This is a genomic window from Fastidiosipila sp. (genome assembly GCA_012511175.1).
Taxonomy (GTDB): domain Bacteria; phylum Bacillota; class Clostridia; order Saccharofermentanales; family DTU023; genus UBA4923.
Genome location: JAAZGO010000010.1, coordinates 1 through 115,343, shown reverse-complemented (window position 1 = coordinate 115,343; position 115,343 = coordinate 1). Strand labels below are relative to the sequence as shown.

The window sequence follows — 115,343 nt, the reverse complement described above, 5'->3', positions numbered from 1 at the left end:
ATCAAAAAGCTGATTGACGCTCTTCTGCGTCTCCGAGGTCAGCTGTTCGTAACGGTGCAAAAGATCAAGGCCTACAGCCGTCAGCTTGCTGCTTCCTCCCTCCTGGCCGCCCGGTTTCCTTTCAACCACCACCGCGCCAAGCTCTTCCTCCAGAAGATTCAGGATCTGCCAGCCCTTGCTGTAGGAAAGCTTCATGCGAACGCAGGCGGTCCGGACTGATCCCGTCTCATCGATCAGGCGCAGGAGGGTCGCGGGGCCCGGGCCGAAAAATACCGATTCCCTGGCAAGATTCAGCTTCAGCCGGACGCGCATGGGCAGGCCGTGTTTTTCACCCTGCAAAAACTCCAGGTCCGCAATGGCATCCCGACCGTCAAGGCGGGTTAGAATCCCCTGGTCGCCAACCTCGATCTTTTCCGGCTGTCCCGGTGACCAGCCGGCGAGATCAGCCAGGTTTTTGCCTGGCGCTTTTAGCGGAATTTCAGAAATAAGTTCGCGCCGGATGGCCAGGGGAAGCCCCTCGATTCCCTCATAAACGGGAACAGCGATGGCTTCCGTCGAGTCCAGCAGTGCCGCCAGGGTTTCCTCCTTGACGGAAGGAATCAAAGGAGTGGTGAGCAGCACCTTTTCACATCCCCGGCAGCTTCTTTCCACATAGCGGAGACCCAGCATGGCGTCGTCAAAAACCGTTGATTCTTTCCAGCCGGATTGATTCAGGCAAACAACGCTCATCCTGGCCAGATGGCGCTCCAGCCGGTCATTTTCAAATCCCGTAATAACAATAATGGGAGCGGCCCCGGCAAGCTGGAAGCGGATGATCACCCGTTCAATAAAGGTCACCTGTCCCGCCCGGATCATGGCCGGCAGCATGCGGCCTCTCTCCCCGCCGAAACCCTCCACGGCATCAGCCGGGTCAAGCGGCTTGGATGCCACGATAACCGCGGCGGCGCGCAGGGGGCGGACCGGGGTCATGCCTTCTTCTTCCGGTAGAAGGTATCCTCCATGGGAAGACTGGTCCTCATCCGGCCGTCCAGCCTGAAATAGGCATGGGCGACTGACGGTGCGATGGGGATGCAGGCCAGCTCACCGATTCCGCGGGCACCGTAGGCGACATCAACGTATCCCGGTCCCTTGACCACATACGTCTCGATTTCAGGAATCCGGTTGGCCCGGAAAAGACCGTAGGTGCCCAGCTTGAACTTGGGAATACCGCCCGGGTTGACGAAATCCTCGGTCAGGGCATATCCCAGTCCCATGACACAGCCGCCTTCGATCTGTCCCTCCACGGCGGTGATATTGACCGGTGTTCCGACATCGTAGGCTCCTACCATCTTCTGAATTTCACCTTTTTCATCCGGTATGGCCACTTCGCAGCCGTAGCTGTAGCCAATGTGGCTGATCGGGTGCTCCTTGGGTGAGCCCAGCGGATCCGTGGGAGGGCCGAACTCACCGAAGAATTCCATGCCTTCCATCTTGGACAGATCGCCCCCGACCGCGTCAAGCGCTCTTTTCAAGTCCTGGGCCGCCTGCCGGGTTGCTTCCCCGGTAAAAAGAGTCTGGCGGGAGGCCGTGCTGGTTCCGGCGTCCGGGGTACGGTCCGTGTTGGGCAGTTCGAAAACTGTGTCGGTCACGTCGCAGCCCAGTGTCTGACAGACGACGGCGGTCACCACCTGGGCGACTCCCTGCCCCGAGCAGGCAGCAGAGGTGCGGATATGGACCTTCCCCTTTTCAACTGACAGCGTGCAGCGACCGAAGTCAGGAACCCCGACACCCAGGCCGCTGTTCTTAAAGCTGCAGGCGATGCCCGCATAGGGGCTGGATTGATAGGCTTCCTTGACCGCTTCCAGGCATTCAGCAATACCGCAGCTTGGATCCACAATCTGGCCGTTGGGCAGCACATCTCCCGGCCTGACCACATTGAGATAGCGGAATTCCCAGGGATCCATGCCGCACTTTTCCGCCAGCAGATTCAGGTTGCATTCCATGGCGTAGCAGCTTTGGGTGACGCCAAAACCCCGGAAGGCGCCTGATACAACATTGTTGGTGTAGACGGCCTTGCCCGAAATATCGATATTCTGGAAATTGTAGGGTCCGGCTGCGTGGGTGCAGGCCCGCTGGGTGACGGGGCCTCCCAGTGAGGCATAGGCTCCGGTATCGGCGACAATCTCTGCGATCAGGGCCGTGATCCGTCCTTTTTCATCACAGGAGGTAGTCATCTTCATGGTCATGGGGTGCCGCTTCGTGTGGACGATGGTGCTCTCATAGCGTGACAGCCTCACATTGACACGGCGTCCCGTTTTCCAGGCCAGCAGGGCGGCATGGTGCTGCACGCTCATGTCCTCGCGGCCTCCAAAAGCGCCGCCGACCAGGCCTGACTGAATATGCACGCGCTCCGGTTCGATCATCAGCATCTCCGACACTTCACGCTGCTCATCATAGATCGATTGGGAGGCGGTAATCAGATGGACTCCGCCGTCTTCGGAAGGCCATCCGATGGCGCATTCCGGCTCCAGGAAGGCATGTTCCTGCCAGGAAACACGGTAGGTCTCCGTCACCACATGCGCCGCCTCGGCAACGGCCTTGTGGGCATCTCCGCGAATCAGCCGTTCGCTTGACAGGATGTTGCCTTTTTCGTGGATTTTCGGGGCATCCTCCTTCATGGCCTCAAAGGGATCCAGAATTGGTTCCAGCTCGGTGTAATCAACTTCAATCAGATCGAGGACCTCCTGGAGGCTTTCGCGTTTACCTGTGGCGACCAGGGCAACCGAGTCACCGATATAGCGCGTCACTCCCCCTTCCGGAATCATGACATCCCAATCCCGGACGATGTGACCGATGGTGTTGTTGGGCACGTCGGCCGCGGTCAGAACAGTGATGCAGTCAGGGTGCTCCAATGCCTTCGAAATATCGATCCGGTTGACGCGGGCACGCGGGTAAGGTGTGCGCAGTGCCCGTCCGTAGACCATATCGTCAAATCGGTAATCATCAGGAAACCTGCCGGTCCCCAGAACTTTCTCCATGACATCAATGCGCTGGGACCGGTCGCCGACCCGGATCTCAGTATCGGCGGCGGGAACCGCTTTGTCCTCCCGGAAAAACTCAGCCGCCATCCCAATGGCATCGATGATTTTTTTATAGCCGGTGCAGCGGCAGAGATTGCCTGTGATGGCCTTTTTAATCTCATCCCGGCTGGGGTTGAGGTTGTTATCGAGGAGAACCTTGGCAGCCAGGACCATGCCGGGTGTGCAAAAACCGCACTGGACCGCACCGCACTCGGCAAAGGCGTGAACGTAAACTTCTTTTTCACGGGGAGACAATCCTTCGACTGTGGTAATGCCGGATCCATCAAAGCGCGACACATTCATGATGCAGGATTTGACAAGTTTTCCATCCGCGATGACCGAACAGGTGCCGCAGGTGCCTTCACTGCAACCATCCTTGACAGACGTCAGGCCCAGGTCGTCCCGCAGGAAATCGATCAGCCGCTTGTCTTGTGAAAGGCTGTAATTTTGCCGGTTGACGGTTAAAGTCCAAGGCATGTTTGCTTCCTCCTTCGTTGGTCCTTCATACCATAACTCTTGCTCTTTGAATCAGTGGATGTCCATGTCGGGCAGCTGCCTTCTGAGGTACCGGCCATCCGCTTCCTCCCTCACAATCTTACCAGAAACAACTTTGCGGCAGCCCCGCAGGAATACGTCCCGCACCCTGCCCTTGAGCGGGAAGTTTTCGTAGGGGGTGTAGTCGCAGTTTTCGTGAAGATCCTCCGACCTGACCGTCCATTCCGGCTCGGGGTCGAAGACGACAATATCGGCATGACTGCCCGGCTGCAGAATGCCCTTGCGCGGGTACAGACCGAAATATTTGGCCGCGTTGGTTGAAGTGATCTCGGAAAAACGGTTGATGTCCATCCGGCCGCGGGCGACGCCAAAACTGTAGAGCAGATGATAGCGCAGCTCAATACCCGGCGCGCCATTGGGAATTTTCGAGAAATCGCCCCTGCCCATCTCTTTTTGGCCTTTGAAGTTGAAGGAGCAGTGATCGGTGCCGACGAACTGAATTTCACCGGAGGCCAACCCGCTCCAGAGGGCCTCCTGGTCCCGGCGCTCACGCAGCGGCGGGCTCATGACAAACTTGGCCGCCTCAAAGTCATCATTGGACGGGCCGCCGTAGCGGGAAGAATCCAGAAGCAGGTACTGCGGACAGGTCTCGACAATAACATGAATGCCGCGGTCCCTGGACCGCCGGACGGCGCCGAGGCCCCTGGCGGTTGAAAGATGGACGATGTGGTGATTGGCATGGAGGAGATGATTGACTGCCTCCAGCCGGACAATGGCTTCCTCCTCCAGTTCAGGCGGCCGGGTGATTTGATGGTAATAAGGCGACAGGTGCCCCAGTTCACGTTCACGGCGGACCAGCACATCGATCAGCAGTCCGTTTTCACAATGAAAACCGATGGTGGCCCCCAACCGCTGCGCCTCCTCCAGGGCATCATAAATCTGGTCTTCCTGGACCATCATGTTGTTTTTGTAGGCCATATACATCTTGAAGGAAGTGACACCCCCCTCGACGACCGATTCCATTTCTTCTTTCAGGCCCTGGTTCCATTCGGTCAGGGCCATATGAAAGCCGTAGTCGATGGCACACTTGCCGTCCGCCTTCTGGTGCCAGCACCTTAAGCCCTCTGCCATGGTTTCGCCGTGAAACTGGGTGGCAAAATCAATGACTGTGGTCGTTCCCCCGGCCAGGGCTGCCCGGGTGCCGCTGGCAAAATCATCAGCGGTCACGGTACCCATGGATTCCAGCTGGAGGTGTGTATGGGTCTCGATGCCGCCCGGCAGCAGATAAAGACCGCGGCAGTCGAGGACCTCTTCCTGATCTTCCGGGGTCAAGTCACCGATTGCCTCAATGGATTCGCCTTTGATCCGGATACTGCCCCGCAGGGTCTCGTCGGGAAGGACAATAAAGCCGTCCTTGAGCAATACAGATTCTTCCATTCTTATCCTCTTGGATTGATCAGGCACCCCGTGGATCCGGGGTGCCCCGGTTTTCTACAGCTTGGGCCAGATAGCCGCGGCCCGTTCTGCCGCATGGGCGAAGATCTTCTCTTCGTCGACCGTCAGGATTTCGCGGTTTCTCATGACAATCCTGCCGTTGATCATCACGTCGCGGGTCATACGGCCGTAGCCGCCAAAGAGCAGGTGGCCTTTCCAGTTGTCAGCGCCGAAAGGTGTGAAGGGATAATAGTCGAGTGTAATCAGATCGGCATAAGCCCCTTCCTTTAAAACACCGAGTGGCCGCCTGAAGTGGAGGGCAGCGATGGCCGGGTTGCCTTCATATTGCAGTTTCAGGGCCTGGGCAAAACCGACCGTCGGATCGGACAGACGGTGCGACTGCAGGATCTTTGAGACCTTGATGGACTCAAACATATCGTGGGTGTAGGCATCTGTGCCCAAACCCAGGCGGATCCCGCGGCGCAGCATGCCGAGAACCGGAGTGGCCCCGACCGCATTGCCCATGTTGGACATGGGATTGTGGACAACCGTCGTATCTGTTTCCGCCAGGATATCGAGTTCACGTCCGTTGACATTAACGGCGTGAACCGCGATTGACCTGGGGCCCAGCAGACCCCAGCCCAACAGCCGCTCCGTCACTCGCATATCGTACTTCTTCAGGCTGTCATACTGGTCCTCCCGGCCCTCACCGACATGGATGTGGTATCCTGCATCAATGCCTTCCATGGCGGTCCTGACCTTTTCCATGGTCTTGTCTGAAATCGTGAAGGAGGCATGCATGCCGAACATGCCTTTGACCATATCCTGTTCGTCCGTGTTCATGGCTTTGATGAAATCGACATTTTCCTTGATTTCCTGTTCGGCTACTTTGACGCCGTCGCGGTCGGAAAGTTCCATGGAAAAAGAGCCGCGGATGCCAATGGTCTTTGCCGCTTCAGCCAAGGTGAAAAGTGAACCCTCCACGGCATGGGGGCTGGCGTGATGATCAAAGAGGGTCGTCACACCGTTGCGAATACTGTCAATGTAGGTCGTATAGGCAGACAGTTCATTGTCTTCCATGGTCAGGCTGCGGTCCAGCGCCCACCAGAGGTTTTTCAGAATCTCAGGAAAGTTCCGTGTCGGCTTGGACACGCCCATTCCCCGGGCGTAGGAACTGTAAATGTGTGTGTGGGCGTTGATCATGCCCGGCATAATGACGCGTCCCTCCGCGTCCAGCACCTCGTCATCGGGGTATTGTTCTTTCAGGTCGTCAAAGTTGCCGACCGCGTCGATAAGCTCACCGGCTACACGCACGGCGCCTTTTTCAAAATAGGGGTGATCCGGGTCATTGGTCACCAGTCTTCCATTACCGATAATCATTTTGCTCCCTCCTGTCTGCCGGCAGTTCAGGGCTGCCTGCAATCCTGTTCATTCTTCAATAACCAGGGAAATTTGTTGGCAACAGCCGTTACAACCGCTGCCATCCGGTCACCTGCCTTGGCCGCCAGTTCATCCTGCCCCACATCATAAACACGGCCCCGGTCGTCACGGATCCGATACAGGCCTTGTTCAAGCTGCAGGAAGCCCGTATTGTCTGAATCGGCAAAATCCGCCCCGTTCCAGAAAACTGTTAACTTATCCTTGTAAGGTTTGCCGGCATGGGGGCAGAAGGTGGCGCAATTGCCGCATTCGTTGCACATGCCGTCAATATGGACGATCTGTTCCGCGTTGACAAAACCGGCAACCGGTATGGCCACATTGGCCCGGTTGGGGCAAACTTCCGTACAGATACGGCAGACCTGGTCGCAGATCAGGCAGCGGAGGCCTTCTTCGGAAGGCAATCGTGCCGACGCAAGTTCCCCGCGGCGCTCGAGAATGACTGCCTCGTCAACAGGAACCGGGACATGGATGAAGTCGTGATCCAGACCTTCCCTGGCCAGAATGTGGAGAGCCGCTTTTTTGGCGTCTCCCATCGCAGCCACAACGGTCGAGGGTCCCCGGCGGCAGTCACCGGCCAGGTAGACGCCATCGATGGAGGATTCCATGTATTCCGACAACCGGGGGTTGCCGTCACGGTCCGTGGCCACGCCCAATTTTTCAAAAAGACCCTTGTCGACGCGGGCGCCGGTAGCCCCGATCACCGTATCAAACTCCAGGGTTTCAAATTCACCTGTGCCGATCGAGGAACGGCGGCCCGATTCGTCGAAGGCACCCAATTTTTGTCTTTCACAGACCAGATTTTTCCCGTCATAGCTGACTGGAGCCAGGAGTTCCAGCCAGCCGACGCCCTCTTTCATGGCCTCATCGAATTCGTCTTGACTGGCGGGCGCGGACATTTCCGTCCGGCGGTAGACGATGATCACCTCCGGATCCCCCGGCATCCGTTTGGCGAGCCGTGCCGTATCCATGGCGACATCGCCCGCCCCGATGACTGCAATCCGTCTGCCCAGGCTGCGGGGCCCTTTTTCCTTGACAGCGGTCAAAAAGTCCAGGGCATCCAGCACCAGCTCTCCGCCTTCTTTGACGGGCGGACGGCCTTCGGCCCAGGCCCCAGTCGCGACAATGACATAGTCATAGCTTTTTTTCAGTTGATGCAGATCGAAATCCGGGCTGGCGCCGAAATGGAAAGTGACGCCCGTTGCTTCAACCAGACGGAAGTCGCGGTCAATTTCCTCTTCGCTGATCCGGAAGGAGGGAATGGCATAGCGGACAATACCGTGGGAGGCGGCCCGCTTTTCGTAGACATGGGTTTCGATTCCGTTTCGCCTCAGATAATAAGCTGCGGCCATGCCGCCGGGACCCGCCCCGATCACACAGGCTTTACTGCCGGTTCTCAAAGGGTTGACGGTCATTTTTTCGATGTAAGCGTCCTGGGCCTCATCCGCCGCCTCCAGTTTGATTTCTCTCATGTGAAGGGAGACATCGTAATCCAGCCGGGTACATTTTTCCCTGCAGGGCTGGGCACACAGAACTCCCGTAATGGTCGGGCAGGCATTGTCAATGGCGATAACCTGCATGGCCTGATCGTATTCGCCCCTGGCAACCAGGGTATTGTACTCGGGAATCTGCTGTCCGATCGGGCAGCCGCCGTCCTTGCAGGGCGCCTTGTAGCAATCATAGAGCGGCAGTTCAGATGCCGTTTTTCTGGAGGCAACTTTTTCCCGCCAGCGTTTTTGCATGCGGGGGTCGGCCACCATTTTCGCCGCCAGTTTCTCCAGCTTGAACAGGTCAATCCTGCCGCCCGGGCCCAGCAGATTTTCCGTTTGACGGGCCATCTGGCCCAAGCGCATGTAACCGCCTGGTTTTAGGAGTGTCGTCGCGACGGTGACGGGGCCGATCCCCACCTCCAGCAGGTCCTGCAGATTGAAGGCATCGGCGCCGCCCGCGAAGGAGACCGGCAGTCTGCCTTCAAAGGCGCGCGACAGTTTGAGGGCCAGATTGATGGTCAAAGGCATGAGGGCCCGGCCCGACATATACATTTCCTCAGACGGCACCTCGCCGCGCGCCACATCGACCGGGCAGGTATTGGAGAGCTTGACGCCGAAAGCCAGCTTTTCTTCTTCAGCCACAGCCAGCATGCGGGTGAAAATCCCCACCGCGTCGGGATACTGCAGATCGGCCAGGAAGTGTTTATCTGGAAAGGCAATATAGTCGTAGCCGAGGTCATCCAAGGTCCGGCGCACAAATTCATAACCCAGCATGGTGGGATTGCACTTGACAAAGGTGTGAACCTTTTTTTCGGTCAGCAGGTAATGGGCAATCCGTTCAATCTCATCCGGCGGACAGCCGTGGAGGGTTGACAGGGTTGCCTGGCGGCAGATATGCGGGGAAATTGCATCGAGATCTTTTTCAACCACTCTCTCAAACAGACCCGGGTGGTCTTTCAGGTAGCCGATGGATTCCCGGAAAAGAGGAATCTGTGAGGCGTCTTTCAAGCCCTCGATAAAAGCATCCATTTTTGGAAGTTTGATGCCCTCCAGGTCGTAGCCCACACTCATGTTGAAAGCAAAATCATTACCGTCGGACAGGCCGAATTCAAGTGCCAGCACCTTGATGGCAATCCAGGCCTTGACGTATTCGTCAAAGGCCTGCTCAACGGTCAGTTCCGTTGACCATTCGCAGTTGTAGCACTCGTCCTCTGCATTGATGCAGGGCTTGGCCACCGCTTGACGGATCTCTTCACCGTCCATTTTTTGAACCGTTTTCAATTCAATGAAGCGCGCGCCTGCCAAGTAGGAAACAATGATATTTTGGGCCAGCTGTGAATGGGGGCCTGCGGCCGGCCCGATCGCGGACGCGATCCGGTCACCAAAGGGGGTGACAAAACGGTTCCCCGACCGGTTTTCATAGAACTTGCTCTTGTCAAGTCCGAAAACCCTTCCCTGTTTTTTGTATTCGCTGAGGCTCCACTCGATTAGATTGGCAAAACTGATGGGTCTCATTATGTCGCTCATGATTGGCCACCCCTCCCTGGTTGGAATTTTTTGTACAGCTGCCTGTTCCGGAGACAAAGCGGCTGGTCTTTAGTTTACCAGTTTTGCCCCACCCTATCCGGATGAAGAAGCCGGGACTTCACTGCGGAAGTCCCGGCTCCGGGTTTCGAAAGGCAATCTGCCTCAGGCTTCTTTGGTGATGTCCACGTACAGCTTGGGCATGACGCTGTAGATGGCCGCGCAGCGGACCAGATCCTCTTTCCAGGTGATTTCGTTGGGTGCGTGTGCCTGGGCTTCCTTGCCGGGGCCCAAGCCGATGCAGGGTATGCCATGCCGGCCCATGATGGCCACGCCGTTGGTTGAGAAAGTCCACTTGTCGACTTTGGGAGCACCGTAGAGTTCGGTGTAGGCATCCACAAGCGCCCGGGTCTGGGGGGCGTCCCCGGGAATGACCCAGGTGGGGAAGAAGCATTCCTGCTCGTAAACAAAACCGGTCCAGGACGGGCGGTCATACTTGTACATGGTGACGACAGCGCCGTGCTTTTTGACCGAGGGCAGGGCTTCAATCTCAGCGATTGCCGATTCCCAGGTCTCTCCCCAGGTCAGGCGGCGGTCCAGCGAGATGGCGCAGCTGTCCGCAACCGCACAGCGGGAAGGCGAGGTGTAGAAAATCTGAGAGGTGGTGACCGTTCCCTTGCCCAGGAAGGGGTCATCCTTCAGATGGTTGTTCAGTTCTTCGATTTCCTTCAGGATATCGGCCATCTTGTAAATGGCATTTTCACCGCGCTCCGGCGCAGAGCCGTGACAGGAAATACCCTTGACTTCGACACGGATTTCCATCCGCCCGCGGTGGCCCCGGTAGACATGCATGTCGGTCGGCTCGGTCGAAACGACAAACTCGGGTTTAATCTTTTCGTTTTCGATCAGGTGGAGCCAGCACATGCCGTCGCAATCTTCCTCCTGGACGGTGCCGGTGACCAGCAGCGTCACGTCATCATCGATCAGGCCCAGGTCCTTGGCCATGCGGACACCATACACAGAGGACACCACACCGCCCAGCTGATCTGAAGCACCGCGTCCACCGACCTCGGTCTCATTCTCATAGCCCTCGTAGGGATCAAATTTCCAGTTGGTAATCTCACCGATGCCAACCGTGTCAATGTGGCCGTCGTAGGCAATGATGCGGTCGCCCGTCCCCATCCAGCCGAGTACGTTGCCAAGCTGGTCAAACTCGACTTTGTCATAGCCCAGTTTTTCCATCTCTTCTTTAATCCGGCGCGCCACGCCTTCTTCTCCGCAGCTCTCACCGGGGATCCTGATCAGGTCGCGAAGGAATTTAACCATATCTTCTTTGTAGCTCTCAGCTACTTGACGTATGCGATCGTAATCAATTGCAGTTTTTGCCATCTTGGGTATTCTCCTTATTTCAGTAATTTGACTTGATTGACGACTGCCCCGGCTTCTTTGTCATTCCCGGGGCAGTCATTAAACAATTGTTTCAACCCTTGTCGGCCCAGCGGGGGGAGGCACTGTTCCAGAGTTCTTCGAGCTTCGCGCCGGGGTGCCTGATCTTCTGGAGGAAAATCATGGCCGCGATGATGTAAGGCTTGTAGCTGGCCTCTTTGTAGAGGGGAATCCGGTAGCGGTCGAAGACGGAAGCGTCCACTTCGCCTTCCTCGCATGAGACCCCGGAAATATCCGCCGGCAGGCAGTGCATGTAAAGTGCCTTGCCACCGCGGGTCAGCTTCATCATGTCTTCTGTGCAGGCCCAGTCCTTGTGCTGCGCGTTTTGGGCCAGCAGCTCCTGTTCCAGGGCCTTGATCCCCGCCTGATCGCCCTTGGCGTAAAGGTCGGTGCGGATTTCCATGGCCTTGAAAGGTGCCCAGCTTTTCGGATAGACAATATCGGCATCTTTGAAGGCTTCCTCCATGGATGCGGCACGTGTGAACTTGCCGCCGTAAAGTTCTTCATTTCGTCTGGCAACATCTTCAATATCGTCCATGATGTCATAGCCTTCCGGATGCGCCAGCACCACCTCCATGCCAAAGCGGGTCATAAGGCCGACGATTCCCTGGGGAACCGACAGGGGTTTGCCATAGGAAGGCGAATAGGCCCAGGTCATGGCAAGCTTTTTACCTCTCAGATTTTCGACACCGCCGAATTCGTGGATGATGTGGAGGGCATCGGCCATGGACTGGGTCGGGTGGTCAATGTCACATTGCAGGTTGACCAGGGTCGGCCGCTGCTCCAGCACGCCATCCTCATAGCCTTCCCTGACATATTCCGAAACGCTCTTCATGTAGGTATGGCCTTTGCCAATGTACATGTCATCGCGGATGCCAATGACGTCCGCCATAAAAGAAATCATATTGGCTGTCTCTTTGACAGTCTCACCGTGCGCGATCTGTGATTTACCCTCGTCGAAGTCCTGGACTTGCAGGCCCAGGAAATTGCAGGCCGAGGCGAAAGAGAACCTGGTCCTCGTCGACTGGTCGCGGAAGAGGGAGATGCCCAGGCCCGAGTCAAAAATCCGGGCGCTTCTATTGTTCTCACGGAGCTCACGCAGGGCGTCGGCGACCGTGAAGAGAGCCATAATCTCATCCTGGGATTTATCCCAGGTCAAAAAGAAATCATCCTGGTACAATCCCTTGTAGTCGTAGCCTTCCAGCTCTTTGATCAGTTCATTGATTTTCATTTTCTGATTCATTCCTCCCAAATCAGGCTTGCTGGATCACATGTTGGCGAGCACGCCGGTGCGTTCGTTGAACTCCATGGTCAGCCGGTCGATTTCATCGGCCTGCTTATGGAGATCGTCCCAGTAATGTTCGTCATACCACTGCGCGTTCAGTTCTTCCAAGGTGCGGCCCTGCTGCTCGACCCAGGTGTAGTACTTGAGATTGTGGACGCGCTTGCGGGTGATGTAAGTGAATTCCTCCATGTTATCTGTTTTCATGGACATGAGGTTGTGCCAGTAATCGCGCGCTGCCAATTCCTCGGTGTAAGGTCCCTCCGCCTCTTCGAGCTCGACCAGGCGGGACTGGTACATCTCGGCCGAGTCGGTCGCCACCGTGAGCAGAACGTCATTCTCCGTGAGTTCATAGTACTTGGCCATCTTGATGGCGCCGAGAATGTTGGCGATCCCGCTGATGCCCAGCAGGGGCAGCTGCTTCAAAAATTCGTCCGTCAGTCCGGATTGTTTCCTGAGGTATTCGTGCCCGACTTCCTCGTTGAAGAGGCGGAGCAGATTCTGCGAATTATTGTCGTCAATGGCAGCGACCAGATCAGTATTTTTTATGTTGTGGACAAAGGGGATGTGCTTGTCGCCGATTCCCTCGATGCGGTGACGGCCGAAACCATTGTTGAGGATGGTGGGGCACTGCAACGCCTCGCCCACGGCCACTTTGATGCGCGGATAATGGTCCTTCAGATAGTCGCCTGCGCTCATGGTGCCTGCGCTGCCGCTGGTAAAGAAAACCCCGAAAAGGCGTGAGTTTTCAGTTTTGACTTCTTCGTAGACTTCTTCGAGGGCCGGGCCCGTTACGTGGTAGTGCCAAAGAACATTGCCCATCTCCTCAAACTGGTTGAAGATGACGGCATCGTGGCGGGTCCGCCGGATTTCCTTGACTTTTTCAAAGATTTCGTAAACGTCACTTTCACAGCCGGGAGTTCCGATCACTTCGTCAGCGATATTTTGAAGCCAGTTGAAACGCTCAACACTCATCTCGACCGGAAGGATCGCGATTGACTTGCAGCCCAGAAGTTTGGAGTTAAAAGCGCCGCCGCGGCAGTAGTTGCCGGTTGACGGCCAGACAGCCCAGTTATGGTAAGGGTCGAACTGACCCGTCACAAGACGGGGGACCAGGCAGCCGTATGAAGCACCGACTTTGTGGCAGCCGGTCGGGAACCACTTGCCGACCATGGTAAAGACCCGGGCCTTGACACGCGTGAGTTCGCGGGGGATTTCGATGTAGTTGACCCCTCCGTATTCACCGCCGTCGCGCCTGGGTTCATTTTTCCAGGTAATGCGGAACAAGTTGAGGGGATCGACTTCATCGGTCCCGACCTGGTGAAGCGCTTTTTTAATTTTGTCGGGTACATTTTTAACGGGATCGCGCAGCTGCGCGAAGGTGGGGATGATAATTTTGTTCTCGCGCGCGCGTTTTACCGCGTTTTCGAGCGCGTCCTTATGGATCGTGAGATCGATCATTGTTTCTCTCCTTGCTTAGTGATGATTGATGATAATTGGGACTCGGGATCTTCGCAAAAACCCAAACCTCAGAAAGTATAGCACATAATATTGTAGTAAAGAGCAGCCTCTGGCGATGCAAATAATTAAGGCGCATTTGTTACATATCCCCGGGGATTCTGAAGCCCATTCCCTCACCCGGTCATTTCTTCCTCCTGCGCACGCCTGTTGAGCCTGTTGTACATGAGAATACCCGCAAGCGCGACCAATCCCGTGACAAGGAAAACAAGAACCGCATAGATGTAATTTTGAGAGCCGAGCAGGCCGCCGCTCACAGTCGATGTGACGACGGAGAGGAGCCTGGCGGAAATAATGATCAGCCAGCTTGACAGCCTTATCGGTGTCAGCCCTGCCAGGTAGGTCAATATGTCCTTGGGGGTTCCCGGCAGGAAAAGAAGAATGTAAAGCAAAATATTGAGTTGGCCCGGTCTTCGGAACAAGCGGACCTGGTCGATCTTTTCCGGCTCAAAAAACAATTCGATCACCGGCCGCCCAAAACGCTTGACCAGAAGGAAAATCAGGATACTGGCTGCATAGATGGCGGCCATGCAAATCAGTGTCCCCTCAACGACGCCAAAAGCATAGCCTGCCGCCAATTCAAAGGGTTCTCCCGGGATGATGGCGATCACAACCTGCATGAAGTTGGCCAAAAAGAAAACCAATCGGCTGGAAACAGGATGCCTTGAAACCATGGCGCGAACCTTGATGGGGTCGGAGAAAAAATCAATGGCTGCCTCACCCCAGTAAAGATAGATCAGCACGGAGGCAACAAGGGTCAGAATCAGGATGCCGATCGTCAGGGAACGCTGAAAGATCCGCCTGCGGCGTGCCGCGTACAAAGTGCAGGCGTGACCGATATTCACTTTTGATCCGGATCGGTCGTGTGCCGTCATCATCGGCATGTCTTCTTTCAGTCTTCGACTAAGTAGCTTGTGGCGCACGATGTCATTCTACCACGCAGGCAGGTCATTCGTTTCTTCCACCGTCCGTTCAGGATGATTCCAGCACTGTCGGGCCGGGGTGCCGTCAGGTGAAAAAAAACACCTGGGGTTCACTCATCCTCGACAATCGTTTCCATTCTCGCCAGGTCTTCATTGCTGCCAAGCGCGAAGATGCGGTCGCCTTCTCTGAAGACATCTTCCGCGTGCGGGAAGATGAGCGGTTCACCTGCACGCCCGATCCCGATAATGGTGACCCGATAGGTGGACCGTATGTCAAGCTCTTCAAGGCTCTTTCCGGACCAGCTTCCCGGACAGCCGATTTCAAGGATGGCGTGTGTCGTGGACAACCCGATCAGTTCTGACATGTTGTGGGACGCGAGCGCGTGAGCAAGCTTAATTCCCTGATCACGTTCGGGAATCATGACCTGGGTGGCTCCGATTTTCAGCAGGACACGCCCCATTGATTCATTTCGCGCCTTGGCGATGATGCGGGGGATGCCCATTTCCTTGCATGCCAGTGTCGCCATCATGGCGGCCTCAAAATGCTCGCCTATGGCAATGACCGCCGCATCACAGTTTCCAATGCCAATTTCCGCCAGCACATTTTCCTGAGTCACATCAGCGCGAACTGCGTAGGTGACCTGATGAGCCAGGGCATTTACGATTTCTTCATCATCATCGACCACCATGACGTTCCTTCCCATCTGACTTAAGGTAACCGCCAGATGGTAGCCAAAGCGGCCACAGCCGATGACGGCGACATCTTTCACTTTTTTCATTCAAAATCCTCCTCCATCAGCAGGGGCGCACCCGGGGGATGCGATTGATGTGCTGCCTGTATTCAGCCGATCAGTATGGACTCCTCTGCGTCCTCGAAAGTCGTTGTCGTTACCGGTTTCGCGCTGAGTGCATAGAGAACGGTGAGGGGCCCGATTTTTCCAAAAAGCATGGTCGTGATCAGGACCGACTGGCTCAGATAACCGAGAGAGGGCGTCAAGTCACGTGACAGACCAACCGTACCAAAAGCGGAAATGACCTCAAATAACGAGTCAAGAAAAGGGGTTTGCGGTTCGGCGATTGACAAAATGAGGGCACCCGCGCTGCACCAGAGGGCGGCAATCATCACAATGGCTGATGCCCGGGTCATCAGCCCGGCCGGAAGCCGCCGGTCAAACACCGAGGCATTCCGTCTTCGGCCAATTTCCTTGCGGGTACTGTGCAACAGCGTAAATAGAGTCGTTGTTTTAACACCACCTGCGGTCCCAACAGGAGACCCGCCAACAAACATAAGGGCAATCGCTATCAGGCAGGAAGCCTGTGTCAGCGAGCTTTGCGGAATCGAGTAGAAACCGGCGGTACGGCAGGTGACAGACTGGAAGAAGGCGTTCATCCATTGTCGGGGAATTGACAGGCTTTGGAGCACCCCGCCGGCATTTCGGTGTTCCAGCAGCCAGAAACTGAACGTTCCGGACAAGAGGAGGAATGCGGTCAGCAGAAGTGTGATCTTGGAATGAAGCCGATAGCGGCGCCAGCGTTTTTGCCTCATGATGTCGCGGTAAACGGGAAAACCCAAGCCGCCCAGAATGATGAGCAGAGCGGTGGCGAATAGCACCAGGACATCTTTATTCCAGCTGATCAAAGAGGCTTCGCCGATAAGGTCGAAGCCAGCGTTACAGTAAGCGGAAACCGCCTGAAAGACTGCTTTCCAGAGACCGTTTTTCCAGCCAAAGATGGGGATGAAACGGAAGGAAAGCAAACAGGTTCCCGTCAATTCGATGGCAAAGGTCGCAACAAGAACGAAATGGATCAAACGGGCCATCCCGCCCGGCCTTGGGGCATTTTTTTCTTCTGCCAGCACAATCCGATTGGGCATGGAGATCCGCCTCCGAAGCACCATGGCCAGGCCGCCGGCGGCAGTCATGATCCCGAGTCCGCCGACCTGAATCAGGAACAGGATAACCGCTTGCCCGAAGAACGACCAGTAAGTGAGTGTTGTCACTGTTGTCAAACCGGTCACGCAGAGGGCTGATGTCGCCGTAAAAAGTGCAGTGACAGGATCGGCAGCAACGCCGGATTGTACCGCGAAAGGTAAAAGCAGCAAAGAAGTACCGAGCAGCAGAACAGCCAGATACGCCGCAATGATTAAAACAGGCGGATTGCGAAAGACGCCGCGCAGATTGAATGTGTGTTTTGGTTTCATCATCCTGATCCGGCCCGGTACCCTGGCTTGTCGGGCCGGGCTATCGCCCCATTATAACTCGATTTTTGCGTATCGGATTGACCCATCACCGGCAGGCACCTTCATTCGTTTACCCCCCAATTCCTGCCGCTGGCTCGATGCGTGACATTTGCCCGTCCGGTCCACGCGGCCCGGGAGCGGGCGATTGCATTTCCATGGCTGTTATAATGAATTTGAGAATAGGCGAAATTAATCAAGGAGAGGCCGCCTTGGACCAACCGCTGATCAGCATCATTATCCCCTGCTACAACGCCGAGCGTTGGATCGCGCGCTGCCTGGATTCTGTCACCGGCCAGACTTATCCTGCCCTTGAAATCATTGTCGTGTCGGACGGATCGACGGACGGATCCGACAGGATCGTCCGCCAATTTGTGAGCAGGGATCCGAGGGTGCGCTATGTCCGCCAGGAAAACCAGGGGGTCAGCGCCGCCCGCAACCGGGGCCTGTCAATGGCCACAGGAGAGTGGGTCTGTTTTGTCGATGCCGACGATTACGTCAATCGGGATCATGTGCATACCATGGTCTCAGCTCTCGCTTCAAAGGAGATTGACGCGGTTGCCGTTAATTTTTTCATGGAATTGCCGCGAGGTTGGAGGCTTCCCTACCCTTTCATCGTTCTTCGCAAAAGATTGAGCGGCGAGCAGGCCGTGAGACAGTCATTCCGCTTGCTTTTTTTCCCCACCTTCCTGTGGAACAAGCTCTTTCGCCGCAGCCTTTTCACCGACCACCAAATATCCTTCCCCTCCATTCTCTACGAAGATGCCTTTGTTGTTCCGCTTCTGCTCCTCCATTGCCGGGAAGTAATTGTACTTAAGAAGGCCTGCTACCACTACGTGCGGCATCCCGGAAGCCTGACCCACCGGGTGGCATCCGGCCATGTCCATGATTACCTGGAATCCGCCGGCATGCTGCGCCGGCATTTCGTGGCATCCGGCCAATGGGCAAAGTGGGAAAAACCTTATGGCCGCTGGCTTAACCGGATCATGGCACAGATCTTTTTTTCCCTCTTTTTGACTAAAAGAACCATGCCATGGAAGGATAGGGACCGGCTGATCCGCAATACTCGCGCTGCCGTCAAGGTTATCAAGCGGACAGGCCTCGCCGATGCCGCCCTTGATGAACTTATCTTCTCTGCTTGAAATTGAAGAGCCGCCCGGGAACAATTGTCCCGGGCGGCACCTGCTCCGATCCCTGTCAAGCCTTCAGACGGCAAGACAGGCGGGCTTTCCTACTTCTCTTTAACGGTTGCGTACCTGATCCGCAACAACACCAGGCTGCCGGCCGCCATAAGCAACATGCCGAGGACCCAGAGCAAGGTCCTGTCAACCAAAGAGCCTGTCTTGGGCAGTTCATCCGTATCGCCGCCCACCAGTTCCATCGGCGGCGTCACCGTTACCTCATTGGACTCAACTCCCGGCTCCTGGTTAAAGGTCAGTACCGCCCGGTTGGGGATCCTCTCGTCGGTGTAACCGCTGAGATCCGCGTCTTCCTGTATCCGGGCCCCGATCTCCAGGGTCAATGTCTTCCCCGCCAGGAGGGCAAAGTCTTCACTCCTGTCCAGAATCAGGCTGATCAGCCGGCCGTCGATCGTAATCCGGCCGGTCAAAGCCGGCATCTCCACGCCATCAATCAGTGCACGGACACCCGTGGTTCCCAGCGCATCCTCCAGGCTATCGGTGATAACCAGGGATTCGTAACCACGGACATTTTCCGGGATATCCACCGTGACCTGGTAGACAAAGGCTTGATCCCGTTCCTCCAGCTCTTCATGATCCTTGCCGTTGATTTTCTTTTCAATACCTGGTTTTTCGAGCGGCGGGGTAACGGTCACGGTATTGGACAAGATCACCCTTTCATCATTCAGGATGATCCGGGCTCCGTTGGGAACTGTTTCATCCAGGTAGGCACTGAGATCCGCCCCTGCTCTGATTTTCGCTTTGATCCTGAGGATCATTGTCTTGCCGGCAAGCTGACTGAAGTCAGTCTTATCGAGGACAAGCCGGATGGTCTGGCCATGGAATGCGAGCCTGGCAGTCAGGCCGGGATTCTCAACCCCGTCAAGGATAACGCCGGCCTCTTTGCTTTCGAGCACATCCTCCAGGGTGTCGAGGATGATCAGGGACTCATAGCGGCCTACATAATCCGCCATATTAATACGGACATGATAGGTGAAAACTTCGTCCCTTGCGGCCAGATCCTCATGTTTCCTGCCATTGACATCTTTTTTGATCAGGGGAGGCTCAAAGGGCGGCGTCACCGTCACGACATTGGAATACCGGCCGATCTGATCATTGATCCAATAGGTTGCCTGGTTGGGAATGGTTTCACCCTCATAGGCTGACAGGTCGGCCCCTTCCCGGATTTTCGCCTCAATCACCAGCGTGATGGTTTTTTTGGCCAGAAGGCCAAAATCAAAGCTTTCACCAAACGAGAGACTGACCGTCTGTCCCGCAAGACTCAGGTAGGACAGCAAGGCCGGTTCGTCACCGCCGTCAAGAAGAACTGAGGCGCCTGTGATTTCCAGCACATCCTCCAGGGTATCGGTGATGAGCAGTGAAGCGTAATCACGGATATTGTTGGGGATTTCCACTTTGACGTGATAAGTGAAACTCTGGTCAAAGGCCGTCAGATCTTCATGATCTTTTCCATTGACATCCTTCTCAATCACAGGAGGTTCCCCGGGCGGGGCCACCGTGACGGGCGCCGTCATGACCTTGGGTCCGCCATTGAATTCGATGGCCGCCTGGTTGGGTACCGTGTCGTTGACATAAGCGTCAAGATTGGCGCCGATCCTGATCCTTGCCCTCAAGCTGATCACAATCTGCTGGCCCGCGATCTGACTGAAGTCAAATTCGCTGTCAAGCACCAGGGTTGCGGTCTGTCCCGAAACGGTCAGCAGGGGAAGCAGGGAAGTATCGTCACCCCCCACCGTCACGCCGCTGTCAATAATCTCAAGCACATCCTCCAGGGTATCGCTGACCACGATCGTCTCATAGCCACGCACACTTTCGGGGATGTCAAGCTTAATGTGATAAGTGAAGATCTCATGTTTCGTTCCCAGGTCCTCATGCGTTTTCCCGTTGACATCTTTGTCAATGGCAGGTTCTTCAGGCGGCAGCGCCACCGTCACCTGATTGGACTTGACCCTGGAACCGCCGTTGATTCCGTATTCACCTTCATTGGGCACCAGCTCCCCCTCATAAACGGAGAGGTCGGCGCCGGGCCGGATTGAAGCAGTGAACTGCAGGGCAATTACCTTGCCAACGATGGTATCAAAATCAAAATCCTCCTGATCGAGCGTCAGGGTTGCCGTCTGGCCCGACACGGACACATAGGCATCCAGCGCCGGTGCCGCCAACCCGTCAATCAGCACCGCCGTGCCCTCAATTTGCAAAACGGGAACCAAGGCATCCTCAATGACCAGGGTCTCGTAATGCTCGCCTTCTTCCAGTTCCGGCAGCAAGACCTTGACATGGTAGTCAAAAAGATCGTCTGCCGCAGTCAGGTTTTCATGTGTTTTTCCGTTGACATCCTTGGCAATCGGGGGATCCTCCGGGGCGGGAGGCGCGATGGTCACGGTATTGCTGGCCACCCTGCTCTGGTTGTAAAGCAGCTGGGCCGTATTGGGAATTTTCCCGTCCGCATAGGCCGCCTTGACTTCACCGCAGATCACGCAGGCGTCGATGGATGCCTTGAATTCCAGCACCACGTCCTTTTCCTTGATCTGCTGGAAATCGCTTGTCTTGCTGAAGGTGATCTTGTTGGCAAGTACCGTCAATTCTCCGGGCTTGACAATGCTGACACCATCCACCTTGACATCGGCGGAACCGGGCGTGATTTTCAAAAGAGCGTCAACCTGATCCTCAAAGCCGAAGGAGGTCATGCCGAAAATATTGCCGACATGGGTGGTAACCGTATAGGTCACTTCCTCCCGGACTTCATCCAGGTCATAATGTTCAAGCCCGTTGACCCGTTTGACGGGAACCGCCGGCTCCAGTGTACAGACCGTGTTGGTATTGCCGGGAACGACCGGATTATCGATCTGGTAGCGTTTTTGTCCCGACCGGCCGGTCGCGGTGACGGGCGTTTCATCTTCTCCATGGAAATCAAGTTCTTTCAACTCGTATTCAATGGTATAGTCGCCCTCCTGCTCAACTTCAACGATATTGATCCCCGTTTGAAAGTTTAAGTTGGCGTTGATCACTATGCCGTCCTTGAGCAGCCTTGACGACATCACCTGGTAACCGGGCTCGATGACCACCTCGATGCTCTCCTGGCTGATTTCCTCAACCAGGGCTTCAAAGAGATTGCCTACCCGGGTCCCGAAGTTGTCCGGGCTGTCAAAAACTTGATAATAGCTGCTTGAGCTGGCCATGTTCTCCAGGGCGGTTTTCGTGTAGGGGCTGACCTCATCCTGGTAATAGCTGCCGCCACCGTACTGGGTTTTTTGTTTCTCAAAGTCTTCAATAAAAGTGGAGATCAGGTAATAACCCTGATTCTTGATGGCCGCAGCCTGAGCGGATGCCTGGTCGGTGGCCGTCTCGTAGTCCTGGTATTTCTCATTGAAGCCGGTCGTGCTGCCATGCGACTGACCGTCGGGAGTGTAGGCCCAGTTCCAGTCCAGCCAGATGGTCCCGTCATCCCCGGTACTTCCGTCCGGGAGCCTGACATTGGCGACACCGTCTGTCACCAAGAGGAAGATGGTCTCCCTCTTAAGGTCGCCCACGTCGCCCAAGGCAACGCGCTTGCTGTTGTATTCCTGCAAAGCATATTGCAGGCCCCGGGCCGTAGGAGTTCCCCCGTCAACAGTGATTGCGCCGATCCTGGACTTGGCCATGTCAAGGTTACTGCCAAGGTCATACCTGGTCCGGGTATCAACGGGAATAAAGCTGCTGGCCGTGCTGATATAAAGGCCTTCGTCGTCGCCCACATCCTTCTTGACCTGTGAATCGTTGACCTTTTCATACCATTGATAGCGCTGGCCGCCGCGGAAGGTGGTCACCATGACCCGGTCGCCGCGGCTTGGTTTCAGCTTGTCGACGACCGCTTTCAGGCCTTCTTTCATGGTACCAATGGTGTTTTCAAATGAACCGCTTGCATCCTGGACGATCACCAGGTCGATCTTCTTCTCGACAAGGGGCCGGGTGAAGTGAATTTCACCCTTAATGGTCCGGATACAGAGCTCTATCAGCCGGTCGATCTCACTCGTGTGTGTCAGTGAAACCAGAGGTTCACTGTCGGCGCTCACTTTGTTTGGGAATACAGGTGCCACCAGATACATCAACAGCGATAGCACCAATAGAAATACATAGATGTATTTCATCTTGTTTATGGATTTATTCATTGCCCTATCCTCCATCTATCCATTAGTCATCGGGCAACACTGACTCCTCATGACGAGTCCCCATTTACGGCCAGCCTAATGCTTTAATTTGAACAGAATTTGAAGTTGCCGGGCCTGTAACGCAGGTTCTAATCCTGCATAAAGCAGACGAGCCCGCCTTTTGAGCGGGCCCGTCATCATTATGAAAGAAAAGCGGTCAGATGGTCTGCTGGGAGATTCCCCGGATATTGGACAGAACCCAGTCAAACTCGGGAGCCGTCACGATGGAGCCACAGTAGCTGCAGCGGGCGGACTGGGTCAGGTCAATGGGCGCCCCGCAGTGGGGGCAGTTGCGGCTGATTTCTGTTTTGCCCGCTATGCCGGGAGCCGGAGTCTTGACACCCAGGCTGCGGATCATGGTCCACTCGTAAGTCATGAATTTCTCACGGCGCGGGTCACCGCTGACGACCGTGCCGGTCGCCCGGTCAATGATGTAGTCGGTGATCCGGGTGGTCAGCCTGATGGCCAGGTTGTCATTTTGCTCATCCTGATAAAAATTGACCAAGGCGACGCTGATAATGGCGACCCGCTCCACGCGGTTGATCTGGTTGCGGCCTACCAGCTCCTGCAGCTGCCGCCACATCTGGTTGTAAAGGTCGTCTGTCATGCGGGCCCTCATGGGTTCCCAATCCTGATTTTCCCAGGCCCGCTGCATCTCGGAGTATAGATTGGAAACTTTCTCGCGCATCTCCGCTTCCGTGAAGAAAGGATCCACCTGCCGGATCTGGTCGGCAACGGCTGTTGACTGGACAGGCGGTACGGCCGGGACCTGGGGTGAGCCCGTCTGGCCGCCTTTTTTGGCCTTGAGAATCACAAAGACGACGATAATGACAAAGATGATCAGTCCGACGGGAGGCCCCCCAACACAGGACAAGCCCCCTGAGCTTCCAAAACCGCCGCTGCCCCAGTCGCTGTCGCCAAAGGAGTCGTCCCAGCCACCGCCGGAGGATCCGCCATAATCACTGTCCCCGCCAAAAAAACCCGCATCGGCCGGAGCCGGGTAAAAATCTGCACCCGCGTGAATGCGCGGGCCTGAGAAAACAAAAATCGCGAAAACCGCCAAGAGTAAGAGTAAGACCCCAACCGTCCGCTTCATCCCTAAAGGTCCTCCTGTTCTTGCTCCCATTCTATAACAAAAACCTGCCCGCAACGAAGGCCGGAAGGACCGCCCAGAGACCGGAAACGGTCAACTCTTGCTGATTTTGTCTTTTTCAGTCCGGTAGAGGCGGATCAGGGCCTGGGTCCCCAGATCCCCATCACCATGGCCTGCCATTTTTTCATAGAGACCCAAAACGGTATGTAACATGGGAAGTCCGGTTCCGCGGTCTGCCATCTCTTCTTCCACGATTCGCATGTCTTTGATGAAGTGCTTGATAAAAAAACCGGGATCATGATCTCCTGACAGAACCCTGGGCGCCATGTTGGCAATCTGCCAGCTTCCCGCGGCGCCGGCGCCGATCGCCCGCAACATGGTTTCGGGGTCGAGCCCCGTCTGCTCTGCGTAGAGGATGGCCTCTGTCATGGCTGCCGTGGCACCCGCAACCGCAATCTGGTTGGCAGCCTTGGTGTGCTGGCCATTACCCGCCGCACCCATGTAGACAATATTTTTGCCCAGCACTGAAAAAACAGGGAGTGCCCGGTCAAACGATTGGCGGTCGCCTCCCACCATAATGGAAAGTGTTCCATCACGCGCACCTACGTCGCCGCCCGAGACGGGCGCATCCAGGAGGGACAGGCCCTTTTTCCTGCCTTCATCATAGAGTTTGACAGCAAGGGAAGGCGACGAGGTGGTCATATCGATCACCAGGGTATCCCGGCTGGCCGTATCAAAGATCCCCTCCGGACCCAGCATGACTTCTTCAACATCGGCGGGATAGCCGACCATGGTGATCACGGCATCTGCCCCGCGCACCGCCTCAGCGATCGAATCTGTACACGTGGCCCCCGTGGCGCAGGCGGTTGCCTCCGCCTTTTCCCTTGTCCTGTTGAAGACTTTTACCTGATAACCATGCCGGCAAAGCCGGGCGACCATGGCTGAACCCATGACACCTGTGCCGACGAATCCAATTTGTCTGATGGGCATCGGCTGGCTACACCCCTCTTTCCGACATAATCAGCTCAATCTGATCGGGATTCAAACCCACCATGGCCTCGCCCAGGTTCTCAGAGACATGGGCCAGCCGCTCGGGATCGTCGTAGTGCTCACAGGCCTCCACGATGGCCCTGGCGCGCCGGACCGGATCGCCGGACTTGAAGATGCCGGATCCGACAAAAACGCCCTCGGCGCCGAGCTGGCGCATCAGCGCCGCATCAGCCGGCGTCGCGACGCCTCCGGCAGAAAAATTGGGAACGGGCAGTTTACCATGTTGGTGGACGTATTGAACAAGTTCGACAGGAACGGCCAAATCCCGTGCCCGGACGTAAAGCTCGTCTTCGCGAAGGGAGGCCACTTCACGGATTTGCTGATTGATCCGGCGCATATGCCTGACAGCCTGGACCACATCTCCCGTGCCGGGCTCACCCTTGGTCCGTATCATCATGGCTCCTTCGGCCAGGCGGCGCAACGCCTCATCAAGGCCCCGTGCGCCGCAAACAAAAGGTACTTCGAACTTGGTTTTATCAATGTGATAGACTTCGTCGGCAGGCGTCAGCACTTCGCTTTCATCCACAAAATCAACGCCGATCGCCTGAAGGATCTGTGCTTCAACAAAGTGGCCGATACGGACTTTCGCCATCACCGGAATCCTGACCGCCTTCATGATGGCCTTGATCATGGCAGGGTCACTCATTCTTGAAACGCCCCCCGCTGAACGAATATCGGCAGGAACACGCTCCAGCGCCATAACCGAAACAGCCCCGGCTTCCTCTGCGATGCGGGCCTGCTCGACATTGACGACATCCATGATGACGCCGCCTCTCAGCTGTTCCGCGAGATTACGGTCAAATTTCTTCATTCGAATCATGCCTCCAATCCCTATCAGGACAAACAGAAAGATATTTCTCAAAAAAGCCCCCGGTCGCGGAGGTTTGTCACGATCATACTGGCCTTCGCCTGAATCATTTTCAGTATACGCCCACCCATGCGGTAACGCAAGAAAATGGCTGTCAAAGGCATTCAGTTACGGTGATTGACAGCAGGCCTCTAAATCAATAATATATTATCGATATTGAGGAGGTTCTCATGGCGTCTAATTCTCTCTCTTTCCAAACCTTGCAAAGGTTGCCCTATTACCTCGACTACCTGCGGGAAGTTGAAACCGAGAACGTCTCCTCGACCGCTATTGCCGCTGAATTCCGCCTGCACGAAGTGCAGGTCCGCAAAGATCTGGCCTCGGTGAGCCGGCAGGCTGGGCAGCCAAGAAAAGGTTTTGCGACAAAAGCACTGATCAAGGATATTGAAGACATCCTGGGCTACGGCCACGTTGATGAAGCGGTCATTGTCGGTGTGGGCCATCTTGGAACCGCCTTGGCCAACTACGCGGGCTTTGAAAAATACGGACTCAAAATTGTCGCGGGCTTCGATACCCGGATTGCCAGCGAGGAATACCTGAACCAAACGCCGCTTTACCCCATGGAAAAGCTTGATTCTCTAATCCGCGAACGCGGAATCAGGCTGGGCATCATTACCGTTGACGGCGCCAATGCCCAGGCCGTTTGTGACCAGCTCGTTGAAGCCGGCGTGGAGGCCATCTGGAATTTCGCACCCGTTCTGCTGCAGGTTCCGGAAGGCATCATCGTGCAAAATGAAAACATGGCCTGTGCCCTGGCCATCCTGAGCCACCATCTTCGAAAATAGGCTGTCACCGCCACCCTGACCACGTTTTTTTACCGACCGTGCTATGATACTGGCATGAATGGGGTCGGTCAAAACATCCTGGTGATCATCAATCCCAATGCCGGCCGCTACGGCGCATCGGAGCTTGCCGGAAAACTTTGCGGTGAACTCAGGAAGGCCGGATCTTCAGTCCGTGAAGTTTTCACCACGGGAATCGGTGACGCCCGTGAAATTGCATTCACCCAGGGCCCCGCACATGACATTGTCGTTGCCTGCGGAGGTGACGGCACACTCTCTGAGGTTGTTTCGGGGCTTATGCGGCTCCGCTTTCCCCCCCACGTCGGTTTCCTGCCGATTGGTTCGACCTGTGATATGGCCCGGACTTTCAAACTGCCGTCCGAGCCCCTGAAGGCAGCACGCAGCATCCTGGCAGGGATCCCTTTCGCCATCGACATCGGCCGGGTCCACGGAAGTCAACCGCAAATCCGCCACGACCTGCCGGAGGGCATCAGCCCCAGCAGGCCAGAACAATTACCCGCCTACTTTACCTATGTCGCCAGTTTCGGAGCCTTTACGGAGACCTCCTACGCAACACGGCGCCATTTGAAAAAAGCACTGGGTCATTTCGCTTACCTGCTGACCGGTCTCCAGTCAGTGGGCCGAATCCGCCCTCATGAAACCACCGTCCTGCTCGACGGAGTTGACTATTCAGGAAGCTACATCTTTGGAGGCGTCCTCAACTCTTTTTCTGTCGGCGGCCTGGTTAAGCTGAATGATGTAGTTTTCGACGACGGGCTCTTTGAAGTTCTGCTGGTCAAACCACCCCGGAACCTTGGGCAGACGGCCAAACTTGTCTCCCGCATCCTCCAGCGGAAAACAAGTGATGACATGATCCGTCGGCGGGCCCACGACATTATTTTCCGGTTTAAGGAACCCGTTTCTTTTACCGTTGACGGAGAGTACGGCGGTTCGAGGACTGATTGGGAGCTGAATAATATCAAGCAGGCCATCCGCCTTCGCGTTCCCTCCGCGCCCGGCACCCGGGCTTGATCGACAAAGGAGTTTTCATGTCTGCATGTGATGACACCCGGAAACGCCATGATCATGACCTCGGGTTCCTGTTGCGCTACGAAAATATCGCCTGGTATGAGGACGGCCTTGTCCGGATCCTGGACCGGCGTGTCTATCCCGCCGAAATTATTTTTCAAGAGTGCCGGACAGTCGAACAAGTCGCCGATGCCATCACCCGGATGGTGACACAAAGCGCTGGCCCTTACACGGCGGCCGGCATGGGAATGGCACTTGCCGCGTATCAGGTCAGGGGCCGGAGCAAGGAAAAGCAGCTGGCCGCGCTTGAAGAGGCAGCCGGGCTTCTGTCGACGGCGAGGCCGACAACAGAACCCAGGATGAGGCAGGTAACAGCGGGGGCTCTGACAGCTGCCCTGCGGGCTCTTGAGCAAGGTGAAAAAGACCTGACACAGACACTTTTCCAGGCAGCTTACAACTCATTGGAGCGGCGTTATGAACGGATGTCCCGGGTCGGGAGGAACCTTATTTCACTCCTGCCCCAAGAGGCAACCGTCATGACCCATTGCTTTGGCGAAACTGTTGTCGGCACCATGATCCGGGCTGCTCAGGAAAAGGGCCTGACATTGAAGCTCTTTTGCCCTGAAACCCGGCCCTATTTCCAGGGAGCCCGCCTCACGGCCAGTGTCGCGGCTGAAATGGGCACTGACGTCACGGTTATTACTGACAACATGCCGGCCGAAGTCTTCTCCCGCCACCGGGTGGATCTCTTTACAACAGCAGCCGATGCTATCACACTGGATGGCTATGTGGTCAACAAGATCGGTACTCTCCAGATCGCCATGGTGGCCAAATATTTCGGTGTGCCCTACTTCGTCACAGGGATCCCGGACCAGGTCCGGATCAGCCAGGTCCCCATCGAAGCGCGTGATCCCAATCAAGTGCTTGAGGCGGGGGGTGTTCGCAATACACGGCCGGGCGTCAAAGGTTACTACCCGGCTTTTGACATTACGCCGCCCCATCTCATTTCGGGAGTAGTCACCGACACAGGCATTTTAACCCCCTACACCCTGGATCATTACCGTCCGCCGGGCGGAAGGGAAGGCGACTATTACGGCCTCGTTGTTTGATTGACCTTTTTGCGGCCGTCCTCGTGTTATGATAAACGGCGGGTTCTACCCGCCAGGGTAAAGGAGGTGTCACCATGTCTGACCAGGAAATCCGGCTGACTCAGCTGACCAGCGCCGGCGGCTGAGGGGCCAAAGTGGGACCGGGGGTCCTTTCCGAGCTCCTGACCGGCTTGCCGATCAAAAAAGATGACCGCCTCCTGGTCGGTTATGAGACCGAGGATGATGCCTGTGTCTACCTTGTTTCTGATGATATCGCCATCATCCAGACGGTGGATTTCTTTCCGCCCATCGTTGACGACCCCTTCGATTACGGCCGGATCGCCGCGGCCAATGCCCTGAGTGACGTCTACGCTATGGGAGCGGTCCCCAAAACAGCCCTGAATCTCCTCTGTTTTTCGAGCTGCCTTGACTTGGCCGTCGTTCGGAGGATTCTCGAGGGCGGGGCCGATAAATGCATGGAAGCCGGTGTCACAGTCGCGGGCGGCCACAGCATCGAAGATGAAGAGCCCAAGTTTGGCCTGTCTGTCATGGGGCTCTGCCACCCTGATCAGATCCGGCGAAATGATACCCCCCATCCTGGCCATATCCTTGTCCTGACAAAACCGCTGGGGACCGGGGCTCTGGCAACCGGCGCCAAGGCGGGCCTGCTGGACGGTGAGACGGTCCAGCGCATGATTGACACCATGGCGAAACTCAACCGCTATGCCTTTGAAGCTTCCGTCGGCCTCGATGTATCGGCATCGACTGACATCACGGGTTTCGGCCTTCTGGGACATCTGAGGGAAATGGCGGGGAGAGACCGGAAAGTGACCGTTGAAATCGACAGCCGGTCCGTTCCCCTGCTGCCCGGTGCCCTGGACATGTCCAAAGAGGGCATGCTGCCGGGCGGAACTTACCGCAACAGGCGTTACGTTGGCGACCGGGTTCGCTTTGATGGAGAGATCCCGCTGGCTCTGACGGATCTGATGTTCGACCCGCAGACGTCCGGCGGTCTCCTGCTGGCTATGCGGGAAGATCAGGTCGACCCCTATCTGGACGCCCTGAGCCGATTGGGTGAAAAAGCCTGGCCGATCGGACGCCTGACCCCCTGGCAGGGGGTGGCCATCCGGGTGATCTGACTAAAGAAAGATTTCTGACAGAATCCTGTCTGTATAGTCACCGAAGAGGGGACCGTTGGCATATTGCATAAATCCCAGCTCCCCGATATCGTTGTATTCGATCAGGACCGGTTCACCGTCCTCGGCCACGGCGATATCCCAGGCAATCAGCCGCGTGTAGGGAACGCGTTCCGCCATGCTCACAGCCAATTTTTTGACCGCCTCATAGGAGGGGACATGATAGCCGCTGAAGTCAAAGCCCTGAGGGTGTTGGTAGAAGCGGTCGCCATTAGCCGAAAAGGCCACTTCCCTCAGGGTGCCATCTTCCCTGACACCGCAGACGATGCCGCCGAATCCCAGGTTGTCCAGCTGGCTTCCGCCGGCGCCCATCTTCAAAACTGTTGAAAGAGCAACGGCCCGGCCGTCAATCAAGAGTGTCATGACACGCAGGCAGTTGACTGAAGGCTCATGGATGGCTGCAAGGCCGGCGTGTTGCTTCACCACCTTTTGTACGATGTAGCTTGGAACTTGCCCAAAGCAGTGCTCCAGAAATTCTGAGACTTCCTCCGCGCTCCGGGCGGCATGAAACTGAATGCCCCTGCCGCTGTGCGTACGCACAGCCGGCTTGACAACCGCCTTGCCGCTCTCAAGAAAAAGTTCGATTGCCTCCTCCCTGCTGATGGGCCGGTAGGCCGCATCGCAGTAGGATCCATTAATCCGCATGAAAACCGTTTCCGGCTGCCGGCAGTCAAATAAAAGCGGCTGAAGGCATTTATTGGTCAGGACGCTGTATTCCCGGTCGTTTAAATGCCGGAGCATGCGGGTCAAATAGAGGTCGTCAGGCAGGTATCTGACATCGAAGGTGCCATGCATGCAAGCGTACAAAGCCTGAAAGAAAGGGCGATTTTGTTTCGTGTAGCGGCCCCAGTACGATTGGATGGCCTTTTTTTCTTCAAGGCTTATGCTGCACTGACGGTGCTTGAATTCCTTTCTGCTGCCCGACCGGATCGACCAGATCATGGCGCGGGTCATGGAAGCATCCGCCCGTTTATTCAGGAATGAAACCCAGGACCGGACGATTTTTTTCAGTTTGTTTCGCATGACCGGCATCCCTTCTGTCTGCCGCGGCGATCGCCGCTGATTCGGCACTATTCTACCACTCCCTTTTGGTAAGATCCTGACTTTTGCAACTGGGGCCGTGTCAAGTTGTTGTAGCTCAGAGTAAGAATCAATGGAATCTCCCCAAGCTGTTAACGGCGTTCACTTTTCGTAAACGGTAGGGCGGTGTCTCCCGTTTGTTGGTCCTTCGGGCTATCGTGGGCGACCCGCATCACCTGTATTCCCGAAAATTTGCCGAAAGCTCCTGGATACTGGCTACAGCCAATTTTTGTGTCTTTTCGATCAGCAGTGATGTCAACTCCCCTGCTTTCGTCACGAAGGCGCGTGAAACGACCATCACGGCCGCTCCCTGACAGAACCAGCTCTCACGGATTTTGAACCTGGTGCCCAGGATATGACCTGCCAATCCCTCTGCACAGCTGTTCCCTGTAGTATGTTCAGGTTTGTTGGCAGTTTCAGTGCTCCTCCCCAGTTGTTCTATGGTAACAAATGGCGTCCATGACTGCCTTCGGAGAGCGAAATCTCTCATGGATGCAAGAGTACTGTCAAGAATCTTTCGTATGACCATTCTTTTGTTGCATTTGACGTTGGTCAGTCAGTCGGCTCTTCTTCCGGTAATGTATTCAAAGTATCTTCAACACTTTGATGCACCATCTCGCCCAGCTCTTCTCTGATGATTCCTTCGTTCAACTGAATATTTTTTTCGGACTTGGTTCCTTTTTCTCCTTGGTTTGTTTTTTCCAAAACCAATTTTTCCAAGTGAGTAGAGGGAGTCATGTCCTCCTAATTCATTTGCGCGAAACTTATGCTGCTTTATCCAAATTGAGACAGGCAATCAACTTGTCGCTTTTGTCAGTCTTGTTGACGCGTCACGGATTTATTTTGAAAACTTAATCGGATACATTCAGGCGCATTCAACATACATTACTCGAAATTGTGAAAGCCATAATTGTAATTGTCCAAAGAATGGTTGCCCGTTAATACACCGTGAATCCCCCGTCGATGATCAAACAAGAACCCGTGACGAAACTCGACGCTTCGGACGCGAGATAAACAACCATGCCCACCAGTTCTTCAGGTTCAGCAATCCGTCGTTGCGGCGTCCAATCGGTCCAATTCGTTTTGACCCAGTCAGGCTCACTGCGCATCATGGGAAGTGACATCTCAGTTGCAATATACCCCGGAGCTATAGCATTGACACGTATTTTATATTTTGCCCAGCATGCCGCAAGCCCTTTAGTCATCAGGTGGACGCCGGCTTTTGAAGTGCTGTAGGAGACCTCTTCGGGTCTATTGATAATTTCTGCGGACATGGAACCCATATTGATAATGGCTCCACCTCCATCCCGGATCATCAATTTACCGAAAGCTTGTGCGCAGTAGAATACGCCATTAAGATTCGTGTCGATTACCTTCAACCACTCTTCCTTTGTGCTCTTTTCGGGATCGACGGTTAGCCCAATTCCGGCATTATTGAACAATATGTCAACCTTTCCCCACATCTCATCGATATCTTTTGCCATGCGGTTAACGTCTTCGTAATTGGAAACATCTGCTTGCACCGCGAAGGCTTCTTTTCCCATTTTTCTAATCTCTGCTACAAGTTTATCCGCAGTTTTTTTGTTGGTATTATAGTGGGCAACAACATTTGCGCCCGCTTGGGCCAGGCCAATAGCGCAGGCATAACCAATTCCACCGGATGCCCCTGTCACGACAGCGTTTTTATCAGTCAAATCGAATAGATTCCAGATTGCATTTTCCATAGAATTATCTCCGATATCAAACGATTATCATATGTCTGCTTTTTTAAAGTTGCATCTTTTCGAGCTTAAGTAAAGCATCTTTAAACGCGTCATCACCTGGATGCCAGTTGAACTCACCACATTTCTTGGAAAAGCGCGTCGTCAACTCATCGAGTTGATCAGCGTCCCCGATAGGAAATCCAAAGTCGCTAATTTTGAGTGGGATACCCAAATCACGGTAAAGAGTGTAGAGTTCGTAAAACTCATTGTCTGGGTACTGTTCTACCAATAGTTGGACAAGATCGAAATAGCCAACTATTTCACCATGCATGTGATCCTTACCATAACCTGCATCATTGAATTCCTCGAATAAGTCATGAGCTCCCCGCAAACCACCTGAATCCCACACCAAACGACTCATGAGCAGCATGGCGGTGATACTCCGTTCAACTGTCTCATTAAGCACGCCCTCCCTAAAACATTCCTTCAAATATCTACCATTACGCAAAAGCAGTTCGTGCATTTCTTTGGAAATTGCGTCAATAAAATAGGCTGAAGAGGCGTCATACCAATTTGGGAATCCACAGGCTAACGACAGTTTGTATTCATATCTCTTGGATAGCGCATCGGCCATCCCAGCTCCGAATAGATGAATGGGTGCCCGAACAATAATGGCGGAATCGACGAAAATTCCAGCAGGGTTGAAAATCGTCTTGTCCTCAACCAACTCGCCATCATCTGTATAGGCGACCGATGTTCTACTCGTTGCAGCATCTGTGGCGATACTCGTAGGAACCGATAAGAAAGGAATGCCCAGGGACCAACCAACCCGTTTGGAAGCATCTATCGGCTTGCCACCACCAACGCCCACAACAGCGCAATACTGCTTGTGTTTGGACTCATCGGCGATTAATGCGATTTTTTTCAGGGTGTATTGATCAGCAAAGTCCAGCACATCGTAGTCTATCGATGCCTCCTCGATAGAAACCAACATTGGCTTAACCACCTCTTTCACCCCCACATCAATCATGAGCAAGAGTTTCCCATCAAGCTGGAGGTCTGTCAGATATTTCCCTGTCTTTGCAATAATGCCCGGTCCCTGCACGTAAAACTGGGGGGCTCCGAAGATCATTTCCATTTTTCCCTCACATTCTTCCGTTCGGTGAGACAAGGTTTATCGCTTCTTGGTGCCAGTCCGTTCCGAGATGAATACAGCGAGAATAATGATTCCGCCCGTGATTATTCTCTGAATGTAATTCTGCACACCCATCAGGTTAAGGAAATTACTCAGCATTGCGATCACCATCGCGCCAAACAGAACCAGCATGGGCTTCCCCCGTCCTCCGGCAAGACTTCCTCCACCGATAACGACTGATGCAATCGCGTTTGTATCGAAACCCGTACCCGTCGAAGGGGAACCAGATGCCAGCCTTGATGCAAGCATAATCCCTGCAACAAAGCTGCAAAACCCACTTATTACGTAGACGGACATCGTCATAAATTTGCTATTGATACCCGCAAGGTAAGCCGCTTCCGGATTGCCGCCGAGAGCGTAGAGACTTCTACCATAAGTCGTTTTCGACATAACGAATTGGAATATCAAAGTCATAACAAACATCATCCAAATGGGTATAGGGATGCTTGCAAAATTCCCACGGCCGACCATCAAAAAACCACTCTGGCTCATGTCTATCGAAATTGAAAGTGAGTGACTGTAAAGGAGTTTTATTCCTGTCACAATCAGCATCATGGACATCGAGGCTATGTAAGGTGCCAGACCCATGTACACAACCAAAAATCCGGTGAACGTACCAACCAGAATTCCGATAACAAGTACCAATAAGGAAGCGCTGAGAGCACCCATGCCGTCTCTAATAAAGCCCGCCACCAACACCCCAGCTAAACCAGCGGTTGCCCCGACAGAAAGATCAATGCCCCCTGTTAAAACAACAGCCAGCATCCCGATACTGATGATCACATTTGCTGCCGCTTGCCTTAACATATTTTGAATATTGGCACCTGTCAAAAAATTTTGGTTCAAAAAACTGAATACAACTATTAACAAGGCAACAACGATAACCAGGAAATATTCTTTGGCAAGGTGGCCAAGTCTCTGCCTATCCAGTGTTCTGCCGGCATTACTTTTCACCATAATCTTTTATCTCCAAATTCCATTCTTAGATGTGATACGTTCATCACTTCATGCCTCAGCCAATCATTTGCTTAAGCAATGTTTCCTCCGAAGCCTCGTCGCCAGTGTAATTGGCGACGATTCTCCCCCTGCTCATAACGGCAATGTTATCACTTGTACTCAGCAACTCAGGAAGTTCCGATGAGATGATAATCACGGACCCTCCCCGTGAAACATAGGAACGGATCAGTTTGTGGATCTCCTGCTTTGCGCCCACATCAACACCTTGCGTGGGTTCATTGAAAACGATAATCTTTGCATTCGTCAAAAGGGCACGCGCAATCATGACTCTTTGCTGGTTGCCTCCTGACAAAGACAGTGCCTGCTGTCTCAGTGTGACGTATTTTAGATTGACATCGGAGGCAGCTTTCTCGGCCAATCTGAAATCCTTTCTTGCATTCATGATGCCGAATTTGGAAAATCTCTTGAAAGACGAAAGTGTCATGTTAAAATTCAGCGACTGCCTTAAGATCAAGCCCTCAAGAGTTCTTTCTGCCGGCAATACTGTTATGCCTTTGTTGATCACTTGTTTTGGACGTTTTGGAACAAAACTTTCCCCGTTTAGAATTACTTCTCCCGATTTTATTGGCGTTGATCCCGCGATGACCCTGGCTAAGATGTCTTTGCCACTTCCTAACAATCCTGCAATCCCCAGGATTTCTCCTTTTCGAACTTTAACTGAAACGTCAGAAATCGATTCATCCGCTGTGGTAAGCGATTTGGTTTCAAATACCACCTCACTTGTTGAGAAGTCTCTGCTTTGGCGTTCGCGGATAATGTCTCTCCCAATCATCAGACGAGTCATCGCTTTTTCGTCAAGAGCTGCCGTTTCGAAGGTTCCGACACCCTGACCATCCTTCAGGATCGTAACCCTGTCAGTTATTCGGAAGACCTCTTTCAGATGGTGAGAAACATAGATGATCGAGTAGCCTTCATCTTTTAACCTTCTCAGCGTAGCAAATAGATTGTCGACTTCGCTAAAAGAAATAGCAGCTGTAGGTTCGTCCAAGATGATGATCTTTCCCTTGAGTGCAATCGCCCGCGCTATTTGAACTATTTGCTGCAACTGAGGTGACAAATCTCGAATATTCAAGGTTGTATCGATGTCGAAATTCAACCAATTGAGAACTTCATTTGCGATTGTGTGGATTTTTTTCCAGGAAACCATTGAACGGCTGCCAGAATACAAACCTAAATTGCCTACACAGATATTTTCGGCAACGCTTAAGTTGGGGAACAGAGTTTTCTCCTGGTATTCCATACAAATACCTTTGCTCTGTGCATCGATCGGATTTTTCAGATGAACTTTTGACCCCTCCAATTCAATTTCACCATTGTCAGCAGCATAAACGCCAGAGAGAATCTTCAATAACGTAGTTTTGCCCGCTCCGTTTTCACCCACCAAACCGTGGATCTCGCCCCGGCGCAGGGAAAAAGAGACATTATCCAACGCTCTAACACCCGGAAAATCTTTAACCAAGCCCGTGACCCGAAGAATAACGTTGTCAGTTTCGTGGGTTTCTGTTGTTTCAGTTTTTTCAACAATTGGATTAAAAGCACCCATTCTAAACTCACTCCATTTACCAAAAATTTTCCTTTTGTTGTCTCTCCTCGAAGTCAATATCAGTTGGTTAACAATCGAGGTGATGCCAAATAGATGGGACCCCGTCAGTGCTTCTCTTTCAGAAGAACGCCGCTATGCAATTAAGAATACCCTCATGCGAGATCCATTTGAACGCTTCAAACGGAAGAACCCCATTCGACCCGGCTGAATCGAGAGCAGAAACGGATGCGATGTGTTTCAACCGATGATCTCACGAACTAACATCATGATATGGGCGAAACGATGATGACATCATCGTCTCGCCCATCACATAAACGTTTCTACTCACCTGGTTCTAAAAGATTGAATCAGGATCGTAGAATTCATCTATGTTTTTCTTCTCCACAACGGTCGGCGTCGTAAAAATGATTTCAGGAATTTCCTTGCCGTTCAGATAATCATGGGTAGCTTGGACGGATACCGCTGCCAACTCAACCGGTGAATTTCGTCCTGTAGCGGTTGTATAGCCGTCACGTATCAGTTCGTACATCTCTTTAAGACCATCAACACCCAAAATCATCTTGCCTGTGATGTTGGCGCTTTCCATTGCGCGGAGGGCACCGATGGCCATATCATCGTTTTCGCAGTATACGATGTCAAAGTCACCGTTTGTCCGTGTGATGGCGTCTTCCATGGTTTTATTTGCAGGTTCACGTGCATAATCACCCCAACCATGGTGAACAATCCTCAAGCCCGTTTGCGCAAATTTCTCCAACTGTTTTGCGTGGAAGCCTTCAATGAAACCGTGACGCCTCTGACGACTGTCGATACCGTTCGGATAGCCACTGATTACGACCACTTTAACCTCAGGCGTATTAAACTTATCCGCCGCATACTCGCCCAATTGGTACCCAAGCATGACGTTGTCACAAATACAAGTTGCTATGCTGTATCCGGCCTCAGCCACAGGGATATCCACCGCCATCACCGGGATACCGGCATCTCGTGCAGACAGTGTGACCGGCACAATCGCATCACTGTCATACGGATTTACAAGAATTATATCGACCTTTTGCGCAATCAGATCTTCAACGTCTGAAGCCTGCTTTGCCGCATCTCCCTGAGCATCGAGAACAACGAACTCATAGCCCAATTCTTTGAATCCTCTTTCCAGTTCATCTGAAATGATCTGCCAGAAGGGGCTGCCGGCTAGCATCGCAATCGAAAAACCGATCTTCTTCCCTTCCCCACTTTCTCCACCTGAAGGAGATTCGGGCTTCTTAGTGTCTTCCGCAGCAGGAGGAGCGTTACCAGATTTATCTCCTTCCATGCTGCATCCAGTTAATACCAACCCCATCGCAAATATGAGTGTCACGATCAACACCATGAATATTTGCAGCCTAGACTTCTTCATAGAAACCTCCCTTGTGCCTTTCTTCTATTACGCCCTTAGAGCGTAAACCACTATTTCAGTTTCCGGTCCCGAAAACCGGCCCATAACGATTAATTCTCAGCAACTCAAGAAAAAAATAATATTGTTTAAACTTCAATACCAATCGGCTGTTCCAGCTCAATAACGTGACAGTCAATCGTGTAGGCAGAAGGGGACAGCAGAACCACTCCTGCAGCCACGTCATCTTTACCTACAACGAACCCGGCATGATGAAGCACCCGGCGTTTTACGCGTGCATACCACCCCGCTGGAAGCCGAAAAACTGCAAAGCTTTCCGGAATCGGTTGGTTTGTTCTGGACACAAGGCCAACGTGGAAGACCACCTCACAGCCAAAACCGCCAAACACTTCTTCGCATTCATCGTGATATTCAGTTACTCCAAACTCCATGGGCCGCCACTTGATGCGGATACTGGACATGCTTCCAATTCGCCCGCCAACTTGATACATCATGCGATCGGGAGTGAACTCGATTGTTTCATCTCCCTCATATCCGTTCATTGGATTTATAAACGATCCATAAGGGGCGAATGATTCAACCGTCAATTCCTGTGCCTTAATAATCATAATCATTCATCTCCGATACAAGCTCTGTAGAATCCTTCAATTAACAAGACCGCTGCTGCTCCTCCCGGGTCTTCCAGCCCAATGGTTTTTTCTCGAAATACAGCTGCCTTGCCGTGCTGGCTCATTAAGTTTTTCGTACGTTCAAGACTCTCCTTCGATACCTTATGAGCAATTTCCATCAGTTCGCAAATATCCTGGCTCCTGGAAGATTGTACGGCACGCGCAACGGGAAAAAGTACGTCAAGAAGCGTTTTGTCCCCTTCCTTCGCTTTGCCACGTTCCTGGATGGACCTGGCCATCGACATATACATGAGCCCCACGTCAGAAAAATCCAAGTATTCCTTTTGACCTATTTCCTTGCCTACACCAATAAAGGCAGTTGCCATCAGAGAGCCCATCGTTGAAGGTGCGGCTTTCGCTATGGCAAGCCCAATCTTTTTGAAGGATGTGGAGATGTCATCATCCTCAAGCTCCAGTGCGCAAGTTTTTGCAGCCGCAAAACCTTTGCTCATTGTCAACCCCAGATCAGCGTCACCGATCTGGCTGTCCAGCTCGATGAGTCTGAACTTATTCTCATCCATCAAGGTGCTTGTGATGACTACGGCCCTCGTCAGATCATCCCTGGTGAAAATTCTCATTATTGTTTTTCTCCCACCTTCTAATCTTTGAGACCAGCCAAGGTAATGAAGGGAGTGTTGGCAGGCTTAACCAGCAAGCTCTTTAGCTCTTCATCGAGCTTGAAGACCGATATGGAGAAGCCCATCATTTCCATGGATGTCGCATACTCGCCGACATAGACAGAATGCTGTTTAATGCCACGGTCACGGAGCATCTCTGCTACCTTGGAAAAACAGATGTACAATTCTTCTTTACAGGTAGCCCCCAGGCCATTCATCAATATCGACACCTCATCACCAGACTCAAGACCCAAATCATCCATGATAGGGGTCAGCATCTCCTTGACAACTTTGTCGGCCGATTCGAGTTTCCCCCGACGGACACCGGGTTCTCCATGGATGCCCATCCCAATTTCCATCTCATCATCACCAAGAGTAAAGGATGGTTTCCCAACTTCAGGAACAATACAGGGCGTAAGTGCTACTCCCATGGTTCTTACATTTGAACTTGCCTTGTCCGCAACGCGATACACTTCATCGAGTGTAGCGCCTTCATTTGCTTTTGCTCCAGCCACCTTATAGACGAAGAATATGCCAGCAACCCCCCGCCGCTTACCTTCCTCTCCCGCAGGCGCACTCGCGACATCGTCTGCACCGAGGACAGTTTTGGTGACGATACCTTCCATTTCAGCCATTTCACCAGCCATGTCAAAATTTATGATATCGCCCGTGTAGTTGCCATAGATGTACAGGACACCCTGGCCTTGATGCGCCGCCTTCGTTACCTCTAAAACTTGTTCGGCGCTCGGGGATTGGAACACCCCGCCAACAGCACAACCGTGTAAAAGACCATTACCCACATAGCCTAAAAATAGGGGCAGATGACCTGAGCCACCTCCCGTTACAATGGCAACTTTATTCTCCTTTGGCCTCATGGTCACCAGGCATCGCAAATCATCCCCCACCATGGTCACTTCATCTGGATGTGCTGCATATATGCCTTTTAGCATATCGTCGACAAAATCTTCAGCTTTATTCATAAATTTCTTCATTCGTATCAAACCTCCTCCACTCAAATCCCCAGATTCACTCGGCCAGTCACCACTGGTGACTGGCCGAGTATACATGCCTCAAATTTATCCGATGCCAAATAATTTCTCGCCCTTTGTCAACACCCTGTCAAAACGCCTGAAAGCTTCGTCCATAACATCATCCGGCATGTTTAAAGCTGGAATCATTTGTGTTCTGTTGTGCCAGTAACCACCTTTTTCAAATGCGAGACCTTCTGCAACACCCTCATCGCGGACAAAAGTTGTGAAATCTGCAGCAGGTTCCTTCGTTTTTCTGTCTTTGACATACTCAATTGATAGATACAGTCCCATATGATCGATATACCCAATGCTCGGATGTTTATCCTGTAGAACCTTCCATCCTTCATAGAAACGATCACCGATGCGATTGACTTCTTCCAGGAACGCCGGATCCGTCACAACATCCATTACATAGTTGCCAGCTGCACATGCCAGCACGTTTCCAGCCTGCGTTGACACGTGTGCACCGGGACCCCATTCTGTGAGAATCTCGCTTTTAGCGATAACTGCTGAAATGGGCAATCCACCACCCAGCGCCTTGGAAGTAACAATCATATCGGGCTCGATATCCGAATATTGGTAGGCCCAAAGCTTTCCACTCCTTCCAAGTCCGGCTTGAATTTCGTCTGTAATCAGCAAAATACCAAATTTGTCACATATTCTGCGAAGTTCCTGTAAATATGCTTTGGGAGGGACATAATACCCCGCTGAACTTTGGAAAGGCTCAACAAGAATCGCCGCAACATTGCAAATGCCACTATACCCGTCCGCCCAAGGCGTTTCCTTACCTTCAAGTGCTCTTTCGAGATCCCTGATCGATTCCATTCCAAAGCCTGAATATTCTTCATCCCTCGAACGATATTCATGCGGGAAATAGAATTGTCCAACATGAGGATCGGGCGCTACAGGATAAAAATACGGTTGCATTCCACCTTTCCCTGTCAAACCCATTGTTCCGTAAGTAACCCCGTGGTAATCCCCATGTGCCACAAGGATATACTGCCTGCCCGTGTAGTAACGAGCTGCTCTAACGGCGAGCTCAATCCCGTCTGATCCGGTAACGCCAAAAACCACCTTGGTGTCCTGGCTAATGCCTGAATGTTCTCTCAGCTTTTTGCCTAACTTAACTCTTTCAGGATGAAATAGATCAAAATAATGGGTAAGCTTTGTTGCTTGATCCTGAATAACCTTGGTCAATTCTTCTTGACAGTTACCAAACTGACTTACCGAAAAACCGGACAGCAAATCAATATAGTCTTTGCCATCGACGTCATAGATGACAGAGCCTTTGGCGTATTCAATGATGGGAGGCACACTCCATAAAAGCCAACCCATCGCACCGTAGGACTCATTCTCTAAGGCTTGCCTTGCCAATTCCTTCCCTTTTGGGCCGAAAGGGGAATCCTCAATGCGTTGGAGCATTTGCTCCTTTGAAACCCGCAATTTCTCTCTTTGCTTGAAAGCAACACCCCTAAGATTCTCGATGTTCGGCATAGTGACCTCCTCTTTGTGTTTGGTAACAACATTAGTCATGTCGAGTACCCGCAGCAACGCTCTCTGCTGAATACCGCAATTATGCCGTTAAGTCTAGACTTATGCTAAAAAAATGTCAACTAGAAACCGCCGTATTTGGGAGATAGCACAATAAATCCGATCCAATGGCAAAGTAACTGGAATCGGCTGTTCGTTGCTAGAATCCTGACCTTCGAAACTAAACACAAGCAAATGTACTATGCAAAAACTACTAATCGGCATCGGCGATCACGGACCGGATCTCACCTCGCTTCCTGTGCTTGCGGCCAAGTTCCAATTCTAGTGCTTGTTCGATCTCCTTGATGTTGTTGCCAGTGAAATGGAAGGTGTAGCAGTTTTCCGGGACATGGCTGCAGGTGAATTTTCGAAACAAGTCCGGCAAACCGAAGCTTTGAAAAACCTGCGGACCACCCGCGCCTTCGAGTCCGGCCCGGTTCAGTTTGAGCTCCAGAGTTCTTAAAAGGACAAGCGCCACAAAGCAGGTCAGAAAATGCACCTCAATATATGATTCCAAAGACACGTGGACTGGCCGTGTCCTCAATTCCGACTTGGAGATCTTGAATATCTCCTCGATCTTCCTAAAATCGTGGTTAAGTCGGATCGCTTCGCTGTCGTCAAGATCGAGCTCACTTGTCACGATGGCGTAGTGGCCGTCCTGCCAGGCCTCCTGTTTAATCTTTTTCTTATTCAAGATAAAGCAGGGTCTCGGGTTCGACTATTTCACCATCCTCGATTTACTCAAGGCTCTTGATGTAGCTTGCGGCACCTTTGTTGATGGCTCACATGAGAAGTTGTGGGCTCTTCAAAAGCCGCCTGGCTTTGGCAAGAACGCGGGCCCGCTTATAGGCCGCTTTGTCCGCGTAGTCCTGGCTGTAAAAAACCACCTGCTTTTGATGGACGGAGAGTTTTCCTTTTCCTATGCCGGTTGGTTAAGGTAGTCTTTTTCGGATAGATCCTCGATTTGGCCTTGCCAGACTCCCCCTCTTTAGGTGGCCTCCTTGTTCAGGACAAGCTGCTGAAATTCCCGGTCGGCTCCGCAGATGGACTGGCTGTGGATGTAACCGTTGCCGGGCCAGCTGCTTGTTGATGTTGTCCCCGCAATTCATTCTCTTGTCGGCGGCGACCACAACGCGGCTCCGGTTGTAATCTTCCCGGATCCGGTTCTTGAGAGGATACAAGGATAATTTTTCGCTTGAGTTGCCGGGGAAAAGATGATAGGCCAAAGGCAAGCCCTGGCTGTCAAAAAAGCTGCGCATCTGAAGGATCGCAGCCCGAATGGCGGGCGATTTAGACATCCGGTGGGTCTGTTAACTTAGAACTGCTTCACAAGTCGGGAGGAAAGAAACCCAGGACCGGACGATTTTTTTCAGTTTGTTTCGCATGACCGGCATCCCTTCTGTCTGCCGCGGCGATCGCCGCTGATTCGGCACTATTCTACCACTCCCTTTTGGTAAGATGATCTTGAGACTCTCAGGTGAGGAGGCCAAAAGGATGATCATTGAAAATCCACGTGACCTGCCGAAAGTAGATCAACTGCTGCGTGATTCACGCCTTGATGCCGCAAGGGAATCGAACGGCTATCATCCGGTAAGGGAAGCCGTGCGCGGGATCCTCGAGGCCGCACGCCATTTTCTCACAAAAAAGGCGGATGATCCCCTTGCTGACGCTGCCTACATTGAAAAAGCAGCTGGGGCAGATTGCCAGGCAGCCGGGAGTATCTTGCTGTCCGAAGAGGTCCTCCTCCGGGCCATTCTTTTGAAAATTGAAACCGAATCAAAACCCGGGATCAGGAAAGTCATCAACGCCACCGGTGCCATCCTCCACACCAATCTCGGCCGGGCACCCCTCGCAAAAGAGGCCCTTGCAGCCGTCCAGCGCTGCAGCGAAGGTTATGCCTCGCTGGAGTTTGATCTTACAGAAAACAGACGCGGTCAACGAACAGCTCCCCTGGAAACCCTGCTCTGCCGCCTGTTTGATGTTGAGGCCGCAACAGTGGTCAACAACAATGCGGCTGCCGTCATGCTGGCCCTATCAGCTTTGTGCCGGGGCCGGGAGGTCCTTGTTTCCCGCGGCGAACTGGTGGAAATCGGGGGGAAATTCAGGGTTCCTGAAATCATGGAGGAGAGCGGCGCCATCCTCCGGGAGGTTGGCACCACCAATAAAACCCGCCTGGCCGACTATGAGCGCGCCATCAGTGATTCGACCGCAGCCCTACTAAAAGTTCACCGCAGCAACTTCCGGATTTCAGGTTTCACCGAGGACGTCAGCGATACGGAGCTCTCACAGCTGGCCCGCTGCCATGGGATCCCCTTGATTTATGACTTGGGGAGCGGCCTTGTTTCAGAGGAACTGTCGGCCCTGCTTCCTGATGAACCGACTGTCCGTGGAGCCCTTGCCTCCGGCGCGGACCTGATCTGTTTTTCCGGTGACAAGCTCCTGGGAGGTCCTCAGGCCGGCATCCTCATGGGCCGGGCTGACCTGGTGGGGAAAATGACCGCTCACCCCTTGATGCGGGCCTTTCGCTGTGACAAGATGACTCTTGCTGCCCTTGAGGCGACCTTGGCACTCTACCTGGATCCCGACCGGGCAAAAGAGCGTATCCCCCTGCTTGTTTCAGTCCTTTACAACAACGATTCGCTCCGCCAGCGAACGGAAGAAGCCGCTCTGTCTCTCTCGGGGCACGGAATCATGGCAGAAGCCATCCCTTCCGAGATCATCATGGGGGGAGGGTCGGCGCCGGAAATACCCTTGCACTCCTGGGCCCTGGCGGTCAGATCCGGCACACGGTCAATCTCCTCACTGGAACAGAACCTGCGGGCCTTTGACCCTCCCATTCTCTGCCGCACCACACTTGATACCCTCCTGTTCGACTTGCGAACCCTTTCCGGGGAGGAGGAACGGCTGCTCCTTTCCGCCCTGGCCCGCGCGTTCAGCGAAGAGACGGATCTGCCATGAAGCATGTCATTATTGGCACAGCCGGCCATGTCGACCACGGCAAGTCTTCCCTGATCCTCGCCTTGACCGGCCGCGACCCCGACCGCCTGGCAGAGGAGAAAGAGAGGGGCATCACCATCGAGCTGGGCTTCACCTGGCTCGACCTTCCCGATGGCTCGCGATCGGGCATCATCGATGTTCCAGGACATGAAAAGTTTGTCAGCAATATGCTGGCGGGGGCGGGGGGGATTGACCTGGCGCTTCTGGTCGTTGCTGCTGACGAGGGAGTGATGCCGCAGACACGTGAGCACCTCGGGATCCTGTCCCTCCTCGGCATTCCCCGCGGTGTCATCGCGTTGACCAAGTGTGACCTGGCCGACGAGGAATTAATTGAACTTGTCGAGGAGGATCTCAAAGACTTGGTCCGGGGTACTTTCCTGGAGGACGCGCCCGTCATCAGGACGTCCAGCGTATCAGGAGAGGGCATTGAGGCCCTCCGGGCAAGCTTGTTCGGATTAATCGATGTCAGCGGTCATACCAAAGACAGCCTTCCCTTCCGGCTGCCCATTGATCGCGTTTTTTCACTTGGCGGTTTCGGAACCATCGTAACCGGCACCCTCATCGAGGGGATCATCCGGATGGGCAGCCAGGTGGAAATCATCCCCGGGCACCAAGTCGCCCGCGTCCGGGGCATCCAGGTCCACGAAAAGACGGTGGATACCGCTTGGCCCGGCCAGCGTGTCGCCCTCAATCTGACGGGAATCAAAAAAGATGATCTGACACGGGGAGACACGCTGACAGCGCCTGGCAGCCTCCAGGGGAGCCGGCGGTTCGATGTCTCCCTGACGGCGCTCCCCGGCACGCGCTTCCCCATAACCAATAAGATGCGCGTCCACCTCTTCCTCGGTGCGCGTGAAATGCTGGCCCGTGTCGTGCTGCTTGACCGCGACCTTCTGGAAGCGGGGGATGAAGGGCCTGCCCAGCTCTGGCCTGAAGAGGAGGTCTTTGCCAAATATGGCGACCGTTTTGTCATCCGTTTTTACTCACCCCTTGAAACGGTGGGGGGCGGCGTCATCGTTGACCCGCTTCCGGCCAGGAGGCGGCGCATGCGGGAGACCACCCAGGAAGAATTTGAAATCATGGCGGGCAGCGACCGGTCAGCCCGCCTCCGTCTGGCGATCGGTCTGGGGAGCGACAGGCTGGCTTCTCTGGAGACAGCCTTCTACAAGGCAGGGATCAGGGCCGAAGAAGCTGATGTCCTGCTCGAAGGCCTGCTTGCAGATGGTTCAGTTGTCCTTCTGAATCAGGCTGTCGCGGTCAGCAGCGAAGCGCTGGAAACGCTTGGGAAGAAAGCTGCGGCCCTCCTTGGCGATTTTCATGGCCGGCGCCCGCTTGAACAGGGCATGCGACGTGAAGAATTGAGAACCCGGCTTATGCCGCGCACAGAAATCCATCTGTCCGATCTTGTCATCGACCGGCTCTGTGACCGGCAGATCCTTGACGTATCCAAGGGACTGGTTTCCCTTCACGGCTACACGGTTTCGCTTTCCAGCGAAGAAGTGGAAGCCGCCGAAGAGATGGAAGAAGCCTTCCTGCGGGCGGGCTATTCCCCCCCCGATCCCGGCCAGCTTCCACTTAAAGCGGGCAAGCGCGTTGACCGGGCGCAGATTTTGTCCCTGCTGATCGATCGGGGAAGCCTGGTCCGGCTCACTCCCCAGATCCTGATGCATCGGGAAAAGGTGGATCAGGCATGGGAGATCGTCCGTGCCGCCATTGAAAAAGAGGGACAGATTACGCTGGCAGAATTTCGCGACGAGCTTGAAAGTTCCCGCAAATTCGCCATGGCACTTCTTGAGTACTTTGACAAACAGAAACGCACCCGCCTGACAGGTGAGGTTCGCGTGTTCTTCACCTAGGAAGGTCGACCTCATGCCGGATGTCAGTCCCCGCCTTATCCATCACCGGGATCCCGATCAACTGACTCGCCGGGTATTTGAAGAACTCAGCCGGCACCGTTTGGCCTGGCCTGACCACCGGGCTTTCGTGATCGTGCCCGAAACCATAAAGGCTGACATGGAGCGCCGTTATATCACCAGCCAACAGGCCGGCGGCCTGATGATGGCCGAGATTCTTTCTTTCAGGCGCCTGGCAACCAGGCTTTTTAACGAATCAGGACGTCAGGCGGCCAGGGTTATCTCCAGGGCAGGCAAGGCCGTTTTGGCTCAAAGGGCGCTTCTTGACAGCGCACTTGGCTTCCGCCGTTTCAACCGCCTTGCCGGCAAGCCCCGCTACGCCGCGGAATTGGTCAGTGTGCTGGGGGATTTCCACCGTTATGGCATAACAGCTGCGGATCTGCGGGAAGCAGAGAATGAAAAGGGTGACGGAGGCTGGGGCCGGACCAGGGCCGACAAATTCCACGATTTCGCCCTTCTCAAGGAAACGCTGGACCAGGAGATGCAAGAGCGGAAGCTGCAAGACCCTGATCAGGAACTGGGCAGCCTGGCGGAATTGCTGAACGCGCAGCCGCTTTCGCAAAGGCTGGGTTTTCTTGGCCGGACCCACGTCTGGGTTCTCGGCTTCGGTAACAGCCGTGATTTTACCTCCCAGGAAAAAAAGGTGCTGGAAGCCCTTTCCAATGTCGTTGCCTCCCTGACCATTGCGGTAGCTTACGACCCGTCCTGCGAAGATCAACTGGCCTTCGGACATGGCAGGGAAACCCTGCTCTCCTTGAACAGATCTTTCCCCGGATCAAAGCTGGAGGCGCTGCCGGCAGGCAAGACTTCCCCGGAACCTGAATACTATTTTATCCGGGCCATCGACAGACACGAGGAAGTGCGTTATGCAGCGGGCGAAATACGAAGGCTTCTGCTAACCACTGATTTGCGCCGCAAGGACATAGGCATTGCCCTCTGCGAGACGGATACTGCACCTGCCTTTCTTGAGCCGGCTTTGGCGGAATATGGGATTGACGCTTACATGGACGTGGGAAGACCGCTTCATCACAGTTCTTTCATCCGCTTTCTGAGAGCCTTTCTCTCGCTCAGCAAGCACGATTTCAGCCTGGACGATTTGCTGAATTACTACCGCAGCGGACTTTCCGGCATGGACAGCGAAAAAGTTGATCTTTTTGAAAACACCGCACTGGCGTGGGGCTGGCGCAGCGCCAGCACTCTGCGCAGGATCCTGGCAGAAATCGGGAATGGAACAGAACCCCAGGCCTGGATCGACCCTTTGACCCCGGGCGGAGAGGCCGTCCAGTCTGTCCTGAAAGATCTGGAACAGTTGCTCCGGCAGGCGGCGGCCTTGCGGGAAGCCGCGACAGGCAGGACCAAATGCGCCTTCCTGCTTGATTTTCTGACTGGAGGCGATCGTCCTTTCAATGAACGCGTCGAAAAACAAAGGGACTTACTGCTGGCTGATGGCCATGGAGAAAATGCCCGGGTTCTTGTTGCCTCATGGAATGCCACCCTGAATTATCTGGAGGAAACTTCAGAGCTCATGGGTGAGGCAGCGATGGCCCAGGAACATTTTTCTTCCATGCTGCTTGCGGGCATTGAAGGCTTAACCCTGGCCTCTATTCCATCGGGAATCGATCTGGTAAGGGTGGGATCCTTGGCAGAGATGGCCGGCTGGCCCTGCCGGGTCTTATTTATCCTCGGCGCCACTGACTCCGCCTTTCCTCCAGGACCCGGCCAGGAAGGGTATCTGCTGGATGAGGAACGTGCATTCCTGGCTGGCCGGACAGGCAAAGCTTTTCCCAGCCGGAAAAAAGATCAGGCGGCCAGGCAGGCCTGGCTGATTCATTCACTCCTTTCAGGGCCTGATCACTCACTTTATTTGTCAGTACCGACCCTGGGCAATGACAGCGCCCGGCTTTTTGATGAATGGTTGTCAGAAAAAGACGGTCACAAAATCACCCTGACCAAGCAATCCAATGACCCGGATGTCCGCTGGTATGCGCCGGGAGCGGCGGTTAACAGGCTCCGGTGGAATCGCAAGGCCCCTCCTGACTGGCAGAAGGCCGTGGCCCGCTTGACAAAAACCCTTCCCCGGGTCCTTGAACCAGCCGATCGCATGGCCGGATCTTTTTCAATTCCCCGGCCTCTGGCCGAATCAGTTATGGCCGGACGTGAAGGTGTCAGCGTCTCCCTGATTCAGCTCTACAATGCCTGTCCCTTCCGGTTTTTTGCCGAATACCTGGCAGGAGCTTCGGAACGGGTCATCTCCGACGACCTGGCCAATCATCAGGGAACAATTCTTCACCGCTTGATGGAATTGGCTGTGGATGATTTAATCCAGCTTCTGGCAACTTCCGCGGAACTTGATCAAGGGGCTGTCATGCTGAACTGGCAAAGTCAGCTGACCGGCCCCTATATGCGAAAACTTTACAGACAGGCCGCCGAAGACAGGCACCTGTCCTGGTACAAGGATCCGCGTCTGGCCGGAGGAATCGGTGAGCGGATGATCCAACGCGCTGCCGACAACCTGAGAGTCCTCGCTGATTTCAACATTCCGGGCGGCTTTCGGCCGGTTCGCCTCGAATGGTATTTCCCCCAAAAAGGGCGCCCCGCCTACCAGTTAACAGCGGGGGAGCACGATTTTGTCTTCAGGGGCCTGGTCGACCGGATCGATGAAAACCCTGACGGCCTGATCCGGCTCATCGACTATAAGCGTTCTGCCAGAGAGTTTTCCTGGCTTGGTCTTTACGACGGCACCGATCTCCAGCTGCCCCTATACAAACAGGCTTATGAGACAGCTTATCCGGGGAGTGTGATTGAGGGACTTCTCTTTGCGGGCTGGGCGGCGTCAAACCTCTATGAACTTTCTTCATTTCAGCTTCCGCCCGGCCCCGGCGGGAATGACGGCCTCAAGTCACTGACCAGGCAAATGGCTGTCTGGGAGAACGACCATCTTGAAAAAGTGGCAGCTTTCGCTGAAAAGAAAGCCATTGAAAGTCTGGAAGCCATCCTGGGCGGGCATTTCCCCGCAAATCCCGCAGTCAGGGGGGGCGGCCAGAATCCCTGCACCTTCTGCCCTTGGCACGCGGCCTGCGGTTACGACCGCCGCCTCAGCCGGAACCGGCCAAAAGCCTCTGACAAAAGCGAAAGCGACCGGATCCGCCGGATCATACTTGAAACGGACCATTGACCAGCAGAAATCAGGGGCCCGTTTTGGTGGGCCAGGGATTATCTTTCATAAAAGTCAGATAGGGCTCATTGATTTCGGCCCATTCCTCGTCGGACAGCAGATCCTTGTAATAATCCGAATCAATGATGACCCGCGCGGTATCGTAGCGCAGCTTGACCTCCCGGTTGATGCGATCGATGTAGGCGGCCTGATCATCCAGCTCCTGGCCCGGGTGAAGGGTGAAGGTGCCGGTCGCTGCATCGTAGCGTCCTTTCTCCGTGATCCAGCTGCGGCCGAGGAAAATTGCCAGGGCCTCCGAATCGGAAAAAATGTCGCGGCCTGACAGGAACCTTGAATCGTAGGGAACGCCCATGTAGTTATAAATGGTTGGCAGAAGATCGAGGCTGGTACAGTATTTATCGACCACCTCCGGCTCGATCCCGTCGTGGTAGAAAAGGGCACAGCTTTCATAGATGTCAAAGACCTTGTCAAGACTTTTCCCGGCCAGAGCCTCGTAGCTCGAGTGCTCCTCAAGGGCGTAGGGATAGTGGTCGGGATTGATGACGATCAGGGTTCTGTCAGCGATGCCGGCCTCCCTCAGCTGTCGCAAAAGGCTGTCCATGGCCAGCTCCAGCTCATAATTGGCGGCCAGGTAGGCAATTCCCTCGTGGTGAAGATCCAGATGTGAAAAGGTGTCCCAATGGCGGGTTGCCATGGCATTGCCCATCTTTGTCCAGTTGGCATGGCCGCTGACGGTCAGGTAGTAGACATGGAAGGGCTCCTTGTCCACAAACTCAAAGGCTGTTTTTTCGATCATCTCCAGATCAGATTCCGGCCAGGTCCGCTTGACATCCAAACCGTGCCCCAGCCCCCGGTAATCGTAGCCCAGATTGGGATGGGACAGATCGCGCGCATAGTAGTTCCAGGTGTGGTTGTGCCAGGCATAGGTCTGATAGCCCAAACGTTCAAACATCCTGCCCGGCGCCATGGCCATGTCATTTTTGTGGGCTTCCTTCAAGGTCCAGACGCCCTGCTTGGGAATCATGCCGCAAAGTCCGGCGTATTCGCCATCCAGGGTGGATACTGTCCATACAGGGACGTAAAAGTTCTCGAAATAGACCCCCTGATGGTACATGTGCCAGAGGGTTGGTGTCAGTTCTTCATCAATGCAGTATTTTGAAAAACTTTCGGCCGTGACAAAGATAAGATTGAAGCCCTTTCCCCGCCCGGTATGATCGTTGGTATAGGAAGGCGCTGTCCTGGAGAAAACCAGATCCAGGTAACGGACCAGGTCGGCGCGTGTTTTGCCCATCAGGATGGGCGACGAGTCATTCTCGGGTACATAACCCTCGAGCCGGGTATCATAGTCAATGGGCAGGATGTTGGGAATGTGCGGAATGATAATCGCCGGATCTGTGGCAAGCGGATCGCTGGCCCCTGGAAGTTCCGTTTCAGTCACCTCGGGTGGGTCGATTGGATCAGGGATCAGGTCGTCCGGTACCAAGGCACTGCGCGGGTACACCATATGACTGATGTCAACCCCCATGGCAGAGAGCAGGCCAAACTGATTGGTGCCCGAGAGGATTTCATTTTCCAGGAAATAGTGCTCCCAGGGGCTGTTCAGGGACCGATCGGTCGCCATGACCCCTACTGTGGTTCCGAATAGGACAAAAGCTGCAGCCAGTGCAGCCAAAACTTCCTGCCATTTCTTCCCCTTCCTGGCACAGTTGGCATCAATACGTTTTTTTACAAATACGTAGTAGATGGACAGGGGGGAGAGCATGACAACGAACCAAGGAGTGTTGCGGAGAACCTTGATAACGATATCTTCCATGAATTGCAGGATCTGGCCGCCATGGCCGATCGAATAAACAACAAAAAAGGTCCGGAAAAACTTGTAGTAGACCAGTTGGGCCGCGTAGACAAAGGGGATAATGAAAAGCAGGGCATAAATAGCCGCAGTGCGGGCTTTTGGAGGCAGGCTCCTCAGCAGTGCTGACAGGATCACAGCCCGGACAAGGCAAAAGAGGGTCAGGTAGAGAAGACCGATACTGAAAAAAGGGCCATCCAGATTGATGCGGAGAACCAGCTCGCTGATCAGCTGAGAACCGAACAAGAGGAGCATCAAATGAAAACTGCAGGGCAGCCGCTCCCCGAGTCCGCCCTCATCCCGATCGGCATGTTTCGCTCCGGATTCTGCAGCCCATGAAACGAAATCCGGGCGGCTGATGTCCGGCCGACGGATCTTCCTCACGTCCGGTTGATTGGATGCAAGACTTACCGCCTCATCAGCCGGTTCATGATGCACCGGGACAGGATGCTCCCGCTTGATCCTGTCATCTGATTGAAAACTCATCCAAGAGCCTCCTGTCAACCCCGGATAACAGCTGTCTTTCTTGAAACAAGTTTTTCGCCTCCAGGCAAGACACTACCCGATCATGATAGCACAGCGACTCAGGGAGTCGGCAGGGAAACCGCGTCACCGCTGACCACCTGATCCGGAACCGCAACATCAACAATCAGTACATGATCCCCGCCGTAGCGATTTTTGAATTCAGTGATTACATCAAGTTCAGCATCACCGTGCATAACCAGTTTAATTTCCCGAAAATCTTCCACATCAGGGCGATCGTACATGATTTCATCAATCAGATAGAGGAGATAAAGCGTCGATTCTACCTGGTCTCCCCTTTCATAAAAAGACTGGTAAGGAACCGTATCCAGACAGACACCGCTCACCGCTGTTTTGTAAAGAATCGCAACGAAGTTGCGGGCACGGTTGGCCTGGTTGTAACCGTAGAAGATGCGCGTCACGCCGGTCAGATGGTCGTAATCCCAGCTGCTGACCGGCTCTCCTGTTTTGAAATCATCATTCCAGTAATTCATATCCAGCCGGCTGGTCATATCCTTTTCAAGCCAGGGTGCAATTTTTTTGAACAAAGGCATCAGATCCACGCCATCCAGGTTCCGGGGGTATTCCTTCAGTCCGCTGACCCGGTACTCCCTGGTCGTGGCTTCAACTTTCAGGCCACGTTCGGCAAACCAGCCCGCGTCAACCATGGCTTCGACCCTGACAAGTTCTCCGTTCGAAAGGCCCCTGGACGGAACGGCGGTGAAACGGACGGGCGTTTCCTCCTGAGGGCCGCCCTCCACCCAGTCAGCCGGCAATCGGGTGGTGTCAAAAGAGAGAATCCCCTGGTCACTGACGCCGTCAAAGATTAAAACCAGGTCTTCAAAAAGATCAATCTCGGTCATGGGCGGAAGCCCCTTCACCTCAAACGATAACGTGGTTTCGCGCGCAATCCTTCCCTTGGAAGTCAGGAACAGGTTATCGGGAATCACCTTGAGTTCAACCCAATCGCCATTTGACAGATTCGCGCTGCCCTGGGTGAAGACAAATTCGAAACCCTGCCTGAATCGGTCGACATCGCCTGACAATACCTGGGAGCAGCGACCCTGCCCATCGTAGCCCGAAAAGGCAAGGTCCACACCTTGCTCGATGGGAATGGGAACCGCTTCCTCGAGGCCTTCAACCTTGTACTTGAACCTGACATTCCGGAAACGAAGGCCCGCCTCTTTTGCCAGCTGACGGTCATAATCGATGCGGATGAGCACTTCATCCCCGTTTTTCAAACCGGCCCTTTTATCGGGAGTAAAGACCAGTGAACTGAGTACCGCCTCACGTTGGAAAAGGCGCTGAAAACCTTTCTCATCAGACTCTTCAAGTCTGGCCGATTCCTGCTCAAGCCAGAAATCGATCCGTGCCTTGTCTGTCCCGGCAAAAAGGCTGGCGAAACCGTCGGCCCCGGTGACCCGGACCATGGCCAGCTCCCTGACGTCAATAGACTGAGAACCGCACGACAGCGTCAAAACCAGGACTGCAGCCAGGATCAGGATTAAGACAACTGTGCGTTTCAAAGCGCATCCCTCCACTTCCGCCAAACCTGGGCGGGCTCCACTATTGTCGGACATTTTGATTCTTCTTTCAAGTGTCCTTCCCCCGGGCCCGCCGGCCCTGAGCGCCCTTCATCCCGCCATGATTCTGCTAGAATGAAAAACGAGAACGCCTGCCGGCCCTGATGATTGCGGAGATCTTATGACAACTTCCCGGCTGACCGATGACCAACAGCTTGCCGTAAGTTTTGAACAGCCGGCCAACCTGCTGGTTTCCGCTGCGGCGGGATCAGGCAAAACAACCACCCTGACCGAACGGATCGTTGAGCGTCTGGTCAGAGGGAGGGTGGCTCCGTCACAGCTGCTTGTCATCACCTTTACCGAACTTGCGGCCAAGGATTTGAAAGTAAAAATCTCTGCCCGTCTGAGGGAACTGCGGGATCAGGCGTCGTCCAGCCAGGATAAGCGAAATCTCAGCCAACTGGCAGGTGAGCTGGATCTGGCACAGATCTCGACAATTCATGCCTTCTGCAACCGTATCCTTACTACTCACCTGCCTGCCTATTGCGATGAAAAAGGAAACACGCTCCTGGAGCCGGGTTACCGGATTCTTGGTGAAAGGCAGGAGCAAAGGCTGCTCGATGAATCAATCGATGCCGTCCTGTCAGACGTGTACACCAAAATTGACGCCTGCAACACCAAAGCTGACTTCTGGTGCGGGCAGCAGGCTGCACCCCTGATTCTGTCGGATGAAAAAATCAGTCTTTCCGAATGGCTGAGTGATTTTCAGTCCATCGCAAAGGCCTATTCGCCTGACCTCGAAGACAGGGCCTTTCGCGAAGCAATCGCTGAAATGCTTGAACAGCTCAGGAATCTGCCGGATTACCATCAATTTGTCATGGAAAAAATCCGGGAATTATTTGGCCGTTCCCGTTCCTTTCCCCTGGCAGGTGATTTCGCGGCCGCCCATTGGTGGGATTTGCTGGAAGAGGCACTGGAAAAGGCCGGACATACCCTTGATTACATCGATTCCGTTCCCGGCCTGATGCAGGAATTCTCGGCTTCCGGGCTGGCGACCGACCAGCAGATGGCGGCCGTAGTGGACCTCATGTCGACTGTCGTGGCCCGCCTGAATCGTTCCAGCGGGCGCAGCGCCGCCCGTTGGGATGAAATCGTAGAAATCGGCCAGGGAATGGATCCGGTCAAATTCCCGCGGTCTGTTCACGCGGGCAAAGATCCTGCCAAAAAAGCAATCAAGGAAGAGTTCGTCTTTCGTTGCCGGGCTGGTTTTTTGCCGCTCGTCGGCCTGATCTCTAATCAGATCAAAAGGGGATCGAGCCAGGACGCCTCTTTCATCACGGGGCACCCTTCTGTCTTCACCCTAAAGACCGCTGATATCCGGCATGATCTGATGACGTCTGCCCGCGCCTCCGCACGTTTCATGGAGCTGGTGCTCCTGGTGGACCAAGAATTCAAAAGACGCCGTTTTGCCGCCAACGCCATCCTCTTCAGTGACATTGAACACGGCGCCCTTGAATTGCTGAAACAGGAGGACATCAGGGAGGACTATTTGTCGAGATATGAGGAGATCTATGTTGACGAGTACCAGGATACCAGCAGCATCCAGGATGCCATCATCCGAAAGATCGCCTGCAACAACCTGCTTATGGTCGGCGACATCAAACAGAGTATCTACCGCTTCCGCTACGCCAATCCCGGCCTTTTTGCCGGTCACCAGGAAAATTCCTGCCTTGTGCGGGCAAATGAAGCTATTCCCGAGCTCGAATCCCACCACACCGGTTACCTGGCGCTTCTCAACCGCTGTTTTCGCACCCGCCCCTTAATCATCGATTTCATCAATGACTTCTTCAGCTCCTTTCTAACCAGGCAGTCGGGTGAAATCGAATACGATGAAAGCCAGCTGCTCTTCGCTGACAACCGTAAATGGCGACTCCATGACCAGAAAGAGAACGGTGCTTTTCCAGCCAATCTCGTTTTGGAAATCGGAACAGGGATTGAAGTATCCGGGGCCACTGGAGACCTTGAAGGCAGCGATATCCAAGCCGCCAGTTGGCAGCAGGAAAATGCCGCTTTGTCTCCCGCCGGACGCGAAGCCCTGATGGCACTTCGCGTCATTCGCGAGCTCCGGCAAAAAGGGATCCCCTACGACCGGATTGCCATTCTGCTTCCCACCAATGAAAATTGCCGTGATTACGAAGAAGTCTTGATCCAATGCGGCATCCCTGTCACAAGCCGGTCAGGTGACACGTCTTCGGATAATCTGGTTTTCCGCCAGGTTGAGGCACTTTTGTCCGTCCTCGACAATCCCAGGCAGGATTTTGCCCTCCTGTCCGTCCTCCTGGGCCCTTTTGCGCCCCAAGCCTGGCAGGGTGAAGATCTGATCCAGGTGGCCCGGCTTGCCCCCCCGGACGATTCCGCCGGGCAAACGAAAAAAACGTCAGGAAATCGCAGATCCTTTTTCCACGATCGCTTCCTCATGCTGCCGAAGCTGGAGGATCACCCGTTGGCCACCAAAGCCAGAGCTTTCATAGACCGTATGGAGCGGTGGCGTTTCCTGGCGCAAGAGCTCAGTTTCCGGGATTTGCTCGACCTGATCTTTTTCGAAACGGATTACACGGAGTACATCGCCCGCTCAACTTTTGGCGAGAGCTACCTGAGGGATCTTGAAAAGCTGCTCGATCTGGCAACGGAACCTGATCCTGATGCCACGCCGGGGATACGGGCAGCCCTGAGAAAAATGAAGGAAATGATGGATGCGGACACTGCAGGTGAAACATCGGATGCCGCGCTTGTTCCCGGCGCTGTCCGCGTCCTGACCCGGCATAGCAGCAAGGGCCTTGAATGGGATTATGTCATCCTGGGCAGGCTTGATTTAAACTGGAAAACCCGAAAGACAAAACCTCTCATCCTCTTATCCGAACAGGAAGGACTCTCCAGCGCGACGCTATCAGAAGACGGAATGGCTGTCGTCAATAATCCTCTGCACGAGGCAGCCCTGATCGCCGAAGCAAACCGCGACAGGGCGGAAGCCTGGCGTTTGCTTTACGTCGCCATGACTCGTGCCATCCACGGCCTCTACCTCCTCTTTCCCGTCGCTCAGGCGTCGCTTCAAGAAAAGCCTGCTTACGCCAGGGCCATGGAGGCAGTTACCCGCCGGACAGCCGGTCTGGATCGGAAGAGACGGGCCGACCGTGCCATCATTCCTGCGGAGCTGACAGCCGGCCTGAAAAATGACGCCGAGCTTTTTCTGGCCTATCTGACCGCCCGCTACCCGGCCTTTGCCAAGACGGTGACTTCTTTGACCGGGGAAGGTGGAGACACCTCCCGATCCCTTGAAACCGGGCTGCCCCGGGTCATTGAAGCAGTCAATGTGACGCCATGGGCTGAACTTCTGCAAGGAGCCCTTGAAAGTCAGCTGGAGGGAACGGCGGATTACCTGGAGGACGCTGTCAGCACGAATGACAGGCAGGAGGGATTATCCAACGGCCAAACCCGCTTGGCGCCCCTCCAACTCCTTCTGTCGGAAGTCCCCTTCAGACAGGCGGCCAGGACTCCCGCCAAGGTGACGGTCACCGAACTGCAGCGGCTCGGATTGGAGCGACAGCCCGGGCTCCGGGGAGAAGATCCAGAACAGGAGGCAGTTTGGGAAATCTTCGGTAATCCAGTTGCGGTGTCCCTTGAAAAGGCTGACATGCCCCTGACCCTGCGCTCCAAAAGGGAAACCGGCCGGGATGGAGGAGCCCCGCTTGGTACCGCCATGCATCTGGTATTTCAGTTTTTGGACCTCCGGACACTGCGCGGCCAGCCCATGGTCAAGGCAGAAAAGATCTACGCAAGCCAGCTGGACCGTATGGTTGAGGCCCTCACCCTGACAGAGGAAGCGCGTGATGCCGCCCTGACTTTCACGGATCAGGCGGTCCGCTGGGCCAACAGCGAGCTTGCGGGCCGCCTCCTGCGGGTTGAGGAAACGAGCGGGAAAGTATACCGCGAAATACCCTTTACCCTGGCCCTTCCGTCAAGCCATCTGGATGCCTCCTTTCCTGCGGACGAGACCAGCCTGATCCAGGGCATGATTGATCTCTGGTTCGTAGAGGAAGACGGCGCAGCGATTCTGATTGACTTCAAGACCGACCACCTGACGGGAGACAGAAATGACGGTTGGCTAAGGGAACGTTACGGGGTCCAGATCAAGTTTTATGCCGAGGCCATTGCCCGGGCGACAGGCCGCAAGGTCAAGGAAAAGCTGATCTGGCTGATCCGTGAGGCCAGAGCCGTTGCCTTTCCCTGACACAGCTTGACAAGCAGAACCCACTTGTTTATTGTTGATGGACAAAGGAAACGGGTTACGGAACCGATACGTTTCCGCATTTTAGATTTGGAGGAGATGTATGGAAAACAACACGCAATATCAGCAACCCGGCGGCTATGCCCCGCCCCCGGCGGCTCCGGCGCCAACCAACGGGATGGCCATTGCGGCACTCGTTTGCGGAGTCCTTGGAATTATTGGTTCCTTTATTCCCATCGTCATGTATTTTACGGCCGTCCTGGCTGTCCTGGGAATTATCTTCGGAGTTCTGGGAATGAAGAAGGCGAAGCAGCTTGGTTCAGGAAATGGTTTGGCGATCGCAGGCTTGATCCTGGGGATCGTCGGAACGGTCTTCGCGATTGTAGGGATCATCTGTGCTGTAACCGTGGCCTGTGCCCTTAAGAAAGGTTTTGATACACTCAGCACCCTTCCTTTTAGCTAAGCCCAAGCAAGCAAACCCTGCCTGGATGACGAGCGGTTTAACCAGGAAATAAAAGGCGCTGTGCAGCGATTGTAGGGTCGTTGCGCAGCGTTTTTACTTGGATCCTATGTTGCCTTACTTTTATTTATTTGGGAAAATGATCAGCCTTTATGCCTTGATGTCCCTGGCAGGAGTCCTCATGGCAGGCACTTTCGCCTACCGCCAGGCCAGGCGCTCCCCGCTCGACCCGGTCACCATGATTTCCATGTTGCTGGTTGCTGTGTCAGCCGGCTGGGCCGGCAGCCACCTGACCTACGCGCTTGTCAATTTCGGGGAACTGCGGCTCTTCCTTGCCATTATTCGAAAAATTCCTTCTTTTTCCGTCCTGATCCAGTACCTGCAATACCTTTTCGGGGGCGCTGTCTTCTACGGGGGCCTCATCATCGGGATTCTGGCCGGGATGGCCTACGGCAAGAGAAAGCAACTGGATCTCGATGCCTACTCCGACATCGGGGCAGCCGCCATTCCCCTTTTTCACGGCTTCGGACGGATCGGCTGCTTTTTGGGGGGCTGCTGTTACGGGGTGGAGTGCAAAATCGGTTTCATTTACACCCGGTCGGTCGTGGAGGAGGCAAATGGAGTCCGGCGCTTTCCCATTCAGCTGGTTGAATCTTTTTTGAACTTTGCCCTCTTCTTCTTTCTCTGGTGGCTTTTGCGAAAATCCCGGTTTAAAGGAAAGCTTCTCTACCTATACCTCTGTCTCTACGCCCTGATCCGGTTCATCCTGGAGTTTTGGAGAGGCGATGAAGCCAGAGGTTTCCTTCTCGGGATGTCGACCTCGCAATTCATCGGAATTTTCGTTTTTGCCTTCGGCCTTCTGATGATAATTTTCAAGGGCAGGCGGCAGACAGACAGCCTGTAACCCACGCAATCCTCCTCTTCTCAAAGTTGACAAATCACCTGGCAACCATGACAATACTGCATGGAGGCAGATGGGTTCTGGTGTGCCCCGCGGTCTTCAAAACCGTTGAGGGGGGTTAGGAGCCTCCCGGGTGAGTTCGATTCTCACATGCTTCCGCCAGTTGAAACGCGCCGGCCCTCCAGCCGTTGGCCAACAGGGTTGGCGCGTATTTTTCCGCTTTCCGATTGACTCGGCGGGAGCGGCTCCCCCGGCGGGAAGATTACAGGAGGCCGCATGCCCCGACGGGCTCGCTGAAAGGAGAGGCGGTTTATTCCGCCCAGACCATGATCAGACGCACAGGAACAACTTCGAGAGGAATCCGGACCCCCATTATCAAGAGCGGCGATAAGCTGGCGGAAATCATTCTTGACAGCGTTTTACTCGCCGCCCGTGACGAAGGATTCGATTTGCACGACAGGGATGTGGTTGCAGTAACGGAGTCAGTTGTGGCCCGGGCCGAGAACAATTACGCCAGCTGCGATGACATCGCCAAAGACATCAGAAGGAAATTTCCTGAAGGCGAAATCGGCCTTGTTTTTCCCATCCTGAGCAGAAACCGTTTTGCGGTTAATCTGCGCGGGATTGCCCGTGGCGCAAAAAAAATTGTGCTGCAGCTCAGCTATCCCTCCGATGAGGTCGGCAACAGCCTGATGGATCTGGACCAGATGGATGAAAAGGGGATTGATCCGCTGAAGGACTGCCTTTCCGAAATGCGTTACCGCAAACTCTTCGGTGTGAACCGCCACACCTTCACCGGCGTTGATTACGTTGATTTCTATCGCGAAACCATCCGGAGCGAGGGCTGCGAAGCTGAGATCATCCTGGCCAATGACCCGCTGGTTGTCCTCCGCTACACCCCCTTCACCCTTGTCTGTGACGTCCACGCAAGAGAAAGAACCAAACGGCTCTTGCGGCGTGCCGGGGCCAAACGGGTTCTGGGCCTGGATGACATCTTGACTCAGTCTGTTGACGGAAGCGGTTTCCATGAGGAATTTGGATTACTCGGCAGCAACAAGGCCAGCGAAGAAATCGTGAAACTTTTTCCGCGATCCGGCAAACTGTTTGTCAACACCCTTTCCGGTCTCTTCCTGGAAAGGACAGGGAAGCACATTGAAGTGATGATTTACGGCGACGGCGCTTTCAAAGATCCCGTCTGCAAGATCTGGGAACTGGCCGACCCTGTTGTTTCTCCTGCCTTTACAGATGGCCTTGGCGGCAAGCCCAGGGAATTGAAATTGAAATATCTGACTGACAGCAAATTTGCCGACCTCTCGGGCCAGGAGCTTGAAGAGGCTGTGCGCCAGGCAATTGCCGACAAAGAAGAGGATCTGGACTTTGAGACCAATGCCGGAGGCACCACCCCGCGCCGGTTGACCGACCTGCTCGGCTCGCTGGCAGACCTGACATCGGGAAGCGGAGACAAGGGAACGCCTGTCGTTTTGATCCAGGGATACTTTGACAGCCTTGCCGACTGATAGCCGACACTGCCAAGTCAAATAAAGGAGTCAACCATGAAACACACCATCCTTATCCGGGGAGGCGGCGATTTAGCCTCTGCCGTTATTCACAAACTCCGCCAATCGGGATTCCGCGTGGTCGTCTGCGACCTCCCCTCGCCTTCCTGTGTCCGGCGGACCGTTTCCTATTGCAACGCCATCTATGAGGGTGACTGGACAATTGAGGGCGTGACCTCGCGCCACATCCGCTCACTGGAAGAAATCGAACCCGCCATCCGGGACGGATTAATCCCCGTTCTCACCCTCCCCGACCGGCAAGTCCGGGATTTTTTGAAACCGGACGTTTTCATTGACGCTACTCTTAGCAAGCGAACACCCGACTACGATCTCTCCTGGGCTCCCCTGGTCATCGGCCTGGGTCCCGGCATCGAAGCGGGAAAGCAAGCCCACGTGGTGATCGAAACCAAACGCGGGCATTATCTGGGCCGCCTGGTCCATCAGGGGCAAGCCCTTGCCAACACCGGAATCCCGGGCAACATTGAGGGCGTCGACAAGGATCGCGTCCTGAGAGCCCCCCGGGAGGGTGTCACACGCAATCTCCACGAAATCGGCGACCAGGTCGTTGCAGGCGATGTCATTTTGATGGTTGGCGAGGTGCCGGTCAAAACCGTCATTTCAGGTGTCGTCCGCGGCCTGATCGCGGATGGCTTCCAGGTTAGAAGAGGACAGAAACTGGGCGATGTCGACCCGCGCGGGGATGCCGACTACACCCGGACCATCAGCGACAAGGGCCGCACCATCGCGGGCGGTGTGCTGGAGGCCATCCTGGCGCATTTTGGGGAATAGAAGCGATTGCTCCCCGACCGCTGTGAAAGGAGCGGGAATGACCGCAGCCAATCTGACGATCGAGGCCTATGTCCGCTCGCTGATCAGGCAGGATGCGCAACTCGATCCGCGGCCTTTCCTGGTTAGCGCCATCGGCGGGGGCGGCAAGACGACCACCCTGGTCGAGCTTTTTGATGCCGCAATACGGCCCCGCTCCATCCTGACCTCAACCACCGCCTTAGGCCTCCCCGGGGCAGGCAGGGAAGTCGCGCCGCCCCTTTCACACAAGCAAAAGAAGAATCCGGCCCTGGCCCGTGTTACGGCCGCGCCTCCTGCCGGATCCGGCCTCTGGCTGGGCCCCGCCTGTGAGGATATCGCCGGCAAGCACCGCGGACTTGACAGGGATCAACTGGATGCCTGGGTGCGGGAACAGAGAGAGGCAGGTGACAAGGACACCCTCATCCTTTGTGAAGCTGACGGCTCAAAGAGAAAACCGCTTAAGGCCCACGCGGAACACGAACCGGTCATACCTAAAACCACTGATCTGACCCTGATACTCTTCGGTCTTTCCGCCATCGGGCAAGCCCTGGCCGAACCGGTGGTCCACCGCGCTCCCCTCTTCTCTGCGGCCACCGGCCTTGAAGCCGGGAAACCCATCCAAATTTCCAATCTTCTTTCGCTCTTGAACTCCGGTCATTTTTTCAAGGGCATCCCGCCAACCAGCAAAATTGCTGTCGTTTTCAACCAGGCGGATTGCCTGGACAAAGAGCAGAGGACCCAAGGGTTCTTCCATGAACTGGCGGGGCGGGTACTTGAAAACAGCCGGATCAGTGCTGTCTTTTTCAAAGGCCTGGATCGGGGAGAGCATAAGACCTATTGGGGGCAATCCAAAAACAGCGGGCAGCCCGCACCCTTCTCTGCGGTCATCATGGCTGCCGGCATGTCAGAGCGGATGGGCGGACTCAACAAGCTGCTCCTGCCCCTGGGAGGCCAAACCGTCATCGCCCGGACCTTGAGCCGGGTGCTCTCAGCCGGTATCCCCGATCTTGTGGTTGTCACGGGTTTTGAATCTCAACGGGTCCGTGAAACCATTGAAACGGCGATCAGGCCGCTGAAAGGCGGGACAAATCTGACTTTTGTCACCAATGACAGATATTGCGAAGGCCAGGGCAGATCGGTGGCTGTCGGGACGCAGCACCTGGCCCCTGAAAGCACGGCCTGTTTTTATGTACCGGGGGATCAGCCTTTTCTTTCCCCTCTCCTGCTGCGGCACCTGATGGAGGAATTTGAGACAGGGAAAATCATGATTCCGGTAAGGGAGGGCAGGCGGTCCTCACCTGTGCTCTTTGACCGCAGCTTCTACCGGGAGCTGTCGTCACTTGCAGGTGATCTTGGCGGGAGGCAGGTGATTCAGGACCATGAAGATGCGGTGATCGAAGTCATCAGCCATGATCATTCAGCCGGTTTTGATCTTGATACACCGGAGGACTATGAAAGAGCGCGCTCACTCGTAAAAATTGAACACACGGAAAGGAGTTTTCCATGAATCTGTTTCTCTGCTATCCCAAATGAGGGACCTGCCGTAAAGCAAGGAGTTTCCTTGATGAACATGACATTCCCTACACCTTCCGCGATATTCAAAAAGACAGGCCGACCGGAGAGGAACTGACCGGCTGGATTGCCAAAAGCGGCAAGGGGGTTAAGGCCTTTTTCAATACCAGCGGCATGAAATACCGTGAGCTGAAGCTGAAAGATAAGCTTCCCCTGATGACGGATCAAGAAATGATCGAGATCCTTGCCTCAGACGGCATGCTGGTTAAGCGGCCGGTTTTCATTTTCGAGGATCAGGTGCTTGTCGGTTACCGGCAAGGGGACTACGACAAACTTAAGCCGGGCGGCTAGCCCTGCGGTTCGCCAGTCACACTGACCTGGCAGACTTTCATGGCTTCCAGGGCAATTTTGTGACTTTCCGGCGTGACGCCTGCACAGCAGCTGGCGTCCACCTTGATTTCGACCTCCGGTAAGAATGCCTTGATCAGCATGGCGTTTGAAATGACGCAGATGTCGGTACAAAGGCCAACCAGGGTGATGGACCGGATAGGCTCCTCCTCATTCATTTCCATCAGCGTGGAGGGGAGATCCCGGGCGCCAAAGGTATCTTTCTCGATCACCTTCCCTTGACGTGCTTGAGCAACTTCCCCGACAATTTCCCATCCCTCGGTTCCGCGGATGCAATGCTCCACGGGGAGCAGCCGGCCTTCCTGAGTTTCCAGGTAGTCTGCCTGGTGTGTATCCTTGGTGAAAAGAACCGGACCATCGAACTTTTTCATTTTTTTGACCACATTGGAGACAATTGACCTGGCCTCCGGTGTCCCGAGGGAACCGTCTACAAAATCGTTTTGCATATCAACCACTAGAAGAATGTCCTGCATGACCGCCACCTCCCTGACGCTTTCATTGTCTCATCATTCTCATTATCAAAAGAGCGCCCCGGCTGTAAGTGGCACGGGGCGCTCCTGATTGAAAACAGATCGAATCAATCAGTCTTCAGCAATTTTGACAACCGTACCTGAACCGACCGTCTTGCCGCCTTCACGGATAGCGAACTTCAGTCCCGGCTCGATGGCGATCGGAGTGATCAGTTCGACATTGATTTCGACGTGGTCGCCCGGCATACACATTTCGACTCCTTCAGGCAAGTGGGCAACGCCCGTCACGTCAGTCGTCCGGAAGTAGAACTGCGGACGGTAGCCATCAAAGAAAGGCTTATGCCGGCCGCCCTCATCCTTGGTCAGCACGTAAACCTGACCGATGAATTTCTTGTGCGGTTTAATGGATCCGGGTGCTGCCACCACCTGACCGCGCCGGACTTCGTCACGCGCCACGCCGCGGAGCAGCAAGCCGACATTGTCACCTGCCTCAGCGTGGTCGAGCATCTTGCGGAACATTTCAATCCCGGTCACAACAGTCTTTCTCGGTTCATCAGCTAATCCGACAACCTCGACCGGCTTGTTGATATCGATTTGACCGCGCTCAACCCGGCCGGTAACAACCGTGCCGCGGCCGGTGATGGTCATGACGTCTTCGATTGGACAGGCAAAGGGCTGGTCAATCGGACGGACCGGTGTGGGGATGAAGTCATCGACCGCTTCCATCAGATCGAGGATGGGCTTGTAAACCGGGTCACTCATGTCGGTGCTTGTGGACTCAAGCGCCTCCAAGGCAGAACCCCGGATAATGGGCGTGTCGTCGCCGGGGAAGTCGTACTCGTCCAGACGTTCACGGATTTCCATCTCAACCAGATCGAGAAGCTCGGGGTCGTCCACCTGGTCAGTCTTGTTCATGAATACGACAATGGCGGGGACACCAACCTGGCGGGCGAGCAGGATATGCTCGCGGGTCTGGGGCATGGGGCCGTCAACGGCCGAAACGACAAGAATCGCGCCGTCCATCTGCGCCGCACCGGTGATCATGTTCTTGATGTAGTCAGCGTGTCCCGGGCAGTCAACGTGCGCGTAATGACGTTTTGCGGTTTCGTACTCAACATGTGACGCGTTAATGGTAATACCGCGGGCCCTCTCTTCGGGTGCCTTGTCAATGGCGGCATAGTCGGTGAAGCTTGCCAGACCTTCGCTCGAAAGCACTTTGGTAATGGCCGCGGTCAAGGTCGTTTTGCCGTGGTCGACGTGACCGATGGTTCCAACATTGACATGTGGTTTGGTTCTTTCAAATTTCTGTTTTCCCATTCAAATATCCTCCTGCTGGTCGATCATTTCTCGGATCGTTTGCTTTGAAAATTTTGGTCTTACAATTTTCTCATAAAACCTGTATATGCGCAACGTGTCGTGCGCCGGGAGCCCTTCACAGGCATCCTCTCTGCTAGTGCTGGTGAGTCGCCATGCTGGCCCGGACATTCTCGGGCACCTGCTCGAAATGACTGGCCTGCATGGTAAAAACACCTCTTCCCTGAGTTCGCGACCTTAGAGCGGTCGCGTAGCCGAACATCTCCGACAAGGAGACGAAGGCATCGACAACCTGCGCATTATGGGCCGCTTCCATTCCCTGGATCTGGCCCCGCCGGGCATTCAGGTCTGCCAGTACATCACCCAGGTATTCGCTGGGGACGATGACATCGACCTTCATGATGGGTTCCATCAGGATAGCATCCGCGTGTTTCATGGCATCTCTCAAAGCCATGGAACCGGCAATGCGGAAGGCGATGTCCGACGAATCCACTTCATGAGCGGAACCATCGATCAGGGTCGCCTTCAGGTCCACGACTGGATAGCCGGCAACCACCCCGCCGTTCATGGCGTCGCGGATGCCCTCTTCCACTGACTTAATGAATTCCTTGGGGATCACACCCCCGACTGTCTTGTCTTCGAAAACGAAGCCCTTGCCTGACTCAAGCGGAGCAATCTCGATAACGGCGTGCCCATATTGGCCATGGCCTCCGGTTTGCCGAACGAATCGTCCTTCACCCCGTGCTTCCCTGGTAATGGTCTCACGATAGGCAACCTGCGGTTGGCCTACGTTGGCTTCAACTTTGAATTCACGCAAAAGCCGATCCACAATGATAGCCAGATGGAGTTCACCCATGCCGGAAACAATCATCTGTCCTGTTTCCTTATCGACGCGGGTCCTGAAGGTCGGATCCTCCTCGGCCAATTTGGCCAGGGCGCCGTCCAGTTTCTCCTGGCTGGCCTTGGACTTGGGTTCAATGGCAACCGAGATGACCGGCTCCGGAAAATCCATGCTCTCAAGAACGATGGGGGCCTGCTCAGTCGTCAGGGTATCACCCGTAGTCGTGTTACGAAGGCCGACGGCGGCAGCAATATCGCCGGCGTAGACCTCGCTGGCATCCGAACGGTGATTGGCGTGCATCATCAGGATGCGCCCGATCCGCTCGCGCTTGTCCTTGGTCGCATTTTTTACGTAAGTGCCTGCTTTCAGCGTACCGCTGTAGACTCGGAAAAAACAAAGCTGACCCACATAGGGGTCGGTCATGACCTTGAAGGCCAAGGCAGAGAAAGGAGCCTTGTCGTCGGCCGGACGTGTCAGCTCCTCACCGCTCCTCGGGTCGATTCCCACAACCGGCGGAATATCGACCGGCGAAGGCAGGTATTCAACCATGGCGTCCAGCAGCATCTGCACCCCTTTGTTCCTGTAGGAAGAACCACAAGTCACGGGCGTGATGGCCGTCGCAATGGTCGCTGTCCGGAGTGCCTTTTTCAGCTCTTCAGCTGAAATTTCCTCATCGCTGAGAAACTTCTCAGCCAGATCGTCATCGGTTTCACAGATGGCTTCGATCATTTTGGCGCGCCACTCCCTGGCCTCTTCCCGCTGATCCGCGGGAATATCGGCCTCAGTAATGGTTTTACCCAGATCTTCTCCCTGATAAATCTCAGCCTTCATCGTCATCAAATCGATAATGCCGAGAAAAGAATCTTCCTTGCCGACAGGCAGCTGAATCGGAACCGCGTTGGTACCAAGGCGGTCCTTCATCATCTTGACGACGTGGAAGAAATCAGCTCCGACGATATCCATCTTGTTGATGTAGGCGATGCGGGGAACCCCATAAGTGTCAGCCTGGCGCCAAACGGTTTCAGTTTGCGGTTCAACGCCTCCCTTGGCGCACAAAACAGTGACGGCCCCATCCAGTACGCGGAGCGACCTTTCGACCTCGACGGTAAAATCGACATGGCCCGGGGTGTCAATGATGTTAATCCGGCACCCTTTCCAGGTCGTTGTCGTCGCGGCCGAGGTAATGGTAATCCCGCGGTCCTGCTCTTCGGGCATCCAGTCCATGGTAGCGGCACCTTCGTGGGTTTCACCCAGCCGGTGAATCCGCCCTGTATAGTAAAGGATCCGTTCGGTCGTCGTCGTTTTGCCGGCGTCGATATGGGCCATGATGCCGATATTTCTTGTATTCTCAAGCGAGAATTCCCTGGGCATCTGTTTGTTCTCCTGCAAGTTTCCTTAAGATGTCACTTACCACCTGTAATGGGCAAAGGCACGGTTGGCTTCTGCCATACGGTGAATCTCTTCTTTTTTCCGGTGCGCTGCCCCGGCCTGCTTGGATGCATCCAGCAGTTCGTTGGCCAGGCGCTCTTTCATTGTGCGCTCACTTCGGGTGCGTGCCGCCTGAACAATCCAGCGCAGTGCCAGTGTCTGACGTCTGTCGGGACGCACTTCGATGGGGACCTGATAGTTGGATCCGCCAACACGGCGCGCCTTGACTTCAAGCACGGGCATCACGTTCTCCATGGCCTTGTTGAACACTTCGAGCGGCGATTCGCCGGCCCGCTGTTCAATCAGGTCAAAAGCATTGTACACAATGCTTTGGGCAAGGTCTTTCTTGCCGTCCAGCATCACGTTGTTAATCAGTTTTGCCACCCGCACGTCATGGTAGACAGGGTCGGGCAGTACTTCTCTTTTGGGAATATGGCCTTTCCTTGGCAATGGTCTTCCCTCCTTTCATGATTATGCGGGTTCTTCCATGGGAACCCGAAACCACAGGTACTCACGATATGGACACGTGTCATGCTCAAAAAACAGGCCCGGTCAAAGAGGCGTGTTCTCCTGCATGTTTGTCCAACCGCTGGCCGTTACTTGGTCTTCGCGACTCTCGGGCGCTTGGCTCCGTACTTGGACCGGCTCTGTTTCCGATCAGAGACACCGGCTGTATCGAGCGTGCCGCGTATGACATGATAGCGGACGCCCGGCAGGTCTTTGACACGGCCGCCGCGGATCAGGACCACACTGTGTTCCTGCAAGTTGTGACCGATTCCCGGGATATACGCATAAACCTCGTGCTGATTCGTAAGACGGACACGCGCGACCTTGCGGAGCGCTGAATTCGGTTTTTTCGGCGTTGTCGTCTTTACCACCGTGCACACGCCCCGCTTCTGCGGTGACGAATAGTACGAGGCACGACGTTTTAAAGTATTAAGTCCGGACGCCAGCGCCGGAACGTTTGTCTTGCTCTTTTTCGATTTCCGTCCTTTGTTTACCAACTGGTTGAACGTAGGCATCAACACACCTCCTTCCGTAAAGATTTGCTCATAAAGTTGCCCGCAATGCGGGCGACTGAAAACAAATAATAGCAGGAAGACCCTGCTTTGTCCAGTACTCGTGCACGGTATCGATAACCCGGCAGCCTTGTCCTTTGTGCTGCCATGACATCGGATGCAGGATCAACCGCGCGATAAATGCGGTTGAATCGGGTCTTCAAAATCTCTCATTTTCCAACATCCTATGTTTTGGGATTGGAGTTGCGCAAGGAGCTTACCCTTTCTTTCTGTAAGGAAATGGGATTATATGTTTCAAAGAAGGCGTGCAGTCCTTTATATTTCAGGCCTCGAAGTATATCCCTTTGTCCAAATGGGCCGTGGGATCACCATCCGCAATCCCATCATCCGGGAAATGAAAGGAGGGGTGCCTCTGCAAATGAAAAAGGGTGATCTTTATACTGGGGTGAAGATAGTGAATTTTGAGCCGGAAATTGAACCAACTTTCGCGCCGGCAAACCCCAATCGAAAACAGGCCCGGCAGGGCGATCTAATCCAGCAAACCGTGTACGCCCAACAGGAAGTCCTGAATTCCGATATTCAGGATTCCACGCTCATCGTGATAGGGAGAAATCGGATCTCCTACAATGATAATTTTCCGGAAGGAGTCATTGGTATGAGTCAGGGAGCGCACCTCCTGATTCCTTTTACGGTCTGTATCAATTCGATAGGCGGACTGGATGTAATAGCGTAAATCACCTTTGTTCGCTACAAAATCAATTTCAAATTGCTTAAGTTGCGACCTGCCCTGACTATCCTTAGTGTGGACCGGGACCAGGCCTGTATCTACGGAAAAACCCCTTAATCTCAGTTCATTAAACAGGATGTTCTCCATCAGGTGGTTTTCTTCGGTTTGGCGAAATTCCAGCAAGGCATTTCTCAAGCCGGTGTCAGAAAAGTAATATTTATAGGGCGAGTTAATGTAACGTTTACCTTTGACGTCGTATCGGATCGCTTTTTCAAGAAGAAAAGCATCCTGAAGATACTCCAGGTATTTTGAAATTGTGTTGTAGGACAGGGAAATATTCTTCTTGCTGCGAAAGGTTTTTTCAAGTTTATGCGGGTTGGTCAAGCTACCGATTCCAGAAGCCAGCACCATTAACAACTCGACCATTTCCGAATCATGTCGAATCTTATAGCGTTCGACAATATCTGCCACGTAAACAGACTGAAAAAGCGACTGAAGAAAGCTTTTCTTCTGCTCCGGAGATGTCAGAGTCAAGATCTGGGGCAAACCTCCATATGTGTAATATTCCCGCCAAGCCTCCTCCCTGGGACCTCTGAATCCCGACAGAAACTCCGAGAAAGAGAATGGATGCATTCGTATTTGATCACCGCGACCGCGAAATTCTGTCACAATATCCGAAGACAGAAACCTGGAATTGCTTCCTGTGACATACACGTCAACTTTTCCAATATGAAGAAGAGTGTTGAGAACGTCTTCGAATTCGGGAACATACTGGACTTCATCAAGCAGGACATAGTAGGATCCGTCACTTTTAACCCTGTTCAAAATATAAGCGAGCAATGCATCCGGTTCACGCAATGCCTGATTTCTCCTGTCATCAAGAGCAATCGCGATAATTTTGGAATTGTCCACTCCTTGACTGAGCAAATGTTCAACAAAAAGCTCAAACAAAAGTACAGATTTCCCACAGCGACGGATACCCGTGATAATTTTGATCAAGCGGTTATGCTTTCTCCTGATCAATTGATTGAGATATCTGTCCCTCTTGACAAGCATCACTTGGCTGGCTCCTGCGAACGAACGCTTCATAAGCTCATGGATATTCCCTGATTTACATCATTAAGCTAACAGATTTCCAATTCTATTACAAATTTCCACGTAAATACGTAAATATTCTCAACAGAATACCGGGCAGATCACGCTTTGATTCTCCTAGCGCCGGTCGTACTCATAGTCCGACCCGAGGGCACTCGGCGGATGGTTGTGCCGGGAGAAGAAGAGCAGGAGCAGAAGGGTCAGCACATAAGGAATCATGAGCAGGAGGTCGGACACATCGCTCGACATACCCAGCTTCAGGATGAGCTGGTAACCTCCCGACCGGGCAAAACCGAAAATCAGGCAGGTTAGAAGCGTCCGACGGATATCCCAGTTGCCGCAGATCAGGGCCGCGATGGCCAGGTAACCATAACCCATGTAGATGGTGGGCGAGAAGTTGGCGGAAAAGGCAAAGGCGAAATTCATGCCGCCCAGCCCTGTGAGAAGGCCGCAGATGACCAGGGCCAGATAGCGGATCCGTTTAACGCTGCAGCCGGCTGCCTCAACGCTTTCCGGGTTTTCGCCGCAAGCCCGGAGTCGGAGGCCAAAGCGGGTCTTATAGATCAGGATGGCCGAGACAACCGCGAAAACAACAATGAAGGGGGCAAAAATGTAAAGATCGCGGAAGATGGCACCGATTACGGGAATCCTGCTGATCCCCGGTACGCTGAAGCGGGGGGCAGCCCCCAGCCAGATTTTATTTGATGGTTCACCTGTCAGGCCTTCATTAATCAGTCCGGTAAGGAAGATCGTCAATGACATGGCCAGAATATTGACAACGACGCCGCTGATAACCTGATTGATCCGGAAACGAATGGACATGTAGGCGTGAAGCAGGGCAAAGATCATGCCCCCCAACATGGCGGCGAAGAGAACCGGGTAGACAATGACTTGAGTGCCACCGCGGATGACCGGCTGAAGATAGGCGAAGGCGACCGCGCCGCAAAAAGCACCGAAACCCTGTATACCCTCCAGGGCCAACATGGTGATGCCGCTTTTTTCACTGAAAATGCCCCCGATGGCCATGGCAAAGAGCGGGAGAGAGAAAGCCAGGCCGTCAATGATAATTTTATCGATCATATTTCACCTCACCCTCCTGCTAGTCGTAATGGCGCGACCGTTCACGCATTGAAACGCCGAGTGAACTGAAAAGCAGCAGAATTCCTGTCACCAGTGAAGCAATCTCACGGACAACGCCGGTAGCGGAACTCATGTAAACAGCGCCCTTTTGGAAAATAGTGATCAGGGCTGAAGACAGGATGCAGCTGACGGGACCAAGATTGCCAAGCAAGGCCACCGCGATGGCGTCATAACCCAGGGAAGGCAGGTCTTTGGGCACCATGGTGGAATAGTAGCCCAGGTAATAGGTCACGCCGGCAAGACCTGCCAGGGCACCGGAAATCAGCATGGTGCGGATCATGACATTGCGGATGGGCACACCAGCGTAAGCGGCACCCTCGCGGTTGAAACCCACCATGCGGATTTCAAAACCGCCGGACATCCGCTCCAGATAGAAGCGGATCAAAAAGGCCATGGCAACCGCGATAAAGATGCTTACTGGAATGACCAGCTTCAGGCCTGAGGCTGTCTTGAAAATGATGTGAAGCCTGGCATTGGCGGCAACCTGCCTGGACGAGCGGATGATAGGGTCAACGTACTTGGTCTTGATGAAATAGCCGGTCAGAAAACTGACGATGTAATTGAACATGATACTGGATACCACCTCGTGCACATTGAAGCGGTATTTCAGCCAGCCGATCATGGCGCCAAGTGCGGCACCGGCCAGAAGCCCGATCAGCAGTACAAGCGGAATCGAAAGAGGCGGGGGCAATTTTGAATAACCGACCAGGATGGTGGCGAGGAAGCCCGCCGTCAGCATTTGGCCTGAAACGCCTATGTTGAAAAGACCGCCGCGCAGGCCGACAACAACCCCCAACGATCCAAGAAGCATGGGCGAAAGAATACCCAGGTAGGACAGGAAGTCCGTCAACATGCTGCTGCTTTTCGAGTAGGAGGGCTTCATACCCAGCCCGGAGCCCTGGAAGAAACTGTAAATAGCAGCAAAGGGATTGCGGCCGATGGCGACAAAGACGATGGTCAATACGGCAAAAGTCAAAACGATGCTGGCCAAAGGGATCAGCAGGCGCGAGGACCGCAGCCGGGCGGTAAGGGTTTTGCCGCTCTCCGTTTTTTTCATGCTCCCACCCCCAGCATCAATTGCCCGACTTCCTCCAGTGTCAGCTCCCCGGCAGGTGCAATCTTGCGCAGAACGCCGTTATAAAGGACACCAATGGTGTCGGCCAATTCCATAATTTCGTCAAGCTCAAGCGAAACGAGCAAAATAGCATGCCCTTTGGCCCGTTCCTCCATGATTTGGCGGTGAATATGTGTGCGGGCCGCAATGTCGAGGCCCCTCGTCGGCTGGACAAATATGATCAGCTGGTTGCCCAGGTCAATTTCCCTGGCGACAATAGCCTTTTGCTGATTGCCGCCGCTCATGGAATGGACAATGGTCGCGTCACCTGATCCGCTTCGGATATCATAAGCTTCAATCAGCTTATTGGCATGACGCTTGAAAGCCGTGCGGTTCATGACTTTTCTTTTTGAAAAAGGGGCCTGGCCATAAGTTTTTAAGGCCAAATTCTCTGAAAGCGTCATATCAATGACGAGACCCGTCCTCTGGCGGTCTTCGGGGACATAGGAAATTCCCTCACGGATCCGGGTTCTGATCGAGTGACCCGTGATGTCCCGGCCCTTCAGCAAGACTCTTCCGGATGATGCTTTCATCTGCCCATAGACGGCCTCGACGATTTCAACCTGTCCGTTGCCTGCTACGCCGGCCAGGGCGACCACTTCACCTTCACGGACTGAGAAGGAGACGTCGCGGACGGCAGTGACATTTCTTTCTTTCATGACTGTCAGGTTTTCCACTTCCAGCACGACTTCACCGAAAGGGCGGTCTTCCTTGATAATCTCAAAATCAAGAGACTGGCCGACCATGGTGGCGGCCATATGGGCGGTATCCGTACTCGCAACGTCAAAGACATCGACCAGCCTGCCGCGCCGAAGAACCGCACAGCGATCCGCCAGCCGCTTGATTTCATCCAGTTTGTGGGTAATGAGGATAACAGTATTCCCATGTCTCCGGAGTTCATGGATGACCTCAATCAGGTGCTCAATCTCCTGGGGTGCCAGCATGGCAGTCGGTTCGTCCAGGATCAGGATATCGGCTTTTCTGTATAGCATTTTGAGGATTTCAACGCGTTGCTGGACCGAAACGCTGGCCTCACCGACGGGGAGGCGGGGATCGACCTTCAGTCCGTAGTGGTCGGAAAGCAGGGCGATTTCTTTGTTGGCGGCCTTTTCGTTGACCAGGGGAAAAAGTCCCAGCCATTTTTTGAGCGGCTCAAGTCCCAGGATGATATTCTGAGCGACGGTGTAATTTTCAACCAGTTTGAAATGCTGATGTACCATGCCGATTCCAAGTGCCGTCGCGTCACGCGGCGAACTGAACTCCACCTCCCGGCCCCGGATCCGGATCTTGCCTTCATCCGGCCGGTAAAGTCCGAAGAGGATGTTCATCAGAGTTGTTTTTCCGGCACCGTTTTCGCCCAAGATGGCAAATATCTCGCCCTGGCGGATCTGGAGTGAAATGTCATCATTGGCGAGCACGCCCGGGAACTGCTTGCGGATTCCCAAAAGTTCAACGACAACGGAATGATCGGCCGCATCTCCCATGGCTCAACCCTCTTTCTTGTCTCCACAAGAGGCCCGGAGACCCCCGGCGGGGGCTCCGGGTCTGTCAACAGTCTGCTGTTTCATCCCTGTCCTTTTACAGGCCGGGGAAATCCTCCACGGTCTGCTCGGTGAAGTTGCCAGGCGGGACAATGTCGCCGGCTTTCACTTTGTCATAGACCTCTTTCAGCTTGGCCAGTGTGTCTTCCGACAGCTGATGGCGCCCTGGGGCGGATACGTAGCCGGTCGAGTCAGTCTGTACCGTCAGCACTTCATTTTTGCCCTTGAAAGTCCCGTCCAAAATGGCTTGGAGCTGACGGTCAACGTTCAGATGCATGACCTTGAGCGCGGAAGTCAAAATGATGTTGGTGCCATCGCCGCGATCGCCGTCATCGTACTGGTCTACGTCACAGCCGATGCAGAAGACGTCTTTGCGCTCCTTGGCCGCCGTGAAGACGCCGTTGCCTGAAGCGCCCGCAGCCACGAAGAGGATGTCACAGCCCAGGTCATAGAGTTCATTGCCGATGATCTTACCGGTCGCCTCGTCTGCGAAGTCACCGACATAGTTGCTTCCGACATTGGCTCCCGTGACATCAGTGCCCGCATAGGAGGGCAGGGAAATGATTTCCGCACTTGTTCCAAGATGCTTGTTGGCGTACTTGACACCTGCCTCAAAACCGAACTGGTAATTGACGACTGGCGGGAAAGCCATGCCGTGCACCGAACCGACTTTGCCTGTCTTGGTCTCAAGCGCGGCGGCAACACCGGCAAAGAAGCCGCTTTCCTGCTCGGAAAACAGCATGCCGTATACGTTATCGAGCTCCTGCTCCTCCCCGTTCTCGTCAGTGGGTGCGCTGTCAACCAGGATGACACGGATGTCTTCATTTTCCATGGCCAGCACTCCCACAGGTGCGAACTGGAAGCCAGGCAGAACCAGAACGTCGTAATCGGCGAAGATATCTTCGACAGCCTGCATGACCTTGGCATTGTCAGGCTCCTTGACCGTCTTGACAGTCGAGGAAGGATTCTTGTCGATGAACTGGAGAATACCGTTGTAGCAGTCCTGCCCAAAGGAACCATCGTCAACGCCTGAAGTAGTGACGATAGCGATCTTGAGGCCTTCTTCATCATCTGAGGGTGGGGAAGTATCCGGTGTTTCCGGGGCCTGGGTGGCAGGCGGTCCTTCTCCCTCGGTTGCCGGGGGTTTGTCAGGCTCCTCCGTCTTCGGTGCGCAGGCGACACCGGCAATCAAGGAGATCACCAGCAGGACCAGCAATAATTTTTTTAACAGTGTTTTCATAGATTCCTCCTTCTTTCTTTCTATTTTCAGACGATCAAGTCTTTTTGGCGGTACTCTTTTTGAGCCTCCGTCTCCTGATCGAGCGCGGCTCCCATGGTCGAAAGCTTGATATCCGCAACCCGGCGGTCGATCACTTCCGGCACGGCATGGACGCCTGCCGGGATCGAGCGGTGATGGATCAGATACTCCGCGCTCAGTGCTTGCAGCGAAAAAGAGATGTCCATAATCTCGACGGGGTGGCCGTCCGCTGCCGCGATATTGACCAGGGCTCCATGTGCGATGACATGCAGCTCACGGCCGTCTCTCAATGTATAAGCGGTGATGTTCTCCCTCACCGTCTCAACCTTGGTTGCCATGGCCTCAAGCGATACCAGATCGATCTCACGATTGAAGTGTCCGGCATTGCAAAGGATGGCCTGGTCTTTCATTACTTCGAAATGGCGGGGCGTGATGACGTCAATCGAAGCGGTCGCCGTGATGAACAGATCCCCCAGTTTGGCCGCCTCATCCATCCTGACCAGGGTGAAGCCGTCCATGATCGCCAGAAGTCCCGCGATGGGATCAATCTCGGTCACGATGACGTGAGCTCCAAGGGCCGCCAGCATCCGGGCGATCCCCCGACCCACCCAGCCATAGCCCGCAATGACCACCTTCATGCCTGAAACCATCAGGTTGGTCGCCCGCATGATGGCGCCGACTGTGCTCTGGCCGGTTCCGTAATAATTATCGAACCAGGTCTTGCACTGAGCGTCATTGACAGCGATGACCGGAAAACTGAGTCTTCCTTCCCGCTCCCAGGCGCGCAGTCTTTGGACTCCTGACGTCGTCTCTTCACAGGCACCGATCAGGTCACTTGCGCAGGCACTGCATTCGCCCATGAGCAGGTTGATCAGGTCAGCGCCGTCATCAATGACAATGTGGGGGTTCAAGCTCAACGTTTTTTTCCAGAATTCCCTGTACTTTTCGAAGGAAGCCCCATGGATGGCATTGACCTCGCAGCCGTCGGCCACCAGGGCCGCACAGATAGCGTCCTGTGTGGAATACGGGTTGGACCCGGTGACATAAACTTCCGCCCCGCCGCGCCGAAAGGCGCGGACAAGGCAGGCCGTTTTTGCCTCCAGGTGGACCGCGAGGGAGACACGTATCCCCTTAAAGGGTTGTTCTTTTTCAAAACGGTGCCGGATGGTTTCAAGAATGGGCATGTGGCGCTCCGCCCAAAGAATGCGCCGAAGCCCTTCGTCTTTCAAATGGATATCGAAAATTTCTGACATGCCAGACAAGCTCCCCGGGGCAACTGAAAGCAGTTGGTTTCCCTTATCGAATTAGCTAAATCTTAGCATGGCAGCATGAGGCATTCAAGGACAGTTGGCCAAAGAGGGGGCCGGCAGCTTCCGGCCGCCCGACCCTTTTCGCCGGCTATATTTCAAACTGGCTGCGGTAAAGGAAGGCATATTCGCCGTCCTTTTCCAGCAGTTCACTGTGGGTCCCCCGCTCCGCAATCCCCTTGTCAGAAAGCACAAGGATTTCGTCGGCATTTCTGATCGTTGAAAGCCTGTGTGCAATGACCAGGGTGGTCCGGTCACGCGACAGATCGTCAAGTGCCGCCTGAATGTACCGCTCACTGATATTGTCCAATGAACTGGTGGCTTCATCCAGGATCAGGATGGGCGGGTTGCGAAGAAAGGCGCGGGCGATCGAAATTCTCTGGCGTTCGCCGCCGGAGAAACGCACACCGCGTTCGCCGACCATAGTGTCGTAGCCATCAGGCAACGACTCGATGAAGTCGTCGATGTTGGCCCGCCTGGCCGCCTCCTTGATCTGCTCAAGTGTGGCGTCCCAGTTGCCGTAAGCGATGTTGTCGCGAACCGAGCTGTTGAAGAGGTAGACGTCCTGCTGGACAACGGCGATGTTGTCGCGGAGCGATTCGAGGGTGAAGTCACGCACGTCGATCCCGTCGACCAGGACCCGGCCCTCAGTCACGTCGTAGAAACGCGGAATGAGGGAGCAGATGGTGGACTTGCCCACACCTGAGGGGCCTACCAGGGCAACTGTTTTCCCCGCTTCAACTGAGAACGACAAGTTATCGAGTACATTTTCATCCTCATATCGGAAAGTAACCTGTTCAAAGCTGATTTCACCCTTAAGCGTTCCGGCATCTGCAGCACCGGGGCGGTCAGCGATTTCGGGTTCCGTATCCAGCACCTGAACCATCCGCTTGAATCCCGTCATGCCCTGCTGAAATTGTTCATTGAACATGATCAGAGTCCGGATGGGGTCCAGGAACATATTGATATAGAGCACATAGGCGATCACGTCAGCCGGATTGAGCGTGCCCCGGACAACGAAGAAACCGCCGGCGATCAGGGTGGTCAGGTAAAGCATGCCCTGCATGAAGCGGTTCAGGGTATGGTAGCGCCCCATGACCATGTAAGTGCGCCGTTTTGAGCGATAAAAAGCTTCATTCCCTCGGTGGAATTTCTCCATTTCAATGTCTTCGCTTGAAAATGACTGAACAGTCCGGATACCCGACAAGCTGTCCTGAACGATGGCATTGACGTCGGCAATTTTCCGCCGGTTATCCATAAAGGCGCTGGTCATCATTTTCCTGTAGCCCAAGGTAACTGCGACCATGACCCCTGTGAAGAAGATCAGGATCAGGGTCATGGGCACATGGATCAGGGCAAGAATGACAAAGGAACCAATCAACTTAAAGAAAGAAATAAAGACATTCTCCGGCCCGTGGTGGGCCAGCTCGGTAATATCATTCAAGTCCGTGATCAAGCGGGAGACCATTTTCCCCGTGCTGGTATTGTCGAAAAAGGAAAAGGAAAGCTTCTCCATGTGGGTGAAGAGTTCCCTGCGCATGTCCGTTTCGATCCGCGCGCCGAGAATATGGCCGTAGGAGGTGACAAAGTAAAGAGCTGCCGCCTCAATGATGTAGAGTGCCAGCATCAGAAAAGCCGTCCGGAGCAGGATGGGGATGATCAGGGACTGATCGCCCAAAGTAAAGATATCATTGATCAGGTAGCGGATGATGGACGGAAAGGCGAGGCCCACAGCACCCTCAATGGCCGCAAAGAAAAGATCCGCCGCAAAAAGCCAAAGATAGGGTTTGTAGTAGGAGGCAAAGCGTGCCAGAAGTGATTTGTTTTTCTCTATTTTCGTCATTCGTTGAGGACTCTGATCCGAGCCGTCCTTCCTTCCAATGTTGCTCCAGGCCACTCGTAAATCTACCATATTTCATTTGATTGGAGCGAGTTCTGTAACAAGAAGGTGTGAAAATCCGGCACATCCGGCGGCATAAACGTGTAGACTGATAAAAGAGACAAGAGAGTTTTCGGGAGGTAAAAATGGACGTCAAAAAAATTCTGGCCGCCACCGACCACACCCTCTTGCGGCCGGCCGCGACTTGGAAGGAAATTGAACTGCTCCTGGAGGAGGCCTTGGAATTCGGTTGCGCCTCCGCCTGCATCCCCCCCTCCTATGTTTACGAGGCAGCCTCTTATGTCAGGGGCAGACTCCCCATCTGCACCGTTGTCGGTTTCCCCACAGGCTATGACACGACCGGATCCAAACTCTTCGAGACAGAGGATGCGCTGGAAAGCGGGGCTGATGAAATCGACATGGTCATCAATCTTGGCTGGGTCAAAGACGGTCTTTGGGAACTTGTCCAGGATGAAATTGAGCAGATCCGCGATCTCTGCGAAGACACTGTATTAAAGGTTATCGTCGAGACCTGTGAACTGACGGGCCAGGAGAAAATCCATTTATGCCGGATCGTCACCGACAGCGGGGCTGATTTCATTAAAACCTCGACCGGCTTCGGTTCCGGAGGCGCAACTGCCGATGACATCCGTCTTTTTAAGGCGCATGTGGGACCGCAGGTGGGTATTAAGGCATCAGGGGGTATCCGGACGCTTGAAGACGCGAAGATACTCATGGATCTCGGCGCCACAAGACTTGGCGCCTCCAGTCTGGTCAAACTGGCAAGGCAGCTTGGCGATCAGGCCTGATCAAAAAGACCGGTCATTTCCCTGAGGTGAAAGCCGGAAGGCGGGCAGGTAACGGTCCGCTTCTCCTTGCCCGACTGCAGAAGCGCCAGAGCACTGGCAAGCGATTCGCGGCCTGCTTCACCCGGCGCGACCGGCGGTCTTTTCTCCGTGATGGCATCCAGCAGGTCGGCGTAAAGAAACGTATAAGGGTTGCCCATTTGTCTGACAATGCCCATGCCTTCGCGGTGGATTTGGCTGAAGACTGCTTTCAGGATAAGCTTGTTGGCGAGCTCCCTGCCCTGATCCAATTTGACGGAAACCGACTGATGGCCCCCGGCAAAGCCTGCACGGACAGTCCCTTTTTCACAGCGGAGAAAGAAGGAAGCCTCCTGGCGGCCGGGGTCAGTGTTGGTGGTCCCCTCCAGGAGCAGGTAACGGTTGCCTTCAAGTGTCAGGATCCCTGAAACAAGATCGGCGGCCTCCATGTCGTGGCACTGACGTGCCAGGACCGCAGTTGCTTCAAGAGGGCGTGCGTCCATCAGGTATGCCATCAGATCAAGTCCATGGATGCTCTGGTTCATCAAGGCACCGCCTTCCGCTTCCCAGGTTCCGAACCAGGCAGCCTGGTCGTAATAGGACTGATCATGCCCCCATCGCACAGAGGTCACACCATAGAGCACCTCACCCAGGAAACCGCCCTGAATCAAAGCCCGTATATCGCCGACACCGGGAAAGTAGCGGTATTTCATTCCCACAGCCAGGATACGTTCACGCGCTTTTGCCTCCGAAATCAGCTGGTCCGCCTGGTCCAGATCGAGGGTCAGCGGTTTTTCAATCACCAGATGCAGGCCGGCCTCCAGTGCCCTCATGGCGATCGGACCATGGGTTGGAGGGGGAGTCGCGATGACAGCAATGTCAAAAGAGAATTTTCGAAACAGGGTCTCCGCGTCGTGAGAAAGATGGGGTTGGGGCAGGCGTGGTCCGCGGTTTTTGAGAACTTCCTCCATCATCAGACGGTCACGGTCGACCAAGCCTTCCAGCGACAAAAAACCCCGCTTTTCAAAATAGCTGATTGCTTTGAGATGGGCCCGGGAAGCCCGGCCGCAGCCAACCATGACAAGGCGCAGGGGACGATCCGGTTTTTGCCTTTTAGCCATCTGACCGCCCTCTTACAAACTGATCCCCGTGCGGTAGCCTGCCCGCACGGCCTCCGTGATCATGCGGGGCGATCCTGCGTCACCGATCAAGCGGATTTCCGGCGCCGCATAGTTGTCAACCAGGAGCCGGTAGAGCTCCCGGTCAGATTCGCTGCCCGTGGCGATCACGACCAGATCCGCCTCCAGCTGGCGGGTTTCCATTTCCATTTTCAGCTGCCTGGCCAGAGGGTTGGGAACATTATCGGGCAGGAGCGGTTCCCAGGTGTTGTAGGGATCGGGAACGGTTGGTGACAGGTTGGTGCGGACAGTCACGCGCCCAAACTCAATCTGTTCCAGACTGGTACAGTTCATTAATTCAACCCCGTATTTTTCGAGTTCATGGATCAGGTGGCCACGGTTGGCGGTGCAAATTCCCTGCATGAAATGGGGGAGAGTCTCGGCGACTGTGACTTTCAAGCCATATTCCGATGCCGCCAGGTAAGCAATCTCACAGCCCAGGCTGCCGCCGCCGGCCACAAAGATTTTCTGCCTGCCGGCAAGGAGAGAGAGATCCTCCAGAAGCTGCCTGGCGGTAACTGCCAGATCAACCCCCTCCACATCGGGAATTGTCTCCCGGCTCCCCGTCGCGCAGACAATGCTGTCATACTGTCCTTCCGTCAGGACCCGGAGAGTCGCCTCCGTGCCCGGTCTCAAGAGAAAATGCGGTTTGTCACGCGCGGCTTTTGCTGCTGTCCGCTCCATCCACTCCAGGTAATTGCGAAGATCGCGCTTAAAAGCGGGAACCGACCCGAGACGGACCATGCCTCCCACACCGGCCTGCTTGTCGAAGAGATGAACCTCATGGCCCCGGTCCAGGGCGGCCATAGCGCATTCAAAACCTGCCGGACCGGCTCCGACGATAGCGATTTTCTTTACATGGGAGGCAGGCGCAGGCACCTCCGGCAAGCTTGATTCGAAAGAAGTCCGGGGATTGACGGCACACATGGGGTGGCCGCCTTCAACAAATTCATTGACACAGGCTTCCTGGCAGCCAATGCAAGGCCTTATGTCTGTGACGCGCCCGGCGTAAGTCTTGTTAGGCCACTGAGGGTCGGCCAGGAGCGGGCGGCCCAGCATGATCAGATCACACATGCCGTCAGCCAGCGCTTTCTCAGCCAGGTCGGGAAAGCCGAGTTTTCCAACGGCCGCGACCGGTATGGGCAGGCCCTGGTTTGAAACAAGCTGCTCCTCCTCGAAAAATTCTTTGACCAGGGCTGCCGCCTCGAGAAAAAGGCCGGGCTTCATGGTTGACGGGGGATGCGGCAGCCACCAGTTGTCATAGCAGCCAAGATCCACATCGAAAAGGTCAACGCCGGCCGTGACCAGATTTTTCATGTAGTCCAGCGACTTCTCCAGGGTGCGCTCCTTTTTAAACTTGCGAAGCGGCCGGACGGTACTCATCCGCTCACCATAGACCGCCTTCAGGGCAAGCGACAGGTCGATCCGGTACATGATGGGAAAATCCGGTCCCGTCCGCTTTCGGATCTCACGCACCACCTCCAGACCAAAGCGCTGCCAGTCGCCGTAGGGTCCCAGTTTTCTCCGGTTGAAGGCAGTATTGGCCATCTGCTCCAGGAGGTAACCCTCATGGCCATGCAGGTAAACACCGTCAATGGTGGCTGTTTTCGCGTCGGCCGCGGCCTGGCCGAAATTCCGGATGATCTGTTTCAGCTTTCTGCCCGGCAGGCGGAGACAGGGAACACCGGGCAAATAGAAGTTTGGATTAAAGGATGAAGAGACAGGGAATCTGTGCTGATTCACCAGGCACTGAGGGTTGCCGACACGGCCCAGGCCTGCTGAAAGCTGGATGAAAAAATGGCTCCCGGCGGCATGAATGACATGGGCCAGATCACGCCAGCCGGCAAAATAGGTCCGGCTCCCCAGAATTCTTGGGAAATAGGTGAGGTGGCCTGGTTCGGTCAGGGAGGGGTCAATGCCGAACGAAACCGGAACCAGACCGGAGGTGATCAGGCCGGCGCCGCCTTTGGCGCGCTCTTCATAATAGGCAATCATGGAGGAGGCGGGCCGGCCCGTTTCCTCCGCCATGGAGATATTTCCCATGGGCGCCATGACCAGGCGGTTTTTCAAAGTGATCCCGTTGACCTGCAGGGGTGAAAACATGGCCTTATACGGATAAAGGAGCTGAGTCATCCGCCCTGACGCCTCTTTTTCGGGATCAAGAAACCAGTTGCCTGTATCGCTGAGCCACTCAGTCAGCAAAGATTCGGGATACTTCTCCATGCTCTCACACCTCCCCTTCAAATCTACCAAAAATCATACCATGTATCCGCAGTCCGTCCGGCTGGAAAACCAAGTGAAGGCAATCGCGGGTTGACTCTTTATCTACATTGTCAATTCACCTATTTACTGTTAACATACAGTCGGTTGAAATCCACGAACCAAAACTGGAGGTGAACAAATGATTATCGGTGTCCCAAAGGAAATTATGCCTGGGGAGCGTCGCGTCGCCGCGTCGCCTGAAACAGTCGCCAAAATGGTCGGTGACGGTTTGACCGTCCTGGTCGAAAAAAATGCCGGAGAGGGAGCCTTCTACCACGATCCGGACTACGTGGCCGCGGGAGCGCAAGTGATTGATGACGTCTGCAGGATTTTTGAACAGGCAGACGTCATTCTCAAGGTTAAGGAACCCCTTTTCAACAAAGAAAAAGGAAAACATGAAGTGGACATGATGCATGAGGGACAGACCCTCATTACCTTCATCCACCCGGCCGCCCCCGCCAACCACGAGATGGTCAAGCATATGGCTTCCAGGGGAGTGACCAGTATCACCCTGGACGGGATCCCGCGCATCACGCGTGCCCAGGCCATGGACGCACTCACCTCCATGAGCACCTGCGCCGGCTACAAGGGCATCCTGATCGCTGCCAATGAACTGCCGCATTTTGTACCTCAGATCTTTACCGCAGTTGGCATGATCAAACCCATCAATGCCCTGGTCATTGGCGCCGGGGTCGGGGGACTCCAGGCCATTGCGACTGCCAAACGCCTCGGGGCCATCGTCTACGCCGGAGACATCAGGCCGGACGCGGCTGAACAGGCCCAGTCGCTGGGGGCCAAAGTGATCGATTTGGGCGTCCCGGCTGAAGAAGCCATCGGGGAAGGCGGTTACGCTCTGGCCCTGTCCGAGGAGCGCCTGCAAGAGGAGCGCCGCATTCTGACAGAGCACATCAAGGACATGGATATCGTCTTCCTGTCAGCCCTGGTACCGGGCAAAATGGCTCCCACCCTGATCACGGAGGAAATGGTAAAAATCATGAAGCCGGGTTCAGTCATCGTTGACATCTCCATCGACCAGGGCGGCAACTGCGAGATCACGCCGCCGGGAACCATCGAAGTCAAACACAGTGTGACTCTGGTCGGTATTAAAAACCTGCCGGGCCTCTTGCCTACGAGTTCCACCTGGATGTTCTCGCAAAATGTCTACAATCTGCTTTCCTACCTGATCAAGGACGGCAGGATCCATCTGGATATGGATGATGACATCGTTAAAAGCGCCTTGACCACGCACGGGGGCAAGGTTGTCCATCAAGGGACACTGGAGGCATTCGCCGCACTTGGTCATTAACATGAACGCCAGGGATGCCGCACCCCGCGGGGTGCGGCATTTTTCTGCGTCAACAAGTGCTCTGCACTGAATTAAAGGAGTTTGCTATGACAACAACACAGGGCATCCTGATCGCCGTATTCATCATGGCTACCCTGATCGGCTACAAGATTATCAACCGCGTTCCCAGCTTGCTTCATACACCGCTGATGTCTGGTATGAACGCTTTCTCCGGTGTCACGGTTCTGGGGTGTCTGGCTGCGACAGCTGCGGCTGCCCACTGGGGCAGCAAGATCATGGGTTTTATCGCCATTGTCCTTGCCACCATCAATGTGGTTGGCGGTTTCGGAGTGACCGACCGCATGCTCCGCATGTTCCACGGGAGCAAGGAGGAGGCTGAAAAATGATTCTTTCTGCGATTCTTTCCAAGATCTCTTTCCTGCCCGCTCTCCTGGTGGCCGAACAGGCTTCAACGGCTGAGAATATTGTCTACTACGTGGCTGCGGGAATTCTGACCGTCGCCGTCCTGGTCGGCATCTCCATGATGAGCCGGGTTGAAACCTCTGTGGCGGGCAATGCCATGGGAGCCGTCAGCATGCTGCTGGCCATTGTGCTGACACTCTGGTATTTCGGCATATTCAGTTTCATTGAACTTTGGGCAGCTATGCTGGTCGGGCTCCTGATCGGCATCCTGATCGCCGTCAAGGTCAAGATGATCCAGATGCCACAGATGGTCGGCCTGCTGAATGGCTTCGGGGGCGGTGCCTCCATGCTGGCCGGCATCCTGACCCTGATCGCGGCCAAGCCAGGCGAAACGGTTTTTTCGCTGGCAACCGCCGGGCTTGCCATCTTTGTCGGATCACTGACTTTAACGGGCAGCCTGGTGGCAGCGGGCAAACTCCATCATCTTCTCCCACAGCGCCCCATTGTCCTGAAAAAGCACCCTGTCTGGACGGCCCTGACTCTGATCTTGTCGCTTGTCACTGTGATCCTGCTGGTCTTTCCCGCTATCCTGGCAGCGCCTGTCCTGAAAGCAGTCCTGATCATCCTTTGCGCCCTGTTATCCGGCGCCTTTGGTGTCATCTTCGCCATCCGGGTCGGCGGCGCTGATATGCCCATCACCATCTCCCTGCTCAATTCTTTGTCCGGTGTAGCCGGATCCATCGCCGGCATGGCCATCGCCGATCCTCTTCTGGTGGCTGTCGGGGGTGTCGTCGGTGCCTCCGGCCTCCTTCTGACTCAGATCATGTGCCGGGCCATGAACCGCAAGCTCTTTGACATTCTGCTCGGCAAGACATCGGCGGCCGGAAAACCGGCAGGACGGCCGAAAGTACCTGATCCAGCGGGGAAGGAAACCAAAGGTCTTCCCGCGGCTGCCATGTCGCCCGGGGAATCCTGCGGATGCTGGCTCCGCGATGCCGAGCGCGTTATCATCGTGCCAGGCTATGGCATGGCTCTGTCCCAAGCTCAATCGACCGTCAAGCAGCTGATGACCGAGCTGGAAGCAGCAGGCAAGGAGGTCAAATTCGCCATTCATCCCGTGGCGGGCAGGATGCCCGGCCATATGAATGTCCTACTGGCTGAAGTTGACATTCCCTACGACAAGCTCTATGAGATGCAGGATATTAACGATGAGTTCAAGGACACGGATGTCGCCATCGTCATCGGCGCCAATGATGTGATCAACCCGGCTGCCAACACAGCAGAGGGAACACCTATTTACGGCATGCCCATCCTGGATGTCGAAGACGCCAAAAAAGTCATCATGTGCAATTTCGACAAGCTCCCCGGCTATGCGGGTGTCGACAATCCACTCTATGATGAGGGTCGCGAAGATCACATCGCCCTCATGCTGGGAGATGCCAAGGAAACGCTTGACGCCATCATGAAATCCTACCGCGAAGGGGGATTGGAACGAGAGGAAGAAGATCCCGATAAGGGTATCTTGACTCCTGAACTCCAGTGCGGTTTCTGGCTCCGGGAAGCGGAGAAGATCATCATTGTGCCGGGTTACGGCATGGCCCTCTCCCAGGCACAGTCAACCGTCAAGCAGTTGATGACTGAGCTGGAGCAGGAAGGCAAGCAGGTTGAATTTGCCATCCACCCGGTCGCCGGCAGGATGCCGGGGCACATGAACGTTCTCCTGGCCGAGGTCGATATTCCCTATGACAAGCTCCGGGAAATGGACGAGATCAACCCCGCTTTCAAAGAAACAGACGTGGCGCTCATTATCGGCGCCAATGATGTGGTCAACCCGGCTGCCAACACGGCAGAGGGAACACCCATTTACGGCATGCCCATCCTGGATGTCGAAGACGCCAGGCACGTCATTATTTGCAACTTCGACAAACTTCCGGGCTATGCCGGCGTCGACAACCCGCTCTATGATGAAGGACGCGAGGATCACGTCGCTCTCATGCTGGGTGACGCCAAAGACACCCTGAATGCCATCATCCAGGCCTTCCGGGTCTGCCAGGTACCGAAGGCACCGGCCGGGGAGGAATCCGCGCCGGAGGAGCTGGGCGGCAAATGGCTGAATGAGGCCCGGAGCGTCATTATCGTACCCGGTTACGGCATGGCCCTCTCCCAGGCGCAGTCACTCGTCAAACAACTGATGACTGAACTGGAACAGGAAGGCAAAGAGGTAAAATTCGCTATTCACCCCGTGGCGGGCAGGATGCCGGGCCACATGAACGTCCTCCTGGCAGAAGTCGATGTCCCCTACGACAAACTCCATGAAATGCAGGACGTCAACGAAGAATTTGCCAAAACCGATGTCGCTCTGATCATCGGAGCCAACGATGTGGTCAATCCGGCAGCCAATACGGCGGAGGGAACGCCCATCTACGGTATGCCCATCCTCAACGTCGAGGAGGCCAAACACATCATTATCTGCAACTTTGATAAACTGCCCGGCTATGCGGGTGTCGACAATCCTCTCTACGACGAGTCATACCGTTCCGGTATTGCGCTCCTGCTGGGAGATGCCAAGGAAACATTGAACGCCCTGATCCGGGCCTACCGCAAGTGTTGAGCGAATCACAGTTACGACCACGAGGAGGCCGCCCTGGGGCGGCCTTCACTTCGGACAGATTTTTTGCTGATTCAGCCGGTCGTCTTTTGATGCCTTGCGGGTCGATTTAACAGCCTTTTTGCAGATACATCATTCTTCAAAGGCCGTCCGGCTCAGCTCCGGCCAGCAAATGTCATGGCCCCTTTCCCAGGCGGTCTGGGCCACCCAGAAGGGATTGCGCAGCAGCTCTTTTCCCAAGGCAACCAGGTCTGCCCGGCCGTTGCCCAAAATTTCCTCCGCCATGTCCGCCTGCCTGATTCCGCCCACCGCAATGACAGGGAGCCCGCAGTTTTTTTTCACCGCCTCAGCCAAAGGAAGCTGATAGCCGGGAAAGACATCAATGGGTAGGGACGCGATCCCGCCCGAGCTTATATGGGCGATATCGATCAAGGAACTCGCCTGGTTAACCAGCCAGATGGTGTCATCCACACTGGTCCCGCCGGGCAGGTAGTCCGTGGCCGAAAGCCGGAATAAAATGGCTTTTTCCCCGGGCCAGGAGACACGCACCGCTTCCAGAACTTCCAGCAGGTAACGGGCTCTGTTCTCCAGGCTCCCGCCGTAGTGATCCTTACGCCTGTTGGTCACTGGAGAAAAGAAGCTGCTTAAGAGAAAACCGTGGGCTGCGTGAATCTCGATGGCGTCAAAACCGGCAGCATGAGCCCTCCGGGCGCCGTCACAAAAGGCCTCCTTAACCTGATCCATGTCCTCCTGATTCATCTCTCGGGGCAGCCGGTAGGTTGAGTCAAAGGCAATGGCACTGGGCGCAAGGGTGTAATCCCCTTGATCCGGACAGGCTGTGCACTTTCGGCCGGCATGGTTCAACTGAATGGCTGCCATGGCGCCCTCGGCATGGCAGGCGTTGACGATTCTTCGCAGACCTTCCACCTGGGAATCATCCCAGATGCCCAGGCAACGGTCGGTGATCCGCCCGTCGGGGCGTACACCAGTCGCCTCAACAATGATCAAGGCGGTGCCGCCGGCCGCCCGCGAAGCGTAGTGGATCAGGTGGCGGTCATTGGCCAAACCCTTTGAATCTGCGGCGTAAGTACACATGGGCGGCATGACGATCCGGTTCTTTAATGTCAGGTTTTTCACTTGGAAAGTTTCCAGTAATTTCATTTTCTCTCCCCTCTAGCCTCTCAGTTCCCTGGCCTTGGAATCAAGACAACAGCGGGCCGCTGTCTCCATGCTCCTGCATCTCGCCATGGCTTCTTCCTCGGATTCTCCTGCAGCAAGTGCTCCCCGGTTGCCCAGGATGCAGGTCCCTGATCCCGATCGGGCAAGTGCCTTCATAATTGAGGGAATACGGACAGGGGCAAAGCCGGTCCCATCCCCCAACAGTTCTTGATCCTGCGGACGGACCACTGGGACCGGCTGCCGGCAGGCCGCAAAGACACCGGTTGCCGGAGCCCGGGTAAGGATGATGCATTGAAGGCGTGGATAGCGTTTCATCAGTGCTGCGTGAATTTTCATATCCGGGAAAGGTTTTATGGCCCGGTCATTTTCGAGCGATTCCAGGTTGACGCGCAAGGAATCGCGGGGCGATAAAGAATGCTGCCAGTCACCTGAAAGAGTCATCAGCAAGTGTTGTTCATCTAATCGGAGTGAAACAGCGCCCACTGCTGCCTGAATCAAATTTTCTCCGAGGAGCTGGTTGACGCAGCGGGCAATTGCCTCCCGTTTTTCAAGCTCCCCCGGAGGAATCTCTGAAGGAGCACTTTCAATCGCCTTTTCGCGCAAAAAGGTCAGCCGTTTCCAGGCTGCTGCCCACGGCTTGATCCGCTTGACTCCGCCGAGCAGGGACCCTTCAATCAGGGCCTGGCAGGCCCTCTCCAAAGCCATTGTCACGGCAACAGCCTGGGCTGGTGTCTTGCCCAAAGCCAGGACATAAGCTTCCGGTTCCCTGCCATCTTTGGACGGACGAATGATGCAGGCGTTTCGTTTTCGCATGGCAGTCAATACCCGCCGGAGCTGGTCACTTCCCGCCAGAACGATCCGGGTGCCAATCAGGCTGGCTGCGTCATCCAAGGCAGGCGCAAAAGAAAGGAAATTCCGGATGTGGACTGTGTCGCCGGCGTAGTCGGGAAGGGATCGAAGCACCGCGTCCGCATCTGAGCGGACACGGAATAGGGAGGCCATGACCGGTTCACGACCGGCCAGTTCATCCGCCGTCAGCCGCTCAGTGGAGCTGGCGTCCCTGCTGGCAAAAAGAAAGGATCCGTCCGCTTGTTTCCATGCCATCCTGACCCTGGCTGTCAAAACGGATGAGCGCCTGAGTCTGTCAAAAACTGCTTCCAGGGCCGCCCGGTTTTCGGCTTCCATCATCCACCTCCCATCATGGTTAGCTTTTTCATTATAACCAAGGATGGCCGGATTCCAGCAGTTAAATAGTTGACAGGAAAGGTGGGTTGCTGTATCCTAACTGTACTGTTTGAACTAGTACGGTTGGGACAATTACAGGAGAAACATGGCATGGTCTATCCGGAGATCAACTTGCAAAGCGGTGTGCCGATCTATCTTCAGCTAAAGGCTTCCTTCCGCCGGATGGCCGCGCTCGGCCTGATCAAGGCGCACGACCAGCTTCCCTCGGTGAGACAGCTGGCGTCAGAGCTAGGCATCAACCCCAACACGGTTCAAAAAGCCTACGGAGAGATGGAACAGGAAAACCTGATTTATGCTGTTCCGGGCAAAGGCAATTATCTATCCGACATTCCCGAAAATAAAGAGCTGGAAAAAGAAGAAATCCGCCGCATCTTTCGCTCAGCCACCCATCTGGCCTGGCTGGCCGGGATTTCATCGGAGGAGCTGCACCGGCTTCTGGATGGCACCATTGAAGAGGAACTCAAAGCTAAGGGCAAGAAAGGCGAATTAGATCATGGCATCGGAAACTGAAATCCAAACAGAGGAAAAAGCACAGATTCTGACCGCGGACAGGCTCAGCAAGCACTTCGGACCGGTTAAGGCACTGGACCGGGTATCCTGCTCGATCGAGGGATCGTCCATTTTCGGTCTGATCGGCTCCAATGGAGCGGGGAAGTCAACTTTTCTCAGGTTGGCAGCCGGTGTCTACAAGCCGACGGCCGGACGGATGCTCTACCGTGGACAGATTGTCTATGAAAACGCGCGGGCCAAACAGGAAATCCAGTTTGTTTCCGATCAGCCTTTCTTTCATTTTGACACCCTGTACAAGATGTCAAAATTCAACCGCTCGCTTTACCTGGGTTGGGACCAGGCACTTTATGAGGAATTGCTTGCCATCTTTCCCCTGGGGGAAAATGACCGGCTGGATCGCATGTCGCGCGGAATGCAGCGCCAGGCAGCCGTCCTGCTGGCAATCGCCTGTAATCCCAGTCTGCTTCTGCTGGACGAAGCCTTTGACGGGCTGGATCCCGTCATGCGGCAAAACCTGAAGCGCATCCTCGCCCGCCAGGTGGCAGACCGCCATTTGACGGTCTTGATTGCATCGCAGAACCTGCGTGAACTGGAGGATTTCTGTGACCATGTCGGCCTTTTACACCAGGGAGGGCTTCTTTTTGTTGAAGAGCTGGACAAATTGCGCCTGAGCATCGTGAAGATTCAGGCTGCCTTTCCGCAGCCAGTGACTGAAAGCCATTTACGGGAACGGGGGCTCGACATCCTGCAATTCCGTACCAGGGGATCGCTGATCGAGATCCTGGCGCGAAGCTCCGAAGAAGAGATCCACCGAGTGCTTGAGGAGCTGCATCCCTTATTGCTCGATGTCTTGCCGCTTTCCCTGGAGGAGGTCTTCATTTACGAACTCAGCCTCAAATCGTACGCAGTCAGCGATCTTCTGGCTTAAAGGGCTTAAGGGGGAATCAGGGCATGATGACGGCAATCACTCAAACCGCCCCGGGACTTGGCTGGGTTTTTGGCAAGTCCTTCCAGCGGATGCGTTCGCTGATGCTGCTCTTCTCATTCCTGTTTTTACTGGCCATGCCCATTGCGCTTCTTATCATCGGCAGGGACAACTACCTGACACTGGTTTCGTCTTACAATTTCCTTGAGCCTGTCTTCAGGGAGCAGAATCTTAATCAGGTGCTCTGGCCGCTTCATTTACTCCTGGCCCTGATCTCTCTTGTGGCAGTTGCTGTGCTGGCCAGTGCCGGATTTAGGACCTTTTATCTTCAAAATGCGGTCGACAGGGAATCCAGCATGCCCTTGGGAAGTAACCGCCAGTTTCTCGGCAGGGCACTGGCGCTCCTGGCAGCCTTCTGCTTCATTTTTGCCGTCAACGCCGCAGTGACCTTTGCCGTCTTCGCGGGCTGGGGGAAGATAGCACATTTTTTCACCTATTCGACAGCCTATTTGAGACTTTTCGCTGCAACGCTGGAACTGCTTGCCTTCAGCCTCGTTTTCCTGGCCTTGTCAGGCACCCTCTTTGATGCCGTTCTCACTTGCGTGGGTATTCAATTCGCCTGGGCCTCCTCTGTCTTTCATATACTGGGGATGACCAACCGGCTTACCGATCTGGAAACGGACATTCTTTGGCTCCTGGCCCCAGCTGCCCGCCTCTTTATCCCCATCTTACTCCCTGTTTCAGCCTGGCAATCCCTGGTCATGATTGTTTTCTGGAGCATCATGGCCTGGTTTTTTTACAAAAAAAGGCCCGCTGAATACGCCGGCGTTCGAAACGGGCAGCTTCCATGGTACCCTGTCCTGCAACCCTTCTTTGTCTTGTTGGGGGGAACCCTGCTCGGCAGTTTCGTCCATGGCCTGTTTGCCGGAGAACAAAGCACTTTGCGTTCACCTGTCTTTTACATGGGCCTCGTCGCGGGAGCCCTGCTGGGACAGGTCGTGTCCACCGTCGTCAGCGGCAAGCAGCTGCGAAAAACAAAGATCGCGAAAGAAATCCTTCCTATTCTGGGAGGACTTACGTTCTTTGCCCTGATGACCGGCCTGGTTTGCCTATGTATGGCACCTGCTGCCACACCCTGGTAAAGAAAGCGGGAATCGAATGAAAATGTTTGACCTGCAAGTGAAAGCGAATCGAGTGACGGCTTCCCTGGTCTGGAGGAAACCAGCCGCACTTTGGTTCCTGCCTCTGATTTTCCTCTTCATCTTCACCACCCTTCCGCTGCTGTCGGAACGGGGCTTCTGGCCCTTTACCACTCATTTTTTTAACGGCTTCGTGCTCATTGTCATGAGCCTGGTCCTGGTCCATCAATTCTTTGGCTTTATCCACCGGATGGATCGGACGGATTTCTATTTTTCACTGCCCTCAAACCGGCCGAAACTCTTCGCCTGGCTCAACCTGAGTGCCCTGGTACATCTGGCCGGGCCTTCGCTTGTCATCATGGGCTTGAATACCATGCTCGCCAGGCTGCTGCCCCGCACTGATCCCGGGTGGTATGCCTATACTGCCTCTCCCGCTGATATTTGGATCAGTTATGCCGGCCTCCTCATCAGGATCTTCTATTTCTTTTTTCTTCTGGAGGTCTGTTACCTGATCACGGAAAAAACCCTGACCGCCGTCGGTTTCTTCGTCATGCTCAACATCATCTGGCCGCTCATGCTTTTTTCTTTCAGTGATGCCACCAGTCAGTTTTTGCCGGGCTTCATCAACCCGCTTGTGACGGCCCTGGAAGAACCGTCTTCCTGGCTGGTCGTATTATTTCAGCTTTTCTCTCCCGCCATTTTTACAGGAGGGCTGGCGCACCATCACTTGCCCCTGGGCTTGATGACTCTGGGCATGGCCTGTCTTGCATTCTTTTTGTTCCGCGCCAGACAGGCAGGCTATCGCTCAGGCGGGGGCTCCGCCAATTGGCCCTTCCTGCTGATTCAATGGATGGGCGTGGTCACCCTGTCCCTGCTGGGAGGCTACGCGGCCCACTACCTGCGGGTATGGACGACGGATTCCGAGTTCACGCCGGTCAACCTTTCTCCCGTGCCCTTCCTAATCGGCACGGGGCTTGGCTTCTCACTTTCACTTTGGGTCTTCAACCTGATCGGCAACAAGGGCAAAATCCGCTGGCGGTCCTTGGTTGCTGCCGCACTGGCGGCAGCCTTGCCTTACGCCGTCTGGCTTTCAATCGTCATGACGGGTGCCGGCGGCTTTTCAACCAGACTGCCGGAAGCTGACAACTTGAAACGGGCAGGAATTTACTATTCAGGAGCTTATTTTTCACCCTTTGGGCGCGAGGAAAGCAGGCCTTTTCTGTTCGAATTGACGGCAGAACAGGATCTTGCCCTCATAGGCGAAATTTACCGCTCGGTCCTTTCGCCTGATAATCCTGGCCTCGACCTGCCCCGCACCCTGTCCAGCAAGGGGCAGTCACGTGATTTTGTGCGGCTTAAAAATCCTTTCATCCTTCCCTACGGCGGAAATGAGATCTATTACCCCCATTTGCCTGAGACACACCTGATCCTTGAAACAAAAGACGGGCGAAGCTGTGAGCGGTCGCTGACCCTTCCCCTGTATGCCAACAATCCCGACTACCTGCAGCTGCTCAGACAGAATGACCGCTTTTTCATGGCCGAGCTGAGCGATTATGCGGCAACTGACAAGTTCCATGTTGCCTTCAACCTGGAGGTTGCGCCCCACGCATCCGCCGAAGACAAAGAAACATGGATCCAGCCGTTGATTGCCGCCAGGGAGGAAGATTATTATCCCTTTGAATCCCTGATGCAGGATATGACCCGTTACATCGCTTTATCCCTGAGGGAGCAAGATGACCGTGCTTTGGCCGGGCTGGTCGCCGGGGCCCCCTGCCTGATTCATATCAGCCTGGAACTGCCTCCCGGGTCAGCGGCTTCCGGGGATCAGCCGGCAATCACCCTGCCGGTCGATCCTGAACGAGTCCCGGGTCTGCGCGAGCTCATTGAGCAGGCGCTTGAAATCTTTGAAATGGTTTCCATTGACCCGCGGGAACTGGGTGAAGACAGGCCTGTTTTCGATTAATGGATATTGCCGAGGTTGACCCGCTCCAGTGATTCTTTGGCGACGTCACGGAGCCTGTACAGCGTTTCCTTCGATGTTGCGGGTGCATCATACTGGTAGCAGGGAAAGTAGCGCGACAGATGAAGCGGGATCCGGGGATCGATTGAAGCCAAAAAAGCTGCTTCTCTCCTCATCTCTTCCTCATCGTTCGATAATCCAGGCACGACAAGAGTGGTTACTTCAAGGTGCGACACCTCCGACACCCGCCTGATGGTCCGAAGCGTAACGTCCAGGCGGCCGCCAAGTTTCCGGTAGCCTTCATCGGTAAAAGCTTTCAGATCGATATTCCATGCTGTAATGAACGGAAGCAATTCCTGAAGTGGCTCTTCCTCAATCTGTCCGTTGGTGACGACGACCGTTTCAAGGCCCTCTTCCCTGGCAAGCATGGATGTGTCACGAACATACTCGTATCCGACAAGAGGTTCGTTGTAGGTAAAGGCAATGCCAATGTTGCCGCGATCCCTGTAAGCCAGCGCTTTTTCAACCAGTTCCTCCGGACTGACCCTCACCGTACGCCGTGCAGCCGCGGCCTCACGGGCAATCTCATAATTCTGGCAAAAAGGACAGGCCATATTGCAGCCGTAGCTGCCGGCAGAAAGAATGTAAGTGCCCGGGTGAAAATAGTAGAGCGGCTTCTTCTCAATGGGGTCAAGGGCCAGGCTGGTCAACTGACCGTAATTCGCGGGAATGACCACACCATCCTTAACGGTCCGCGCCCGGCAATAACCAAGTCCGCCTTCCCGGATGCGGCAATGGCGCCAACAGACCCTGCAAATGACAGAATCGTCAGGTTCATTCTTCATGGCGAACGACCTCAAAGCGTTCCAGGCGGTAAGGCTCGGAAAAACCAATCCCCGCTTTCCGAAGGGCGATGGACACCTGCTCCTCCGCTGTATCAATGCCATCGAGATGGGGAAGCAAAAGCCCCCGCCTGTAACGGTCGGAGACAATGACACCATAACGGGCCGGATCCAATTGGTCCACACCCGCAACCGGCTCGGCTTTGCCCAGCACATCGACACTGATCACCAAGTCTTCCAGTTCATCCCGGGTGACAGGAGGAAAGCGGGGATCTTCAGCGGCTGATGCCACCGCATTAAAAATGATCTCCAGGGCAAGCGATTCCCTGACTGGTGCGATGGTTCCGATACAGCCCCGGAGACACCCGGCTTTATAGAGGGTGACAAAGGCACCGGCACGTCTGTTCAGCAGCTCCTGTGGCGTATCTTCCGGCACTTTCAGTATTCTCTTCTCCAGAAGATAGGATTCAATTGACGCGCGGGCAAGCGCAGTGTACGGATTTGTTGAAGTCACGGCAGCCTCCTCAGTTGGGGGTGAAGGATGCAACGGCATAACCGACCCCAAAGGGACCTTCGTATGAGTAGAGCTCGGCTTCATAGGGCCGTCCGTCCAACGTACCGGTCATCATCTGGAAGGAACGAAGACCACACTCGGCAGCTTGCTCCAGGACTTGAGGATCCATGACAAAGAGCCCTTCAAGATCCCCTTCATTGAAAATCCGGACTATCTCTGCGTCAAAGCGGGGGCCTTCCGGCTTGAACCCGTAGGGGCCATCTTCTTTCAAGACATGTGACAGATCACCGCTGGCAATATAGACGGCCCTGCGCCCCAGTTTTTCAGAAACCTGTGCTACTGCCCGGCCGATTTCCCGGTGCGTCATCCCCGGCAGCAGTGACAGGCCGATCAGGACCAGACGAAATTCTCTGTATTCCTGATGAATAAAACGAAGCGGAATCAGGGTGCCGTGATCGAGTCCCCTGCGGCCGAGTGACATAACCGACGCGCTGAGCGCACGGCGGAGAAGGGCTCCCCGCAGTTCATCGGCAAAGGTTTTGTCAATGGCGGCCTCCTCGCGTACACCCCGCACACCGAACGCACTGAGGTCACCCCACTCCCGGTCGCCTCCCAGGATAAAAAATCCGTCAGAGAACATGGGTGCGTGTGGAGAAGAAATGAGAAGGGTGTCAGGCTGAAGCTCGGCAATTTCGCGCGCCATGCGCTGGAAGGCTGAAGTCGTTTTCGCAATCTTCTTCTCTTCCCCGCGTCCGATTTCCGGCAGGATGATGGGCGGGTGCGGTACCGCGTAAGTCTTCAAAATCATGGTTGGTCCTCCCTTCACCGTCAAGCGGATTACATGGGAGAATACCGGCCCAGCAGCCGTTTTGTCTGATCAGCCGGTCATCCCCATGCAGTATTCACGGTTTTCATCTTCATCCGGCCTGGTGGTTGCGCCACAATGGGGGCACTCCACCCACTGTCTCATCTCTTCAAAAGAGACGTTTCTCCTGTCAAAGAGGTTCGCACTTACGTTTATATCGTTCAGTTTATCACGCTTTCTTCATGCCCACCGGGGCCAGCCAGTCAAGTTCCCTGCTAGTCTTTTGGTTTGGGCTCACTCTCACTTTCCAGTTTAACCTGCTGTGCAATCCAGGCGGACATTTCATCCAGCATGGTGAGGGCGGGGACTTCTTCCATATAGACATGGACCGGTACCAGGTCTCTGACTTGCTCTTCCGGCATACCCGACACTTCCGTCAATTCCTTAACGTATGAGGAGTAAGAAGCAAGATCGAAAATCTGTCCCTGACGCTGGAGGTATTCACGTGCCAGAATCCTGAAAAGGAAGCTGGTCCGGCCCAGGTAAAGGACATATTGGCGTACCTGGCCCTCGTCCATAGCGGGAAGGCCAAAATCTTTCTGTCCAGCTTCCTCCAAGGTCAGTTCCCGCTCTTTGGCATTCGCTTCAAAGGCCTCGAGGCGTTTCATGCTCTCCCTTGTCGCCTCTTCATCATTGATCTCAAAGGTACTGCGCTCAACCAGCTGAGGCATGAGGTAGTTCATCAAAATGGCGTGCACCTGCTCCGAGACCACTGCCGCGGGGATTTCTTTCTTCAATATTTCGCGGTATTGTTCAACTGTTTCAACCCCGGGGATCTCTTCTTTCTTGACCATATCGTCAGTCAACAGATGGCTCTGCCCCTTTGGCAGCTCAATGGTGCTGTGCTTCTCTGCCAGACCCCGGCATTGGTTTTCAATAAAATCATCCATGTCGGGGAGCCTGATTGCGGTCATCTCTTCAGGCAGTCCGATGCTTTTATAATCGTAAATAAAGGTTACTTTCGTTTCCATATCTTCTTTCCTTTGCTTTTTCATCGCGTCCGGCACAGAATTCACTCTGCCCGGACAACCCTGTCTACTTGTATTGTACAGAATAAACTCACCCGTCCCGGCATACTGTGCCAGACAACACGCCAAGCTGACTCACTTGGGCAAAAGCAGTCTGACCTCACCTCTCCAGTTTGCTGCTGTATAATTTGGCGGGGAAGGAAAATCAGGTTGTGGTTTATTTTTTTATTGTCCTTTTTTTAATGCATATCCTCGAATCCATCACGGGTTTCGGATCGACATCCATCGGCATCCCCATCCTGTCCCTGGCTCTCGGCACGGAGGCATCAGTCGCGCTCCTTTCCGCAGCCGGCTTGATCTTATGCCTGGTTGTCGCTGCCACCCAGTACAAAAAAGTGCAGCTGCGGGAGCTTCTTATCATTCTTGCCGCCGTCATCCCCATCATGCCGATCGGCTATCTCCTCTTCGCCAAGCTTCGCCTCATGGAATGGGCCCTCCGCCTCATCATGGGCCTGGTTGTCACCTTTGTTGCCTCCCGCGAAATCTGGCGGCGCATGATACGAAAAGATGCCGGAGATCCGCCCCAATGGCTGGTTTATTCCGCTTTTGGTGTCGGCGCCGTAGTTCAGGGCATGTTCTCCATGGGAGGCGCGCTGATCAATGTCTATGTCCTGACCCGGATCAGGGACAAGAGCATGTTCCGCGCGACGATGGTCATGGTCTGGCTGATCACCAATACCATCTCACTCATGTTTCGGATGTTCGTGCTCCACTCCTATACGCGTCAAATCTGGACCAACGTACTCTACTCGATCCCCCTCGTATTCATCGCCTTTTTTATCGGCAACAAGCTGCACCATAGGATCCCCAATGAGAAATTTGCCAATTTTGTCTACATCGTTCAGCTTATCAGCGGTCTTTTGTCGATCGCCGGCGGCATCAACCTGCTTATGTAAGGAAGAAGGCACCAAGGTTCAAGAGGATCCATGACCTATTTCTTTGTCATCCTTTTTTTCATGCTCATCCTCGAAACGGTTGTCGGATTCGGATCCACTTCGATCGGCATCCCCATCCTTTCACTTGTTCTCGGCACGGAATTGTCGGTCAACCTGATGGCAACCACCGGACTTTTCCTTTGTCTGGTTATCTTTGTCACACAGATCAGGAAAATGGACCGGCGCCAATTCCTGATCATCGCAGCCGGTATCCTTCCTTTCCTGCCCGTCGGCTATGCCCTCTACAGCCAAATCAGGCCCTTTGAATGGCTGCTCCGCCTGGTCATGGGCGCGGTGGTGACCCTGGTGGCCGGACACGAATTGTGGCGGCGGCTGGTAAAAAAAGACGACTCCGACCTGCCACGCTGGGCGGTTTATACAGCGCTTGCCCTGGGATCGATTGTGGAGGCCATGTTCTCCATGGGAGGTCCCCTGATCAATGTCTACACACTGACCCGGATCAAGGACAAGAGTGTCTTCCGAGCGACCATGTCCGCCATCTGGGTGATGACCATCAGTTTTTCCATGGTTTACCGGATCTTCTTCCTCCGCGCCTATTCTGCATCAACCTGGACCTGGATTTTGTACGCACTCCCCCTGGTTATCATTGGTTTTCTTCTCGGCAACAAGCTGCATTACAAGGTGCCCGCCGAGAAGTTCGTCACCATCGTATACAGCGTACAACTGATCAGCGGTTTATTCTCCATTCTGGGAGGAGTTCTGCTGCTCGCTGGAATTTCCTGAATAATGTCGTATACTTTTGGGAAGCATCGCTCAGGAGCAACGTCATGATATTTTACTTAATCCTTGTTCTTTTCATGAATATCATCGAAGCCATCGCGGGTTTCGGTTCAATTTCAATCGGCGTGCCGATTCTTTCACTTTTTTGGGGAGCTGAAGTCTCAGTGGCTCTCTTCACCGCGACCAGCCTCCTCATGCTGGCCATCATGCTGGTGACCCAGTTCAAGAAGATCAATGGCCGTGAGCTCCTGATCATCCTTGCCTGCATCATCCCCATCATGCCGGTCGGCTACCTGCTTTTTGCCAAACTGCGCTACGTTGAGTGGGCATTGCGGCTGATCATTGGCAGCCTGGTGGCCTTTGTCAGCGGGCGGGAGATTCTGCGGATCGTACGTAAAAAAGAATCCAGGGAAATGCCCAAACCTGCAATGTATGTATCGCTTGGAATCGGCGCTGTCTTGCAGGGCATGTTTTCCATGGGAGCGCCGCTTATCAATATCTATGCCCTGAGCCGCATGAAGGACAAGGGAACCTTCCGCGCGACCATGGTGGCGGTCTGGATCGTCACCAACACCATTTCAACCCTCTATCGGATTTTTGTTCTGCATGTCTACACGACAGAACTTGCGACAACCATCGCTTACGCCCTGCCGCTCGTGGTCATCGCCTTCTTTATCGGCAACTGGCTGCATCACAGAATACCCAATGAGAAATTCTCCAGCTTTGTTTATCTGATCCAGTTTGTGGCCGGGCTTATTTCCATTGCCGGGGGCATCAGCAAGCTGGTCGCCTGATTCGCGAGATACCATCCGGCATCCTGTGTATTTCATCTTTGGTCAGGGCTGAATCCTGTAGGCCTGCAAGCGTTCATAGACCAGGCCGATCGGAAGCCCCATGACCGAAAAGAAGTCGCCCTCAATGCGCTCGATTAAAAGACCGCCCAGCTCCTGAATTCCGTAGCCGCCCGCTTTGTCGAGCGGTAAGTCTGTTCTGACATAGTCGTCAATCAAAGCTTCGATGACGGAAGAAAGCGGCCGGAAAGTTACCTCAGAGCGCGTAGAGAAAACTTCTTCTTTTAAAGATGAAATAAGAGCGACCCCCGTATCGACCCGATGTGTTTGTCCGGCAAGTGTCCGCAACATCTTGCGGGCTTCGGCCCTATCTTTCGGCTTTCCGAACAGGGCACCGTCCAGGGTGACAATCGTGTCCGCGGCCAGGATGAGATCTTCCGGGTAGGAAGGCAGGACGGCGCGGGCTTTGGCCAGGGCCAGTCGCTCGGCGAGGGCGCGCTCGGAAATGCCCGACCCGTCATTTTTTAAAACCCCCGCAAGTGATTCCTCATCAAAATTCGAAGGGGCAGTTTCAAAGGATATCCCTGCCATGGACAGGAGTTGCCTCCGTCTGGGCGATCGGCTTGCCAGTATCAGTCTCATCTGGATTCCTCCCTGATTTGCATTATACGTAAAGGATTCGACTTGGTCTTTCATGATAAAATAAGACCAATAAATCCGGGGACAATGTCCTGGGAGATTGGGTTGAGTTTTAAATTGAAAAACAGCAATACGTCAAGGCATCTGGCGGTTTTCCTCGCAATTGCAGTCATCCTGTCTCTATTGGGTGCCATCGCCTTGGCAATCGCGACCAGTGGTTGCACCGTAACAAAGTCCGTTCCAGCCCCGGCTATGACGCGGGAACCTTCTCCGGGCGCAACCAGCACCAGTCCGCAAAGTCACACTACGAACACGTCGCCAAGTCAAACAACCACCCCCCGCAAAACTTCCGGGATATCAACAAGTACCTTGCCTTCGCTTGACATTTCAAAAAAAACGCGAAAAACCACCCCAACCACGACCATTAAGATAACCAAACCCAAAACGACTGAGAGCAAGCAGACGAATCCCCTGACAACGGCACGACCGGTCAGTTTATCGGCCCCCGGCGCTGTCGCCATCACCTTCGATGACGGGCCTGGCAAATATACAGGACAGCTGCTCGACGCCTTGCAAGAATACGGCATTAAAGTAACATTCTTCGTCCAGGGCCAATTCGTTGAGAGCCGGCCTGACCTGATCCAGCGCATGCACGCGGAAGGTCACCAGATCGGCAATCACACCTACTCCCACAAGTTTCTCTCACAGGTCAGCAGTGATGTCCGGAGAAGCCAGCTGATGTCAACGAGCGACGCTATTGAAAGAGTTACGGGTTCCAGGCCTACCATTATGCGTCCTCCGGGCGGCTACGGGAGCGAGGCGGTTTACGTTGAGGCAGGGGAGCAGGGGATGGCTACGATCTTCTGGGATATCGATCCCGCTGACTGGAAGAAGAGCAATAAAAACGTCAACTATGTTTGCAATTACCTGCTCAACCATACCCAAAAAGGAAAAATTATCCTGCTGCACGACATCCATGAAACGACTGTCGAAGGATTCATCCGCGCACTGCCCCAGTTGATTGAGCACGGCTTCACTTTCGTCACGGTCGATGAACTGGTCCAGCTGGAACCGGGCGACGTTTATCCGGCCCGCTGGCGCCGCTGATCAGGGCCGGGGCTTAACGAAAAAGACCCGCTCCATTACGGGTGGTATTTGCGGAAAGTCGGCGGGTCCCGTTGCCAACAAGGCCATCCGGTCAATTTCCTCCATGCCGAAAACGACTCGGCCGAAAGCGGCGTAGTCGCCGTCCAGGAACTGACTGTCACCATGGCAGATGAAAAACTGAGAACTCGCTGAATCGGGAAAAGGCGTCCGGGCCATTGAAACAACACCACGTTCATGAGACAGCCGGTTGTCAACCCCGTTCGATAAAAACTCACCTTTGATGGGCTCTTCGGACCCACCGCGCCCTGTTCCGGTCGGGTCGCCTCCCTGAATCATGAAGCCCTCGATGATACGGTGAAAAATAACACCGTCATAGAAAGATTCCCCGACAAGTTTCTGGAAATTGGCGACCGTGACAGGCGCTGAATCCCTGTCAAGCTGGATCACGATATGTTGGCCGGTGTCCATCAGCAAGTCAACATATTCCGTCGGTTCCTGTGCCATGACGTAGCCGTCCGCGACCAAATCTGCCATGATATCTTCTTCCTTTTCATTCCGCTTGCAGCCCGCGGCGAGGCAGAGCGCGACTGCCAGCAATACTGTCATTAGTGTTTTGCAACTGATTCTCATTTTTCCCTTCCGGTGTCTACGACCCGGTCACACTTGAGTACATTCAGGTAGGTGGAACGTAAGCCTCCGCATTGTGAAGATAGAGAAACTCGCCTTCCTCCACCTCAATATAGATAAGAGAAAAATCAAAATCATAACTGCGGACCGGCCCTTGGGACATATCGTGTGCGTTGTCGAATACTGCGCAGACAGGCCGAGTTCCATCCTCACCAACCCTTCCAACAGACTGTACGGCCAGGGTCCCCGGGCAAATATCCATTCCCACCAGGAAAAACCCGTTGTTCAGGCGCGACGAGGAGGGACCCAGTAGCTCCCGTTCTTCAAATGTTTCCAGGTTGGATCCCTTAACCTTAAGCAGTTCACCTGCCTTGACTTCCACCCAGGCCATCTGTTCAAAGTGCAATTCCCTAATCAAACTTTCCTCCTGGCCGGGAACTACCAGCCGAAAGAAGCCCTCTCCCCCGGTGGCGGTAAGACTGTACAGCCCAGGTTCGATTTCTGTTTCGGATTTTGCATTCTCTTTTACAAGAAGTTCCCGGCTGAAGATCTCTTCAAGGGTCTCCGCTGTCGTCTCAGGGGGCCGTGCCGTTGCTGACGGCGCAGGCTGTCCTGCGGATTGACATCCGGTAAGGGCAAACACACCTGTCAGCAGGGCGCCGCACAGGATGGCTGCCAGGAGCGCGGGGCGATATCTCATGTTTCTGCCTTCATTTCATTTGACGTATTCTGAGCCTGTATCAGCTCCCGGTTATCATAAACGATGAATTTTTCTGGCAACGTATCAAAGGAACGTTTTACCTGAATGGGTCTTTATAGCAACGGCGGACCACCCAGCGGCTCAGGGGGAGCGCCAGGGGAACGGCGACCAGTGCGTAAAGGATCCCGCCGGGAATGTCAAGTACCACGTGTTGCTTGGTCGTCACCGTGGTGATGGCCACGGCGGTGAAATAGAGGCTGACCAGGATCTTGAACCACGGTTTGGCGGCTTCCAGCTTCCAGATGAAAATAATAGTCAGCGTACAAAGGATCACATGAATGGAAGGGAAGCCACAATAGTTGTTGTCAGCCCGGTAGGTAATGGCCAGGATTTTTGAGAAAATATCTGTGGCTCCGTACACTTTTTCGTAGGGCACAGGAACTCTGGTCTGGAAAAAAGGGAAAGTAGCGTCGGCCATCAACTGGCCCAGAATCATGGTAATCAGATAGCGCCGGTAAAGCGCCCGGTCCCGGAGCAGATAGAAAAATGCGAGACCCGCGATCAGCGGCGCCCAACTGTTGTAGATCAGCGCAGTCCAGGGCCAGAGGGGGATCTTGCTGTCAAAGGGAATTTCAAGGCTTCGAACAGTCCCAATCGGATAATTGAGCAGCTGCATGATCCCCATGGAAGCAAGAAAGACCATGAGCAGAACCAGATCGCGCCAGAAATACTTCAAATAAGCAGGCAGGGCACCCTTGCGCTTCAGATCCGGATATTCGGGTATTTGGACGGGCTTTTCCGGCATGAACATCGTTTCCCTCATGCCTTTTCCTCAAGGCCGTTGCGGTCACTGATCCTGTTCAGAGCGCGCCCGCCCAGGTAGAGGAGCAGAATCAGCAGATCGTAGCCAATGAGCATGAGCAGGTTGAAGGTAAAAGGCGGGAAAGACAGGGTAAAATCCTTCAAGCCGCCGGGAGCATAAGACATGTAGCCGTAATCGAACAACATGTCTCCCGTTGTGATGAATGTTCCGTTACAGGCGGCGTTGAAAAGGATAAGACCCAGATTATAGACAGTGGTCGCGATCAAGGCAGTCTTCAGACCCTTTTTGTCGAACCTGTACCCCAGCGCATAGATGGCATAAAATACGATCCAGCCCAGGGTGATGTGGACATAGAAGAACTGAAAATTGGTGTAGTGGGGAAAATCAAACTTGTAAAGATCCATGATGGCCATGGAGAAGAAGGAACCGATAATGGCCCAATAGATCCAGATGGTCCGGAGTGCTTTCATTCCAAAGACCAGATCCAAAATGAGAAGCCATACGCAAATCCGGCAGTGATAGAGCGGCAGACTCAGCTCCACATTAAAGTAGCCGGACAGAAACTGCCAAAGATAGAGGACGACCTGGTCGGCTAAAAGAAAAAGGGCAACAATCTTCGCGATAAGGCCCGGATTCTTTTGTGCCGCAAGCTGCCTGCGGTAGACGACGATCAGAACCATGACCCCGATCCACAGCGCCATAAGCGCTATCTTCAAGGGAAGCGGGACGTCGACATCCTCAGCTCTTTCGACGCCATAAAAAAAATGCTGGAAAAAATTCATTGGACACCTCTCCGTACCCCGGGCGGATGCCCGGTGACATAAGCGCATTATACCGTAAAGAGACGGTTTTGACGTAAACTGATTCAGGCTTCCCAGCCGAAGGAACGTGGCACGGCTTTTCTCCAGCCGGCAAGCTTGCGCTGGCGGTCGGCTTCGGACATGGCTGGCTCGAAGGCCCGGTCCATTTTCCAGTTCCTTTCAAGCTCACCGATATCTGACCAGAAATCAGCCGCCAGACCGGCCAGATAGGCTGCGCCCAGGGCCGTAGTCTCCACACAGGCGGGCCGCATAACAGATACTCCTGTCAGATCGGCTTGAAATTGCATCAGGAAGTTGTTGTTGGCGGCTCCGCCGTCTGCCTTGAGCGCTCGAAGCTGAATCCCTGAGTCCTCCTGCATGACCTGCAGCACATCCTCAACCTGGTAGGCGATCGATTCCAGGGTCGCCCGGACCAGGTGCCGGTTGTTGACACCGCGGGTGAGGCCGACGATCGTCCCCCTTGCGTACTGATCCCAGTAAGGTGCCCCCAGACCCGAAAAAGCGGGTACCACATAACAGCCTTGCGTATCCTCGACCTGCAGCGCCAGCAATTCCGACTCCTCCGCCGTCTTGATCAGATGAAGCTCATCACGCAGCCACTGGATGGCTGCCCCCGCAATAAAGATGGAACCCTCCAGAGCATAGATCAGTTTTCCATCAGCCCCCCAGGCAATGGTGGTCACCAGTCCTTTTTCACTGAATACTGGTTTTTCCCCCGTGTTCATCAGCAGAAAGCAGCCGGTACCGTATGTATTCTTAGCCTCGCCCGCCGAAAAGCAAGCTTCCCCAAACAGGGCAGCCTGTTGGTCGCCGGCAGCGCCTGAAATGGCGATGGATCCGCCAAGGAAAGAAGGATCGGTCAGGCCGTACATGCTGCTCGAGGGACGGACCTGCGGCAGGATCTGCGGAGGAATGTCCAGGATGCGCAGCAGCTCATCATCCCATTTCAGGTCCCGGATGTTAAACAGCATGGTGCGTGACGCATTGGAGTAGTCAGTCACATGAACCCTGCCCCGGGTCAGCCGCCAGATCAGCCAGGTGTCGATGGTTCCGAACAAGATATCGCCGCGCTCTGCCTTTTCCCGGACGCCGGGAACATGATCAAGGATCCATTTGATCTTTGTCGCGCTGAAATAGGCATCAATGACCAGTCCGGTTTTTTCACGAAAAAGACCGGTCAGCCCCTCTGCCTTGAGCCGGTCACATTCATCCGCTGTCCGCCGGCATTGCCAGACGATGGCCTTACAGACAGGTTCACCTGTGTTTTTATCCCAAAGCACTGTGGTTTCCCGCTGGTTGGTGATCCCAATCGCGGCGATATCCTCCGCCCGGACGTCTACTTTGTTCATGGCCTCGACCGCCACGCCCAGCTGGGTGGACCATATTTCATTGGCGTCGTGCTCGACCCAGCCGGGTTTGGGATAGATCTGACTGAATTCTTTTTGTGCGACTGAACAGACCCGGCCCTGCTCATTGAACAGAATGCATCGGTTGCTGGTTGTTCCCGCGTCCAAAGCCATCACATAGCCTGCCATCTTCTGCCCCTTCCGTTTTAAGTAATATCCCTTGTCGCGATGATGTCGGCCGGATGCCCCAGGATATTTTTGACCACCACATCCCCCCGGTGCACCGGCAGGTCAAGCACAATGTCATCCAGCAGCGCCATGGCCCGGAACAGATCCTTTTTTGGGATCGGCTGGCTGGTTTTGACCGGACAGCGGGGATGCCTGGCACTCCTGACGCAAACCGTTGAGGTCAGGACGCGGGTTGGATTCATGGCCTCGCTCCTGCCGTAGGCGACTCCCCTCGCGCACCGGTGCCCCGACACCTGATATTCTTTTTCTTCTTCGACCGTCAGGTGGCAGCCTTGCGGGCAAACAATGCAAATCAATTCTTTTACCACAAGCTGACCCTCTCAGTCCTCAATCGTCAGGAGCAGGATTTCCCCCTGCATCTCCTGAAGTGTGCTCCGATCGACCTTGATATGCTCCATCTCGCCCGGCGCCATCCAGGGCCGCCTGAAAGAGGCGGCCACCCGCTCCCCATCCCCCAGCATCACCCGCTTGGGGGTTTTGCTGGGTTCAGAAACACGGAAAAAGAACCGGATTTTTTCTTCAAGCCGATCCAGGCGGATTTTCTGGGGAATGACGCAGGCAATTCCCTTGCCGGGGGTTACATCAATGATTCTGTCAGCCGGAGGGGCAAATGCGGCAGTCGCTTTCCCCAGGACATAGGCGGCTGCAGCCTTTCCTGCTTCTTCACTTTCCTCCGTCACATAGTCGACCAGATCATGGACTTGGAGGACGTTACCGCAGGCAAAGATCCCCCGGATTGACGTTTCCTTGTTCTCGAAGACGAGCGGTCCCCCGGTTCTGGGATCCATGGCGATCCCTGCTTCCCGCGTCAGTTCATTTTCCGGAATCAGGCCAACCGACAGGAGAACCGTATCGACATCAAAGTAACGCTCCGTGCCCTCAACCGGTTGCAAGGAGGCGTCGACCTGCTGGACGGTTACCCGCTCGACACGGCTTCTGCCCCCAATTTCAGTAATGGTGTGAGACAAAAGGAGCGGAATCCCATAGTCGTCGAGGCACTGGACAATGTTACGGGCAAGGCCGCCTGAGAAGGGCATGATCTCGACACATGCCAGCACCTTTGCACCCTCCAGGGTCATCCGCCTTGCCATGATGAGGCCGATATCGCCTGATCCGAGGACAATGACACGCTTTCCTACCATGTAACCTTCCATGTTGACGTAGCGTTGCGCGGTTCCGGCTGTCAGAATGCCCGCTGCACGCGTTCCCGGAATCCCTATTGCCCCCCGGGTCCGCTCCCGGCAGCCCATGGCCAGGACGATGGTCTCTGTGTCCAGACAACGGTATCCACTGCAGGCGCTCATCAGGCAGACACGGTGGACATCCTGACCGGGGTGAATGGATAAAACCATGGTGTCGCAAAGGATTTCGATGCCCGAGCCTTCCAGCCTGCCGGTCATTCGGCCCGCATATTCAGGCCCTGTCAGCTCCTCGCCGAAGTAGTGAAGACCAAAACCATTGTGTACGCATTGATTCAGGATGCCGCCCAATTCCAGGTCCCGCTCAACGACCAGGATGCGGGAAAGCCCGTTTTCTTTCGCGCTGATTGCAGCCCCCAGTCCTGCCGGGCCGCCTCCGATGACCAGCATTTGATAAGGATCAGCCACGATCGCACCCCTTTTTCGTTTCCGAAGTCAGAATCAAGCTGCCCGACCCGTCTTCTTCAATGGAGAGAGGGCTGCGCTTAGTTTCACGTGCCAGGATTTCCAGGATCCGCGGTCCGCAAAAACCGCCCTGGCAGCGCCCCATCCCAGTCCCGGCCCGCCGTTTGACGCCATCGATGGAAACAGGCGGGATTTCCCGCTGCATGGCTGCCATGATTTCACCCTCAGTGATGGTTTCGCAACGGCAAATCACACGGCCATAAAGCGGATTATCTCTGATGAAGGCCGCACGTTTTTCTTCCGGAATCTCCTTGAAGCGGATGACCCGCCGGCCACCCTGCCAATGGGTTTTCTTTTTCATAGGAAGACCCGTTTTTTCCAGCAGATCGGCCCCAAGTCTGGCGATGGCGGGCGCGCAGGTCAGGCCGGGGGACTTGATGGCGGCCAGGTCGAGAAAATTCGCGGCTGACATCTTGATATAGAAATCATTTTCAGGGCTGTTGGCGCGAACGCCGGCAAAATTCCGGATATTGGATCGCAAATCGAGCGACGGCACCATCCGAAGGGCTACCTCTCCGATATGGCTTAGACCCGACCTTGTTACACCCGTGTCGGCCCGGTCTTCAATTACTTCGGAATTGGGGCCGATGAGAAAATTGTTATGGATGGTCGGGGACACGGTTACTCCCTTGCCCTGCTCGGTCGGACTGTGGAAGATAATGGATTGGACCAGGGTTCCCACTGTCCTGTCAAGCAGATAGTATTCCCCGCGGGTCGGGGTGATTTGGAAGGCCGGTTCCGCCGCCATTTCGTGGATGAGGTCACTGTTGACACCTGCCGCGTTGACAAGATACCTTGACCGGATTGGTTCCGTCAGTGAGGGGGCGGTAATCTGATAATGGTCGCCGCGCCATTCCAAGCCAACCACCTCAGTATTGGGCATGAAAACCACACCATTCCGAACGGCGACCTCGGCCATGGCCAGGGCAAATTCCCAGGGATTGATCACACCGGCTTCCGGTGCCCACAAAGCAGCGATAATTTCCGGAGACAGATTGGGTTCACGACGGCGGGCCTCTGCTCCGTCGATTATTTCGAGTCCCTGACAGCCGTTGACAATACCTTGCCGGTAGAGGACGTCCAGTGTTCTCTGCTGTTCCTGGTCAAAGGCGACCACCAGCGACCCCGTCTTCCTGTGCTCCACATCAAGTTCTTCGCAGAGGTCGTAGCAGCGCCGCATCCCTTCTACATTCAGCTGCCCCATCAGGGTTTCGGGCGCAGGGTCAAAACCGGCATGAATGATGGCTGTATTGGCTCGCGAAGCGCCCATGGCCACGTCGTTTTCCTTTTCGATCAGGACGAGGGACAGGTCGCGGGAAGAAAGTTCATAGGCGAGTGCACAGCCGACTACGCCGGCTCCGATGATGGCAAGATCGTACATGGAAGAAGTCCTCCCGCTCATTATCCGCTGACCAGGTTCAAATCTCAAGACAAGTCCCTCACCTGCCAGCCAATAGAATCACTCCGGTTGCCAGAAGCAGGGCATTGGTCAACTTTGAAAACAGCCGCTGATTGATTTTTGACTGCAATTTTTCGGCCAGTACCATCATGAGGAGGACCACCGGCACGCAAAGACCCACCAGCTTCAGATTTCCGCCATTGATTTTCCCGGCCAAACCGTAGTTGATCAGCATGAACCAGTTCAAAACTCCCCAGACAGCTGAGCAGGTAGCCCGAAACTCTGTTTTTTCCGGCAACTCGTACATGGCATAAACCATGAGGAAGGCCCCGCCCGCCACAAACAGACCCTGCATAAGCCCCGCCAGCAGAAGAATTCCAAGAAGAACCGGCCGGCCAGGTTTACCCGCTGCGCTTTTCCTTGGCAGAAAGCCAGCAAGCGCCAGGATAACCGTAACGATCCCATAGACCGTGATCAGGAGGGGAACCTCCAGTACACGGTCCAGCAGCATGCCGGACGCTGTTCCAACTGCCATGACGATCAGGATTTCAAGCAATTTCCCCCGGTTGATCTGCTTGCGGCAGCGCAAAGAGACCAGCAAGCCTGTGAATAGCGAAAGCACAGTCGCCAGAACACGCGCGTTATCGAAACCGATCAGCAGGATGGTAATGGGTAAGGAAAGCAGGGCGCCTCCGAAACCGGTAACGGACTGAACCAGATAGGCGATGAAGATAACGACAAGAAGATAGACTGTTTCCATAGGCCCCCATATACACAACTGTCACCATAGCGCAAAAACCTGCTGCCGGCAAAGCAGCTATTCAGTCCTTCCTTCCCGGGCGCATGGCCCTGGCGGTAAAGAAGGAGACCATAAAAACTCCTGCCATAATTAAAAGAAAACCTGCCCAGTTGAGAGGGGTCACCGGCTCCTTCAGGAGAAGGGCACCGAAAAGCACACTGGTCACAGGTTCCAGCATGGCAATGATGGCCGTTGTCGTCGCGCCGCACTTGACGATGGCCAGATTGAGCAGGGTAAAAGCGCCCACAGAGACCATGAGGGAAACGAGGACCGAATAAACCCATGCGGCGGCCGTCAGGTTCAAGGTCAGGCTCGCCGTCGCCCAGCCGACCCCCAAGGAAGCAAGGCAGCCAATAAGGCTGGAATGAAAGGCCATTTTATAAACATGCATGCCGGCAATGGCCGTTCGCTCAATCGCCACCATAAGGCCTGCATAGGTGAAACCTGAACCAAGAGCCAGCAGTAAACCCAGAATTTGACCCTGCCCCGATGACGGGATAAAGGTGAGGACTCCTCCCAGACCGAGCAGGAGTGAAACCAATTTCCACCATCTGAGGCGCTCGCGGAAGAAAAGGAAACCTGCCAGCATGACAAGAACAGGAAATACATAATGGAGCACGGTGGCCATGCCGACATTGATGTAGGAAAAGGATGAGTAAAGCAAGGCCGTGGTGGCAAATACACCGAAAAGGCTGACGGGAACAAGGGCGATCCACTCATTTTTTTCAGGTTTCAGCCTAACTCCTCTCTGATGGGCGAGGAAAAAAAGAACAGGAAGCCCAAACAGAGAACGGGTGAAGGTCATCATAATCCCATTGCTGCCGCCGGCATAGGCCAGTTTGGCAACAGCGGGGGAAAGGCCATAGAGCAGGGCCGACAAAGTGGCAGCGGCGATACCGGCAATACGGTCCCGCTTCCTCCTGACCTCGGCTTTGTTTTCTGCATCCCGCCTCACCACCCCACGATAAAGGACAAGTCTTCGTCTTGCAAACCGGCAAGCCTCCCCTCCCAAGAATTAGCACTCGGACGCAGAGAGTGCTAAATTTCAGATTTCCTCCAAATTTCCACACATTTTGCTCCACAAGCTCAAGCTAAACTTCATCATGAAAGGAAATCAGCAAAGGAGGCACAGAAAATGTTTGATTTGATTCCATACAGCCGCCGCGACCGCGGACTGATCAGTGACTTTAACCGCTGGTTCGGCAACTCATTTTTACAGGATTTCTCAGGGGTCCGGGGCTTCAAGGTCGACGTCCAGGACATGGGTGATCACTTCCTTTTGGAAGCCGATCTTCCAGGCGTCAAAAAAGAGGACATAAAAATCAATCTCGACGGCAAGTATCTGACCATCACGGCAGAACAAAATGTTGAGAAGACCGAAGAGCGTAAAAATTACGTCTACAAAGAGCGCTCCTACGGTTCATGCTGCAGGAGTTTTGATGTAACGGGCATTAATACTGATGAGATCAAGGGCAAGTTCAAGGACGGGGTTTTATCGCTTACGCTCCCCAAACAGGAGAAAAAACCTGGGCCGGAACCCATTGAAATTGAGATCGAAGATTAAAGAAACCAAGCAATAAGTGGTTTGGAGGGGCGCGCCTGGTGGCGCGCCCTTTTATTACAAAAAGTTCCGGCAAGTGCAGGCAAAGTCCTCCAGCATGAATTCCTTGTCCCCCTGTGGATAGTATTTGTGGTCCGAATGCTCAAGCCAGCCCAGATCGATGCGTGGATTGACCAATAAATAATCAGCCGAGCGTGGCGAGACAATTTCATCCCGCCTGGACATAAGCACCCGGCAGGGTAATGCCAGTTGAGGGATTCTCCCCCTCGTTTCCCGCATCAGTTTAAGGAGCTCGTAATAGCGGGGAATGTAGCCCAGGTAGCGCCATATTTTGCGGTCGGGATTCATGCTGTAGAGCGCTTTGGCCGCTTCAAGCGCCGGATCGCCGCGCGAATCAAGATCCAAAACCGTGCGAAGCGATTGACTCACAGCCGCCCGGCTTGCGCGGGCTCTCAAGGGGACGGCCAGGAGGAAAAGCGCCTTCACGTATTTCGGTTTTCGAAGCGCCTGTTCAATGGCCAGCAGAGTACCCATCGAGTGGCCGGTGATCAGGATGGATGCATGATCTGCCGCCAGCTCATCTACTGTACGGCTGACCTGCTCTTTCCAGCGGGCCATGGACGACCGGCTGAACTGGCGGACGGTTCCGCCATGGCCTTCAATCAGGATGGCCCGGATGGACCAGTCGTCCGGAACCTGCCCGTAAAAATCACGGAAATGGTTGGGGGATCCGCAAATGCCGTGGATAAAGAGCACGGCATGGCTGGCCTTGTCAATATCCCGCCTGAATTCAAGGTGCGCTCCGCTCATGGCTGCCTAACCGTGAAGACCTGTGATAAGAGGTCGTCCGTCCCGGTCAAGCATGACGGTTAAACCGCCGGCATAGCCGACCTGGCGAAAGAGGTAATTGACACCGGTCTGCTGGTCAACCCAGATCTCCATGCCTTCGATCGCGCCTTGCTTGTAAGCCCGGACAAAACGCTTGCCACCACCCGGATACTCCGTCTTGAAGTCCTCTCGGCGGTGTCTTCTTGAAAAACACATGAGCACCTCCCTGGTTTGAATTTTGCCTGAATCTCTCAGGCCAGCCTGCTGATCGCTTCTTCGATCCGGTCCATGGCCTCGATCAAATTCTCCATGGAGTTGGAATAGGTGAAACGGATCGCTTGCGGCGCTTCAAAAGCATTGCCCGGGACCAGGGCAACCCTCGCCTCATCAAGCAGATAATCGGCCAGGCCAGGGGCATCCTGGATCATCCGGCTGCCTGAACTTTTTCCGAAAAGCCTGCTCACGTCGGGGAAAAGATAGAAGGCTCCTTCGGGGAAAGGACACCGGATTCCGGGCAAACCACTCACCCGGCCGTACAGATAATCCCGGCGTTGCTCAAAGGCCCCGCGCATCTCTTCCACATAGGGGTCACAGGACTCAAGGGCTGTGATGGCAGCCCACTGGACGAAAGAGGTGGCATTTGAGGTGGTATGGCCCTGGATGGCTGATAGAGCCTTGATGATCTGCCTGGGCCCGGCGGCGTAGCCGAGCCGCCACCCTGTCATGGCGTAAGCCTTGGAGAAGGCATTGATGGTCACTGTCCTGGCCTTGATTTCGGGCGAAAGGGAGGCGATGCTGATGTGGGGGCTTGTCCCATAGATTAGCTTTTCGTAAACCTCGTCAGTCACAATGTAAATGTCATGCCTCAAGGCGAGCTCAGCCACCGCCATGAGGCTGTCACGTGGGTAAACCGCGCCTGTGGGGTTATTGGGACTGTTAATCAAAATCACTTTTGTCTTAGGTGTAAGGGCATCCTTGACGGCGTGAGGGTCCAGGCAATTATTCTCCTTGACCGGAACCAGGACAGGAACAGCTCCCGCCAGCTTGACCATTTCGACGTAACTGACCCAGCAGGGCTTGGGAATGATGACCTCATCACCAGGATTGCAAAGCGCCAGGAAGGTATTGGTCAGAGCATATTTGGCACCCGTCGAGACCAAAATCTCGTCAGCTGAATAGCTAACCTTGTTCTCCTGCAAAAGCTTGCGGGCGATCGCCTCCCTCAATTCCGGAATACCCGGCGTCTGGGTGTATTTGGTTTTGCCTTCAAGCATGGCCTGGTAAGCCGCCTCGATGATGGGTTGTGGCGTATTGAAATCGGGTTCGCCGCTATTCAGGGCGATGATGTTTTTTCCCTCTTTTCGGAGTTGGGCAATTTTGCTGTTCAGTTCCAAGGTCTGGGATGGTGTCATTTGGCGGATACGGTCTGAAATCATTATGCACCCCCTATCCGATCAGCTTGTTGCGGACGCGCTCAAGCTGGTCAAACAAGACGCGAGGCATTTTGGGTCCGTATGTTTTAAAGTGCGCATTGATGGCCTCCAGCTCGGCCAGCCACGCTTGACGATCGATGGTCGTGATCGCCTCGAGATCCGCAGCAGGCAGCTCAAGTCCCTCAAGGTCCAGATCTTCGGGTCTTGGCAAGTAACCGATGGCGGATTCGTGAGCGCCGATGGCCTCATCACAACGTTCTGCCACCCATTTGAGAACACGGCTGTTTTCACCGAAGCCTGGCCAGAGAAAGCGGCCATCATCGCCGCGCCTGAACCAATTGACGGCGAAGATCTTCGGAAGTTTGGCAGGATCCGCTTTCCTTCCAATTGACAGCCAATGGTTCAGGTAATCACCCACATGGTAGCCAATGAAGGGCAGCATGGCGAAAGGATCCCGTCTGACCTGGCCGATTTTGTCTGAAATAATGGCGGCCGTTACCTCTGAACCCATAATGGCACCAAGGAAGACACCGTGCTCCCAGTCAAAACTCTGATAGACCAGGGGGATGGTCGATGGGCGCCGGCCGCCGACCAGGATGGCGTCAATGGGAACACCCTGCGGATCCTCCCAGTTGGGTGCGATTGAGGGACAGTTCTTGGCCGGCGCCGTAAACCGGGCATTGGGATGTGCGGCCTTCTCCCTTGATTCGGGCGCCCAGTCGCGGCCCTGCCAGTCGATCAGATGATCCGGGGCTGCCTGGTCGATCCCTTCCCACCAGACGTCGCCGTCATCAGTCAGGGCCACATTGGTAAAAATGGTGTCACTCAGGATGGAATCCATCGCATTGTGATTTGACTGGTAGGAAGTTCCAGGAGCAACGCCAAAGAACCCCGCTTCCGGGTTGATGGCATAAAGGCGGCCGTCGTCGCCGAACCGCATCCAGGCGATATCATCGCCCACAGTCTCGACCCTCCAGCCCGGGATGGTTGGTTTTAGCATGGCCAGGTTGGTTTTGCCGCAGGCAGAAGGGAAAGCGCCGCAAACATAATAGACTCTCCCTTCAGGAGAGGTCATCTTAAGAATCAGCATATGCTCGGCTAGCCAGCCCTCATCGCGCGCCAGAACAGAAGCGATGCGGAGTGCGAAGCATTTCTTGCCCAAGAGGGCATTGCCGCCGTAGCCTGACCCATAGGACCAGATTTCGCGTGTCTCCGGGAAGTGGCTGATGTATTTATCTTCCATGGGCGCGCAGGGCCAGGGAACATCCTCATCCCCCGGTTCCAGCGGCGCCCCCACCGAATGGAGGCAGGGAACGAATTCACCATCATCACCGAGCAGGTCAAGCACCTCACGTCCCATCCGGGTCATAATGCGCATGTTGGTCACGACGTAGATGCTGTCGGTCAGCTCGATTCCGATCTTGGACGCGGGAGAGCCCAGGGGTCCCATACAAAAGGGGATCACATACAGGGTTCTGCCGCGCATGGCTCCCCGGTACAGGGCTGTCATGGTTTTGCGCAAACCAAGCGGTTCAATCCAATTGTTGGTCGGCCCCGCATCCTCTTCCTTGATTGATGCAATAAATGTACGATCTTCAACGCGGGCAACATCAGAGGGATCGCTGCGAAAAAGATAACAATCCCGGCGTTTGTCAGGACTTAGCCTGATGGAGGAACCGGCTTTGACGGCTTCTGCCAGAAGGCGGTCGTTCTCCTCTGCCGATCCATCACACCAGTAGATCTGATCGGGCTGGAGAAGCTCTGTCATTTCCCGGATCCATTTGATCAATTTTTTGTGTTTTATCATGGAATTACCTCTTTTTCTTATCACCAATCCGAGTTTATCACGAAATTGCGATTGCTTTTGTCCCTTGAGGGTTTCTCATGATTCGTTCATAAATGAATATTTCCGACGATGGCGACAAGTTTCTGTACGAACTTG

At 54.5% G+C, this 115,343-nt stretch carries 90 protein-coding genes, 1 tRNA gene and 1 pseudogene (1 of these 92 running past the window's edge); 29 read left to right on the top strand and 63 right to left on the bottom strand.

Annotated features, from left to right (window positions below; all coding sequences use genetic code 11):
- The 11 genes from GX839_02060 to GX839_02010 all read right to left on the bottom strand — a co-directional run.
- On the bottom strand, positions 1-969 hold the 5' portion of the coding sequence (locus GX839_02060; protein ID NLB04253.1) for an NTP transferase domain-containing protein. 36 nt of this gene lie to the left of the window's left edge; only the first 969 of its 1,005 coding nucleotides appear in the window; the start codon lies at positions 967-969; the stop codon falls past the left edge of the window.
- Complete coding sequence (gene xdh / locus GX839_02055) at positions 966-3,536, bottom strand: selenium-dependent xanthine dehydrogenase (protein NLB04252.1); 2,571 nt, start codon at positions 3,534-3,536, stop codon at positions 966-968. Before xdh ends, GX839_02060 begins: the two co-directional genes overlap by 4 nt.
- Positions 3,537-3,587: 51 nt before the next feature.
- The gene (gene hydA / locus GX839_02050) at positions 3,588-4,991 is read right to left on the bottom strand and encodes a dihydropyrimidinase (GenBank protein NLB04251.1); all 1,404 of its coding nucleotides are present in this window, start codon (positions 4,989-4,991) and stop codon (positions 3,588-3,590) included.
- 54 nt (positions 4,992-5,045) lie between these two features.
- Positions 5,046-6,368: a putative aminohydrolase SsnA gene (gene ssnA / locus GX839_02045; protein ID NLB04250.1), complete on the bottom strand. Its 1,323-nt coding sequence runs from the start codon at positions 6,366-6,368 to the stop codon at positions 5,046-5,048.
- 26 nt (positions 6,369-6,394) lie between these two features.
- Positions 6,395-9,442 carry a putative selenate reductase subunit YgfK gene (gene ygfK, locus GX839_02040; GenBank protein NLB04249.1) on the bottom strand — a complete coding sequence of 1,016 codons (3,048 nt, stop codon included), beginning with the start codon at positions 9,440-9,442 and terminating at the stop codon, positions 6,395-6,397.
- A gap of 162 nt (positions 9,443-9,604) precedes the next feature.
- Positions 9,605-10,813, bottom strand: coding sequence for a YgeY family selenium metabolism-linked hydrolase (locus GX839_02035; GenBank protein ID NLB04248.1), 1,209 nt, complete (start codon positions 10,811-10,813; stop codon positions 9,605-9,607).
- Positions 10,814-10,919: 106 nt separating this feature from the next.
- Positions 10,920-12,116 (bottom strand): knotted carbamoyltransferase YgeW, encoded by a 1,197-nt coding sequence (gene ygeW, locus GX839_02030; GenBank protein ID NLB04247.1) that lies wholly within the window; start codon positions 12,114-12,116, stop codon positions 10,920-10,922.
- 36 nt (positions 12,117-12,152) lie between these two features.
- Positions 12,153-13,628 (bottom strand): pyridoxal-phosphate dependent enzyme, encoded by a 1,476-nt coding sequence (locus GX839_02025; GenBank protein ID NLB04246.1) that lies wholly within the window; start codon positions 13,626-13,628, stop codon positions 12,153-12,155.
- Between the two features lie 173 nt (positions 13,629-13,801).
- Entirely contained in the window at positions 13,802-14,563 is a 762-nt protein-coding gene (locus GX839_02020; GenBank protein NLB04245.1) for a TVP38/TMEM64 family protein, read from the bottom strand.
- A 155-nt stretch (positions 14,564-14,718) separates the two neighbouring features.
- Positions 14,719-15,387, bottom strand: a complete 669-nt coding sequence (locus GX839_02015) for a TrkA family potassium uptake protein (GenBank protein ID NLB04244.1) — start codon at positions 15,385-15,387, stop codon at positions 14,719-14,721.
- Between the two features lie 62 nt (positions 15,388-15,449).
- Positions 15,450-16,811, bottom strand: a complete 1,362-nt coding sequence (locus tag GX839_02010; protein NLB04243.1) for a Trk family potassium uptake protein — start codon at positions 16,809-16,811, stop codon at positions 15,450-15,452.
- Between the two features lie 245 nt (positions 16,812-17,056).
- On the opposite strand from GX839_02010, the gene GX839_02005 reads away from it, so the two are divergent.
- Positions 17,057-17,986 carry a glycosyltransferase family 2 protein gene (locus tag GX839_02005; GenBank protein ID NLB04242.1) on the top strand — a complete coding sequence of 310 codons (930 nt, stop codon included), beginning with the start codon at positions 17,057-17,059 and terminating at the stop codon, positions 17,984-17,986.
- An 89-nt stretch (positions 17,987-18,075) separates the two neighbouring features.
- Here the strand turns inward: GX839_02005 and GX839_02000 are convergent, their stop codons facing one another.
- The 4 genes from GX839_02000 to pdxS form a co-directional block, all read right to left on the bottom strand.
- Entirely contained in the window at positions 18,076-22,191 is a 4,116-nt protein-coding gene (locus GX839_02000; GenBank protein NLB04241.1) for an isopeptide-forming domain-containing fimbrial protein, read from the bottom strand.
- Positions 22,192-22,387: 196 nt separating this feature from the next.
- Positions 22,388-23,326: a TIM44-like domain-containing protein gene (locus tag GX839_01995; GenBank protein ID NLB04240.1), complete on the bottom strand. Its 939-nt coding sequence runs from the start codon at positions 23,324-23,326 to the stop codon at positions 22,388-22,390.
- Positions 23,327-23,416: 90 nt separating this feature from the next.
- A complete protein-coding gene (locus GX839_01990) occupies positions 23,417-24,307 on the bottom strand; it encodes an NAD(P)-dependent oxidoreductase (protein NLB04239.1) in 891 nt (296 codons plus the stop codon).
- Positions 24,308-24,320: 13 nt separating this feature from the next.
- Positions 24,321-25,193, bottom strand: a complete 873-nt coding sequence (gene pdxS, locus GX839_01985; GenBank protein NLB04238.1) for a pyridoxal 5'-phosphate synthase lyase subunit PdxS — start codon at positions 25,191-25,193, stop codon at positions 24,321-24,323.
- A gap of 218 nt (positions 25,194-25,411) precedes the next feature.
- On the opposite strand from pdxS, the gene GX839_01980 reads away from it, so the two are divergent.
- The 4 genes from GX839_01980 (at position 25,412) to selD (ending at position 29,279) form a co-directional block, all read left to right on the top strand.
- Entirely contained in the window at positions 25,412-26,026 is a 615-nt protein-coding gene (locus tag GX839_01980; protein NLB04237.1) for a redox-sensing transcriptional repressor Rex, read from the top strand.
- Between the two features lie 54 nt (positions 26,027-26,080).
- On the top strand, positions 26,081-27,055 hold the full coding sequence (locus GX839_01975; GenBank protein ID NLB04236.1) for a diacylglycerol kinase family lipid kinase: 975 nt from the start codon (positions 26,081-26,083) through the stop codon (positions 27,053-27,055).
- 17 nt (positions 27,056-27,072) lie between these two features.
- Positions 27,073-28,161, top strand: coding sequence for a s-methyl-5-thioribose-1-phosphate isomerase (locus GX839_01970; protein NLB04235.1), 1,089 nt, complete (start codon positions 27,073-27,075; stop codon positions 28,159-28,161).
- Positions 28,162-28,295: 134 nt separating this feature from the next.
- Positions 28,296-29,279 (top strand): selenide, water dikinase SelD, encoded by a 984-nt coding sequence (gene selD / locus GX839_01965; GenBank protein NLB04234.1) that lies wholly within the window; start codon positions 28,296-28,298, stop codon positions 29,277-29,279.
- Here selD and GX839_01960 read toward each other — a convergent pair whose 3' ends face one another.
- From GX839_01960 to GX839_01905, 12 genes are all read right to left on the bottom strand, one after another.
- Complete coding sequence (locus GX839_01960; GenBank protein NLB04233.1) at positions 29,280-30,359, bottom strand: hypothetical protein; 1,080 nt, start codon at positions 30,357-30,359, stop codon at positions 29,280-29,282.
- Between the two features lie 609 nt (positions 30,360-30,968).
- Positions 30,969-31,154: a hypothetical protein gene (locus GX839_01955; protein ID NLB04232.1), complete on the bottom strand. Its 186-nt coding sequence runs from the start codon at positions 31,152-31,154 to the stop codon at positions 30,969-30,971.
- Positions 31,155-31,354: 200 nt separating this feature from the next.
- Positions 31,355-32,140, bottom strand: coding sequence for an SDR family oxidoreductase (locus GX839_01950; protein NLB04231.1), 786 nt, complete (start codon positions 32,138-32,140; stop codon positions 31,355-31,357).
- A gap of 43 nt (positions 32,141-32,183) precedes the next feature.
- The gene (locus GX839_01945) at positions 32,184-33,257 is read right to left on the bottom strand and encodes a glycerol dehydrogenase (GenBank protein ID NLB04230.1); all 1,074 of its coding nucleotides are present in this window, start codon (positions 33,255-33,257) and stop codon (positions 32,184-32,186) included.
- Between the two features lie 36 nt (positions 33,258-33,293).
- Complete coding sequence (locus tag GX839_01940; protein ID NLB04229.1) at positions 33,294-34,271, bottom strand: ABC transporter permease; 978 nt, start codon at positions 34,269-34,271, stop codon at positions 33,294-33,296.
- 55 nt (positions 34,272-34,326) lie between these two features.
- On the bottom strand, positions 34,327-35,874 hold the full coding sequence (locus GX839_01935) for a sugar ABC transporter ATP-binding protein (GenBank protein ID NLB04228.1): 1,548 nt from the start codon (positions 35,872-35,874) through the stop codon (positions 34,327-34,329).
- Between the two features lie 334 nt (positions 35,875-36,208).
- Positions 36,209-37,267, bottom strand: coding sequence for a substrate-binding domain-containing protein (locus tag GX839_01930; protein NLB04227.1), 1,059 nt, complete (start codon positions 37,265-37,267; stop codon positions 36,209-36,211).
- Positions 37,268-37,392: 125 nt separating this feature from the next.
- Positions 37,393-37,872, bottom strand: coding sequence for a hypothetical protein (locus GX839_01925; GenBank protein NLB04226.1), 480 nt, complete (start codon positions 37,870-37,872; stop codon positions 37,393-37,395).
- 2 nt (positions 37,873-37,874) lie between these two features.
- Positions 37,875-38,510, bottom strand: coding sequence for a dihydroxyacetone kinase subunit L (locus GX839_01920; GenBank protein NLB04225.1), 636 nt, complete (start codon positions 38,508-38,510; stop codon positions 37,875-37,877).
- Between the two features lie 20 nt (positions 38,511-38,530).
- On the bottom strand, positions 38,531-39,541 hold the full coding sequence (gene dhaK / locus GX839_01915) for a dihydroxyacetone kinase subunit DhaK (GenBank protein ID NLB04224.1): 1,011 nt from the start codon (positions 39,539-39,541) through the stop codon (positions 38,531-38,533).
- Between the two features lie 84 nt (positions 39,542-39,625).
- Complete coding sequence (locus GX839_01910; GenBank protein NLB04223.1) at positions 39,626-41,074, bottom strand: aspartate aminotransferase family protein; 1,449 nt, start codon at positions 41,072-41,074, stop codon at positions 39,626-39,628.
- 250 nt (positions 41,075-41,324) lie between these two features.
- Positions 41,325-41,804 (bottom strand): hypothetical protein, encoded by a 480-nt coding sequence (locus GX839_01905; GenBank protein ID NLB04222.1) that lies wholly within the window; start codon positions 41,802-41,804, stop codon positions 41,325-41,327.
- Positions 41,805-42,604: 800 nt separating this feature from the next.
- Here GX839_01905 and GX839_01900 point away from each other — a divergent pair.
- From GX839_01900 to GX839_01890, 3 genes are read left to right on the top strand one after another with little or no spacing between them, the layout of a single operon-like run.
- Positions 42,605-44,068 (top strand): L-seryl-tRNA(Sec) selenium transferase, encoded by a 1,464-nt coding sequence (locus GX839_01900; GenBank protein NLB04221.1) that lies wholly within the window; start codon positions 42,605-42,607, stop codon positions 44,066-44,068.
- Positions 44,065-45,963, top strand: a complete 1,899-nt coding sequence (gene selB, locus GX839_01895; GenBank protein ID NLB04220.1) for a selenocysteine-specific translation elongation factor — start codon at positions 44,065-44,067, stop codon at positions 45,961-45,963. The genes GX839_01900 and selB overlap by 4 nt, the downstream gene beginning before the upstream one ends.
- Before the next feature lie 13 nt (positions 45,964-45,976).
- Positions 45,977-49,195, top strand: coding sequence for a hypothetical protein (locus GX839_01890; protein NLB04219.1), 3,219 nt, complete (start codon positions 45,977-45,979; stop codon positions 49,193-49,195).
- 10 nt (positions 49,196-49,205) lie between these two features.
- On the opposite strand, the gene GX839_01885 is transcribed toward GX839_01890, so the two are convergent.
- Positions 49,206-51,530, bottom strand: a complete 2,325-nt coding sequence (locus GX839_01885) for a sulfatase-like hydrolase/transferase (GenBank protein NLB04218.1) — start codon at positions 51,528-51,530, stop codon at positions 49,206-49,208.
- Positions 51,531-51,628: 98 nt separating this feature from the next.
- Positions 51,629-53,092: a hypothetical protein gene (locus GX839_01880; protein ID NLB04217.1), complete on the bottom strand. Its 1,464-nt coding sequence runs from the start codon at positions 53,090-53,092 to the stop codon at positions 51,629-51,631.
- Positions 53,093-53,270: 178 nt separating this feature from the next.
- Here GX839_01880 and GX839_01875 point away from each other — a divergent pair, with 178 nt between their 5' ends.
- The 8 genes from GX839_01875 to GX839_01840 all read left to right on the top strand — a co-directional run bounded on the left by GX839_01875 (position 53,271) and on the right by GX839_01840 (position 62,961).
- A complete protein-coding gene (locus tag GX839_01875) occupies positions 53,271-57,377 on the top strand; it encodes a UvrD-helicase domain-containing protein (GenBank protein NLB04216.1) in 4,107 nt (1,368 codons plus the stop codon).
- Between the two features lie 100 nt (positions 57,378-57,477).
- Entirely contained in the window at positions 57,478-57,837 is a 360-nt protein-coding gene (locus tag GX839_01870; GenBank protein ID NLB04215.1) for a DUF4190 domain-containing protein, read from the top strand.
- 136 nt (positions 57,838-57,973) lie between these two features.
- Entirely contained in the window at positions 57,974-58,738 is a 765-nt protein-coding gene (locus GX839_01865; protein ID NLB04214.1) for a prolipoprotein diacylglyceryl transferase, read from the top strand.
- A 62-nt stretch (positions 58,739-58,800) separates the two neighbouring features.
- Positions 58,801-58,897 (top strand) — tRNA-Sec (locus tag GX839_01860).
- A gap of 164 nt (positions 58,898-59,061) precedes the next feature.
- On the top strand, positions 59,062-60,252 hold the full coding sequence (locus tag GX839_01855; GenBank protein NLB04213.1) for a F420-0--gamma-glutamyl ligase: 1,191 nt from the start codon (positions 59,062-59,064) through the stop codon (positions 60,250-60,252).
- Positions 60,253-60,288: 36 nt separating this feature from the next.
- A complete protein-coding gene (locus GX839_01850) occupies positions 60,289-61,080 on the top strand; it encodes an EF2563 family selenium-dependent molybdenum hydroxylase system protein (protein NLB04212.1) in 792 nt (263 codons plus the stop codon).
- 37 nt (positions 61,081-61,117) lie between these two features.
- On the top strand, positions 61,118-62,605 hold the full coding sequence (yqeC, locus tag GX839_01845; GenBank protein NLB04211.1) for a putative selenium-dependent hydroxylase accessory protein YqeC: 1,488 nt from the start codon (positions 61,118-61,120) through the stop codon (positions 62,603-62,605).
- Positions 62,602-62,961: an arsenate reductase family protein gene (locus GX839_01840; protein NLB04210.1), complete on the top strand. Its 360-nt coding sequence runs from the start codon at positions 62,602-62,604 to the stop codon at positions 62,959-62,961. Before yqeC ends, GX839_01840 begins: the two co-directional genes overlap by 4 nt.
- Here the strand turns inward: GX839_01840 and GX839_01835 are convergent.
- The 12 genes from GX839_01835 to GX839_01780 form a co-directional block, all read right to left on the bottom strand.
- A complete protein-coding gene (locus GX839_01835; protein ID NLB04209.1) occupies positions 62,958-63,491 on the bottom strand; it encodes a cysteine hydrolase in 534 nt (177 codons plus the stop codon). The genes GX839_01840 and GX839_01835 overlap by 4 nt on opposite strands.
- A gap of 108 nt (positions 63,492-63,599) precedes the next feature.
- Positions 63,600-64,805 (bottom strand): elongation factor Tu, encoded by a 1,206-nt coding sequence (gene tuf / locus GX839_01830; protein ID NLB04208.1) that lies wholly within the window; start codon positions 64,803-64,805, stop codon positions 63,600-63,602.
- Positions 64,806-64,938: 133 nt separating this feature from the next.
- A complete protein-coding gene (fusA, locus tag GX839_01825; protein NLB04207.1) occupies positions 64,939-67,014 on the bottom strand; it encodes an elongation factor G in 2,076 nt (691 codons plus the stop codon).
- A 36-nt stretch (positions 67,015-67,050) separates the two neighbouring features.
- Positions 67,051-67,521 (bottom strand): 30S ribosomal protein S7, encoded by a 471-nt coding sequence (gene rpsG, locus GX839_01820; protein ID NLB04206.1) that lies wholly within the window; start codon positions 67,519-67,521, stop codon positions 67,051-67,053.
- A 146-nt stretch (positions 67,522-67,667) separates the two neighbouring features.
- Positions 67,668-68,093 carry a 30S ribosomal protein S12 gene (rpsL, locus tag GX839_01815; protein NLB04205.1) on the bottom strand — a complete coding sequence of 142 codons (426 nt, stop codon included), beginning with the start codon at positions 68,091-68,093 and terminating at the stop codon, positions 67,668-67,670.
- 526 nt (positions 68,094-68,619) lie between these two features.
- Complete coding sequence (locus GX839_01810; GenBank protein NLB04204.1) at positions 68,620-69,873, bottom strand: ATP-binding protein; 1,254 nt, start codon at positions 69,871-69,873, stop codon at positions 68,620-68,622.
- A gap of 156 nt (positions 69,874-70,029) precedes the next feature.
- Positions 70,030-70,989: an ABC transporter permease gene (locus GX839_01805; GenBank protein ID NLB04203.1), complete on the bottom strand. Its 960-nt coding sequence runs from the start codon at positions 70,987-70,989 to the stop codon at positions 70,030-70,032.
- Between the two features lie 22 nt (positions 70,990-71,011).
- A complete protein-coding gene (locus GX839_01800; protein NLB04202.1) occupies positions 71,012-72,109 on the bottom strand; it encodes an ABC transporter permease in 1,098 nt (365 codons plus the stop codon).
- Positions 72,106-73,650: an ABC transporter ATP-binding protein gene (locus tag GX839_01795; protein NLB04201.1), complete on the bottom strand. Its 1,545-nt coding sequence runs from the start codon at positions 73,648-73,650 to the stop codon at positions 72,106-72,108. Before GX839_01795 ends, GX839_01800 begins: the two co-directional genes overlap by 4 nt.
- 94 nt (positions 73,651-73,744) lie before the next feature.
- Positions 73,745-74,947 carry a BMP family ABC transporter substrate-binding protein gene (locus tag GX839_01790; GenBank protein ID NLB04200.1) on the bottom strand — a complete coding sequence of 401 codons (1,203 nt, stop codon included), beginning with the start codon at positions 74,945-74,947 and terminating at the stop codon, positions 73,745-73,747.
- Positions 74,948-74,973: 26 nt separating this feature from the next.
- A complete protein-coding gene (locus GX839_01785) occupies positions 74,974-76,218 on the bottom strand; it encodes an adenosylhomocysteinase (protein NLB04199.1) in 1,245 nt (414 codons plus the stop codon).
- 145 nt (positions 76,219-76,363) lie between these two features.
- Positions 76,364-78,115 (bottom strand): ABC transporter ATP-binding protein, encoded by a 1,752-nt coding sequence (locus GX839_01780; GenBank protein ID NLB04198.1) that lies wholly within the window; start codon positions 78,113-78,115, stop codon positions 76,364-76,366.
- A gap of 182 nt (positions 78,116-78,297) precedes the next feature.
- Between GX839_01780 and deoC the strand changes: the two genes are divergently transcribed.
- On the top strand, positions 78,298-78,960 hold the full coding sequence (deoC, locus tag GX839_01775; protein ID NLB04197.1) for a deoxyribose-phosphate aldolase: 663 nt from the start codon (positions 78,298-78,300) through the stop codon (positions 78,958-78,960).
- On the opposite strand, the gene GX839_01770 is transcribed toward deoC, so the two are convergent.
- Positions 78,951-80,096, bottom strand: coding sequence for a Gfo/Idh/MocA family oxidoreductase (locus GX839_01770; protein NLB04196.1), 1,146 nt, complete (start codon positions 80,094-80,096; stop codon positions 78,951-78,953). The two genes, deoC and GX839_01770, sit on opposite strands and share 10 nt — an antisense overlap.
- 12 nt (positions 80,097-80,108) lie before the next feature.
- Positions 80,109-82,376: an FAD-dependent oxidoreductase gene (locus GX839_01765; GenBank protein ID NLB04195.1), complete on the bottom strand. Its 2,268-nt coding sequence runs from the start codon at positions 82,374-82,376 to the stop codon at positions 80,109-80,111.
- A gap of 178 nt (positions 82,377-82,554) precedes the next feature.
- Here GX839_01765 and GX839_01760 point away from each other — a divergent pair, with 178 nt between their 5' ends.
- The 3 genes from GX839_01760 (at position 82,555) to GX839_01750 (ending at position 86,734) form a co-directional block, all read left to right on the top strand.
- Positions 82,555-83,721 (top strand): NAD(P) transhydrogenase subunit alpha, encoded by a 1,167-nt coding sequence (locus GX839_01760; GenBank protein ID NLB04194.1) that lies wholly within the window; start codon positions 82,555-82,557, stop codon positions 83,719-83,721.
- A gap of 86 nt (positions 83,722-83,807) precedes the next feature.
- Positions 83,808-84,107 carry an NAD(P) transhydrogenase subunit alpha gene (locus tag GX839_01755; GenBank protein NLB04193.1) on the top strand — a complete coding sequence of 100 codons (300 nt, stop codon included), beginning with the start codon at positions 83,808-83,810 and terminating at the stop codon, positions 84,105-84,107.
- On the top strand, positions 84,104-86,734 hold the full coding sequence (locus GX839_01750) for an NADP transhydrogenase subunit beta (GenBank protein ID NLB04192.1): 2,631 nt from the start codon (positions 84,104-84,106) through the stop codon (positions 86,732-86,734). The genes GX839_01755 and GX839_01750 overlap by 4 nt, the downstream gene beginning before the upstream one ends.
- A 129-nt stretch (positions 86,735-86,863) precedes the next feature.
- On the opposite strand, the gene GX839_01745 is transcribed toward GX839_01750, so the two are convergent.
- Positions 86,864-87,892: an NADH:flavin oxidoreductase/NADH oxidase gene (locus GX839_01745; protein ID NLB04191.1), complete on the bottom strand. Its 1,029-nt coding sequence runs from the start codon at positions 87,890-87,892 to the stop codon at positions 86,864-86,866.
- A 12-nt stretch (positions 87,893-87,904) separates the two neighbouring features.
- On the bottom strand, positions 87,905-89,095 hold the full coding sequence (locus GX839_01740) for a hypothetical protein (GenBank protein ID NLB04190.1): 1,191 nt from the start codon (positions 89,093-89,095) through the stop codon (positions 87,905-87,907).
- 150 nt (positions 89,096-89,245) lie between these two features.
- On the opposite strand from GX839_01740, the gene GX839_01735 reads away from it, so the two are divergent.
- From GX839_01735 to GX839_01720, 4 genes are read left to right on the top strand one after another with little or no spacing between them, the layout of a single operon-like run.
- Positions 89,246-89,665, top strand: coding sequence for a GntR family transcriptional regulator (locus GX839_01735; GenBank protein NLB04189.1), 420 nt, complete (start codon positions 89,246-89,248; stop codon positions 89,663-89,665).
- Complete coding sequence (locus tag GX839_01730; protein NLB04188.1) at positions 89,649-90,593, top strand: ABC transporter ATP-binding protein; 945 nt, start codon at positions 89,649-89,651, stop codon at positions 90,591-90,593. Before GX839_01735 ends, GX839_01730 begins: the two co-directional genes overlap by 17 nt.
- Positions 90,594-90,616: 23 nt before the next feature.
- Positions 90,617-91,732: a hypothetical protein gene (locus tag GX839_01725; protein NLB04187.1), complete on the top strand. Its 1,116-nt coding sequence runs from the start codon at positions 90,617-90,619 to the stop codon at positions 91,730-91,732.
- Positions 91,733-91,748: 16 nt separating this feature from the next.
- Positions 91,749-93,692, top strand: coding sequence for a hypothetical protein (locus GX839_01720; GenBank protein NLB04186.1), 1,944 nt, complete (start codon positions 91,749-91,751; stop codon positions 93,690-93,692).
- On the opposite strand, the gene amrS is transcribed toward GX839_01720, so the two are convergent.
- From amrS to GX839_01705, 3 genes and pseudogenes are all read right to left on the bottom strand, one after another.
- Positions 93,689-94,534 (bottom strand): AmmeMemoRadiSam system radical SAM enzyme, encoded by an 846-nt coding sequence (gene amrS / locus GX839_01715; protein NLB04185.1) that lies wholly within the window; start codon positions 94,532-94,534, stop codon positions 93,689-93,691. The two genes, GX839_01720 and amrS, sit on opposite strands and share 4 nt — an antisense overlap.
- Positions 94,524-95,853 (bottom strand): annotated as a pseudogene (gene amrA, locus GX839_01710) (AmmeMemoRadiSam system protein A). Before amrA ends, amrS begins: the two are co-directional and overlap by 11 nt.
- A 272-nt stretch (positions 95,854-96,125) precedes the next feature.
- Entirely contained in the window at positions 96,126-96,881 is a 756-nt protein-coding gene (locus tag GX839_01705) for a hypothetical protein (protein NLB04184.1), read from the bottom strand.
- Positions 96,882-97,090: 209 nt separating this feature from the next.
- Here GX839_01705 and GX839_01700 point away from each other — a divergent pair, with 209 nt between their 5' ends.
- Genes GX839_01700 through GX839_01690 form a run of 3 tightly spaced genes read left to right on the top strand, consistent with a single transcriptional unit; the run spans position 97,091 to position 99,408 of the window.
- Complete coding sequence (locus GX839_01700) at positions 97,091-97,834, top strand: sulfite exporter TauE/SafE family protein (protein ID NLB04183.1); 744 nt, start codon at positions 97,091-97,093, stop codon at positions 97,832-97,834.
- Positions 97,835-97,864: 30 nt separating this feature from the next.
- Positions 97,865-98,617 (top strand): sulfite exporter TauE/SafE family protein, encoded by a 753-nt coding sequence (locus tag GX839_01695; GenBank protein NLB04182.1) that lies wholly within the window; start codon positions 97,865-97,867, stop codon positions 98,615-98,617.
- A gap of 44 nt (positions 98,618-98,661) precedes the next feature.
- The gene (locus tag GX839_01690) at positions 98,662-99,408 is read left to right on the top strand and encodes a sulfite exporter TauE/SafE family protein (GenBank protein ID NLB04181.1); all 747 of its coding nucleotides are present in this window, start codon (positions 98,662-98,664) and stop codon (positions 99,406-99,408) included.
- Between the two features lie 42 nt (positions 99,409-99,450).
- Here the strand turns inward: GX839_01690 and maf are convergent, their stop codons facing one another.
- Positions 99,451-100,047 carry a septum formation protein Maf gene (gene maf / locus GX839_01685; protein NLB04180.1) on the bottom strand — a complete coding sequence of 199 codons (597 nt, stop codon included), beginning with the start codon at positions 100,045-100,047 and terminating at the stop codon, positions 99,451-99,453.
- 102 nt (positions 100,048-100,149) lie between these two features.
- Between maf and GX839_01680 the strand changes: the two genes are divergently transcribed.
- Positions 100,150-101,151, top strand: a complete 1,002-nt coding sequence (locus GX839_01680; protein ID NLB04179.1) for a polysaccharide deacetylase family protein — start codon at positions 100,150-100,152, stop codon at positions 101,149-101,151.
- Here GX839_01680 and GX839_01675 read toward each other — a convergent pair whose 3' ends face one another.
- From GX839_01675 to GX839_01630, 10 genes are all read right to left on the bottom strand, one after another.
- The gene (locus GX839_01675) at positions 101,152-101,655 is read right to left on the bottom strand and encodes a peptidylprolyl isomerase (GenBank protein NLB04178.1); all 504 of its coding nucleotides are present in this window, start codon (positions 101,653-101,655) and stop codon (positions 101,152-101,154) included.
- A 169-nt stretch (positions 101,656-101,824) separates the two neighbouring features.
- Positions 101,825-102,478, bottom strand: a complete 654-nt coding sequence (locus GX839_01670) for a hypothetical protein (protein ID NLB04177.1) — start codon at positions 102,476-102,478, stop codon at positions 101,825-101,827.
- Between the two features lie 97 nt (positions 102,479-102,575).
- Positions 102,576-103,301: a hypothetical protein gene (locus GX839_01665; protein NLB04176.1), complete on the bottom strand. Its 726-nt coding sequence runs from the start codon at positions 103,299-103,301 to the stop codon at positions 102,576-102,578.
- Positions 103,298-104,083, bottom strand: coding sequence for a TIGR02206 family membrane protein (locus tag GX839_01660; GenBank protein NLB04175.1), 786 nt, complete (start codon positions 104,081-104,083; stop codon positions 103,298-103,300). Before GX839_01660 ends, GX839_01665 begins: the two co-directional genes overlap by 4 nt.
- Positions 104,084-104,166: 83 nt before the next feature.
- A complete protein-coding gene (glpK, locus tag GX839_01655; protein ID NLB04174.1) occupies positions 104,167-105,657 on the bottom strand; it encodes a glycerol kinase GlpK in 1,491 nt (496 codons plus the stop codon).
- Between the two features lie 17 nt (positions 105,658-105,674).
- Positions 105,675-106,025, bottom strand: a complete 351-nt coding sequence (locus GX839_01650; protein NLB04173.1) for a DUF1667 domain-containing protein — start codon at positions 106,023-106,025, stop codon at positions 105,675-105,677.
- A gap of 12 nt (positions 106,026-106,037) precedes the next feature.
- Positions 106,038-107,306 (bottom strand): FAD-dependent oxidoreductase, encoded by a 1,269-nt coding sequence (locus tag GX839_01645; GenBank protein NLB04172.1) that lies wholly within the window; start codon positions 107,304-107,306, stop codon positions 106,038-106,040.
- Positions 107,307-107,316: 10 nt separating this feature from the next.
- Entirely contained in the window at positions 107,317-108,762 is a 1,446-nt protein-coding gene (locus GX839_01640) for an NAD(P)/FAD-dependent oxidoreductase (protein NLB04171.1), read from the bottom strand.
- Positions 108,763-108,820: 58 nt separating this feature from the next.
- Positions 108,821-109,540, bottom strand: coding sequence for a sulfite exporter TauE/SafE family protein (locus GX839_01635; GenBank protein ID NLB04170.1), 720 nt, complete (start codon positions 109,538-109,540; stop codon positions 108,821-108,823).
- A 61-nt stretch (positions 109,541-109,601) separates the two neighbouring features.
- Positions 109,602-110,534: a DMT family transporter gene (locus GX839_01630; protein NLB04169.1), complete on the bottom strand. Its 933-nt coding sequence runs from the start codon at positions 110,532-110,534 to the stop codon at positions 109,602-109,604.
- A 180-nt stretch (positions 110,535-110,714) separates the two neighbouring features.
- Here GX839_01630 and GX839_01625 point away from each other — a divergent pair, with 180 nt between their 5' ends.
- Positions 110,715-111,143, top strand: a complete 429-nt coding sequence (locus GX839_01625) for an Hsp20/alpha crystallin family protein (protein ID NLB04168.1) — start codon at positions 110,715-110,717, stop codon at positions 111,141-111,143.
- 54 nt (positions 111,144-111,197) lie between these two features.
- Here GX839_01625 and GX839_01620 read toward each other — a convergent pair whose 3' ends face one another.
- The 4 genes from GX839_01620 to GX839_01605 are packed head-to-tail and all read right to left on the bottom strand — an operon-like array spanning position 111,198 to position 115,208.
- On the bottom strand, positions 111,198-111,950 hold the full coding sequence (locus GX839_01620) for an alpha/beta fold hydrolase (GenBank protein NLB04167.1): 753 nt from the start codon (positions 111,948-111,950) through the stop codon (positions 111,198-111,200).
- Between the two features lie 6 nt (positions 111,951-111,956).
- Entirely contained in the window at positions 111,957-112,184 is a 228-nt protein-coding gene (locus GX839_01615) for a xylan 1,4-beta-xylosidase (protein NLB04166.1), read from the bottom strand.
- A gap of 35 nt (positions 112,185-112,219) precedes the next feature.
- The gene (locus tag GX839_01610) at positions 112,220-113,404 is read right to left on the bottom strand and encodes a pyridoxal phosphate-dependent aminotransferase (GenBank protein NLB04165.1); all 1,185 of its coding nucleotides are present in this window, start codon (positions 113,402-113,404) and stop codon (positions 112,220-112,222) included.
- 10 nt (positions 113,405-113,414) lie between these two features.
- On the bottom strand, positions 113,415-115,208 hold the full coding sequence (locus GX839_01605) for a phosphoenolpyruvate carboxykinase (GTP) (protein ID NLB04164.1): 1,794 nt from the start codon (positions 115,206-115,208) through the stop codon (positions 113,415-113,417).
- Positions 115,209-115,343 lie beyond the last annotated feature (135 nt).

Bases quoted from the DNA above. Each gene is read 5' to 3' on its own strand.
- xdh (NLB04252.1), bottom strand. From the start codon at position 3,536: ATGCCTTGGACTTTAACCGTCAACCGGCAAAATTACAGCCTTTCACAA.
- hydA (NLB04251.1), bottom strand. From the start codon at position 4,991: ATGGAAGAATCTGTATTGCTCAAGGACGGCTTTATTGTCCTTCCCGAC.
- ssnA (NLB04250.1), bottom strand. From the start codon at position 6,368: ATGATTATCGGTAATGGAAGACTGGTGACCAATGACCCGGATCACCCC.
- ygfK (NLB04249.1), bottom strand. From the start codon at position 9,442: ATGAGCGACATAATGAGACCCATCAGTTTTGCCAATCTAATCGAGTGG.
- ygeW (NLB04247.1), bottom strand. From the start codon at position 12,116: ATGAAAATCAATGAACTGATCAAAGAGCTGGAAGGCTACGACTACAAG.
- GX839_02025 (NLB04246.1), bottom strand. From the start codon at position 13,628: ATGATCGATCTCACGATCCATAAGGACGCGCTCGAAAACGCGGTAAAA.
- GX839_02020 (NLB04245.1), bottom strand. From the start codon at position 14,563: ATGATGACGGCACACGACCGATCCGGATCAAAAGTGAATATCGGTCAC.
- GX839_02015 (NLB04244.1), bottom strand. From the start codon at position 15,387: ATGAAAAAAGTGAAAGATGTCGCCGTCATCGGCTGTGGCCGCTTTGGC.
- GX839_02010 (NLB04243.1), bottom strand. From the start codon at position 16,811: ATGATGAAACCAAAACACACATTCAATCTGCGCGGCGTCTTTCGCAAT.
- GX839_02000 (NLB04241.1), bottom strand. From the start codon at position 22,191: ATGAATAAATCCATAAACAAGATGAAATACATCTATGTATTTCTATTG.
- GX839_01995 (NLB04240.1), bottom strand. From the start codon at position 23,326: ATGAAGCGGACGGTTGGGGTCTTACTCTTACTCTTGGCGGTTTTCGCG.
- pdxS (NLB04238.1), bottom strand. From the start codon at position 25,193: ATGATTCGAATGAAGAAATTTGACCGTAATCTCGCGGAACAGCTGAGA.
- GX839_01980 (NLB04237.1), top strand. From the start codon at position 25,412: ATGGCGTCTAATTCTCTCTCTTTCCAAACCTTGCAAAGGTTGCCCTAT.
- GX839_01975 (NLB04236.1), top strand. From the start codon at position 26,081: ATGAATGGGGTCGGTCAAAACATCCTGGTGATCATCAATCCCAATGCC.
- GX839_01970 (NLB04235.1), top strand. From the start codon at position 27,073: ATGTCTGCATGTGATGACACCCGGAAACGCCATGATCATGACCTCGGG.
- GX839_01960 (NLB04233.1), bottom strand. From the start codon at position 30,359: ATGCGAAACAAACTGAAAAAAATCGTCCGGTCCTGGGTTTCATTCCTG.
- GX839_01955 (NLB04232.1), bottom strand. From the start codon at position 31,154: ATGACTCCCTCTACTCACTTGGAAAAATTGGTTTTGGAAAAAACAAAC.
- GX839_01950 (NLB04231.1), bottom strand. From the start codon at position 32,140: ATGGAAAATGCAATCTGGAATCTATTCGATTTGACTGATAAAAACGCT.
- GX839_01945 (NLB04230.1), bottom strand. From the start codon at position 33,257: ATGGAAATGATCTTCGGAGCCCCCCAGTTTTACGTGCAGGGACCGGGC.
- GX839_01940 (NLB04229.1), bottom strand. From the start codon at position 34,271: ATGGTGAAAAGTAATGCCGGCAGAACACTGGATAGGCAGAGACTTGGC.
- GX839_01935 (NLB04228.1), bottom strand. From the start codon at position 35,874: ATGGGTGCTTTTAATCCAATTGTTGAAAAAACTGAAACAACAGAAACC.
- GX839_01930 (NLB04227.1), bottom strand. From the start codon at position 37,267: ATGAAGAAGTCTAGGCTGCAAATATTCATGGTGTTGATCGTGACACTC.
- GX839_01925 (NLB04226.1), bottom strand. From the start codon at position 37,872: ATGATTATTAAGGCACAGGAATTGACGGTTGAATCATTCGCCCCTTAT.
- GX839_01920 (NLB04225.1), bottom strand. From the start codon at position 38,510: ATGAGAATTTTCACCAGGGATGATCTGACGAGGGCCGTAGTCATCACA.
- dhaK (NLB04224.1), bottom strand. From the start codon at position 39,541: ATGAAGAAATTTATGAATAAAGCTGAAGATTTTGTCGACGATATGCTA.
- GX839_01910 (NLB04223.1), bottom strand. From the start codon at position 41,074: ATGCCGAACATCGAGAATCTTAGGGGTGTTGCTTTCAAGCAAAGAGAG.
- GX839_01900 (NLB04221.1), top strand. From the start codon at position 42,605: ATGATCATTGAAAATCCACGTGACCTGCCGAAAGTAGATCAACTGCTG.
- selB (NLB04220.1), top strand. From the start codon at position 44,065: ATGAAGCATGTCATTATTGGCACAGCCGGCCATGTCGACCACGGCAAG.
- GX839_01890 (NLB04219.1), top strand. From the start codon at position 45,977: ATGCCGGATGTCAGTCCCCGCCTTATCCATCACCGGGATCCCGATCAA.
- GX839_01885 (NLB04218.1), bottom strand. From the start codon at position 51,530: ATGAGTTTTCAATCAGATGACAGGATCAAGCGGGAGCATCCTGTCCCG.
- GX839_01875 (NLB04216.1), top strand. From the start codon at position 53,271: ATGACAACTTCCCGGCTGACCGATGACCAACAGCTTGCCGTAAGTTTT.
- GX839_01870 (NLB04215.1), top strand. From the start codon at position 57,478: ATGGAAAACAACACGCAATATCAGCAACCCGGCGGCTATGCCCCGCCC.
- GX839_01865 (NLB04214.1), top strand. From the start codon at position 57,974: ATGATCAGCCTTTATGCCTTGATGTCCCTGGCAGGAGTCCTCATGGCA.
- GX839_01855 (NLB04213.1), top strand. From the start codon at position 59,062: ATGATCAGACGCACAGGAACAACTTCGAGAGGAATCCGGACCCCCATT.
- GX839_01850 (NLB04212.1), top strand. From the start codon at position 60,289: ATGAAACACACCATCCTTATCCGGGGAGGCGGCGATTTAGCCTCTGCC.
- yqeC (NLB04211.1), top strand. From the start codon at position 61,118: ATGACCGCAGCCAATCTGACGATCGAGGCCTATGTCCGCTCGCTGATC.
- GX839_01835 (NLB04209.1), bottom strand. From the start codon at position 63,491: ATGCAGGACATTCTTCTAGTGGTTGATATGCAAAACGATTTTGTAGAC.
- tuf (NLB04208.1), bottom strand. From the start codon at position 64,805: ATGGGAAAACAGAAATTTGAAAGAACCAAACCACATGTCAATGTTGGA.
- fusA (NLB04207.1), bottom strand. From the start codon at position 67,014: ATGCCCAGGGAATTCTCGCTTGAGAATACAAGAAATATCGGCATCATG.
- rpsL (NLB04205.1), bottom strand. From the start codon at position 68,093: ATGCCTACGTTCAACCAGTTGGTAAACAAAGGACGGAAATCGAAAAAG.
- GX839_01810 (NLB04204.1), bottom strand. From the start codon at position 69,873: ATGCTTGTCAAGAGGGACAGATATCTCAATCAATTGATCAGGAGAAAG.
- GX839_01800 (NLB04202.1), bottom strand. From the start codon at position 72,109: ATGAAAAAAACGGAGAGCGGCAAAACCCTTACCGCCCGGCTGCGGTCC.
- GX839_01795 (NLB04201.1), bottom strand. From the start codon at position 73,650: ATGGGAGATGCGGCCGATCATTCCGTTGTCGTTGAACTTTTGGGAATC.
- GX839_01790 (NLB04200.1), bottom strand. From the start codon at position 74,947: ATGAAAACACTGTTAAAAAAATTATTGCTGGTCCTGCTGGTGATCTCC.
- GX839_01785 (NLB04199.1), bottom strand. From the start codon at position 76,218: ATGTCAGAAATTTTCGATATCCATTTGAAAGACGAAGGGCTTCGGCGC.
- GX839_01780 (NLB04198.1), bottom strand. From the start codon at position 78,115: ATGACGAAAATAGAGAAAAACAAATCACTTCTGGCACGCTTTGCCTCC.
- deoC (NLB04197.1), top strand. From the start codon at position 78,298: ATGGACGTCAAAAAAATTCTGGCCGCCACCGACCACACCCTCTTGCGG.
- GX839_01770 (NLB04196.1), bottom strand. From the start codon at position 80,096: ATGGCTAAAAGGCAAAAACCGGATCGTCCCCTGCGCCTTGTCATGGTT.
- GX839_01765 (NLB04195.1), bottom strand. From the start codon at position 82,376: ATGGAGAAGTATCCCGAATCTTTGCTGACTGAGTGGCTCAGCGATACA.
- GX839_01760 (NLB04194.1), top strand. From the start codon at position 82,555: ATGATTATCGGTGTCCCAAAGGAAATTATGCCTGGGGAGCGTCGCGTC.
- GX839_01755 (NLB04193.1), top strand. From the start codon at position 83,808: ATGACAACAACACAGGGCATCCTGATCGCCGTATTCATCATGGCTACC.
- GX839_01750 (NLB04192.1), top strand. From the start codon at position 84,104: ATGATTCTTTCTGCGATTCTTTCCAAGATCTCTTTCCTGCCCGCTCTC.
- GX839_01745 (NLB04191.1), bottom strand. From the start codon at position 87,892: ATGAAATTACTGGAAACTTTCCAAGTGAAAAACCTGACATTAAAGAAC.
- GX839_01740 (NLB04190.1), bottom strand. From the start codon at position 89,095: ATGGAAGCCGAAAACCGGGCGGCCCTGGAAGCAGTTTTTGACAGACTC.
- GX839_01735 (NLB04189.1), top strand. From the start codon at position 89,246: ATGGTCTATCCGGAGATCAACTTGCAAAGCGGTGTGCCGATCTATCTT.
- GX839_01730 (NLB04188.1), top strand. From the start codon at position 89,649: ATGGCATCGGAAACTGAAATCCAAACAGAGGAAAAAGCACAGATTCTG.
- GX839_01725 (NLB04187.1), top strand. From the start codon at position 90,617: ATGATGACGGCAATCACTCAAACCGCCCCGGGACTTGGCTGGGTTTTT.
- GX839_01720 (NLB04186.1), top strand. From the start codon at position 91,749: ATGAAAATGTTTGACCTGCAAGTGAAAGCGAATCGAGTGACGGCTTCC.
- amrS (NLB04185.1), bottom strand. From the start codon at position 94,534: ATGAAGAATGAACCTGACGATTCTGTCATTTGCAGGGTCTGTTGGCGC.
- GX839_01705 (NLB04184.1), bottom strand. From the start codon at position 96,881: ATGGAAACGAAAGTAACCTTTATTTACGATTATAAAAGCATCGGACTG.
- GX839_01695 (NLB04182.1), top strand. From the start codon at position 97,865: ATGACCTATTTCTTTGTCATCCTTTTTTTCATGCTCATCCTCGAAACG.
- GX839_01690 (NLB04181.1), top strand. From the start codon at position 98,662: ATGATATTTTACTTAATCCTTGTTCTTTTCATGAATATCATCGAAGCC.
- maf (NLB04180.1), bottom strand. From the start codon at position 100,047: ATGAGACTGATACTGGCAAGCCGATCGCCCAGACGGAGGCAACTCCTG.
- GX839_01675 (NLB04178.1), bottom strand. From the start codon at position 101,655: ATGGCACAGGAACCGACGGAATATGTTGACTTGCTGATGGACACCGGC.
- GX839_01670 (NLB04177.1), bottom strand. From the start codon at position 102,478: ATGAGATATCGCCCCGCGCTCCTGGCAGCCATCCTGTGCGGCGCCCTG.
- GX839_01665 (NLB04176.1), bottom strand. From the start codon at position 103,301: ATGAGGGAAACGATGTTCATGCCGGAAAAGCCCGTCCAAATACCCGAA.
- GX839_01660 (NLB04175.1), bottom strand. From the start codon at position 104,083: ATGAATTTTTTCCAGCATTTTTTTTATGGCGTCGAAAGAGCTGAGGAT.
- glpK (NLB04174.1), bottom strand. From the start codon at position 105,657: ATGGCAGGCTATGTGATGGCTTTGGACGCGGGAACAACCAGCAACCGA.
- GX839_01645 (NLB04172.1), bottom strand. From the start codon at position 107,306: ATGCTGGTCATCGGAGGCGGCCCGGCAGGACTGGGGGCTGCAATCAGC.
- GX839_01640 (NLB04171.1), bottom strand. From the start codon at position 108,762: ATGTACGATCTTGCCATCATCGGAGCCGGCGTAGTCGGCTGTGCACTC.
- GX839_01635 (NLB04170.1), bottom strand. From the start codon at position 109,540: ATGGAAACAGTCTATCTTCTTGTCGTTATCTTCATCGCCTATCTGGTT.
- GX839_01625 (NLB04168.1), top strand. From the start codon at position 110,715: ATGTTTGATTTGATTCCATACAGCCGCCGCGACCGCGGACTGATCAGT.
- GX839_01620 (NLB04167.1), bottom strand. From the start codon at position 111,950: ATGAGCGGAGCGCACCTTGAATTCAGGCGGGATATTGACAAGGCCAGC.
- GX839_01615 (NLB04166.1), bottom strand. From the start codon at position 112,184: ATGTGTTTTTCAAGAAGACACCGCCGAGAGGACTTCAAGACGGAGTAT.
- GX839_01610 (NLB04165.1), bottom strand. From the start codon at position 113,404: ATGATTTCAGACCGTATCCGCCAAATGACACCATCCCAGACCTTGGAA.
- GX839_01605 (NLB04164.1), bottom strand. From the start codon at position 115,208: ATGATAAAACACAAAAAATTGATCAAATGGATCCGGGAAATGACAGAG.